Annotated in this window: 103 protein-coding genes, 1 tRNA gene and 3 pseudogenes; 87 read left to right on the top strand and 20 right to left on the bottom strand. The window is 40.3% G+C overall.

Features of this window, described 5'->3' with window-relative positions:
• The 5 genes and pseudogenes from HMPREF1019_RS03925 to ttdB form a co-directional block, all read left to right on the top strand.
• Nucleotides 1-289, top strand: a pseudogene (locus tag HMPREF1019_RS03925) (ATP-dependent sacrificial sulfur transferase LarE); the annotation flags it as partial.
• Nucleotides 286-1032, top strand: coding sequence for a nickel pincer cofactor biosynthesis protein LarB (larB, locus tag HMPREF1019_RS03920; RefSeq protein ID WP_009294366.1), 747 nt, complete (start codon nt 286-288; stop codon nt 1030-1032). The pseudogene HMPREF1019_RS03925 and the gene larB, both read left to right, overlap by 4 nt.
• Before the next feature lie 49 nt (nt 1033-1081).
• Nucleotides 1082-1510 carry a ribosomal maturation YjgA family protein gene (locus HMPREF1019_RS03915; protein ID WP_034901138.1) on the top strand — a complete coding sequence of 143 codons (429 nt, stop codon included), beginning with the start codon at nt 1082-1084 and terminating at the stop codon, nt 1508-1510.
• On the top strand, nt 1503-2402 hold the full coding sequence (ttdA, locus tag HMPREF1019_RS03910; RefSeq protein WP_009294364.1) for a L(+)-tartrate dehydratase subunit alpha: 900 nt from the start codon (nt 1503-1505) through the stop codon (nt 2400-2402). Before HMPREF1019_RS03915 ends, ttdA begins: the two co-directional genes overlap by 8 nt.
• Nucleotides 2399-3019, top strand: a complete 621-nt coding sequence (gene ttdB, locus HMPREF1019_RS03905) for a L(+)-tartrate dehydratase subunit beta (protein WP_009294363.1) — start codon at nt 2399-2401, stop codon at nt 3017-3019. The genes ttdA and ttdB overlap by 4 nt, the downstream gene beginning before the upstream one ends.
• Before the next feature lie 57 nt (nt 3020-3076).
• Here ttdB and HMPREF1019_RS03900 read toward each other — a convergent pair whose 3' ends face one another.
• Complete coding sequence (locus HMPREF1019_RS03900) at nt 3077-4105, bottom strand: TerB family tellurite resistance protein (protein WP_009294362.1); 1029 nt, start codon at nt 4103-4105, stop codon at nt 3077-3079.
• Nucleotides 4106-4201: 96 nt separating this feature from the next.
• A complete protein-coding gene (polA, locus tag HMPREF1019_RS03895) occupies nt 4202-6838 on the bottom strand; it encodes a DNA polymerase I (protein WP_009294360.1) in 2637 nt (878 codons plus the stop codon).
• 175 nt (nt 6839-7013) lie between these two features.
• Between polA and obgE the strand changes: the two genes are divergently transcribed.
• The 25 genes from obgE (at nt 7014) to HMPREF1019_RS03770 (ending at nt 26256) form a co-directional block, all read left to right on the top strand.
• On the top strand, nt 7014-8072 hold the full coding sequence (gene obgE, locus HMPREF1019_RS03890) for a GTPase ObgE (protein WP_009294358.1): 1059 nt from the start codon (nt 7014-7016) through the stop codon (nt 8070-8072).
• A 46-nt stretch (nt 8073-8118) separates the two neighbouring features.
• A complete protein-coding gene (locus tag HMPREF1019_RS03885) occupies nt 8119-8454 on the top strand; it encodes an EF-hand domain-containing protein (RefSeq protein ID WP_009294356.1) in 336 nt (111 codons plus the stop codon).
• A gap of 16 nt (nt 8455-8470) precedes the next feature.
• On the top strand, nt 8471-9376 hold the full coding sequence (gene fmt, locus HMPREF1019_RS03880; protein ID WP_009294353.1) for a methionyl-tRNA formyltransferase: 906 nt from the start codon (nt 8471-8473) through the stop codon (nt 9374-9376).
• Between the two features lie 16 nt (nt 9377-9392).
• Entirely contained in the window at nt 9393-10181 is a 789-nt protein-coding gene (gene thiD / locus HMPREF1019_RS03875; protein WP_009294351.1) for a bifunctional hydroxymethylpyrimidine kinase/phosphomethylpyrimidine kinase, read from the top strand.
• Between the two features lies 1 nt (nt 10182).
• The gene (locus HMPREF1019_RS03870) at nt 10183-10818 is read left to right on the top strand and encodes a biotin--[acetyl-CoA-carboxylase] ligase (protein ID WP_009294349.1); all 636 of its coding nucleotides are present in this window, start codon (nt 10183-10185) and stop codon (nt 10816-10818) included.
• Nucleotides 10815-11597 carry a ParA family protein gene (locus tag HMPREF1019_RS03865; RefSeq protein WP_009294348.1) on the top strand — a complete coding sequence of 261 codons (783 nt, stop codon included), beginning with the start codon at nt 10815-10817 and terminating at the stop codon, nt 11595-11597. The genes HMPREF1019_RS03870 and HMPREF1019_RS03865 overlap by 4 nt, the downstream gene beginning before the upstream one ends.
• Before the next feature lie 15 nt (nt 11598-11612).
• Nucleotides 11613-12473 carry a ParB/RepB/Spo0J family partition protein gene (locus HMPREF1019_RS03860; protein WP_009294347.1) on the top strand — a complete coding sequence of 287 codons (861 nt, stop codon included), beginning with the start codon at nt 11613-11615 and terminating at the stop codon, nt 12471-12473.
• Between the two features lie 95 nt (nt 12474-12568).
• A complete protein-coding gene (locus HMPREF1019_RS03855; RefSeq protein ID WP_009294346.1) occupies nt 12569-12991 on the top strand; it encodes a FoF1 ATP synthase subunit B' in 423 nt (140 codons plus the stop codon).
• Nucleotides 12992-13000: 9 nt separating this feature from the next.
• The gene (locus HMPREF1019_RS03850) at nt 13001-13513 is read left to right on the top strand and encodes a F0F1 ATP synthase subunit B (protein ID WP_009294345.1); all 513 of its coding nucleotides are present in this window, start codon (nt 13001-13003) and stop codon (nt 13511-13513) included.
• Nucleotides 13513-14043 carry a F0F1 ATP synthase subunit delta gene (locus HMPREF1019_RS03845; RefSeq protein ID WP_009294344.1) on the top strand — a complete coding sequence of 177 codons (531 nt, stop codon included), beginning with the start codon at nt 13513-13515 and terminating at the stop codon, nt 14041-14043. The genes HMPREF1019_RS03850 and HMPREF1019_RS03845 overlap by 1 nt, the downstream gene beginning before the upstream one ends.
• Before the next feature lie 14 nt (nt 14044-14057).
• A complete protein-coding gene (gene atpA / locus HMPREF1019_RS03840) occupies nt 14058-15575 on the top strand; it encodes a F0F1 ATP synthase subunit alpha (protein ID WP_009294343.1) in 1518 nt (505 codons plus the stop codon).
• A gap of 9 nt (nt 15576-15584) precedes the next feature.
• Entirely contained in the window at nt 15585-16472 is an 888-nt protein-coding gene (gene atpG, locus HMPREF1019_RS03835) for an ATP synthase F1 subunit gamma (RefSeq protein WP_002939426.1), read from the top strand.
• 11 nt (nt 16473-16483) lie between these two features.
• Nucleotides 16484-17881 (top strand): F0F1 ATP synthase subunit beta, encoded by a 1398-nt coding sequence (gene atpD, locus HMPREF1019_RS03830; RefSeq protein ID WP_009294342.1) that lies wholly within the window; start codon nt 16484-16486, stop codon nt 17879-17881.
• A gap of 18 nt (nt 17882-17899) precedes the next feature.
• Complete coding sequence (atpC, locus tag HMPREF1019_RS03825) at nt 17900-18289, top strand: ATP synthase F1 subunit epsilon (RefSeq protein WP_002939398.1); 390 nt, start codon at nt 17900-17902, stop codon at nt 18287-18289.
• Nucleotides 18290-18874: a MotA/TolQ/ExbB proton channel family protein gene (locus tag HMPREF1019_RS03820; RefSeq protein WP_009294341.1), complete on the top strand. Its 585-nt coding sequence runs from the start codon at nt 18290-18292 to the stop codon at nt 18872-18874.
• Nucleotides 18875-19273: a biopolymer transporter ExbD gene (locus HMPREF1019_RS03815; RefSeq protein WP_002939405.1), complete on the top strand. Its 399-nt coding sequence runs from the start codon at nt 18875-18877 to the stop codon at nt 19271-19273.
• A gap of 1 nt (nt 19274) precedes the next feature.
• On the top strand, nt 19275-20222 hold the full coding sequence (locus HMPREF1019_RS03810; protein WP_009294340.1) for a TonB C-terminal domain-containing protein: 948 nt from the start codon (nt 19275-19277) through the stop codon (nt 20220-20222).
• 25 nt (nt 20223-20247) lie between these two features.
• On the top strand, nt 20248-21504 hold the full coding sequence (gene tolB, locus HMPREF1019_RS03805) for a Tol-Pal system protein TolB (RefSeq protein WP_009294339.1): 1257 nt from the start codon (nt 20248-20250) through the stop codon (nt 21502-21504).
• Nucleotides 21505-21568: 64 nt separating this feature from the next.
• On the top strand, nt 21569-22075 hold the full coding sequence (locus HMPREF1019_RS03800) for an OmpA family protein (RefSeq protein ID WP_002939415.1): 507 nt from the start codon (nt 21569-21571) through the stop codon (nt 22073-22075).
• Between the two features lie 13 nt (nt 22076-22088).
• A complete protein-coding gene (locus HMPREF1019_RS03795) occupies nt 22089-22931 on the top strand; it encodes a tetratricopeptide repeat protein (protein WP_009294338.1) in 843 nt (280 codons plus the stop codon).
• 55 nt (nt 22932-22986) lie between these two features.
• Nucleotides 22987-23571, top strand: coding sequence for an FKBP-type peptidyl-prolyl cis-trans isomerase (locus tag HMPREF1019_RS03790; protein WP_223154902.1), 585 nt, complete (start codon nt 22987-22989; stop codon nt 23569-23571).
• A gap of 9 nt (nt 23572-23580) precedes the next feature.
• Nucleotides 23581-24510, top strand: coding sequence for an ACP S-malonyltransferase (fabD, locus tag HMPREF1019_RS03785; protein WP_009294336.1), 930 nt, complete (start codon nt 23581-23583; stop codon nt 24508-24510).
• On the top strand, nt 24507-25190 hold the full coding sequence (locus HMPREF1019_RS03780) for a 5'-methylthioadenosine/adenosylhomocysteine nucleosidase (protein ID WP_009294335.1): 684 nt from the start codon (nt 24507-24509) through the stop codon (nt 25188-25190). The genes fabD and HMPREF1019_RS03780 overlap by 4 nt, the downstream gene beginning before the upstream one ends.
• Complete coding sequence (locus HMPREF1019_RS03775; protein ID WP_009294334.1) at nt 25187-25945, top strand: tRNA 2-thiocytidine biosynthesis TtcA family protein; 759 nt, start codon at nt 25187-25189, stop codon at nt 25943-25945. The genes HMPREF1019_RS03780 and HMPREF1019_RS03775 overlap by 4 nt, the downstream gene beginning before the upstream one ends.
• A 107-nt stretch (nt 25946-26052) precedes the next feature.
• Nucleotides 26053-26256 carry a hypothetical protein gene (locus HMPREF1019_RS03770; RefSeq protein WP_009294333.1) on the top strand — a complete coding sequence of 68 codons (204 nt, stop codon included), beginning with the start codon at nt 26053-26055 and terminating at the stop codon, nt 26254-26256.
• Here HMPREF1019_RS03770 and recO read toward each other — a convergent pair.
• The 7 genes and pseudogenes from recO to bamA form a co-directional block, all read right to left on the bottom strand.
• Entirely contained in the window at nt 26253-26867 is a 615-nt protein-coding gene (recO, locus tag HMPREF1019_RS03765) for a recombination protein RecO (RefSeq protein WP_009294332.1), read from the bottom strand. The genes HMPREF1019_RS03770 and recO overlap by 4 nt on opposite strands.
• Complete coding sequence (locus tag HMPREF1019_RS03760; RefSeq protein ID WP_009294331.1) at nt 26868-27791, bottom strand: tRNA dihydrouridine synthase; 924 nt, start codon at nt 27789-27791, stop codon at nt 26868-26870.
• Nucleotides 27788-28786 (bottom strand): hypothetical protein, encoded by a 999-nt coding sequence (locus HMPREF1019_RS03755; protein ID WP_009294330.1) that lies wholly within the window; start codon nt 28784-28786, stop codon nt 27788-27790. The genes HMPREF1019_RS03760 and HMPREF1019_RS03755 overlap by 4 nt, the downstream gene beginning before the upstream one ends.
• 9 nt (nt 28787-28795) lie before the next feature.
• The gene (gene dksA, locus HMPREF1019_RS03750) at nt 28796-29152 is read right to left on the bottom strand and encodes an RNA polymerase-binding protein DksA (RefSeq protein ID WP_009294329.1); all 357 of its coding nucleotides are present in this window, start codon (nt 29150-29152) and stop codon (nt 28796-28798) included.
• Between the two features lie 11 nt (nt 29153-29163).
• Nucleotides 29164-29619, bottom strand: coding sequence for a 23S rRNA (pseudouridine(1915)-N(3))-methyltransferase RlmH (locus HMPREF1019_RS03745; protein ID WP_009294328.1), 456 nt, complete (start codon nt 29617-29619; stop codon nt 29164-29166).
• 2 nt (nt 29620-29621) lie between these two features.
• Nucleotides 29622-30540 (bottom strand): annotated as a pseudogene (gene accD / locus HMPREF1019_RS03740) (acetyl-CoA carboxylase, carboxyltransferase subunit beta).
• Nucleotides 30541-30669: 129 nt separating this feature from the next.
• A complete protein-coding gene (bamA, locus tag HMPREF1019_RS03735; protein WP_009294325.1) occupies nt 30670-32925 on the bottom strand; it encodes an outer membrane protein assembly factor BamA in 2256 nt (751 codons plus the stop codon).
• 86 nt (nt 32926-33011) lie between these two features.
• Between bamA and HMPREF1019_RS03730 the strand changes: the two genes are divergently transcribed.
• From HMPREF1019_RS03730 to ribD, 11 genes are all read left to right on the top strand, one after another.
• Complete coding sequence (locus tag HMPREF1019_RS03730) at nt 33012-33842, top strand: prephenate dehydrogenase (protein ID WP_009294324.1); 831 nt, start codon at nt 33012-33014, stop codon at nt 33840-33842.
• Between the two features lie 61 nt (nt 33843-33903).
• Nucleotides 33904-35274, top strand: a complete 1371-nt coding sequence (locus tag HMPREF1019_RS03725; protein WP_004317224.1) for a M23 family metallopeptidase — start codon at nt 33904-33906, stop codon at nt 35272-35274.
• Nucleotides 35275-35334: 60 nt separating this feature from the next.
• Nucleotides 35335-36219, top strand: a complete 885-nt coding sequence (lpxC, locus tag HMPREF1019_RS03720) for a UDP-3-O-acyl-N-acetylglucosamine deacetylase (protein WP_004317248.1) — start codon at nt 35335-35337, stop codon at nt 36217-36219.
• 80 nt (nt 36220-36299) lie between these two features.
• Nucleotides 36300-36662, top strand: coding sequence for a glycoprotease (locus tag HMPREF1019_RS03715; RefSeq protein WP_034901128.1), 363 nt, complete (start codon nt 36300-36302; stop codon nt 36660-36662).
• An 8-nt stretch (nt 36663-36670) separates the two neighbouring features.
• A complete protein-coding gene (thrB, locus tag HMPREF1019_RS03710; protein ID WP_009294322.1) occupies nt 36671-37555 on the top strand; it encodes a homoserine kinase in 885 nt (294 codons plus the stop codon).
• A gap of 21 nt (nt 37556-37576) precedes the next feature.
• Nucleotides 37577-37831 carry a hypothetical protein gene (locus tag HMPREF1019_RS03705; RefSeq protein ID WP_009294321.1) on the top strand — a complete coding sequence of 85 codons (255 nt, stop codon included), beginning with the start codon at nt 37577-37579 and terminating at the stop codon, nt 37829-37831.
• On the top strand, nt 37818-40475 hold the full coding sequence (infB, locus tag HMPREF1019_RS03700) for a translation initiation factor IF-2 (protein ID WP_009294320.1): 2658 nt from the start codon (nt 37818-37820) through the stop codon (nt 40473-40475). The genes HMPREF1019_RS03705 and infB overlap by 14 nt, the downstream gene beginning before the upstream one ends.
• The gene (gene rbfA / locus HMPREF1019_RS03695; RefSeq protein WP_004317240.1) at nt 40472-40837 is read left to right on the top strand and encodes a 30S ribosome-binding factor RbfA; all 366 of its coding nucleotides are present in this window, start codon (nt 40472-40474) and stop codon (nt 40835-40837) included. The genes infB and rbfA overlap by 4 nt, the downstream gene beginning before the upstream one ends.
• Nucleotides 40830-41246 (top strand): ribosome maturation factor RimP, encoded by a 417-nt coding sequence (gene rimP, locus HMPREF1019_RS03690; protein ID WP_009294319.1) that lies wholly within the window; start codon nt 40830-40832, stop codon nt 41244-41246. Before rbfA ends, rimP begins: the two co-directional genes overlap by 8 nt.
• Nucleotide 41247: 1 nt before the next feature.
• The gene (locus HMPREF1019_RS03685; protein WP_009294318.1) at nt 41248-42897 is read left to right on the top strand and encodes a formate--tetrahydrofolate ligase; all 1650 of its coding nucleotides are present in this window, start codon (nt 41248-41250) and stop codon (nt 42895-42897) included.
• A gap of 52 nt (nt 42898-42949) precedes the next feature.
• Nucleotides 42950-44011, top strand: coding sequence for a bifunctional diaminohydroxyphosphoribosylaminopyrimidine deaminase/5-amino-6-(5-phosphoribosylamino)uracil reductase RibD (gene ribD, locus HMPREF1019_RS03680; protein ID WP_009294317.1), 1062 nt, complete (start codon nt 42950-42952; stop codon nt 44009-44011).
• On the opposite strand, the gene HMPREF1019_RS03675 is transcribed toward ribD, so the two are convergent.
• The 3 genes from HMPREF1019_RS03675 to HMPREF1019_RS03665 form a co-directional block, all read right to left on the bottom strand.
• Nucleotides 44008-44871, bottom strand: coding sequence for a VIT1/CCC1 transporter family protein (locus HMPREF1019_RS03675; RefSeq protein ID WP_009294316.1), 864 nt, complete (start codon nt 44869-44871; stop codon nt 44008-44010). The two genes, ribD and HMPREF1019_RS03675, sit on opposite strands and share 4 nt — an antisense overlap.
• Nucleotides 44872-44931: 60 nt before the next feature.
• A tRNA-Leu gene (locus HMPREF1019_RS03670) sits at nt 44932-45016 on the bottom strand.
• Nucleotides 45017-45064: 48 nt separating this feature from the next.
• Nucleotides 45065-45367: a F0F1 ATP synthase subunit C gene (locus HMPREF1019_RS03665; RefSeq protein ID WP_004317263.1), complete on the bottom strand. Its 303-nt coding sequence runs from the start codon at nt 45365-45367 to the stop codon at nt 45065-45067.
• A 206-nt stretch (nt 45368-45573) separates the two neighbouring features.
• On the opposite strand from HMPREF1019_RS03665, the gene HMPREF1019_RS03660 reads away from it, so the two are divergent.
• The 7 genes from HMPREF1019_RS03660 to pckA all read left to right on the top strand — a co-directional run bounded on the left by HMPREF1019_RS03660 (nt 45574) and on the right by pckA (nt 55099).
• Complete coding sequence (locus HMPREF1019_RS03660) at nt 45574-46920, top strand: sodium-dependent transporter (protein WP_009294315.1); 1347 nt, start codon at nt 45574-45576, stop codon at nt 46918-46920.
• The gene (locus tag HMPREF1019_RS03655) at nt 46920-48251 is read left to right on the top strand and encodes a sodium-dependent transporter (protein ID WP_009294314.1); all 1332 of its coding nucleotides are present in this window, start codon (nt 46920-46922) and stop codon (nt 48249-48251) included. Before HMPREF1019_RS03660 ends, HMPREF1019_RS03655 begins: the two co-directional genes overlap by 1 nt.
• 1 nt (nt 48252) lies before the next feature.
• On the top strand, nt 48253-49605 hold the full coding sequence (locus tag HMPREF1019_RS03650) for a sodium-dependent transporter (RefSeq protein ID WP_004317243.1): 1353 nt from the start codon (nt 48253-48255) through the stop codon (nt 49603-49605).
• Entirely contained in the window at nt 49598-50119 is a 522-nt protein-coding gene (locus HMPREF1019_RS03645) for a TRAP transporter small permease subunit (RefSeq protein WP_009294313.1), read from the top strand. Before HMPREF1019_RS03650 ends, HMPREF1019_RS03645 begins: the two co-directional genes overlap by 8 nt.
• Nucleotides 50107-51495 (top strand): TRAP transporter large permease, encoded by a 1389-nt coding sequence (locus HMPREF1019_RS03640; protein WP_009294312.1) that lies wholly within the window; start codon nt 50107-50109, stop codon nt 51493-51495. The genes HMPREF1019_RS03645 and HMPREF1019_RS03640 overlap by 13 nt, the downstream gene beginning before the upstream one ends.
• 121 nt (nt 51496-51616) lie before the next feature.
• A complete protein-coding gene (locus tag HMPREF1019_RS03635; RefSeq protein WP_009294311.1) occupies nt 51617-53419 on the top strand; it encodes a biotin/lipoyl-containing protein in 1803 nt (600 codons plus the stop codon).
• Between the two features lie 105 nt (nt 53420-53524).
• On the top strand, nt 53525-55099 hold the full coding sequence (gene pckA, locus HMPREF1019_RS03630) for a phosphoenolpyruvate carboxykinase (ATP) (RefSeq protein ID WP_187364903.1): 1575 nt from the start codon (nt 53525-53527) through the stop codon (nt 55097-55099).
• Between the two features lie 512 nt (nt 55100-55611).
• On the opposite strand, the gene HMPREF1019_RS03625 is transcribed toward pckA, so the two are convergent.
• The 4 genes from HMPREF1019_RS03625 to HMPREF1019_RS03610 form a co-directional block, all read right to left on the bottom strand.
• A complete protein-coding gene (locus tag HMPREF1019_RS03625) occupies nt 55612-56304 on the bottom strand; it encodes an aspartate/glutamate racemase family protein (RefSeq protein WP_009294309.1) in 693 nt (230 codons plus the stop codon).
• A gap of 165 nt (nt 56305-56469) precedes the next feature.
• Nucleotides 56470-57825, bottom strand: a complete 1356-nt coding sequence (locus HMPREF1019_RS03620) for a cation:dicarboxylate symporter family transporter (protein WP_034901121.1) — start codon at nt 57823-57825, stop codon at nt 56470-56472.
• Between the two features lie 11 nt (nt 57826-57836).
• Nucleotides 57837-58331 carry a peptidylprolyl isomerase gene (locus HMPREF1019_RS03615; RefSeq protein WP_009294307.1) on the bottom strand — a complete coding sequence of 165 codons (495 nt, stop codon included), beginning with the start codon at nt 58329-58331 and terminating at the stop codon, nt 57837-57839.
• 11 nt (nt 58332-58342) lie between these two features.
• Nucleotides 58343-59050 carry a YebC/PmpR family DNA-binding transcriptional regulator gene (locus tag HMPREF1019_RS03610; protein ID WP_009294306.1) on the bottom strand — a complete coding sequence of 236 codons (708 nt, stop codon included), beginning with the start codon at nt 59048-59050 and terminating at the stop codon, nt 58343-58345.
• A gap of 151 nt (nt 59051-59201) precedes the next feature.
• Between HMPREF1019_RS03610 and HMPREF1019_RS03605 the strand changes: the two genes are divergently transcribed.
• From HMPREF1019_RS03605 to HMPREF1019_RS03590, 4 genes are read left to right on the top strand one after another with little or no spacing between them, the layout of a single operon-like run.
• On the top strand, nt 59202-59756 hold the full coding sequence (locus HMPREF1019_RS03605; RefSeq protein WP_009294305.1) for a GNAT family N-acetyltransferase: 555 nt from the start codon (nt 59202-59204) through the stop codon (nt 59754-59756).
• Nucleotides 59753-59956 (top strand): heavy-metal-associated domain-containing protein, encoded by a 204-nt coding sequence (locus HMPREF1019_RS03600; RefSeq protein ID WP_009294304.1) that lies wholly within the window; start codon nt 59753-59755, stop codon nt 59954-59956. Before HMPREF1019_RS03605 ends, HMPREF1019_RS03600 begins: the two co-directional genes overlap by 4 nt.
• A gap of 1 nt (nt 59957) precedes the next feature.
• Nucleotides 59958-62135: a heavy metal translocating P-type ATPase gene (locus HMPREF1019_RS03595; RefSeq protein ID WP_009294303.1), complete on the top strand. Its 2178-nt coding sequence runs from the start codon at nt 59958-59960 to the stop codon at nt 62133-62135.
• A 2-nt stretch (nt 62136-62137) separates the two neighbouring features.
• Nucleotides 62138-62677 (top strand): hypothetical protein, encoded by a 540-nt coding sequence (locus HMPREF1019_RS03590; protein ID WP_009294302.1) that lies wholly within the window; start codon nt 62138-62140, stop codon nt 62675-62677.
• A 2-nt stretch (nt 62678-62679) separates the two neighbouring features.
• On the opposite strand, the gene HMPREF1019_RS03585 is transcribed toward HMPREF1019_RS03590, so the two are convergent.
• Nucleotides 62680-63069: a hypothetical protein gene (locus HMPREF1019_RS03585; protein WP_009294301.1), complete on the bottom strand. Its 390-nt coding sequence runs from the start codon at nt 63067-63069 to the stop codon at nt 62680-62682.
• Nucleotides 63070-63262: 193 nt separating this feature from the next.
• Here HMPREF1019_RS03585 and argH point away from each other — a divergent pair, with 193 nt between their 5' ends.
• From argH to HMPREF1019_RS10635, 3 genes and pseudogenes are all read left to right on the top strand, one after another.
• A complete protein-coding gene (argH, locus tag HMPREF1019_RS03580) occupies nt 63263-64663 on the top strand; it encodes an argininosuccinate lyase (protein WP_009294300.1) in 1401 nt (466 codons plus the stop codon).
• Between the two features lie 457 nt (nt 64664-65120).
• Nucleotides 65121-65426, top strand: a pseudogene (locus HMPREF1019_RS10640) (methyl-accepting chemotaxis protein); the annotation flags it as partial.
• Between the two features lie 57 nt (nt 65427-65483).
• On the top strand, nt 65484-65792 hold the full coding sequence (locus HMPREF1019_RS10635; protein ID WP_410369111.1) for a CZB domain-containing protein: 309 nt from the start codon (nt 65484-65486) through the stop codon (nt 65790-65792).
• 78 nt (nt 65793-65870) lie between these two features.
• On the opposite strand, the gene HMPREF1019_RS03570 is transcribed toward HMPREF1019_RS10635, so the two are convergent.
• Nucleotides 65871-66224, bottom strand: coding sequence for a histidine triad nucleotide-binding protein (locus HMPREF1019_RS03570; protein ID WP_009294298.1), 354 nt, complete (start codon nt 66222-66224; stop codon nt 65871-65873).
• 118 nt (nt 66225-66342) lie between these two features.
• Here HMPREF1019_RS03570 and pheS point away from each other — a divergent pair, with 118 nt between their 5' ends.
• The 9 genes from pheS to HMPREF1019_RS03525 all read left to right on the top strand — a co-directional run bounded on the left by pheS (nt 66343) and on the right by HMPREF1019_RS03525 (nt 76796).
• Nucleotides 66343-67338, top strand: a complete 996-nt coding sequence (pheS, locus tag HMPREF1019_RS03565) for a phenylalanine--tRNA ligase subunit alpha (protein ID WP_009294297.1) — start codon at nt 66343-66345, stop codon at nt 67336-67338.
• Nucleotides 67335-69671, top strand: coding sequence for a phenylalanine--tRNA ligase subunit beta (pheT, locus tag HMPREF1019_RS03560; protein ID WP_009294296.1), 2337 nt, complete (start codon nt 67335-67337; stop codon nt 69669-69671). Before pheS ends, pheT begins: the two co-directional genes overlap by 4 nt.
• The gene (aroA, locus tag HMPREF1019_RS03555) at nt 69668-70954 is read left to right on the top strand and encodes a 3-phosphoshikimate 1-carboxyvinyltransferase (RefSeq protein ID WP_009294295.1); all 1287 of its coding nucleotides are present in this window, start codon (nt 69668-69670) and stop codon (nt 70952-70954) included. Before pheT ends, aroA begins: the two co-directional genes overlap by 4 nt.
• Complete coding sequence (locus HMPREF1019_RS03550) at nt 70935-71759, top strand: 4-hydroxy-3-methylbut-2-enyl diphosphate reductase (RefSeq protein WP_009294294.1); 825 nt, start codon at nt 70935-70937, stop codon at nt 71757-71759. The genes aroA and HMPREF1019_RS03550 overlap by 20 nt, the downstream gene beginning before the upstream one ends.
• Before the next feature lie 80 nt (nt 71760-71839).
• The gene (locus HMPREF1019_RS03545) at nt 71840-73516 is read left to right on the top strand and encodes a 30S ribosomal protein S1 (protein ID WP_004317168.1); all 1677 of its coding nucleotides are present in this window, start codon (nt 71840-71842) and stop codon (nt 73514-73516) included.
• A gap of 5 nt (nt 73517-73521) precedes the next feature.
• Nucleotides 73522-74004 (top strand): hypothetical protein, encoded by a 483-nt coding sequence (locus tag HMPREF1019_RS03540; protein WP_009294293.1) that lies wholly within the window; start codon nt 73522-73524, stop codon nt 74002-74004.
• Nucleotides 73998-75578: a phosphoglycerate dehydrogenase gene (serA, locus tag HMPREF1019_RS03535; RefSeq protein WP_232210169.1), complete on the top strand. Its 1581-nt coding sequence runs from the start codon at nt 73998-74000 to the stop codon at nt 75576-75578. The genes HMPREF1019_RS03540 and serA overlap by 7 nt, the downstream gene beginning before the upstream one ends.
• Nucleotides 75579-75599: 21 nt before the next feature.
• A complete protein-coding gene (gene efp / locus HMPREF1019_RS03530; RefSeq protein ID WP_004317246.1) occupies nt 75600-76166 on the top strand; it encodes an elongation factor P in 567 nt (188 codons plus the stop codon).
• A 24-nt stretch (nt 76167-76190) separates the two neighbouring features.
• The gene (locus tag HMPREF1019_RS03525; RefSeq protein ID WP_009294291.1) at nt 76191-76796 is read left to right on the top strand and encodes a DUF4304 domain-containing protein; all 606 of its coding nucleotides are present in this window, start codon (nt 76191-76193) and stop codon (nt 76794-76796) included.
• Here the strand turns inward: HMPREF1019_RS03525 and HMPREF1019_RS03520 are convergent.
• Nucleotides 76793-77899 carry an FtsW/RodA/SpoVE family cell cycle protein gene (locus HMPREF1019_RS03520; protein ID WP_009294290.1) on the bottom strand — a complete coding sequence of 369 codons (1107 nt, stop codon included), beginning with the start codon at nt 77897-77899 and terminating at the stop codon, nt 76793-76795. The two genes, HMPREF1019_RS03525 and HMPREF1019_RS03520, sit on opposite strands and share 4 nt — an antisense overlap.
• A gap of 52 nt (nt 77900-77951) precedes the next feature.
• Between HMPREF1019_RS03520 and HMPREF1019_RS03515 the strand changes: the two genes are divergently transcribed.
• The 23 genes from HMPREF1019_RS03515 to HMPREF1019_RS03405 all read left to right on the top strand — a co-directional run bounded on the left by HMPREF1019_RS03515 (nt 77952) and on the right by HMPREF1019_RS03405 (nt 103218).
• On the top strand, nt 77952-78923 hold the full coding sequence (locus HMPREF1019_RS03515) for an RluA family pseudouridine synthase (RefSeq protein WP_009294289.1): 972 nt from the start codon (nt 77952-77954) through the stop codon (nt 78921-78923).
• The gene (locus HMPREF1019_RS03510; protein WP_187364901.1) at nt 78856-79530 is read left to right on the top strand and encodes a fibronectin type III domain-containing protein; all 675 of its coding nucleotides are present in this window, start codon (nt 78856-78858) and stop codon (nt 79528-79530) included. Before HMPREF1019_RS03515 ends, HMPREF1019_RS03510 begins: the two co-directional genes overlap by 68 nt.
• A 118-nt stretch (nt 79531-79648) precedes the next feature.
• Entirely contained in the window at nt 79649-80062 is a 414-nt protein-coding gene (locus tag HMPREF1019_RS03505; RefSeq protein ID WP_009294287.1) for a hypothetical protein, read from the top strand.
• Nucleotides 80062-81249, top strand: a complete 1188-nt coding sequence (gene trmB / locus HMPREF1019_RS03500) for a tRNA (guanosine(46)-N7)-methyltransferase TrmB (protein ID WP_009294286.1) — start codon at nt 80062-80064, stop codon at nt 81247-81249. Before HMPREF1019_RS03505 ends, trmB begins: the two co-directional genes overlap by 1 nt.
• Complete coding sequence (locus HMPREF1019_RS03495) at nt 81233-81904, top strand: cell division ATP-binding protein FtsE (protein WP_004317228.1); 672 nt, start codon at nt 81233-81235, stop codon at nt 81902-81904. Before trmB ends, HMPREF1019_RS03495 begins: the two co-directional genes overlap by 17 nt.
• A complete protein-coding gene (locus HMPREF1019_RS03490) occupies nt 81891-82706 on the top strand; it encodes a cell division protein FtsX (RefSeq protein WP_004317184.1) in 816 nt (271 codons plus the stop codon). Before HMPREF1019_RS03495 ends, HMPREF1019_RS03490 begins: the two co-directional genes overlap by 14 nt.
• On the top strand, nt 82703-83920 hold the full coding sequence (locus tag HMPREF1019_RS03485; protein ID WP_009294285.1) for a murein hydrolase activator EnvC family protein: 1218 nt from the start codon (nt 82703-82705) through the stop codon (nt 83918-83920). Before HMPREF1019_RS03490 ends, HMPREF1019_RS03485 begins: the two co-directional genes overlap by 4 nt.
• Before the next feature lie 73 nt (nt 83921-83993).
• A complete protein-coding gene (gene pyrH / locus HMPREF1019_RS03480; RefSeq protein WP_009294284.1) occupies nt 83994-84710 on the top strand; it encodes a UMP kinase in 717 nt (238 codons plus the stop codon).
• Between the two features lie 18 nt (nt 84711-84728).
• Entirely contained in the window at nt 84729-84944 is a 216-nt protein-coding gene (locus HMPREF1019_RS03475) for a DNA-directed RNA polymerase subunit omega (RefSeq protein WP_004317259.1), read from the top strand.
• The gene (locus HMPREF1019_RS03470) at nt 84931-87120 is read left to right on the top strand and encodes a RelA/SpoT family protein (RefSeq protein ID WP_009294283.1); all 2190 of its coding nucleotides are present in this window, start codon (nt 84931-84933) and stop codon (nt 87118-87120) included. The genes HMPREF1019_RS03475 and HMPREF1019_RS03470 overlap by 14 nt, the downstream gene beginning before the upstream one ends.
• Nucleotides 87121-87129: 9 nt before the next feature.
• On the top strand, nt 87130-88338 hold the full coding sequence (tyrS, locus tag HMPREF1019_RS03465) for a tyrosine--tRNA ligase (RefSeq protein WP_009294282.1): 1209 nt from the start codon (nt 87130-87132) through the stop codon (nt 88336-88338).
• Complete coding sequence (locus HMPREF1019_RS03460; RefSeq protein ID WP_009294281.1) at nt 88339-89430, top strand: nitronate monooxygenase; 1092 nt, start codon at nt 88339-88341, stop codon at nt 89428-89430.
• Nucleotides 89427-90887, top strand: coding sequence for an N-acetylmuramoyl-L-alanine amidase family protein (locus HMPREF1019_RS03455; protein ID WP_009294280.1), 1461 nt, complete (start codon nt 89427-89429; stop codon nt 90885-90887). Before HMPREF1019_RS03460 ends, HMPREF1019_RS03455 begins: the two co-directional genes overlap by 4 nt.
• On the top strand, nt 90884-92749 hold the full coding sequence (gene mnmC, locus HMPREF1019_RS03450) for a bifunctional tRNA (5-methylaminomethyl-2-thiouridine)(34)-methyltransferase MnmD/FAD-dependent 5-carboxymethylaminomethyl-2-thiouridine(34) oxidoreductase MnmC (RefSeq protein ID WP_009294279.1): 1866 nt from the start codon (nt 90884-90886) through the stop codon (nt 92747-92749). Before HMPREF1019_RS03455 ends, mnmC begins: the two co-directional genes overlap by 4 nt.
• A 73-nt stretch (nt 92750-92822) precedes the next feature.
• Nucleotides 92823-93467, top strand: coding sequence for a cupin domain-containing protein (locus HMPREF1019_RS03445; RefSeq protein WP_009294278.1), 645 nt, complete (start codon nt 92823-92825; stop codon nt 93465-93467).
• 111 nt (nt 93468-93578) lie between these two features.
• A complete protein-coding gene (locus tag HMPREF1019_RS03440; protein ID WP_009294277.1) occupies nt 93579-94739 on the top strand; it encodes a multidrug effflux MFS transporter in 1161 nt (386 codons plus the stop codon).
• A complete protein-coding gene (locus HMPREF1019_RS03435; protein WP_009294276.1) occupies nt 94732-95370 on the top strand; it encodes a uroporphyrinogen-III synthase in 639 nt (212 codons plus the stop codon). The genes HMPREF1019_RS03440 and HMPREF1019_RS03435 overlap by 8 nt, the downstream gene beginning before the upstream one ends.
• A gap of 232 nt (nt 95371-95602) precedes the next feature.
• Nucleotides 95603-96847: a phosphoribosylamine--glycine ligase gene (gene purD, locus HMPREF1019_RS03430; RefSeq protein ID WP_009294275.1), complete on the top strand. Its 1245-nt coding sequence runs from the start codon at nt 95603-95605 to the stop codon at nt 96845-96847.
• A complete protein-coding gene (locus HMPREF1019_RS03425; RefSeq protein WP_009294274.1) occupies nt 96844-97293 on the top strand; it encodes an RDD family protein in 450 nt (149 codons plus the stop codon). The genes purD and HMPREF1019_RS03425 overlap by 4 nt, the downstream gene beginning before the upstream one ends.
• Nucleotides 97286-99448, top strand: a complete 2163-nt coding sequence (locus HMPREF1019_RS03420) for an LPS-assembly protein LptD (protein ID WP_009294273.1) — start codon at nt 97286-97288, stop codon at nt 99446-99448. The genes HMPREF1019_RS03425 and HMPREF1019_RS03420 overlap by 8 nt, the downstream gene beginning before the upstream one ends.
• A 13-nt stretch (nt 99449-99461) precedes the next feature.
• Nucleotides 99462-100160, top strand: a complete 699-nt coding sequence (locus HMPREF1019_RS03415; protein ID WP_002941705.1) for a sodium:proton antiporter — start codon at nt 99462-99464, stop codon at nt 100158-100160.
• Nucleotides 100150-102348: a polyribonucleotide nucleotidyltransferase gene (locus tag HMPREF1019_RS03410; RefSeq protein WP_009294272.1), complete on the top strand. Its 2199-nt coding sequence runs from the start codon at nt 100150-100152 to the stop codon at nt 102346-102348. Before HMPREF1019_RS03415 ends, HMPREF1019_RS03410 begins: the two co-directional genes overlap by 11 nt.
• Nucleotides 102349-102366: 18 nt before the next feature.
• A complete protein-coding gene (locus HMPREF1019_RS03405; RefSeq protein ID WP_009294271.1) occupies nt 102367-103218 on the top strand; it encodes a universal stress protein in 852 nt (283 codons plus the stop codon).
• A gap of 386 nt (nt 103219-103604) precedes the next feature.
• On the opposite strand, the gene HMPREF1019_RS03400 is transcribed toward HMPREF1019_RS03405, so the two are convergent.
• Nucleotides 103605-104074, bottom strand: a 470-nt coding sequence (locus HMPREF1019_RS03400) for a methyl-accepting chemotaxis protein (protein ID WP_009294270.1), incomplete at its 5' end; no start/stop codon positions are given.

Here is a 104074-nt window from a genome sequence, read left to right as displayed (position 1 = left end):
CAAGCCAAGCTATGCATGCTTGCTAACTCGTTTGCCGCATGAAAAAGAGATAAGCGCAGATGGGCTAAATTTAGTAGAAGCGGCTGAAAATTTACTGATAAAAAGCGGCTACGCAAATGTGCGCGCAAGGCTTGATGATAGAAAAATGAAGCTGCAAATGCCATTTTCTAGCATGCAAACCTTTTTGAGCGACGTGAAATTTAAGTCTATCGTTAAAGAGCTAGTTGCACTTGGCGTGGCAGAGGTAACGCTTGATCTAAAGGGGCTTAGAGAGGATGTTTTGGTATGAGCGAGACTGAAATTTTAGAATTTATCGCTGGTATAAAAAACGGCAAGATGAGTGAGCAAGATGCGCTAAAGTATCTAAAAAACTACCCATTTAACGACATCGGATGCGCTAAGATCGACACTCAGCGCGCTTTGCGAAATGGCACTGGTGAGGTGATATACGGGACGAATAAAACAGATGATGAAATTTTGCAAATCGCTAGTGCGATCGGCGAAAAAAATGAAAATATCCTGATCACAAGAACAAAAGAGAGCGTTTTTAAACGCATAGAGGAGATCTTTCCGCAGGCAAATTTTAATGCTCGCGGAAGTGTGATCAGCGTTAAATTTCAAGAGCAACTACTCACAAAAAGCTACATCGCGATAGTCTCTGCTGGCACTGCTGATGGCGCAGTCGTGGAGGAAGCCTACGAGACGGCAAAATTTCTAGGCAATGACGTGAAAAAATTTACAGATGTCGGCGTGGCAGGGCTACATAGGCTGGTCGCAAAGCTTGACGAGATACGCGGCGCAAAGGTCGTGATCGCCGTTGCTGGCATGGAGGGCGCACTTGCTAGCGTGTTAGCTGGCCTCGTGAGCGTGCCTGTGATCGCAGTGCCTACTAGCGTGGGATATGGGGCAAATTTTGGAGGATTAGCAGCACTGCTAGCGATGCTAAATAGCTGTGCAAATGGCATAAGTGTCGTAAATATCGACAACGGCTTCGGTGCTGCATATAACGCAAGCCTGATAAATCATTTGTAATTTTATACTTGCAATGCGGCAAAAATTGGCTAAATTTATAGGTAAAGCGTTGCGAGAGTTAAATTTAAGCTGGCAAAAAGAAACTTTAGCAAAAAGAGAAAGCTTGCAAACGAGGCTAGCATTTTTGGCTATAGCTGGTGTGATCTTAGTAACTGAAATTTACATCGCAGTTTGCGTAAAGGGTGGCTTTGTGCGGCACTACGCTGGCGACGTTTTGGCTGTTATCTTGCTTTACGCTTTAGCAAGGGCTATATTTAGCGTGCCACCATCAAATTTGCCGCTTAAAATTTTTACTTTTGCGGCGGCTTTGGAGATTGCGCAGTATTTTGGAGTGGTGCAAATTTTAGGTATAGAAAATAAAATTTTAAAGATAATGATCGGTGGGACGTTTGATCTTGCTGATCTGCTCTGCTACGCGGCTGGCTGTATCTTGGCGGGCGTGTATGAAAAATTTGAAAAAAGGAGAAGCGATGGATAAAGAAAAATCCATAAAAAAGATGACTGAGGTCATGGCGAAATTTGTCGGCTACACGGGCAAGGTACTGCCCGATGACGTGACGGCGAAGCTGAGGGAGCTCGCCGAGCGCGAGACGCAGCCACTGGCAAAGGAGATCTATAAAACAATGTTTGAAAACCAGCGCCTTGCAAAGGAGCTAAACCGCCCGTCCTGTCAGGATACTGGAGTGATCCAGTTTTTCGTAAGATGTGGCGCAAATTTCCCACTCATCGGCGAGCTTGAAGAGTTGCTGCGAGAGGCGGTACTGCAGGCTACTCGTGAAGCCCCGCTTCGCCATAACAGCGTCGAGACATTTGACGAGTATAACACAGGCAAAAACGTCGGCAAGGGCACGCCAAGTGTGTTTTGGGATATTGTGCCAGGTAGCAGCGAGTGCGAGATACACACCTATATGGCAGGTGGCGGCTGTAGCCTGCCTGGCAAAGCGACCGTTTTGATGCCTGGCATGGGCTATGAGGGTGTTGTTAAATTTGTTATGGATATAATGACAAGTTACGGCATAAACGCCTGTCCGCCGCTATTAGTTGGTGTTGGTGTGGGCACTTCGATCGACGTAGCGTCCTTGCTTTCTAAAAAGGCGCTTATGAGGCCTTTGGGCTCTAAAAATCCAAACGAACGCGCTGCATTAACTGAAAAGCTACTCGAAGAGGGCATAAATAAAATCGGCCTGGGCCCGCAGGGCATGAGCGGGGCAAGCTCCGTGATGGGCGTGCATATCGAAAACTGCGCCCGTCACCCAAGCGTCATAGCCGTCGCCGTAAACGTGGGCTGCTGGTCGCACCGTAAAGGCCATATCGTCTGGGACGCAGATCTAAATTTCGACGTAAAATCGCACAAGGAGTTCGCGCTATGAGTAAGAAAATTTTAACCACGCCAATAAGCGCCGAGGATCTTTCAAATATCAAAATCGGCGACGTGATCTATCTAACCGGGCACATCGTCACCTGCCGCGACGTACCGCATAGACGCGTAGTAGAGGAGGGTAGGGAGCTGCCAGTTGATATCAAAGGTGGCGCGATCTTGCATGCAGGGCCGATCATCAGAAAAACAGAAGATGGCGGTAAAGAGGGCTTTGAAATGGTCTCAGTAGGACCTACAACCAGCATGAGAATGGAGAAATTTGAGCGAGAATTTATCGCAAAAACTGGAGTTCGTCTCATCGTCGGTAAAGGCGGCATGGGTGAGGGCACGATGAGCGGTTGCAAGGAGTTTGGTGCTATTCACTGCGTGTTTCCTGCAGGCTGTGCGGTGGTGGCTGCGACGCAAGTCGAGGAGATCGAGAGTGCTGACTGGACGGAGCTTGGTATGCCTGAGACTCTTTGGAAGTGCCGAGTGAAGGAGTTTGGCCCGCTCATCGTCTCGATCGATGCGCACGGAAATAATCTTTTTGAGCAAAATAAGGTCAAATTTAACGAGAAAAAGGACGAGGCATTAGCTGAAATTTTACCGCAGGTTGGGTTTATAAAGTAAGATTATGTGAAATTGTAGATGTGAGATGGGTTTTATTTATCTCACATCATATTTAGATTATTTTGTATTGTTTTCTAAAAGTTCATTTAAGTCGTTGTCATCAAATCCTATCATTTTTGCAACGTTTTTAATAAACATCTTTTCAGTTACGTGAAAATTTCCATCTATGTTCGCAAGTGCTATCATATCTAACACTAATGCTAGAGACTCATCAAAATTCTCTTTAAAAACCGAATAATCCACTGCAACTTTCTCTTTTAACCCAATTTGTTCAATTAGTTGCATTTGGTCTTCGTTAGACAATAAAGAGTTTTCTATAAGATTTTGTAAATGTGCTACTTCGCTGTCATCTATTTTTCCGTCTATTTTCATCAAATTTATTAAAATTTGGATTTTGGTTTTTATAATACTTGTGCCTTGTGTTAAATCTTGGTATGCGGATTTTAAATCATCTGCAGCCATTTGAATTTGTGCAACACCATCACTAATTTTGGTTAGATCATCAGATGTGGTTTCATACTCTATCTGTTTTGAAAAAATAAAATCGGCTTTTTTGCCTATTTTATCGGTACTTATTTTTGACCATGCAGCCATAGCCGCCGCACCAGCTACTGGAAGCCATTTTGCAACCATAGATTTGGCCAGTTGTTGTGTTATTTTGCCACCTAGCATTGCTACTATTTTTTGTATAACTCTAGCTCCAGCACGTTTTACTAAAATTTTTTGTCCATGCACCACGACTAGTCCAGTTGCTACATTACCGCTTGCACCAAATAGCACATCTAAAATCAGTTCGTTACTAGCTGTCTTACCGTGAGCCTTAGCAATATCAGCTACCATAGTCATTTGGTTTCTAATTATAGCTATGATTTCAGGCACAGCTGCAGCCATACCCCAAGGACCTGGTATTAAACCTACTCCTCCAGAAATAGCAGCATTTTTGTAGCTGCAACTAGATATTAGGCCATTCACATCGCTGACACTTGGAAGCGGATTATTCTCATAATATTCTTCCCTACTATTAATTACGCTTGTTAGCGCACTATTAATACCTTCTGTAATTTTGCTTTCTACTGCATTTACCATAGTTGTTTCCTTTCTTTTAAGGTAATTTTGCAGGTAAAACTATATTCGTGTAAAGTCAATATCTGTGCTAAGAATTAGCACTTTTTATATAAACTTTTACTTTAGCTCGCCCCAGTTTTTCGCGATATTTAGTGATGTTTTAAGTGGCACATTTAGCGTGTAAATTTCCTCCATCGTCTTTTGTGTCACCTTGCCAAATTCCTGCGCAAACTCGTCTTTTACTTCAAAGATTAGCTCGTCATGTATCTGAAGCAACATACTCGCTTTTTCATCTAAATTTGCTCTAACTTTTACCATCGCCATCTTGACAAGGTCTGCCGCAGAGCCTTGAAAGACCGTATTTACCGCCTCGCGCTCAAACATGGCTATTTGCATAGGTGTGGCACTTTTAAAGTCAAAGTAGCGCTTTCTGCCAAGTAGTGTCTGCACAAAGCCATCGTTTTTGGCTGAAATTTTTATGCTCTCTAAAAACTCTTTGATCGTCGCAAACGCCTTAAAATAGCGCTCTATATACTCTTTTGCCTCAGCTCTTGTGATATTTACTTGATTTGCTAGTTTGCTTGAGCCCATGCCGTAGATGAGGCCAAAATTTATACTCTTTGCCACGGCTCTATTTTGCCTGTCGCTGCTACCAAATATGCTAATAGCCGTCCTTGCGTGGATATCCTCGTCATTTTTAAACGCCTCAAGCAGCGCAGGATCACGGCTAAAGTGAGCTAGCAGTCTAAGCTCGATCTGACTGTAGTCAAGCCCCACAAAGCTATATCCCTCGCGCGCCTCAAAGCACTCTCTGACGTCCTTTGCGAGGCTGCCGCGTGCTGGGATATTTTGTAAATTTGGATTTTTACTTGAAAGCCTGCCAGTACTCGTGCCAGTTTGCAAAAAGCTCGTGTAAATTCGTGAGCCCTCATCCTTTTTCGCAAGTGCTAAAAGTGGCTCGCAGTAGGTGCTTTGCAGTTTATATAGCTCTCTGTAAGCTAAAATTTTCTCTATCACTGGATGAGCGTCCGTAAGCTCAGCTAGCACGCTCTCATCGGTGCTATATCCTGTTTTTGTCTTCTTTTTAGTAGGAAGCTTTAGGTGCTCAAAAAGTATGACGCCAAGCTGTTTTACGGAGTTTATGTTGAAATTTTCGCCGCTTAGCTCGTAAATTTCACTTGTTAGCGCCTTTAGTTTGGTGTCGTTTTCAAGGATGAGCTTTTGCATCTTAGCTTCGTTTATCTTGATGCCGTTTTGCTCCATGTCAAAGAGCGTGAGGATAAAAGGAAACTCGTGCGTATCGGCAAGGGTCAGTAAATTTTTATCAAGTGTGTTTTGAAAAGTTTTATAAAATTTAAGCGTTATCCAAGCGTCCTCGCTCGCGTATTTAGCGGCATTTTCTAGCGGTATATCGCCAAAAGTTTGCCCCTTTTTGACCACATCTTCAAATTTGATCGTGTCGTAGTCATAAAGCCTCTTTGCCAGCGCATCCATGCCGACACTTGAGTTTGGATCGCTAAGCCACGCAAGTATCATCGTATCTTTAAAATTTGCTGGAGGGTTGAGCCCAAGGTTGTTTTTCACGATCTCAAAGTCATATTTTAAATTTTGTCCGATCACGCAGCCTTTATAAATTTGCCCTACCGCCCAAGTGGCAAATTTTAGGTCTATTTGCTTTGGCGCGCCTAGGTAGTTGTGAGCCACTGGCACGTAGTATGCGTCCTCGTCGTTAAAGCAAAAGCTAAAACCAACGATCTTTGCGCTCTTGCTATCAACGCCCGTGGTCTCAGTGTCAAAGGCGACGATGGTCTCTGGTGTGACGCTAGAGAGTAGCTTTTCGATGCTTGCCTCATCAAGTAGTAAATTTGCTCTAAAGCCAAGCTTAAATTCAGCATTTTCCTCTTTTTGCAAGCTCTTAAGAAGCCTGTTTAGATCGTATTCTTTTAAAATTTCTGAGATGTTTATCAAAGGATTTTGCTCTGGAAATTTAGACTGCTCAAGATCAAGCGAAGTGATCGCGTCATCAAAGAGTGTGGCTAGTTTTTTGCTCAAAAACGCCTCGTCTCTTGCGGCTGCTAGCATATTTTTGGTGCGCTCGTTTCTAAGAAGGGCTAAATTTTCATAAATTCCCTCTAAGCTACCATACTCAGCTAAAAGCTTCTTAGCTCCCACTGCGCCGATACCTTTGACGCCTGGAATGTTGTCTGAGCTGTCTCCTGCGATGGCTAAAAAGTCCCTTACCTGAGCTGGATAGACGCCATATTTTTCAAAGCAGCTAGCGCTATCGTGGTCGATCTTGCTTTGTGGGCTGTAGATGCTCACTTTGCCGTCCTCTATGAGCTGGTAAAGGTCCTTATCATGCGTGACTATTCGCACAAATATATCTTTATCTTTGCAAATTTTAACCGCACTTGCGATGATATCATCGGCCTCGTAGCCTTCACGGCTAAGGCTGTAAAGTCCCATTTTTTCTATCATATCTATGCAAACTGGCAGCTGTTCTTTTAGCTGAGCTGGCGGCTCGCTCCTGTTTGCCTTGTATTCGCCCAAAATTTCATGGCGCAGAGTCTTGCCCTTGCTATCAAGTGCGAAGATGAGGTAGTCGCTTTGGTACTCATCTTTTAGGCTCGCTATGAAATTTGCAAAGCCACTTATCATGCCACTTGGTTTGCCCTCCCTGTTTTTAAGCCCGCTCATAGCGTAGTAAAGCCTAAAAAAGAAGCCAAAAGTATCAATAATCGTAAGTGTTTTCATTCTCTATCCTTTTGCGCCATTTTATGAAATTTAGGCAAAAATTTGGCTGATTTTATAAATTTATCAGATGCTAAAAGCAAAGTGAGATTTTAAACGCAAAACAAATTTTAATCATTTAAAAGATATAATCTCGCCTAAAATTCAAACTAAATAATAGATAAATTTAAGGTAAAAAATGTTTATAGATAGCGTGAAATTAACCCTAAGTTCAGGCCATGGCGGAGCTGGTGCAGTAAGCTTTCGCCGCGAAAAGCACGTCATTTTAGGCGGCCCAGACGGCGGTGACGGCGGTGATGGCGGTGATGTATATTTTGTCTGCGACAACAACACCCACACACTAGCAAACTACAAGGGCAAAAAGGCGATGAGAGCAAGCGACGGCGAGGCTGGCATGGGCAAAAGAATGACTGGCAAAAAGGGTGAGAGCTTAGAGCTTATCGTGCCACCAGGAACGGCGGTCTATGACGCACAGACAAACGAGCTGCTTTGCGACATGGTAGAAGAGGGGCAAAGGACGCTATTTTTAAAAGGTGGCAAGGGCGGACTAGGAAATTTTCACTTTAAAAACTCTATCAACCAAGCTCCAGAATACGCTCAAAAGGGTATGCCAGAAGAGAGCGTAGAGGTCAGGCTCGAGCTAAAGCTAATAGCTGACGTGGGTCTTGTTGGCTTTCCAAATGTGGGCAAATCAACCCTCATCTCAGCCGTCTCAAACGCCAAACCACAGATCGCAAACTACGAATTTACCACGCTTACGCCAAAGCTCGGACTTGTTGAGGTCGATGAGTTTAGCGGCTTTGTCATGGCTGACATCCCTGGCATCATCGATGGAGCGAGTGATGGACGCGGCCTTGGCGTGCAGTTTCTAAAGCACATCGAGAGAAATAAAATTTTGCTTTTTATGATAGATAGTGCGAACTACAGAAGCATGAGCGAGCAGTTTAGCGTGCTAAAAGAGGAGGTCGCTAAATTTTCAAGTGTGCTTGCTAGCAGGGACTATGCGATCGCTATCACCAGAGTCGATGCGGCTGAAAATTTAGATGAAAATATAAAAGAATTTATGAAAAGTATAAATTTAGAGCCAAATCAAGTTGGTAAATTTGTCTATAAGCAAGACCTATACAGCTTTGACGCGAAAAAACCATACTTTGTTTTGCCAATCTCATCAGCGACAAATGAGAACATTGAAGAGCTTAAATTTGCACTGCTTGAGCTGCTTAAAAAAGAGCTTTGAGTTGCGACTTTTTGGCACTTTGAACTTAGAAATTTAAGAAGATAAAATGAAGAAAATTTTTTGCATTATGCTATTTTGTCTTGGTGCATATAGCTGTGATCCAGCGGATCCAATATATATGCTTTTGGATTTTAATGACATAGATCGCGATGGCATGCTAAATTTAGATGAGTGGGTGGCGTGCAAGGCGCCACCTGAACTAAAAATAGCGCCAGATTTATGCACTAGTGAGGAATTTAAAAGGCTGGATCTTGATCGTAGTGGCAAAGTTAGCGTTAATGAGCTAAGAAATTTAGTATTGCAAAAGATTAGCTGGCAGAAAGATCCATGCGCCTCTTGGCCGCCAAGCAGTCAAAACGCAGATCAAAATAAAAGTCGTTGAAATTTAAAGGAAAGTGATGAATGTAGTTTTTATGGGGACGCCTGATTATGCCGTTAGGATACTTAGGCACCTAAAAGAGGCTGGCTTTAACATAAAAGCAGTCTTTACCCAGCCTGATAAGCCAGTTGGCAGAAAGCAAATTTTAACCCCAAGCGAGGTCAAAATTTACGCACAAAACGAGCTAGTAGGCGTGCCAGTCCTTACACCAAATACGCTAAAAGATGAGGCGGTGGTTGCTGAGTTAAAGGCATTTGAACCTAAATTTATCGTAGTGGCAGCTTATGGCAAAATTTTGCCTAGGAGTGTGCTTGACGTGGCGACTTGTATAAATTTACACGCTTCGATCTTGCCAAAATATAGAGGCGCAAGCCCCATTCAAAGCGCGATCCTAGCGGGCGAGAAGCAAACTGGCGTCACAGCTATGCTAATGGACGCTGGCCTTGACACTGGCGATATGCTAGACTTCATCTATACACCTTGCGAGAGCAAGATGTCAAGCGAGCTTTTTAGTGAGCTAGGCGAGCTTGGCGGCGAGCTAATCGTAAAAGTGCTTAAAAATTTTGAAAATTTAAAGCCACAAAAGCAAGACGACGCGCAGGCCACGCACTGCAAAAAGATAAGCAAGAGCGACGGACTTTTTAGCTTTGATGAAGAGGCAGGGCAAATTTATAATAAATTTCGCGCGCTCACACCTTGGCCAGGGCTTTATCTAGCAAGTGGACTAAAAATTTTATCTCTTGATCTAAGCGAAAAAAGTGGCAAAAGCGGAGAAATTTTAAGCATAGAAAAAGATCACGTTGTGGTAGCTTGCAAGGGTGGAGCGGTCAAAATTTACGAGCTTCAAGAGCCAAGTAAAAAGCCAACAAACGCAAAAGCATATATAAATGGTAAGCGCCTTAGTGTTGGCGATGAATTAAAATAAATTTAAAGGAGCGGTTATGAAAAATGCGCTAAGTATAGCAGGGGTTGATCCAAGTGGCGGAGCTGGAGTTTTAGCTGATATAAAGGTATTTATAGCACACGGCGTATATGCGATGGGAGCGATCACGGCGGTCACTGCTCAAAATACAAAGGGCATATTTGGCATGCAGTTAGTTGAGCCAAAGCTCATCGAGGATCAGATAAAAGCGATATTTGATGATATAAGAGTTGATGTGATAAAAATAGGCGTTGTCCCAAGCGTTGAGATCATCAAAAGCGTCGCAAAAACGCTAAGAGAGATCAAAAATTTACCGCCAGTCGTGCTTGATCCTGTCATGAGCTGTAAAAATGGCGACATCTGGCTAGAGGGCGCTGCAAAAGACGCGATCGTGGAGGAGCTTTTCCCACTTGCAAGCGTGATCACGCCAAATATCTTTGAAGCGCGCGAAATTTTAAAGCGTGAGTTAAAAGGCGAGAGCGAGCTAAAAGAGGCTTGCAAGGAGCTTTTGAAATTTGGCACAAAAAGCGTCTATCTAAAGTGTGGCGAGATAGAAGGCAAGTCGCTTGATATATTTTATGATGGCAGTGAGTATGAAATTTTTAGCGACGAGCGCATAAAAACGACTGCGACACATGGCTCAGGTTGCTCGCTATCAAGCGCGATCGCTTCAAATTTAGCAAATGGACATAGTCTAAAAGAGAGCGTGAAAAACGCACATGATTATATCTTTAACGCTATCAAAAACGCGGTTATCATCGGCGGCGGGCAAAATCCAGTAAATCACTTCTATAAATTTAAGGTGTGATTTGAAAGTAGAGTTTTTTCAAAGTCTGCCTTCGACGCAGGAATTTTTGATAGAAGCCCTAAAAAATGGCGAGATAAAGCCACCACACATGATCGTGGCGCACAATCAAACTAAAGGAGTCGGCAGCCGTGGCAACAGCTGGGAGGGGCTTGGCGGAAATTTATTTATGTCATTTTGCATAAGCGAAGATGAGCTGCCAAGCGATATACCTCCGCCCTCGATCTCGATATATTTTTCTATGCTGATGCGTGAAGTCTTGAGCGAACTTGGCTCAAAGTGCTGGCTAAAATGGCCAAATGATTTTTACGTGGACGAGCGTAAAATAGGCGGCACTTTGACAAATAAAGTGGATGAAATTTACATTTGCGGCATGGGGATAAATTTAGCTAGCGCACCCGAAAACGCGGGCATTTTGGATATCAAAACTAGTGTAGATGAGCTAGTTTGGGGCTTTGTTAGCATGCTTGACAAAAAGATTTTATGGAAGCCAATTTTTAGCAAATTTAGGATAGACTTTTGCAAGTCAAAAAGTTTTATTACGCATATTGCAAATAGAGCTGTTTCGCTTCAGGATGCTGAAATTTGCGAGGATGGAGCGATATTATTAAACGGGGAAAAGGTATATTCGTTAAGATGAGCGAGATAATAACAATAGCTAACCAAAAAGGCGGCGTTGGCAAGACCACAACGGCCGTAAATTTAGCCGCATCACTGGCGGTTGCTGAGAAAAAAGTATTATTAATAGACATCGATCCACAGGCAAACGCGACGACTGGACTTGGTTTTAGCAGAAGCGACTATGAGTTTAACATCTATCACGTCTTAACAGATAGAAAAAAACTCTCACAAATCGTGCTAAAAACTGAGATCCCAACGCTTTTTCTAGCTCCGTCAAACATTGGACTTGTCGGCATCGAGCAAGAATTTAACGATCAAAGCAAAGACTATAAACTAATCCTTAAAAACAAAATTTCAGAAGTTGTAGACGACTATGATTTTATCATCATCGATAGTCCTCCAGCACTTGGTAGCATCACGATAAATGCTCTTAGTGCAAGTGATAGTGTGATCATCCCTATACAGTGCGAATTTTACGCACTTGAGGGCTTGGCACAGATCCTAAACACAGTTAAGATCATAAAAAAAACGATAAATCCAAAGCTAAATATAAAGGGCTTTTTGCCGACTATGTTTAGCTCGCAAAACAATCTCTCAAAAGAGACCATTGCAAATTTAAAGCAGCATTTTGAAAATAAGCTCTTTAAGAGCAAGGACAGCAAGGACGAATTTGTAGTCGTCCCAAGAAACGTAAAACTTGCTGAAAGCCCAAGTTTTGGTAAGCCAGTGATACTTTATGATATAAAGTCACCAGGCTCGATCGCATATCAAAATTTGGCATATTGTATTTTAAACTAAAAAATAAGGAAAAAAATGGCGAAAAAAGGTGGATTAGGGCGCGGACTTAGCGCGATACTTGAAGATGTAGAGCAGGCCTACAGCAAAGAGATCGCAAATTTAAACGACTCTGAGATAGTCGAAGAGATAAATATAGATGAAATTTTACCAAACCCTTACCAGCCAAGGACGCATTTTGACGAAGAGGCTTTAAAAGAGCTAAGTGCCAGCATCAAAAGACACGGTCTTATACAACCAATAATCGTCATCAAAAAAGATGACGGCTACATGCTAATAGCTGGTGAGCGTAGATACCGTGCCACAAAGATGCTTGGAGCAAGTAAGATAAAGGCGATCATCGCTGATATCAAGTCTCAAAATTTAAGAGAGCTTGCGCTTATCGAAAACATACAACGTGAAAATTTAAATCCAATCGAACTTGCAAAGTCATATAAAGAGCTCATAAATGAGTATAAGATCACGCAAGATGGCTTAGCAAACATCATTCATAAGAGCAGAACCCAGATAACAAATACAATGAGACTTTTGCTGCTTAGCGACTACACACAAAGACTTTTGCAAGAAGACAAGCTCACGCAAGGCCATGCTAAAGTCATCGTAGGACTTAGTAGCGAAGAAGAAAGAATGGTCGTTGATACGATCATCGGGCAAAAGCTAAGTGTTAGAGATACAGAAATCTTAGTAAAAAAGATAAAAAATAAAGAAGAAGTAAAAGAGCCAAAGCCTCAAATTTCAGAGGAAATGAGCAAAAAATTATCAAATTTACAAGAAATTTTTAAAAATTTAAAGATAAAGACGAAGGTAAAATCTAAAAATTTAATATTAGAATTTAGCGATATTTCACAGGTAGAAGAATTTATCGCTAAGCTAAAATAGAATTACAAATTTATTTTTATTTTTAGTATTTTATTGTAAAATCAGACTTTGATTTGAATATTAAATAAAACTTAATAACAAAATAAGGAGAGTGGATGTTAGAAATAGATGTGCCATTAATGCTTTTAACGGCTATCGTTCTCTTTGTCTTGATCGCCATTTTAAATCCTTTGCTATACAAGCCAATGCTTAAATTTATAGATGACAGAAATGCCTCTATAAAAAATGACGAAGAGAGCACTAGCAAAAATGCAAGCGACTTAAGCGTTCATGAAAAAGAGATCGAAGAGATCATACAAAATGCAAGATCTGAGGCTAACAAAATAAGACAAGAGGCCTTAAATTTGGCAAAAGAAGAGTCTTTAAAAGAGATAAATGCGGTAAAAAGTAGTCTAGAGGCTGATTATAATGAGTTTTTAAACGCTTTAAGCTCTCAAAAAGATAGCCTAAAGGCAGATCTATCAGCTAAACTACCTGAGCTTAGAGCAGCTTTAAACGCTAAGCTCTCTAAAATTTAAAGGAAATTTATGAAGATAAAAATTTTATTTTTTCTAGCACTTCCATTTCTAGCATACGCTAGCGAGCATGGTGGAACAAACTACGACATAGTCGAGAGAACGTTAAACTTCTTACTTTTCTTTGCTATTTTGGTCTATTTTGCTGCTAAGCCACTAAAAGCTCTTTATCAAAGCAGGATCGATAGGATCGCAAATAAGCTTGAGAGCATCCAAGAGAAGCTTCGTGAGTCAAAAGCTAAAAAAGATGACGTTTTAAAGCGTGTAGAAGAGGCTAAGCAAAATGCAAATGCTCTAATCGAAACTGCGAAAAAAGAGGCTGTAAATTTAGCTGCTAAAGTTAAAAAAGAGGCTCAAAACGATATCGCAAATATCGAAAAAGGCTACAAAGAGCAAAAAGAATTTGAAGAGCGCAAGATGACAAAAAGTGTTGTAAATGAAATTTTGAGCGACATTTTCTCAAGTGATAGCCTAAAAGTCGATCAAAAAGAGCTTGTAAATATCATACTTAAAAAGGTTAGCTAATGAATGAAGTAGTAGCTAAAAAATACGTAAAGGCGATCTTAAGCGACGTAAAGTCCAATGAACTTAATGCATTTGTTGAAAATTTATCAGAGCTAGCTGCTGCTTTTGCTAGCGATAAATTTAAAAGCATTATAAGTTTGCCGACATTAAAGGCTTCACAAAAGGTTGAATTTGTACTATCTTTGGTTAAAAATCAAGATGTTAAATTTGCAAATTTTATAAAGCTTCTTGGTGTAAACAAAAGACTAGAGCTTATACCTGCGATACTAGATGAGATGAAGATAGAGCAATCTTTGCTTGAAAATACATATCGCGGCGAGGTTGTTGGAAATTTTGATCTAAGCGCTGAGCAACTAAAAGCTTTGGAAGAGAATTTCTCTAAGAAATTTAACTCTAAGATCAAGCTTGATAGCTCAAAGAGCGATTACAACGGTGTAAAAGTTGAGTTAGACGATTTAGGTGTCGAGGTAAATTTCTCTATCGACAGACTAAAAAGTCAAATGAGTGAATATATATTAAAAGCAATTTAAAAAGGAGTGAAAGCGTGAGTGCAAAAATTAAAGCTGACGAAATTAGCACGATAATCAAAGAGCGTATTGAAAATTTTGATTTAAGTGTTGATGTAGAAGAGACCGGTAAAGTCATCTCAGTCGCTGATGGCGTTGCTAACGTTTATGGTTTGAAAAACGTTATGGCTGGTGAGATGGTAGAGTTTGAAAGCGGCGAAAAGGGTATGGCTCTTAACCTTGAAGAGAGCAGTGTTGGTATAGTTATCCTTGGAAAAACTAGCGGTATCACAGAAGGAAGCTCTGTAAAAAGACTTAAAAAACTTCTACGTGTGCCAGTTGGCGACGCATTGATCGGCCGTGTTGTAAATTCACTCGGTGAGCCAATCGATGCAAAAGGTCCAATCGAAGCTACTGAATCTCGCTTCGTCGAAGAAAAAGCAAAAGGTATCATGGCTAGAAAAAGCGTTCATGAGCCACTTCAAACAGGTATCAAAGCTATCGACGCACTTGTGCCAATTGGTAGAGGCCAAAGAGAGCTGATCATCGGCGACCGCCAAACTGGTAAAACAACAGTTGCTATCGATACTATCATCAACCAAAAAGGTCAAGATGTCATTTGTATCTACGTAGCTATCGGTCAAAAACAATCAACCGTTGCTCAAGTCGTTAAAAAACTTGAAGAATATGGCGCTATGGACTACACAATAGTTGTAAATGCTGGTGCTAGTGACGCAGCTGCGCTTCAATACCTTGCACCATATGCTGGCGTAACAATGGGTGAATACTTTAGAGATAACTCTCGCCACGCGCTAATCATCTATGATGACTTGTCAAAACACGCGGTTGCTTACCGTGAGATGTCTTTGATCTTAAGAAGACCACCAGGTCGTGAAGCTTACCCAGGTGACGTTTTCTACCTTCACTCAAGACTTCTAGAAAGAGCAAGTAAGCTAAATGACGCACTAGGCGCTGGATCTTTGACAGCTCTACCTATTATCGAAACACAAGCGGGCGACGTTTCAGCTTATATTCCAACAAACGTTATTTCTATTACAGATGGTCAAATTTTCCTTGAGAGTGATCTATTTAACTCAGGTATCCGCCCAGCGATCAACGTCGGTCTTTCTGTATCTCGTGTCGGTGGTGCAGCTCAGATCAAAGCTATCAAACAAGTTTCTGGTACACTAAGACTAGACCTTGCTCAGTATCGCGAGCTACAAGCTTTTGCTCAGTTTGCAAGCGACCTTGATGAGAGCTCAAGAAAACAACTAGAGCGTGGTCAAAAGATGGTTGAAGTACTAAAACAACCTCCATATTCTCCGCTTCCAGTTGAGAATCAAGTAGTTATTATATTTGCTGGTGCTAAGGGATATTTAGATGATGTTGCAACTGCAAATGTAACAAAATTTGAAGCAGAGCTATATCCATATATCGAGGCAAAATACCCTGAAATTTTTGAGCAGATCAGAACTAAAAAAGTTCTTGATAAAGAAGTAGAAGAAATTTTACATAAAGCATTGAAAGATTTTAAAGCGACTTTTGCCGCTAACTAGGGCTAAGATATGTCAAATTTAAAAGATATAAAACGAAAGATCAAGAGCGTCCAGAACACTCAAAAGACGACGCGTGCGATGAAACTTGTCTCAACAGCAAAGCTTCGCAAAGCTGAAGAGGCTGCACGCTACTCTAGAGTTTACGCACTTAAGATCAATGAGGTTTTATCGGAGATAGCTTATAAGATCAATCAATACGCTTCAGTTATGACTGAGAGTAAATTTTTTAACACAACAAAGAGTGTAGAAAAGGTTGATATTATATTCGTTACCGCTGATAAAGGGCTTTGCGGTGGCTTTAATGTCCAGACTATAAAAACAGTTAGGCGCATGATCGATGAGCTAAAAGCCAAAAAGATCAAAGTTAGACTAAGAGCTGTTGGTAAAAAAGGCATAGAATTTTTCAATTTCCAAGGCGTTGAACTACTTGAGACTTATGTCGGAGCTAGCTCATCACCTACATATGAAAAAGCTCAAAAGATCATAAAAGATGCCATTGATGATTTTACAAACGGCATAACAGATAAGGTTGTGCTAATACACAATGGCTATAAAAATATGATTTCTCAAGAGATTAGAGTAAATGATATTGTGCCTATTGAGCCGTCTAAGATAGTTGCGGTTGAGACAAATTCTTTGATGGAATTTGAACCAGAAGACAACTATACTAAGATTATGGATGAATTGCTCAATAAATATTTTGAGTATAGTATGTATTATGCTTTAGTTGACTCTTTGGCTGCTGAGCACAGCGCTAGAATGCAAGCCATGGATAATGCAACAAACAATGCTAAACAACGCGTCAAACAGTTAAATCTTGCTTACAACAAAGCAAGACAAGAGTCTATTACCACTGAACTTATCGAGATCATCAGTGGTGTTGAATCAATGAAATAAAAGGAGTATGAATGAAGGGTGTTATTAGTCAAGTTATGGGCCCTGTGGTCGATGTTGACTTTAATGACTACTTGCCGAAGATCAATGAAGCTATCGAAGTTTTCTTTGAGGTTGAGGGCAAGAAACATAAACTAATATTAGAAGTTGCTGCTCACCTAGGTGATAATAGAGTTAGAACGATCGCTATGGATATGAGCGAGGGTCTGACTCGTGGCTTAGAGGCTAAAGCACTTGGTGCACCTATTAGTGTGCCAGTTGGTGAAAAAGTTTTGGGTAGAATTTTTAACGTAGTTGGCGATTTGATCGACGAGGGCGAGGGTATAAATTTTGATAAGAACTGGTCTATCCACCGTGATCCTCCTCCATTTGAAGAGCAAAGCACGAAGAGTGAAATTTTCGAAACTGGTATCAAGGTAGTTGATCTTCTAGCTCCTTATGCAAAGGGTGGTAAAGTTGGTCTATTTGGTGGTGCTGGTGTTGGCAAAACAGTTATTATTATGGAGCTTATCCACAACGTTGCGTTTAAACATAGCGGTTATTCTGTATTTGCAGGCGTTGGTGAGAGAACTCGTGAAGGAAACGACCTTTATCACGAAATGAAAGAAAGTAACGTTTTGGATAAAGTTGCCTTGTGCTATGGTCAAATGAACGAGCCACCAGGAGCAAGAAACCGTATCGCGCTAACTGGTCTTACAATGGCTGAGTACTTCCGTGATGAGATGGGACTTGACGTTTTGATGTTTATCGATAACATCTTCCGTTTTTCTCAATCAGGTGCAGAGATGTCAGCTCTACTTGGACGTATTCCGTCAGCTGTTGGTTATCAGCCAACCCTTGCAAGTGAGATGGGTAAATTCCAAGAGAGAATTACATCAACCAAAAAAGGTTCGATCACCTCTGTTCAAGCTGTTTATGTTCCAGCTGATGACCTTACAGACCCAGCTCCTGCAACTGTTTTTGCTCACCTTGACGCTACGACAGTTCTTAACAGATCGATCGCAGAAAAAGGTATCTATCCAGCTGTTGATCCACTTGATTCAACATCAAGAATGCTCGATCCTCAAATTTTAGGAGCAGATCACTATAAGGTAGCTCGCGGCGTTCAAGCTGTGCTTCAAAAATATAAAGACCTTCAAGATATCATCGCTATCCTTGGTATGGACGAGCTTAGCGAAGAAGATAAGCTAACAGTTGATAGAGCAAGAAAGATAGAGAGATTCTTATCTCAGCCATTCTTCGTTGCTGAAGTATTTACAGGTAGCCCTGGCAAATATGTAAGTCTTGACGAAAATATCGCTGGCTTTAAGGGAATTTTAGAAGGTAAATATGATCATTTGCCAGAAGCAGCATTTTATATGGTTGGAAATATAGATGAGGCTTTAGCTAAAGCTGAGAAACTTAAGGCTTAAATTTAAAAAGGAAGCGTAATGGATAAATTACATTTAGAGATCGTAACTCCTCAAGGTCAGATATTTAATGATGACGTGAGTAGTGTAGTGCTTCCAGGTAGCGAGGGTGAGTTTGGTGTTTTGCCAAACCACGCCTCATTAATATCTCTTTTAAAAGCAGGTATTATAGATATAGAAGATAAGCATAAAAAGCATGATGTAGTTGCTATTAACTGGGGTTATGCAAAGATCGATGAGGGCAAAGTAGTTATACTAGCTGATGGTGCGGTCTATGTCTCTGGCAACAGCGAAAGTGAGCTTGCAAATTCATTAGAAGCTGCTAGAAATTTGATAGAGAGTATGAGCAGTGATACAAATGCTTTTGCAGCAACTATATCAAAAATGGAAAATGTAGTGAGAGCAAGATAAGTGGGCGGAATAGATATATTTTTAAATTACATTCAAAGAAGTAGTTTTATTACAATTATAGTTTTAACTTGGTTGTCAATATATTTTATAGTTAGTTTTACAATTCTTTTTTCAAGAATGGCTGGCATAGGAGCTTGGCAAAAACGCGAGCAAAATGCGCTTGAAGCACTACTTATGGGCGCTAAAAATATACCAAACGACTCATCTTTAAAGAAGTGTGCAAGTGGTAGAATTTCGAAAGAAAAGCTAAATGTTTGCATAAGTATTGCCGAAAAAAATGCTACAAGTGGGCTTACATGGCTTAGCGTAATAGCTTCTACTTCTCCATTTATCGGTCTTTTTGGAACAGTCGTATCTATCTTGGAGACATTTTCACAGCTAGGAAATGGTGCAGGTTCGTCTCTTGGAGTTATAGCCCCAGCTATTTCTGAAGCGCTTGTCGCTACTGGATGCGGAATTTTTGTTGCGATCCCAGCATATACATTTAACTTGCTTATAAAAAGAAAAGCTTACGAACTAATGAGCGTTATCGAGCGTCAAGCTGACGTTATGATAGCACTTAAAAAAGATGACGAGACGTTATAGATGGCTCTTAAATTTGATGACGAAACACCAGAGCTAAACATAACGCCTCTTGTTGATATCATGCTTGTTTTGTTGGCTATTTTAATGGTTACAATGCCAACTATAACATATCAAGAAGATATAACATTGCCAGATGGCTCAAAGGCAAAAACATCTACGTCTAAACAAAAAGATCTTATAGTGTCTATAAATGCACAAGGACAAGTTAGAATAGATCAAAGTACAATGAGCCTTGCAGAACTTCCAGATAACATTGCACTAATGAGTGCAAAATATGACAAAACCTCGCCTATATACATAAAGGCTGATAAAAATTTAAAATACGATGATGTTATGTTTGTATTAAAGACTTTAAAAGGTGCTGGTTTTAATAAAGTAGCTTTAGAGACAAACGGTTAAGATGCCTAATAAAGTTAAATTTCCAACGCTTAGTTCATTTTTTGTAGCGTTTTGCATTTACATTATCATTGTGCTTGCTTTGTTTATAAAGCTTACTTTTTTTAGCGAACCTCCTAAAAAATATACTGATGACAAAGATGCTATTATGGACGTAGTTATGGTTGATAGAGAAGTTGATCAAACCATAAAAGCGCCAAAACAAGCAAAAGAGGTCGTAAAAGAGACAAAACCAGAACCTAAAAAAGAGTCAGAAGAAGATAAACAAGAGACTACAAATAAACCTGTTGTGCCAGATGAGCCATTGCCAACCCCAAGCTTGCCAACTCCTCCAAAAGAAGAGCCAAAGCCTGAGCCTAAAAAACCAGAACCAAAGCCTGAAATCCCAAAACCTAGCGAAGAGCCTAAAGAGGATGTCAAGCCAGAGCCAAAGCCTGAGCCTAAACCTACGCCAAAGCCAGTTGAAAAGCCAAAACCAAAAGAGCCAAATATAAAAGATCTCTTTAGCGACATAGACTCGACTAAACTTAAAAAAGATGATGGTATAAAAAAGGCTGAGAATAAAGTACAAAGCCGCAAAAAAAGCGAGGCTTCTAGCTCAAAAGCTGCAAAAGAGGCTAGTGATATCATCAAGAGCCTAAAGATAGATCAAAACCCAACAGCTCCAAAGTCACAAATGACAGGCACTTATGATCCATTGATGGGAGCCATAACAAAACAAATTCAAAGAAGATGGCAAAGCTATAAAGCTGACTCTGCAAACCTTGCCAAAGTAAAAGTCATGATAGATCAGAGTGGAAATTTTAGTTATGAAATTTTAGAGCTATCATATAATGAAGAGTTTAATGCAAAGGTTAGAGAGTGCCTGGAAAAGCTTACTACAGAGAAATTTCCATTTAATCCAGACAAAAGTACTACTTTTAATTTAAATTTAGAAGATAAAATAAACTAAAAATTTATAAATTTACGGAGTAGAGATGAAGAAAATTTTTCTTTTTTTGTGCGTTGCTCTAGGGCTTTATGCTGCTGATGCAACGATATCTGTTATAAACCAAGGTGTTGCTTTGCCAAAGATAGCTTTGCAAGATGCAACTACAGCCGTTAGTGATGCTGGCTTTAAAGATAAATTCTTTAAGATCATGCTAGGCGACTTGAAAGTTAGCTCAGACTTTGAGGTTATCGAAGATCATGTGCCTTCAACCTATGAGGGAACAGCAGCTACAAATACAATGAGCGACAAAGGTGTTGAGCTTATCTTTAGATATGCTCTTGAAGGTTCTATGGGCTCACCTCTTACTTTAAGAGTAAAACTCATCGACGCAAAGACTGCAACTACAAGGTATGAGAGAGTATATAACATGCCTGATGGTGCAAAGTACCCATTTTTGGCACACAAAAGTATAGTTGAGCTAACAAATGAGCTAAATTTACCACCAGTTGGCTGGATGGAGAAATTTATCATCCTAGCAAAATACACTTCAGCTCGCCAAAGCTCTATTATAGTGGCTGATTACACACTTACATATCAAAAGACAATCGTAAGTGGCGGCCTAAATATCTTCCCTAAATGGGCAGGCGCTGATCAGAGTAAATTTTACTATACATCTTATGTAAATAACAGACCAACTTTGTTTAGATATGACCTAAATTCAGGCACCAAAACAAAGATAATAGATAGTATGGGTATGCTTATAGCATCTGATGTTAGTAAAGATGGAAGTAAAATTCTATTAACTATGGCTCCAAAAGATCAGCCAGATATTTTCATCTATAATACAGGTAGCAAAAAATTAACTCAGATCACAAACTATCCAGGCATTGATGTAAATGGAAATTTCGTAGATAATGACAGCAGAATAGTTTTTGTTTCAGATAGACTTGGATATCCAAATATCTTTGCAACACCTGCAACTTCAGGCGGAAGCGTTGAGCAAATGGTGTTTCATGGCAAAAACAACAACTCAGTAAGCACTTTTGAAAACTATGTAGTTTATTCAAGTAGAGAGGCTAGCGGTGGCTTTAATATCTATCTAATCTCAACTCAAACTGATTTTATTCGCCAGCTTACAGCAAATGGTAAAAATAACTATCCAAGGTTTTCAAGTGATGGCCAAAGTGTTGTTTTTATCAAAGAACTTGGCGGTCAAAGCTCGCTTGGCGTTGTTAGATTAAATGAGAACAGAAGTTTCCAATTTCCACTAAAAGTAGGTAAAATTCAATCTATTGATTGGTAATATTCTGGTAATATTTAAAAAAAATATGTTATAATTCGACCAAATTTTTCAAAAAGGATATGGAATGAAAAAAGTAGTTCTAGCAAGTGTTGCAGTTGCAACTTTATTGTTGAGCGGTTGTAGCTCTAAAAACCCTGAAGTTGATATGAATGCAAATTCAAATCAATCTGCAGATAACTCAGGTAGCATGAGTGATGCTGATAGATTAGCAGCTCTTATTGCTAACATCGAGAGCCAAGTTAAAAGTGTATACTTTGACTTTGATAAATTTAATATCAAAGCTGACCAACAAGGTGTTGTTAGCTCAAATGCATCAGTATTTAACCAAGCTGACGCTCAAGCTCTTTCTATAAAAGTAGAAGGTAACTGCGACGAGTGGGGCACAGATGAGTATAACTATGCTCTTGGTCTAAAACGTGCTAAAAGTGCTAAAGACGCTCTTGTAAGAAATGGCGTTAGTGCTGATAGAATCGCTGTAGTAAGCTTTGGCGAAAGCAACCCAGTTTGTACAGACAAAACAAAAGCTTGCGACGCTCAAAACAGACGTGCAGATTTCAAAGTACTTCCTTAATCTGTAAGTAATAATGAATAAAAAAATAATCATTGCGGCTCTTCTTGGAGCCGCTTTCTCTATAAGTTCAGCTCAAGAAGTTTCAGCATTTGATGCAGGCAATATGGATAGCGCAAATCCATATGGACTAACAGATGATGAAAAGGCAACTCTAAGCAACAAAAGAAGCGTTCAAAATATCGAAGAAAACATGGATAATGTTTCAGAACAACTTCAAGGTTTGCAAAGCTTGATCGAGAGCATGAGTGCTAGGATGAACAAGCTTGAGCAAAGAATGAACGATATCGAAACCAAAGTCAATGGCGGTATAAGCGATTCTGGTGTAAGTTTGACATCGTTAAAAGCTTATGTTGATGAGACTAGAGATATACAAGATAAAAACTATAAAAACATTACTGCTGCCTTAAATAAATTAGGTGCGATAATGGATAAAAATGCTGCTCAACCAAAGCAAAATGCAAATCCAAAACAACAAAATAAGCCAACTTCAAATTTTAGTGGCAAAAGCGACAAGGATATTTTAGCTGATGGTATTAAGCTTTTAAATTCTGGCAATAGCACAGAAGCAGCTGAGTATTTTGAATATTTAAACAAAAAAGGCTATAAAACTGGTGCTTCAAATTATTATCTAGGTGAAGTTGCTTATAGTCAAAAATCATACAGCACAGCCATACAATACTATAAAAAAAGTATACAAAGTGAAGATAAGGCTGACTACACTCCAAAACTTTTGTATCACACAGCTATAAGCTTTGATAAGATCGGTGATACTCAAAGTGCCAACAGGTTTTATAAGGCTTTAAAAGTAGGCTATCCAGATAGCAAAGAAGCCAAAGCCGCTCCCAACAGAAACTAAAATTTACTCTTTTTTAGATATAATCTCACATTAATCAAAACTAAATTCCAAGGAGATTATTGTGAGTAAAGATCAAGTTATAACAATGTTTTATGAGCTAAAAGACGCTAATACTGGCGAAATTTTAGAGTCAAATATGCAAGAAGGTGGTCAAATTTCTTTTATTACAGGACATGGCCATATTATAGAAAAGCTTGAAGAAGAAGTTAGCAAGCTAAAATCAGGCGACAAGGCTACTATAAATATCAAAGCTGCTGAGGGTTGTGGTGAATACAATAAAGATGCCATCCAGTCACTTCCAAAAGAACAATTTGCTGGTATAGACCTACATGAAGGCATGGAACTTTTTGGTCAAAATGAAGATGGCTCAAGCGTTCGCGTCATCGTTAAAGAGATCAAAGATGACGAAGTAACAGTTGATTTTAACCACCCATACGCTGGCAAAGATTTGCTATTTAATGTTGAAATTTTAGAAGTTAGAGACGCAACTGAAGATGAAAAAGCAACTGGCATGGTAGCAGGCGCTCATACTTGCGGTTGTGGCGGGCACGATCATGATCACGAGCATGAGTGCTGCGGCGGCCATGGACATGGCGAAGGTGGTTGCGGTTGCGGTGGTCACGGACATCACCACCACTAAGAAGCCAAAATGAAAAAATTTGCTTTTATTTTTGCGGGTCAAGGCTCGCAAAGTGTTGGCATGGGGAAAGATTTTTATGAAAATTTCTCTTCGGCAAAACTTCTATTAAATGACGCTTGCAACGACACAGGCATTGATTTTGAGGAGCTTTTATTTACACAAAATGATAAGCTAGATAAGACAGAATTTACTCAGCCTGCCATCGTTTTAAACTCGCTTATGAGCTATCTAACTTTTAGTGAGCGCATAAAAGCTAAGCCAGAGTTTAGCCTAGGTCACTCTCTAGGCGAATTTACAGCCCTTGCGGTTAGTGGCGCATTTAGCTTTGTTGAAGCGATTAGACTTGTAAATTTACGTGGTAAATTTATGCAAGAAGCCTGCGTTGGCAAAGATGCTGGCATGATGGTAGTGCTTGGAGTTAGCGATGAAGTTGTTGAGGAAATTTGCAAAAACGCACAGGATGAGGGCTTACAAATTTACGCTGCGAACTACAACTGCGACGGTCAGATAGTTGTAGCTGGCGTGAGGGCTGATCTTGCTAAATACGAGGCAAAATTTAAAGAAGCAGGTGCAAAAAGAGCGATGCTTTTAAATATGTCAGTAGCTAGCCACTGCCCGATACTTGAGCCTGCTAGCGTTAGGCTAGCAAACGAGCTTGAGGGCGTTTTGGCTGCAAATTTTGCCCCAGTCGTTTCAAACGTAAATGCAAAAATTTACACTGATAAAAACGAAGCGCTAGTTCTTTTAAAAGAGCAGCTAACGCATCCAGTTCGTTACAAGCAAAGCATCAATAACTACGAAAACGAGGTTGATTGCTTTATCGAACTAGGTGCTGCGACACTAAAAGGCATAAACAAAAAGATCACAGAAAAACCGACATACAGCGTCACTGACATGGCGAGCCTTGAAGAGGTTGTGAAGATTTTGGAGGAGAGATGATAGCGATACTTGGAGCGATGCAAGAGGAGATAACGCCGATCCTTGAGATGGTTGGCGAGTATAAAACTACCGAATATGCAAATAACAAATTTTACGAGGCAAACTACAAAGGCAAAGACCTAGTCATCGCCTACTCGAAGATCGGCAAGGTAAATGCGGCGATCACTGCGACCTTGATGATAGAGAAATTTAAGGCCTCAAAGCTGCTTTTTACTGGTGTTGCTGGCTCACTTGATGAGAGCTTAAAGATAGGCGATATGCTATATGCCACTAGCCTTGCGCAGCACGACCTTGACATCACGGCGTTTGGTCATCCATACGGCTTTGTGCCAGGGACTAGCATATTTGTAAAAAGCGATGAAACACTAAATGAACTAGCTAAAAATGTCGCTAGTAAAAAGGGCATGAGCCTAAATTCAGGCATCATCGCAACTGGCGATCAGTTTATCTGCGACAACGAGAAAAAAGAGTGGATCAAAAAGATATTTAACGCAAGTGCTACCGAGATGGAGGGTGCGAGCGTTGCGCTAGTTTGTGAGACGCTTGGCGTGCCATTTTTCATCCTTAGAGCCATCAGCGACGGAGCTGGCAATGAGGCTGAATTTGACTTTGATAAATTCTTACAAGACTCAGCAAACATCAGCGCTAAATTTATCCTAGAAATGGTGGAGAGCTTATGATAGAGCTTAGCAAGAGACTGCTTAGGCAAGTTGGCCAGACAAATGCTAGATACAAGATGATAGAGGGCGGGGATAAGATCTTGCTCGGTCTTAGCGGCGGCAAAGATAGCCTCGCACTCGCTCACGTGCTAAAGCACATCCAAAATGTCACACCTGAGAAATTTGAGTTTAAGGCGGTTACGCTAAGCTACGGCATGGGCGAAGACTACGCTTATCTTACCAAGCACTGCAACGAGCATGGCATAGAGCACGAGGTGATCGATAGCTCGATATTTGAGATATCAAAGGAGAAGATCCGCAAAAATTCTAGCTTTTGCAGCTTTTTCTCGCGCATGAGAAGAGGGTATCTCTACACCTACGCACTAAAGCACGGCTTTAACAAGCTTGCGATCGCTCACCACTTAGATGACGCGGCAGAGAGCTTTTTTATGAATTTCACCTACAATGGCGCGCTAAGGACGCTTGCTCCAAAATACAAAGCAAAAAATGGCATCGTCGTGATCAGGCCATTTATCTTTGTGCGTGAGAGACAGCTTCGCGAAAATGCGATCAAAAATGAGCTAAGAGTTATTGGCGATGAGGCGTGTCCTGCGATGAGATTTGACGTGAAGATGCCACACGCTAGATATGAGACCAAGCAACTTCTAGCAAATTTAGAGAAAGAAAATCCAAAGCTCTTTACATCGCTTAAAGCAGCATTTGAAAACATCCACACAGATACATTTTTTGGTATCAACGAAGGCAGTGAAGAGTAAATTTAACTCTTCATTTTTGCCCTTTTGAGCTAAATTTGAATAACTAAAATTCTATTTTAACAAAACCAAAGTATTAAAAATAAAGCCTACATTAACTTAATTACTGCATGTTTAAACACTGGCAATATGAGCACAAACTTATAATTTATTACAATGAGATACCTGGTAAGAAAGATCTAAAAAATATACTAGCTAGGATTTTAAAGCTTAGAAATTTAGAGCTTAAAAAAGATCACACGCTCGAGGGACTAGCAAGCAAGATAATGGATGTTTTAAAAGAATTTGATGAGAGGATGAAAGTAAAAGCCTAAAGCCCGTCAAGTAAAATTTTATAAAGGCGGTTTATCTCATCGTCGTTTAGCTCGATCGTGCTTTTTGTATCAAATAAATTTTTGATCTTGCTAGCGTCAAATTCGCTCCTATCAAGGCAGTGCCTGTGAGAGGGCAAAAAGCCACGAGTTAAGCATAGCTCACTCTCTATCTCCTCGTCGCAGATAAAGCACTCAAGCTCGCTGTGAAGTCTGCCTTCATACTCTAAAATTTTGACGTAGCTTTCGATGATGAGGCGTTTTGGATTTTGCAGCTGCATCTGTTTGGCGCAGCGATCAAGCTCGTTAAAGTAAATTTCATCGAGCTGCTCGACCTCTTTTAGATGATCATAAAGTAGGCGCATGAACTGCTGCCAAATGATGAGCTTGTCACGCTCTAGCAGCCATTTAAAGCCAAGATGAAGTATGCTTCTAAGCTTTGGTAGGAATTTCGCCTCTTGCTCTAGCTCAAAGTCGATCTTGTAGCCAGTCATGATGTTTGAGTGGCGAGCGCCAAAAAATCTATATGACTTTACGAGCAAATTTGACGTTAATACAAAGACTAAAAGGTCCTCGTCTCTGACCTTTTGCACGCGCAGGATGTAGCCTTGCATCTAGGCAAAAAACTCCCTTATGCGCTCTCTCATCGCTGTCACGTCTTTGATAAAATTTACATCGTTTCTAAAGGTTGTTGCGCCGTCTATGCCCTTGCTGTATTGGTGGAGGTGCTTTCTAAATATGCAAAGTCCGTGCTCGCCGTAGTGCTCGATCATCGCATCAAAGTGAGCTAGGATGATCTCTTGCTTTAGCGCCTTATCCACGCTAGTTTTGGTCTTTATCTCGTGAAATATCCAAGGGTTGCCGATGCTTGCCCTACCGATCATAAGGGCGTCGCATTTTGTGAGATTTAAAATTTCATCTGCATTTTGTGCGTTTATATCGCCATTTGCGACGACTGGGATTTTTACGCTCGCCTTTACTCTAGCGATCGCTTCGTAATCAACCTTTGCACTGTATCCGCCAGCTCTGGTGCGACCATGCACTGCGATATAGTCTGCGCCAGCTTCTTCGCAGGCTTTTGCGATCTTCTCTTCATTTTTGTCGTTAAAGCCAAGTCTAAATTTAACGCTTAGGCTCTTCTTGTTTGAGACGCTTTTTATGGCTGAGATGATGCTTTGAAGTTTGTCAAGATCATTTAACAAAGCCGATCCCGCGCCTTGTCTAACGACCTTTGGCACAGGGCAGCCGCAGTTTAGATCAAGCCCATAAATTCCATCAAATTTATTGATTATCTGCACGGCTTTTTTTATATTTTCTATATCACTGCCAGCTATTTGGACGACGTATGGATCTTCATTTGGGGATTTTTTAATCATTTCAAGCGTTTTGTCACTACTCTCATATACTAGAGCGTTTGCACTGATCATCTCGCTAACAGTGACATCGCAGCCAAATTTCTTGACGACGCTTCGTAACGGCAGGTCAGAAAAGCCAGCAAGTGGCGCTAAGAAAAGTGGCTTTTTACTAAAGTCTATCATTTAAAAAATAGCGAGCTAGGCACCATTTTACCGTTATCTCGTAAAAATAGTAAAACCTTTATCTCTTTAAACTCATCAGGGTCGCTACCCTCGATGGCTTCTCTTACTTTATCAAGCATCTGAAGCTCAAATAACGCATATACGTAGGCCTCATCAGCGTCAGCATGGATGCTTTTTAGCTTCTCAAAAATGCCGATAAACGCATCTGGTTTTAGCTTGTTTTTAAGCATTATGGCTGCTTTGTCGTATTGTGCTTTTGTCACTTTTGCGTTGTTTAGAAGACCAAAAATTTCATCGCTGCTTAGGTCGATCTCATCATTTACAAAACGCGTAATAATGGTCATTATATCTTCGCTTGCTAGCTCTGGATCAATTTTTTTGATCTCGCTAAATGAAGCTGTTTTTATGAGCTTATCGAAGGCTGCCTTTTTAAGGCTCTCGTTTTGTTCTTGGTTTTTAAGCACGTCAAGATAGTAAGTAGGCAGCTGCTCGATCTTGTTTAGCTCGTTTAGGATGTTTAGCTTGCTATCTTTTGCTAGCCTAAATTTCTTTAGATCGACGATCTCTTTGTTTTTTATGCTTTTTATGGTTTGTAAGATGTTGTTTATCTCACCGTCATCAACGCCAACGTCTTTAAGCTCGCCTACTGGTGAGATAGAGCGAGTGAGCTGTGAGGCGATCTTGTAAGTATCGGTTTTAAAGTCTTTGTTGCTCTCAAAGCCAAGAAGTGTCTCTTTTGCAAGGTCTTTGTAGAGCTGGCTATCTTTTTTTATCCATTTTTTATATCTATAAAAGGCGTATCCATGATATGCGATGTGAAGTAGGGCAAGGAGCGCCAAAAGGGCTACTGGAAGTGCCACCCAGACAGCTACTGGCAAGGTTATGGCTTGACCTAAGAGCTCGAAGGTGAAGTCTGAACTATTAAGAGAATAGGTAAGTCCTGCAACAACTGCTGTGTAGATGATGCAGTAGACGAGAAATTTTCTGGTTTTCATATTTTCTCCTTAGTTTTTTGCTGTTTTTTCTATTATCTCACGACAAGCTATGCAGTATTTTGCATGCGGTTTTACTTTTAGGCGAGGGATGCCGATCTCCTCTTCGCACATGTCACAAATTCCATAAGTCTTGTTTGCTATCTTCTCAAGCGCCTCGTCGATCTCGTGAAGCTCGGCTCGTTGCTGGGTTGAGATAGACTGCTCTATAAGCTGGTCGGTATTTACTGAAGCTATGTCAAATTCATCGCTTACGCCACTATCTCTTAAACCGCTTACTTCAACTGATGAGTCATAAATATTCTTTTTGATTTGTAATTTTCGCTCTTCAAGTAGCTTTTTGAAAAAATTTAGCTCGTTTTGAGTCATTTTATATTCCTTTATTTGTGATATGGGTGGTTTGCATTTATGCAAAGTCCTCTAAAAATTTGCTCAAAAAGTACGAGCTTGGCGACTTTGTGCGCCATAGTCATCTTGCTTAAGCTTACGACTTTTTGTGCCTTGTTTTTTAAATTTTGGCTAAGCCCATAAGCTCCACCTATGAAAAAATTTATCTGTGAATTTGAGTTTAAAATTTGAGCAAATTCTTGGCTGTCAAGCTGTGAGCCATTTTCATCAAGCATCACGCAAAAGCCTTTTAAATTTGGCTCGTAAATTTCATCATAAGCTCTTAGCGCATCGCTTCTACCGCTGCTTTGAGCCTTTGCTATTTTTTCATTAAATATTATTTTGTCGTTTATCTTGGCAAATTTTGCACTCATTTTTATATATTCTTGTATCTCGTTTTCAAAGTTGTCACGCGATGATTTTTGAATGCTAAAAACCGAAATTTCCAAACTTACCCTTTGGTTTTTAGCTTTAGTTCAAAGCTAGTTTCGCTCGGAGTAGTCACTTCGCTTTTAGAGATCATAGCTTTGTTGTTTGTAAGAAATTTGACCATATCGCTTATATATTTTTTGTGCTCGCTTCTTGGCACGATGTCATCTATAAGACCATGCTCAAGCAAAAATTCAGCCCTTTGAAAGCCCTCTGGAAGATCAGCGCCTATGGTTTGTTTGATGACTCTTTGTCCTGCAAAACCTATTAGCGCGCCAGGTTCAGCGATTATTAGATCTCCAAGCCATGCAAATGATGCACTAACACCACCCATTGTAGGGTCGGTAAGCACTGATATGTATGGGAGTTTGGCTTCGTCAAGAAGTTTTAGGGCTGCTGAAGTCTTTGACATCTGCATCAAAGAAAATGTGCTCTCTTGCATTCTAGCGCCGCCAGATGCACTTACGATGATCAAAGCTTGGCGTTTTTCGATCGCGCGTTTTATCGCTCTTACGATCTTTTCGCCCTCGACTGAAGCTAGTGAGCCGCCCATGAAGCCAAAGTCAAAAACAACTAGCTGGATCTCTTGTCCATTGCATTTGCCTTCGCCGCATATCACTGAGCTTGTGCGCCCTTGTTTTTTCTTTATTTTCTGTGATTCTTTTTTTATATGATTTTTTATCGACAAAATTTAAAGGATCTACTGGTTTTAAATTTGCGTCAAATTCTACAAAGCTACCTTCATCGCAGATCAAATTTATGCGATCATCAGCTTTTAATCTCATGTGGTAGCCGCATTTTGGGCATACATTAAAACAAGCTTCAACTTCTTTGTAATACATCAGTGAGTGGCAGTTGTCGCATTTTACCCAGTGTGTAGGTGCTTCTTCTGGACGAGGTTGAGCTTTTCTTATCTTTGAAAAAATGTCTGAGAAATTCATCTTTTTACCCACTTATATTAAAAATTGTGGGATTATATCTAATGTTAGCCTTGCTTTTTCTTATATGATTTAAAGTTTGTTTGTTTGCGGGGGATTTAAGGGGCAAACTAGCCCCTTAAAAGTATCTTGTTAGAAGCGTCTTCCGATAGTAAATTCAAATGTATTTGTATCATCGCCCTCTTTAGGTTTAAGAGCTTTTGCAAATATTAGTTGAAGTGGTCCGATTGGAGTTATCCACTCGATACCTGTACCAACTGATGATCTTTTTATTTCATTTAGGCTATTTTCGCCGATCATACCATAGTCGTAAAATACAACGCCACGCATTTTGACACGCTCTATTATAGGGAAGCTCATCTCAACTGAGTTGTTAAATGATGTTTCGCCGCCGTATTCATAGTAATCGCCATTATATTTTACTTTTGGAGATACGGTTCTGCTCTCGTAGCCACGTAAGCTTCTTATACCACCAAGGTAAAGTCTTTCGTTGATCGGAGTATAGCCTCTCTCCCAAATTTTGCCAAAGCTTGCTTTATATCTTAAGATAAGATCGTAGTCGATGTACTCTCTAAGACCTAGATAGTAGTTGAAATTTGTGCGGTTTTTAACAAAGTCCATATCACCGCCAAGTCCTGCTATCTCAAATGATGTGCTAGCTATGATGCCGCGTCTTGGTAAGTAATAATCATCAGTGCTGTTATATGTCAAAGCTGGAGTTATAGCGCTTTTTATAGCCTTGCCTTCTCTATAAATTTCTTTTCCTGTGTCTTTATTTATATTTCTTAGTTCATTATCTTTTAGAGTAACTTTACTTTGCTCGATATTATAAGTAAGTGATGCGCTTAAATTTCTGGTTAATTTTCTACCAAGCGTTGTGCTAAAGCCATAGCTTCTCTCTTTATATGTTCTCCAGTCATAGTCGTTTGCATAGAGTGTTCCGCCAAGGCTATACTCTGAGTCAAAAATTCTTGGATTTGTAAGACTTATTTGACCTGAAAGCTCTCTATCGCTCTTATCAACGCTTACTTGTCCTTGAAGACCAGAGCCAAAGATGTTTGTGTCAGAAAGTGCAGCGTTTAGTAGCAAGCCGTCGCTACTTCCGTATCCGATACCGCCACTTATAGAGCCAGTTGAGGCCTCTTTTACCTTTACTTTTAGATCGACTGTATTTTTATCAACTGGGTCCTCTTCTATCTCGACATCGTCAAAGTAGCTTGTTCTTTTTAGTGCGTCTTTTGAGTCTTGAAGGTCGGTTCTACTATATAAATTTCCCTCAGTTAGATATAGCTCACGTCTTACGACACGATCAACTGTTCTATCGTTTCCTGAAATTTGAACGTTTCTTATATATACTTTTTCGCCAGGATCAACTTCGTAGTCGATATCAACTGTTTTATTTTCATCAAATTTATCAGTCTTTGGATAGACTTTGACAAATGCATAACCCTTGTCAGCGACCATATCGTCAAGCTTTTTCATATCTTGGCGAAGTCTTGCTGAGTTCATCGTATCGCCAGCTTCAAGTCTAAAGTCATCTATGATCTTTTTAGTATCAAGTCCTAGCTCTTCAGGTGCTGTGATGCTTACGTTTGAAACCTTATAAGGCTCGCCCTCGTGGATGTAGTATGTAAGATCAGCTGTATAGTTATCAAATGACGCATTTAGATAAGGTGACGAAACAGTCGCGTCTAGATAACCTTTTTGAAAATATTTATCTTGAATCCTTGCTGGGTCGTTTTCAAGCTCGAAAAGTTTAACTTTTCCGTCGTTTCTGCCCCAAAGCCAACCCATAAATTCCCTACTTTTGTTTGCAACTACTGGCTCGATATCATCATAGTCAAACTCTTTTGCGCCGACTAAATTTACCTTTTTGATTATCATATTTTCGCCGCGGTTTATATTTAGAGTGATGAAAAGTGAGCTGTCGTTGTCTGCAACTGGCTGTTTTTCTACATCTACAACTGTGTCAAAGTAACCCTTTGACTCGTAGTACTGGCGAATTCTCTCTTTTGTTTTTTCGATAGTTAGCTCATCATACATATTGCCAGGTTTGATGTTGATTAGCGACTCGATCGCAGTTTTGTCGTTTGTCACAACGCCCTTTAGATCGACTCTAGCCACGCTTGGCTTCTCTTTTACTTTTACTAAAAGATTGCCATTACCTGTATCTTCTATGTAGATATCATCAAAATAATTTTGCTTGTATAAATTTGTGATAGCCTTGTCGCTAAGCTTTGGCGTTAGCTCTTGACCGACTTTTAGCCCCATTATCTGCGTGGCTACATCAGGTGAAAGGTGGATTAGACCTTTGAAATTTATTGACTGAATTGTTTGTGCATTTAGACCGCTTAAAGCTAATGCTAGTAAAAATAATTTCTTTTTCATTAAATTTAACCTAGAGTTTTAGTATAAGTGCGTATAATATCATATTTTATTTTAAAAATTTAAATTTTATAATTTTAAAGGTTTTTATGAAAATAGGTATCATCGGACTTGGTCTTATGGGCGGCTCGCTTGGTCTTGCGTTAAAAGATGAAAAATTGATCTCATGTGTCAGCGGATATGATAAAGATGAAAATCACAGCAAAAAAGCGCTCGAACTTGGCTTGGTACATGAAATTTTAAGCATTGATGAGATGAAAAAGAAGTGTGACATCATCTTTTTGGCCGTGCCAGTCGAAGCTATCGTGAGCATCGTGCAAAATTTAACTGACATTAGCGAAGATACGACGATCATTGATTTTGGCTCGACAAAGCAAAAGATAATAGAAGCCGTGCCAGAAAAAATTCGTAAAAATTTCATCCCAGCTCACCCGATGGCAGGTACCGAGTACTCTGGTCCAGAAGCTGCATTTAAGTCACTTTACACAGGGGCTACTGTCATAGTTTGCGACTTTGCTGAGAGCGCAGAAAAGCATGTGAAAAGAAGCGTTGAGCTATTTTCTTGCCTTGGCATGAAGATCATTTTCATGAGCGCAAAAGAGCATGATCATCACGTGGGTCTCATCTCGCATTTGCCTCACGCCATCGCCTTTTCGCTTGCTAGCGGGATATTAAAAGAAGAGGATAAAAGGCATATCGTTGCACTTGGAGGGCCGACATTTAAGGGCATGATACGTGTCGCAAAGAGTTCGCCATTTATGTGGAGCGATATCTTTAAGCAAAATAAAAACAACGTTGTTGCCGCGATAAATATGTTTGAAAAAGAGCTAAATTTATGCAAAGATCTCATAAAAGATGAGCGCTGGGATGAGCTTTTTGACTGGATGAGCGAAGCTAGAGCTGTAAGAGAAATTTTGTAATTAACTAAAAATTTATTGATTAAATGTAAAATTTCGCAAATAAAATTTAAGGTAATAATATATGTATAGACGTGGAATAGGCGGTTTTGGTATTGTTGTAGTTTTACTTGTTTTGATATTAGCTGGTGGCTTTGGTTATGCTTTGATGTCGAAAGACTTTGAGCGAAACGAGCCAATTATCGGCGTTGCTGATAAGGTTTATTGGAACCTTCGCTCGCCTATGAATATCAAATTTAAAGATGACAGCGGTATAAAATTTGTGCGCATCAGCATAAATGACGGCAAAAATGACCTAAATTTACTAAATCAAATCATACAAAATCCAAGCACTGAGCTTGATGTAAATTTAACCTTCCCAAAAACTGGCTTTTTTGCTCAAAAAGATACTTATGAGATGAGCATAGAAGCGGTCGATACTAGCAAATGGGGCTTTTTTACAGGCAATAAAGCAAGCAAAAAAGTTGAAGTCGTGCTTGATACCTCTAAGCCTGATCTTTACGTGCTTTCTCAGTCTTATTCTATCTCAAAAGGCGGTAGCGCAGTTGTTGTCTTTAGAGCGACTGATAATCAGCTAAAAGAGGTCTATGTCCAGACAAATTTTGGTAAGAAATTTAAGGCCGTGCCATTTTACAAAGAGGGCTTTTATGCAGCACTTGTTGCTTGGCCAGTGCAGGTTGAAAACTTTAGTGCTGAGGTCATCGCAAGAGACTTTGCAGGCAATGAGAGCAAATCTCATGTGAGATATTTTTATGAAAATGTAAAATACAAAACTTCAACTATTGCTTTAAATGATAGATTTTTAGACGGAAAGATCGTTGATCTAACAGATCAATACGCCAAAGATCCAAACGCTCTTTCAAGGCTTGAGAAGATGAAATTTGTTAATGAAACACTAAGAAATTCAAACGAAGAGAAGATAACAGCACTTACTTCAAACGTAGATACTGACATCACGAATGGCTTTAATATCATCCCATTTTATCCGCTTAGAAATGGCAAGAAAGTAGCTGATTTTGCCGACCACCGTTTCTATACATATAATAATGAGCAAGTAAGTGAGTCATGGCACATGGGTATTGACTTTGCAAGCGTGGCATCAGCTCCGATAATAGCTAGCAATGCAGGTCGCGTTGTGCTAGCATCTGAGAATGGAATTTATGGTTTAAACATTGTGATCGATCATGGGTTTGGACTTTATTCGCTCTATGGTCACTGCTCAAGTGCAAAGGTAAAAGAGGGCGACATGGTTGCTGCTGGCGATCAAATAGGCACAACTGGAACGAGCGGTCTTGCGCTTGGAGATCACCTTCACTTTGGAATTTTGGTCCAAGGCGAAGAGGTAAGGCCTCAGCAATGGATGGATAAAAAGTGGATAAAAGACAATGTGACAAGTGTCTTAGATGCCGCAAAGGCGATGATAGATAAGAATTAAATTTGCAAATTTGATTTTTTAGTGCTATTATAAGCGTACAAAAAAATATAAGGAAAATTTTTGAAACAAACTACTATCGCAAGACGCGTTGAGACCGTTGGTATAGGGCTTCATAAGGGTGAGCCGATAAGACTTATACTAGAACCTCTTGATGCAAATTCAGGTATTATTTTGCACCGCGAAGATCTTGGTATTAGTTTTAAAGCTGAGCCTAAAAACGTTATAAATACGCAAATGGCAACCGTCGTTGGCAACGAAAAGGGCTTTATCAGCACGATAGAGCACCTAATGGCAGCTGTAAATGGATACGGCATTGATAATATTAGAATTTCAGTTGATGCAAATGAAATTCCTGTCATGGACGGCAGTGCAATAAGCTTTTGTATGTTGCTTGATGAAGCTGGTATAAGACATCTTGACGCTGGTAAAAAAGTCATCCTTGTCCGCCGCGAGGTCGAGGTGGTTGAGGGGTCAAAATTTGTGCGAACTTCGCCTTCAAGAAATCCAAAATTTGACTATACGATCAAATTTGACCACCCAGTTATCGGCGAGCAAAGATATGTTTTTGAATTTAGCAAGAGCTCATTTGTAAAAAATATCGCTCGCGCTAGAACTTTTGGCTTTTTAAAAGATTTGCAACGCCTACAAGCTCAAAATTTAGCCCTTGGTGCATCGCTTGATAACGCCGTGGCCATCGATGATACGCATATTTTAAACCCAGAGGGTTTGAGATTTGAAAATGAGTTTGTAAGACATAAAATTTTAGACGCGGTTGGCGATTTAAGCTTGCTTGGAGCACCTTTATTAGGGGACTACACAGCATTTGCGGGCAGCCACGATCTAAACCACAAGCTAACACTTGCTTTAATGGCAGATGAGAAAAATTATGAGATCGCAACGCTTAGTGGCGAGCTTTTAAAAGAGTATCAAAAGGTATTTGCATAAAAAATATTGAAATTTTAGTAGTCTCTTTATCGACTCCACTTTTAGTTGGAGTCTATAAAGATGGCGTAAAATTTGATGAGATCACAACTGACGAGCATGTCAGCGAAGCCTTGATAAAAATCCTAGAAAATTTATCCTCTAAATTTAACATCACAAAGATCATCTACGCAAACACGCCAGGCAGTTTTATGGGGCTAAAGGTGGCCTACGTCATCTTAAAGACTTTTTCTTTGGCGAAGGGCTGCGAGTTTTACGCAGTAAGTGGCTTTAATCTAAATGGCGGCCAAGCGATCAGAGCAAATAAAAATTTAAGTTTTGTCTTAAAAAATGGCGAAATTTCGCTTGAAAAAGTTGAGCCTGTGAGATTTGTGTTGCCTTTAAATTTAGATGAATTAAAACTAAATTCAGATACACTTCCAAATTATATCATTCAAGCTGTTTAGGAGAAAATTTGAATATCTTAATCCCTGCCACAAGTGCAAATTTAGGACCTGGTTTTGACGCTTTAGGACTTAGTTTAAAGCTTTTTAATAGCGTAAAGATCGAACCATCTAAATTTAGCTCAGTCTCTATAAATGGCGAGGGGAGTGATAGCACAAATTTAAAAAGAAACAACATTTTTCTAAGCATTTTTAATGAAATTTTTTTAGAGCTAACCGGCAAAAATGAAAACTTTAGAATAGTTTTTGAAAACAATATCCCGTTTTCAAGAGGGCTTGGTAGCAGCTCTGCAGTGATCGTCGGAGCCATAGCTTCAGCTTACGAGATGGCTGGGTTTAAGGCCAGCAAAAGCGTCGTTTTAAATAAAGCGATCATCTATGAAACCCATCCAGATAATATCTCGCCAGCAGTTCATGGCGGATTTATTAGCGCGGTTGTAAAAAACGGCAATGTTTATGCGAATAAAATAAATTTAAGTGATGATATAAAAGCGGTCGTCGTTATCCCAAATAAGCCGATGAGCACTGCATCATCAAGGCAAATTTTGCCAAAAAACTACACTATGAAAGAGTGCGTAAATAACCTCTCTCACGCTGCATTTTTGACATCTTGTTTTTATGAAAAAAGATATGATCTTTTAAGGGTAGCAAGCGAAGATATGATGCATGAAGAGCGTAGAATGAGCGCTTTAAAAGAGCTTTTTGAGTTGCGAAAGGTAGCTTATGAAAATGGAGCGCTAATGAGCACACTTTCAGGCTCAGGCTCAAGCTTTTTAAACATCGCCTATAAAGATGATGCTAAAAATTTACAAGATGTTTTAAAGAGCAAATTTTGTGATTTTAGAGTTGAGATTTTTTCATTTGATAACGATGGATACGAAATTACGCAAAGCTAAAAACAAGTTTAAAAAGGTATAATGAATAAAAATAATCCAGTAAGGACATGCGTCGCTTGCAAAGTTAAATTTTCTCAAAACTTGCTAAAAAGATACCGCTTGATAGGCAAGAATTTGGAGTGCGGCAAAGGAGATGGCCGCAGTTTCTATCTATGTGATGGCTGTTTGCAAAAAGACGACAAAATTTTAAAAAAAATAATTGATAAACAAACTAAAGGTGCCCTTGGACTTGACGCACCGAAGTTAAAGGAGATACTCTTAAATGAGCAATGTTAGGATTTCAGAGATCGCAAATGAGCTTGGCTACCCAAGTAAAGAGATAGTAGAAAAAGCTCAAGAACTAGGCCTAAAGGTCAAAACTCACTCAAATGCTGTGAGCCTTGAAGAGGCTGAAGCAATATATGAATACGTTCAAACTGGCGTAATACCAGATAAATTTAAAAAGAAAAAGAGCGAGCCAAAGGCAAAAAAAGAGCCTAAAAAAGAGGCAGAAAAAGAGCCAGCAAAAAAAGAAGAAAAACCTAAAACTGAGCCTAAAAAGGCAGCTACTAAGGCTGAGCCAAAGCCTGAAAAGGCAAAAGTAGAGCCTAAAAAAGAGGTGCAAATTTCAGAAGAAAAACCTAAAGCTGAGCCTAAAAAAGAAGAGCCCGTAAAGGTCGAGCAAAAGCCAGCTGAAGCACCAAAGCCAAAAGAGAGCTTGGCTGACGTGACTCAAAAAAGACGCGGCCTTGTGATAGTTAAAAAGAAAAAAGATTACGAGGCGCCAGCTCCTGTAAAAGAGGAGAAAAAGGCTGAGGTGGCTGTTACTAACATTAGTGATTTTAAGAGTATGTTCTCTGCTAGTGATGAAAATTTGGCTAGAAAAAAGAAAAAAGAGAAAAAAGTAACAGTTGTAAGCAAAAAAGATAGCGCTGAGAAGATGGACTTGCTTGGCGGAAGCGACTTTGGTGACATCGTGCTTGAAGATGAAGATGTGGTGGTGCTACCTGATTTTAGCTTTAAAACCCCAGCTCCAGCTCCGATGCAAAGGACAAAACAGCCAAGTGCGATGAAGACAACCGTCAATAACACGATAAATTCGTTTGGCGAGGGTGGCATACAAAGAAGAGCTAGAAAAAAACACAAAAAGCCTGAAAATAAACAAAATAGCGAAGCTGTAACTTCGATAAATATCCCAAAAGAAATTCGCGTTTATGAATTTGCTGAGAAACTAAATAAGCAGCCAAGCGAGGTCATAGGTAAGCTATTTATGCTTGGCATGATGACAACTAAAAACGACTTTTTGGATGAAGATGCGATAGAAATTTTGGCTGATGAGTTTAACGTCGAGGTAAATATCATCGATGATCAAAAAGAATTTGACTATGTAGCAGCCTATGAAGAGGAGATAAAAGATGATGAAAATCTCCAGTCAAGAGCACCAGTCATAACCATCATGGGTCACGTCGACCACGGCAAAACCTCGCTACTTGACTACATAAGAAAGTCTCGCGTAGCAGCAGGCGAGGCCGGCGGTATCACGCAGCACGTGGGTGCCTATATGGTAAATAAAAATGGCAGAAACATCACATTTATCGACACTCCAGGCCACGAGGCATTTACAGCTATGCGTGCAAGGGGAGCTGGTGTAACTGATATAGTTATCATCGTTGTTGCGGCAGATGACGGCGTAAAACCACAGACAAAAGAGGCAGTTAGCCACGCAAAAGCCGCTGGTGTGCCAATAATCATTGCGATAAACAAAATGGATAAAGAGTCAGCAAATCCTGATCTAGTAAAAACTGGTCTTGCTGAGCTTGACATCATGCCAACAGAGTGGGGTGGCAAGTATGAATTTGTGCCGATCTCTGCAAAAACAGGCATGGGCATAGATGATCTACTTGAGATCGTGCTTTTACAAGCTGATCTTTTGGAGCTAAAGGCAAATCCAAAGGCAAACGCAAAAGCTACTGTCATCGAGAGCTCACTTCAAAAAGGCCGTGGTCCAGTAGCTACCATCATCGTTGAAAACGGCACACTTCATGTCGGAGACACAGTCGTAGCTGGCGTTGCATACGGTAAGATAAGAAGCTTGCTTGATGATCAGGGCAGGCCATTAAAAGAGATAAAACCAGGCGAATGTGGCGTGATAGTGGGTCTTAGCGAGATAGCAGAGGCTGGCGAGACGCTAATAGGCGTAAAAACCGATAAAGAAGCTCGTGAATACGCACAGAAAAAGGCCGAATATATCCGTCAAAAAGAGCTTAGCAAGAGCACAAAGGTTAGTATCGATGAGCTTAGCGCTAAAATCGCTGAGGGCGAGCTAAAGACACTTCCGGTTATCATCAAAGCTGACGTTGGTGGCTCGCTTGAAGCGTTAAAAGCAAGCCTAGAAAAACTAGCAAATGATGAGATCAGAGTAAATGTGATCCACTCAGGTGTTGGCGGCATCACGCAAAGCGACGTTGCACTTGCAAGCGCAAGCAACGACTGTATCATCCTTGGCTTTAACATAAGGCCAACTGGCGAGATAAAAGAGAAGGCAAAAGAGAGCGGCGTCGAGATAAAAACTTACAATGTTATTTATAATCTAATCGACGACGTGAAGGCGATTTTAGGCGGACTAATGTCACCTATCATTAGAGAAGAGCAGCTTGGCCAAGCACAGGTTCGTCAAGTGATCCACGTGCCAAAAGTTGGCACTATCGCTGGATGTATCGTCACTGAGGGTACGATAAACAGAGGGGCAAAAATTCGCCTTATTAGAGAAGGTGTGGTCGTTTACGAGGGCTTAGTTAGCTCACTAAAACGCTTCAAAGATGACGTAAAAGAGGTTGCTAAAGGCTACGAGTGTGGCGTTGGCATCGAAAATTTCAACGACATCAGAGAAAATGACTACATCGAAAGTTTCAAAGAAGTCAAGGAGAAAGCTACTCTATGAACGCTAACGAAATAAAGCGTATGAGAACAGAGAGTGTGCTAAAAGAGCTCATACCAGAGGCTCTAGCTACTCTTGAAGATAGCATTTTAAAGGGACTTTGCGTCACTGATGTCGAGTGCAAAAAAGGCAGATACGACGCCTTTGTCTATCTTGACAAGATGATGTTTGACGAGCGCGAGCAAGAGTATATTTTGGGGCATCTAAAGCGCGTTTGCAGGCACTTGCAAAACCACTGCATGGCGGCTGAGGGTTGGTATAGATGTCCAAATTTTCACTTTAAATTTGACGATAGATTAGAGTATCAAAACCATATGGATAAGTTGTTTGATAAAATTTCAAAGGATTTAAACAAAAATGGATAATTTAGACAAACTAGTACGCGAATGCGGCGTTGAGCTTTACGACAGCGAGATCGCAAATGAAAATGGCAGGGCTATTTTTAGAGTTTATATCACAAAAAATGGCGGAGTGAGCCTTGATGACTGCGAAAAAGTGAGCCGTCTGCTCTCGCCTATCTTTGACGTGACTCCGCCAGTTAGCGGGGATTACAACCTTGAGGTTAGCTCGCCTGGCCTTGAGAGAAAGCTTAGCAAGCCTTCACACTTTAAAGCGAGCGTTGGCGAGCTTGTAAAAGTTCAAACCGAGGCTGAGAAATTTGCAGGAAGGCTCGTAAAAGCGAACGAAGAGAGCATCGCAGTAGAAAACGAAGAGGGAATTTTTGAGATCAACATCAGTGAGATAAAAAAAGCAAAAACATATTTGGAGTGGTAAAATGCTAAGCGATATCGAGATAACTCACCAAACAAAACTTGAACACATCAGTAAAGTTGCCGCAAGACTAGGCTTAAACGAAGACGAGCTTGAGCTTTACGGCAAATTTAAGGCTAAAATTTCCCCTAGACTTGAGCCATCAAACTCAAAGCTCATCTTAGTCACAGCGACTAATCCAACCCCGTATGGCGAGGGCAAAACGACTATGTCGATCGGTCTAGCTGACGCATTAAATTCGCTTAATAAAAAGGTTTGCCTAGCACTTCGCGAGCCATCTTTGGGACCAGTTTTTGGCATAAAAGGTGGAGCAGCAGGTGGTGGCTACTCGCAGCTTGCGCCGATGGAGGATCTAAATTTACACTTCACTGGCGATTTTCACGCGATAACATCGGCAAATAACCTAATTTCTGCCATGATAGATAACAGCCTCTATCAAGAAAACCCACTAAAAATAGAGAAAATTTTATGGAAGCGCTGTATGGATATGAACGACCGCGCGCTTAGATTTATCACTGTGGGTCAGGGTGGCAGAACGGACGGCGTGCCAAGAGAAGATGGCTTTAATATAACCGCCGCAAGCGAGATCATGGCTGTACTTTGTCTAGCAACAAGCTTATCAGATCTAAAAGAGCGCGTGGCAAACATCATGGTCGCTTACGATAGCGATAAAAAGCCTATCTACGTGCGTGATCTAGGCTGCGAAGACGCTGTTTGCATACTTTTAAAAGATGCGATCAAACCAAATTTATTTCAAACACTAGAGCACACACCTACGCTCGTGCATGGCGGTCCATTTGCAAACATCGCACACGGCTGCAACTCAGTCATCGCAACAAAAACAGCTCTAAATTTAGCCGACTACGTCATAACAGAAGCTGGCTTTGGCTCAGAGCTTGGCGCGGAGAAATTTTTAGATATAAAATGCAGGGTTGCTGATATCAAACCAAGCGCTGTGGTGCTTGTAAGCACGATCAGATCGCTAAAATATAACGGCGAAGCAAATAAAGACGAGATCACAAAACCAGATATGAACGCCCTTAAAAAAGGCATAGAAAACCTTGGTGGCCACATCGAGAATTTAAAAGGTAAATTTGGTCAAAACGTGGTTGTGGCGCTTAATAAATTTGGCTTTGACACCGATGAAGAGATAAATTTCGTAAAAGAGTACTGCCAAAAGCTTGGTGTAGAAGTGGCAGTTTGCGAGAATTTCTTAAAAGGTGGCAAAGGTGCGCTTGAGCTAGCTGAGCTAGTTTTAAAAGCGTGCGAGAAACCAAGCAAGATAAATTTCACATACGAGATGAGTGACGATACAAAAACTAAAATAGAAAAGGTCGCTAAGGAAATTTATGGAGCTGGCGAGGTGGTCTTTGAAGAGGCCGCTCTTAAAAAGCTTGAGATGATAAAAGAGCTAAATTTGAGCCATTTGCCAGTTTGTATCGCAAAAACTCAGTACTCATTTAGTGACGATGCGAAGCTTTTGGGCAGGGCAAAGGGCTTTACATTTAGCGTAAAAGACCTTGACATTAGAACAGGAGCTGGCTTTATCGTCGCGGTTTGCGGTAAGATCATGCTGATGCCAGGACTTCCAAAAGTGCCAGCTGCGGTCAATATGAAGATAGACGCAGAGGGCAAGATCGACGGCTTGTCGTAAATTTATGAAAACACACTGGCCAAAGGCTGGTGTGTTTTGCTAAGAGGCATGGATGAACGACGAATTTTACATGGATCTTGCTTTAAGCGAGGGTTGGAAATTTCAGATCCTGACCTATCCGAATCCAGCCGTTGGATGCCTTATCCTTGATGAAAATGGAGAAATTTTATCTTGCAAGGCTCATGAAAAGGCTGGATATTTACACGCTGAACCGACAGCGATACTCTTTGCGCTTTGCAAAAAAAGTGAAAAATTTAAAGATGATTTTATAAAAGCATATAACGCTAAATTTAGCTCTAATATAAAAGATGATGATTTTGGCCTTTTAGAGCCAAAATTTACCTACGAATTTATACTAAACAACCACTCAAATTTACTAAAAAATGCAAAAGCCTATGTCACTCTTGAGCCTTGCTCGCATCACGGCAAAACGCCACCTTGCGCAAATTTGCTAAAAGAGCTTGGCTTTAGCGAGGTGATAATTGGTAGCCATGATGAAAATAAAATAGCAAGTGGCGGCGGGAATTTACTTCAGAGTGCTGGAGTGAATGTCAAATTTGGCGTTTTAAAAGAGCGCTGTGATAAGCTGCTTGAGCCATTTTTGGCATATCAAAATGGTGGATTTAGCTTTTTAAAAATAGCTCTTAGTAAAAACGGCGTGGCAAGTGGTGGCATCATCACAAATGAGCTTAGCCGCACGCATGTGCATAAACTAAGAAGCGTCATAGATACATTGGTGATCGGTGGTAACACAGTGCGAATAGACCGACCAAGGCTCGATACCAGACTTATAAAAAATGGCAAAAACCCAGACGTCATAATCTATTCGAGAAGCGATAAATTTGATGAAACATTGCCACTCTTTAGCGTGCCAGATCGCAAAGTTTGCATTCAAAAAGAGCTAAATCTAAAAGGACTTTGCATGTTTGAAGGAGCTGACGAGTTTTTAAAACTTGCAAAAGAGGGCAAGCTAGCAAATGTAAAATGGCTACTTATCTATCAAAGCTCAAATTTCAAAATTGGTGAAAATTTGAGTCTTGATCTAAATTTAAAACCACTTTTTAGTGGGAATTTTGGGGACGATAGTTACACTTGGTATGAAATTTTGGATTAAACATCTAGTCCAAAATAGTGTTTGACTAAAAAGCCGATGCCAAAAGATATTATCGCGACACCAAAAGTTATCACGCACATCTCAATCACTCTTGGTAAAAATTTAAGCTCCTTTGCCACGCTTATATAAAAGTTGTAAGTGATGATGGCAACCAGTGCAAAGAAAAACATCGATAGGACGGCGTAAAGACCGCTTGTAAAGATGAAAAATGGAAGTATCAAAAATGCCGTTGTTATGATGTACGAACCGCCTGTGTAGAGCGAGTAGGTAAGTGGTTTGATCTCGTCGCTTGGATTTTCTTTTGACTCGAGATATGCTGAGCCAGCCATAGAGAGTGCAGCTGCCACGCCCATGATAAGGCCTGTTGCGCCAACTGATTTTGTATTTGAAAAGGCAAGCGCGATGCCACTAAGTGTGCCTGTTAGCTCTACTAACGCATCATTCATGCCAAGTACGATACCACCAGCATTTACGAGTTTTGTGTCTTTTAGCATGGAGATTAGGCTATTTTCGTGATTAACCTCTTCATCATAGATGTCTTTAGCCTCAGGATATTCATCTACGATGTCAAGATAAAATTTCTCAGCGTCTTCTTCGCGTGACTCCATAAATTTCAGAGTAAAAGAGGTACCAAAAATTTTAACAAGTATCGTGTAGAAGATGACTTTGAATAAATTTGCACTTCTGCTTTCGCCAGTTATCTTTTGACAAAAAGCATAGTGGCGTCTCTCTTCGGTGATTAATTTGCGAAGTATTTTTTTGTTCTCTTCGTCTTTTTCGCTAGCTTCAAGAAGTGAGTATATAGCAGCATCGTCTGCTTCGTTTTGTAATTGCTTTAAAGCACGTTTTTTGTCTAACATAAAATTTTCCTTTTTTATAGCTTAGAAATTTAAGATTTTGATTTAGAAAGAGAGATAAGATGGTGCGATCAGCGAGACTCGAACTCGCACACCTAGCGGCACTACCCCCTCAAGATAGCGTGTCTACCAATTCCACCATGATCGCAAAAAAGAACAAAAGCCCCAAAAGAGGGGCTAAATTTAAGCTTTACGCTTAGCCAAGCATTGGGTTTGCGTAAAGAACGATAAGTGTAATAACAAGTGCGTAGATAACTTGTGCTTCGATCATCGCAAGAGCGATAAACATTGTAGTCATAAGTTTGCTGCCTACACCTGGGTTTCTAGCTGTTCCGCTGATAGTTGCAGCAGCTGTGTTACCCATACCTATAGCACCGCCAAGAGCTGCAAGGCCAAGGCCGATACCGCCAGCTATAACTGAATATGATCTGATCATCTCGCCGTCAGCGCCAAACGCGAATGCAGCAAGACCAAGAATTAAAAACACGATCTTTTTCATCGTTGCTCCTTTAAAATTTTAAAGCTCTTTCGGATCTGTCCCCTACTTAAACTTTATGAGCCGTAATATTACAAAAACAAAACTTTGTTTCAAATAAAAACACTAAAAATTTAAATTGCCTATAAAAAATTCTTGGCTTAGAAAAATGAAAGTTTTTTTATGCTATCTTTGAAAGAATTTAATTTATTCTTAATATTAGGTTTTCAATGATAAACGAGAAATTTTCAAAGATAGGCTTTGTCCTTGCTATGGCTGGTTCTGCTGTGGGTCTTGGCAATGCTTGGAAATTTCCTACGATGGTGGGAAATAACGGCGGTTCGGCATTTATAATTTTATATTTGCTTCTTACATTTGCTATCGCGTTTGTAGCGTTTTTAGCGGAGCTTAGCATCGGCAAACTTGGCGAAAGCGACATCGTAAGCTCACTTTACAAGCTTGCTCCAAAAAATAAAAAAGCCTGGTCGCTCTCTGGCTTTTTCATGATCGGAGCGATACTTATAGCTTCATTTTATATGGTTGTTATTGGCTGGATTTTAAAGTATATCTATCTTAGTTTTTCGCCACTTTTATCTGACACAAAAGCGGCAGGCGAGCAGTTTAACACGCTTTTATCAAATGATCTAAGCAGTGCCGTGCTTTGCTTTAGCTTGGTCTTTTTGATGGTCTTTTTTGCCGTTTCAAAAGGCGTAAAAAGTGGCATCGAAAAGCTAAATATATGGATGATGCCAAGCCTTTTTGTCTTGCTAGTTTGCATGCTTTTTTACGCGCTTAGCATGGGTGATGGCTTTGTGAAGGCGGCTAAATTTTTATTTGTACCAAATTTTAGTGCGATCACGCCAGATGTTATCTTGCAGGCTCTCGGCCTTGCGTTTTTCTCGCTATCTATGGGCGTTGGCGTCATACCAACATATGCTGCAAATTTACCAGAGCGCACAAATTTAATAAAATCAACGCTTTCTATCATCTTTATAAACATCTTAATAGGCATTATGATGGGGCTTGTTGTTTTTACCTTTATATTTGCTTATGGGGCTGATAGCACGGCAAGTGGTCCGGGCCTTATCTTTATCTCGCTTGTCACGCTTTTTGCAAAGCTTGGCGTCGTTGGCAATGTCATGGCGGTTGCATTTTTCATATCGCTATTGTTTGCTGGCATTACGAGCGCGGTTTCGATGATCGAGCCTTTTGCTTATTATTTGGTTAGAAAATTTGAAATTTCAAGAAAGATGGCGCTTCTTTATATAGGTGCCTTTGTCTATATCTTGGGTATCTTTTGCATACTTTCATATTATTCAGACACATCAAGTGCTTTTAGCGTTTGTGGCAAGCCATTTTTTGACGCACTTGACTTTCTCACATCAAATATCATGATGCCAATAGGCGCTATCGTATTTAGCTTTTTTGTTGGCTATAAACTTAAAAAAGAGAGTTTATATCTACTATTTGGCGATTTTATGGGAAGAGCATTTTTTGAAATTTGGTACTTTTTCTTAAGATATGTCGTGCCAGTTGCCATTTGCGCGATAATGATCTACCAGATGGCAGGTAAATAATGGCAGAGAGATTTAGTAAAATTGGCTTTGTCTTATCGATAATTGGAGCGGCTATCGGTCTTGGTAATGCTTGGAAATTTCCATATATGGTCGGCAGTAACGGCGGTTCAGCATTTATCCTTATATATCTATTTTTTGCCTTTGCTGTTGGTCTTAGCATATTTTTTGCTGAGATGGCGATGGGTAAAATTTCACGTCTTGATACGGTTGGAGCGTTTAAAAGTCTAGCCACAAAAGGGGCAAATTCTTGGAAATTTGCTGGCGTTATCATGGTGACTGGGCTATTTATCGCTTCGTTTTACACGCTCATCATTGGCTGGGTTTTAAAATACGTCATTTTAAGCTTTGGCGAGCTGCCTAAAGATATGGCAAGCTCAGAGACGCTTTTTGTAAATTTCACTTCAAATGGCATAAATGAACAAATTTTATACTTTAGTATCGCGTTTTTTGCCTACTTTTTCATCCTTACAAAAGGCGTAAAGAGCGGCATCGAGCGCATAAATGTCTATCTTATACCAGCGCTTTTTATCTTGCTTTTGCTTATGCTTGGCTACTCTTTTGGCATGGAGGGTTTTGATAAAGCGGCTAAATTTCTACTAGTGCCTGACTTTTCAAAGATAGATCAAGCAGCTGTTTTAAATGCTCTTGGACTTGCTTTTTTTACGATGTGCGTTGGTATCGGCTGCATCCTTACCTACTCATCAAGTCTAAGTGATGATACAAATTTATTTACCTCATCGCTATATGTCGTCTTTGCGAACATCATCATAAGCGTCATCATCGGCCTTATCGTCTTTACATTTACATTTGAGTTTGGCTCAGAGCCATCAAAAGGCGCAGGGCTTGCTTTCATCTCGCTACCAACGCTATTTGCAAAGCTTGGTTTGCTTGGAAATTTCTTGGCATTTACATTTTTTATATCACTATTTTTTGCTGGCATCACCTCGGTTATCTCGATGGTTGAGCCATTTATATTTTTCTTAAGCAAAAGCCTAAAATTTAGTAGAAACAAATCAATTCTAATCGTTGCTTGCGTGGTTTATATCTTAGGAATTTTATGTGCATTAAGTGGCACAAGCGAATTTAAAGATGCACTTACATTTTTTGGTAAGAGCTTTTTTGACCTGCTTGATTATCTTAGCTCAAACATCATGCTTCCACTTGGTGGCATCTTGTTTGCTATCTTTGTTGGCTACTTTATGAAATTTGAGCTTTTAAAAGAGCTATTTGTGCCTTATATGGGCAAGGTTGTATTTAAAATTTGGTATTTTTTAATTAGATTTGTGGCTCCACTTTTAGTTCTGGTGGTGTTAATAAGGGAGATCTCATAATATGGCAAAAGAACAATTTTCTAAAATAGGCTATGTCCTAGCAGTCGCAGGATCGGCTGTCGGACTTGGCAATGCATGGAAATTTCCATACATGGTTGGTGAAAACGGCGGTTCGGCGTTTATTATCCTATATCTTTTGATAACTTTTCTAGTCGGCGTGCCTATCTTTATGGCGGAGCTTAGTATTGGCAAGCTTAGCGAGAGCGACAGTGTAAATGCTTTTAGAAAGCTAGCAGCTAAAAATAAAAATTTATGGCAGCTGGTTGGAATTTTAGCCATGGTCACAGCAGCTATCATCTCGTCATATTACATCGTGATAATCGGCTGGGTCTTTAAGTATTTTGTCCTATCTTTTTCTGGCTTGCCAAGCGATATAGATAGCTCAAAAGTGATATTTAATGATCTTTTGACGCATGGTCTTGGCGAGCAGACGCTATATTTTGTTATAGCATTTGCAGCTTGCTTTTACATCCTTTCAAAAGGCGTAAAAAGCGGCATAGAGAAGCTAAATGTTTGGATGATGCCAAGCCTATTTATCATGGTTTTAATTATGCTTATATTTTCTATGACGATGGATGGCTTTTCTAAATCAGCCGAGTTTTTACTCATACCTGACTTTAGTAAAATTTCGTTTAACTCGCTCTTACTAGCTCTTGGACTTGCATTTTGGACGCTATCTCTTGGCATGGCAGCGATCATTACCTATTCAGCCAGCCTAAGTGATGATACAAATTTAGCCACTTCAACGCTTAGTATCGTTTTTATAAATATTGCACTTGCTATTATGATAGGTCTTGTTATCTTTACCTTTATATTTGAATTTGGAGCTACTCCGTCTCAAGGACCAGGTCTTGTTTTTATCTCGCTACCAACGCTATTTGCTAAGCTTGGTGTGATAGGTCAAATTTTGGCTGTGGCGTTTTTTGCTGCGCTTATCTTTGCTGGTATCACCTCAGCCATCTCCATCGTTGAGCCATTTGTATTTTTCTTGATCAGAGAGTATGGCATGAGTAGAAGAAAAGCTCTTAGCATAGTTGGAGCTGGGATTTTCATAGTGGGATTTTTGTGTCTTTTATCAAATATAGAAAATGTTGGCGATAAATTTATGCTCTTTGGTAAAAATTTCTTTGATTTTCTTGATTTTACCGCTTCAAATATTTTGCTACCAATTAGTGGTATCGGTGGAGCGATATTTGTAGGATATTTTATGAAAAGAGATGCTTTATATGTGCTATTTAGCCCATATATGAGTGATTTTGTATTTAACGCATGGTATTTTTTACTAAGATATGTAGCACCAGTTTGTGTGCTCATTATCATGATAAATGAACTATTAAAGGTTTTTAATGGATAAGATTGAGAAATTTTTTGACAAGGCTGGCGATATAGTCGGCTATATTTGTATGTTTATTATGGCTTTGATGATAATAGACGTATTTTTTAACGTTGTGGCAAGATACTTTTTCTCTTACGGCAACGTTGCATTTCAGGAGCTTGAGTGGCACTTTTTTGCTGTGATATTTCTTCTTGGCATGAGCTATGCTCTAAAAGAGGACGCACATGTTAGGGTTGATATCTTTTATGCTAAATTTTCAGAAAGACAAAAAGCCCTTGTAAATATGCTTGGCACTATATTTTTTGTCATACCATTTGCGCTTTTGGTTTCAAATTTATCATTTGGATTTGTAGGTGATGCTTATAGCTCCGCAGAAGCTAGCGCGGATCCAGGCGGTCTTACTCACAGATGGATCATAAAAGCGATGATCCCTGTTTCATTTTACATACTTGTATTTTTTGCGATTGGCTTTTTTATAAGAAATTTAAATCGCTATAAGAAAGCTAGTAAGGAGAAAATATGGCGGGATTAATAATGTTTATAGCCGCACTATTGATGCTTGGCATTGGCTTTCCAGTGGCATTTACCTTTGGTGCGGTTGCGATGATATTTGGCATGGTTGGCAGCGTTGTAGAGAGCATTGGCGATGGCGATGGCCTGCTTGGCAGTATAGAAGTGTTTAAAGATATGTTTAACTTCATGCCTTATAGAATTTTCTCTATCATGGAGAGTAGAATTTTTATAGCAGTTCCACTCTTTGTCTTCATGGGCGTAGTGCTTCAAAAGTCAAAACTAGCTGAGAGACTGCTTGAGAGTATGGGTATGCTCTTTGGAGAAATCAGAGGCGGTATCGCTATTAGCACCATTTTGGTTGGTGCGCTTCTTGCAGCATCAACTGGTGTCGTAGGAGCTAGCGTCGTTGCTATGGGCGTTATAAGCTTACCTGTAATGTTAAAGTATAAATACGATCAATCCCTTGGTTGTGGCACGATATGCGCTGCTGGTACGCTTGGTCAGATCATCCCACCTTCTATCGTGCTTATCATCTTGGGCGATATCTTTTCAGTGCCAGTTGGCGAGCTTTTTCACCAAGCTGTTGTGCCAGGACTTACGCTAGTTGCCGTTTATATAGTTTATATTTTGATAGTTGCTTATCTTAAACCAGATGTCGCTCCTATAGTAAAAGATGAGAGTGGCGTTAGTAAATTTAAGCAGATTACTAAAGCGCTAATTGCGATCTTTCCGCCACTTTTACTAGTTATTTGTGTGCTTGGCTCTATCTTTGCAGGTATCGCTACACCGACTGAGAGTTCAGCATTTGGCTGCGTTGGTGCTATTATCCTAGCAATATTTTATAGGACGTTTTCATTTTCTATGATGAAAGAGGCCTTGGCTGAGAGCGTAAAAACTACAGCTCTAGTCTTTGCTATACTTGTTGGTGCGACTGCCTTTTCTATGGTCTTTAGCTACACTGGAGGCGATGAGATAGTTGAAAATTTCATGACAAATTTACCAGGTGAGAAGTGGGGCTTTATCATCTTTAGTATGGCTGTTATCTTTGTGCTTGGCTTTTTTATCGATTTTGTTGAAATTTCATATATCGTGCTTCCTATCTTGGTGCCAATCGCCGCAAAACTAGGCATAAACCCAGTCTATCTAGCGATCCTAGTTGCTATGAATTTACAAACTTCATTTTTGACGCCGCCATTTGGTTTTAGTCTATTTTTCTTAAGATCAGTCGCACCTGCTGAGATAAAAACATCTGCTATTTATAAAGGTGTAGTGCCTTACATCATCATCCAAGTAGCAGTTTTAGTCTTTTTCTGCGTCTTTTTAATGGAGATAAAGCCGATGCTAGATGCGAGCCACGGCGGATTATTTAACTTCTTACTCTCACTTTTTAAATGATATAAAAGTTTTTGGTTGTAAAATACCAAAAACAAGCAAAATGGCTAATTTGAGTTTCTGCCCAACTTAGCCATTTTTATGACCGCTTTTTAGTAAATTTATAAATTTAATGAGGTGAAATATGGCAAAGAAATTTATCGATGTTATGGATACAACCTTTAGAGATGGCTTTCAGTCAGTTTATGGCGCTAGAGTGCTTATGAACGACTTTTTGCCCGCGCTTGAAGCAGCCAAAGAGGCTGGCATAGAGCATTTTGAATTTGGCGGAGGAGCGAGATTTCAAAGCCTTTATTTTTACCTAAATGAAGACGCTTTTGCGATGATGGATAAATTTAGAAGTATCGTTGGCCCAAAAGCAAACCTTCAAACCCTAAGCAGAGGCGTAAACACCGTCACACTTGACACTGGTAGCCGTGAGCTTATCGACCTTCACGCAAAACTTTTCAAAAAACACGGAACAACTACTATTAGAAATTTTGACGCATTAAATGATGTTGAAAATTTAAAATATTCAGGCGAGAGGATCGCTCATCACGGCCTAAAACACGAAGTCGTCGTTACTATGATGGATCTGCCTAGTGGCTGTGTGGGAGCTCATGATGTTAAATTTTATGAGAAAATTTTAAGAGAAATTTTAGATGCAAATATCCCTTATCACAGCGTTTGCTTTAAAGATGCAAGTGGCACAAGCAGCCCACAAAAGGTCTATGAAACCATAAAAATGGCTAGAAAATTGTTACCAGAAAAAACTCATATCAGACTTCACACGCATGAAACTGCAGGTGTAAGCGTGGCTTGCTACCTTGCAGCGCTTGAAGCTGGCGTTGATGGTATAGATCTAGCTGCAAGCCCAGTAAGTGGCGGTACAAGTCAGCCAGATATCCTAACCATGCTTCACGCAGTAAAAGGCAAAAACTACGATCTTGGCGGCCTTGACGTGGAGAAAATTTTAAAATACGAAAGCGTTTTGAATGATTGTTTAAAAGAGTATTTCTTGCCGCCTGAAGCTGTGCAAGTAAGCCCACTCATACCATTTTCACCGATGCCTGGTGGCGCGCTCACTGCAAATACCCAGATGATGAGAGATAACAACATCTTAGATAAATTCCCAGAGGTCATCCTTGCGATGCGCGAGGTGGTGCAAAAGGGCGGATACGGCACTTCAGTAACTCCTGTTAGCCAGTTTTACTTTCAACAAGCCTTTAACAACGTGATGTTTGGCAAGTGGAAAAAGATCGCTGAGGGATACGGCAAAATGGTGCTTGGCTACTTTGGCAAGACCCCAGTTACGCCTGATAAAGAGATCATTAAGCTTGCTAGCGAGCAACTAGGGCTAAAACCAACCACAAAACACGCAGTTGATATAGCTGATAAAGATGAGAGCAAGTCACTTGCACATGTAAAAGAAATTTTAAAACAAAATAAGATCAAAGTTACCGAAGAAAACGTCTTTATAGCAGCAGCTTGTAAAGAAAAAGGTATCGCATTCTTAAAAGGCGAAGCTAAAGTAAATGTAAGAAAAGTAGATCCAAATGCTAAGGCAAATGAGGGCAGACAAACTCAAAGCGGCAGATATAGCGTCGTCGTAAATGGTAGCCGCTACAATGTCGAAGTAAGCGAAGGCTTTAACGACAGTATCCAAGTAAAATCGATCACTGAAGTTGAAGGCAAGAGCGTAAAAAATGCCAAAAGTGCAGCAGCAGGTGCAACAGAAAACGATATCGTCGCAAGCTTGCCAGGCGCTGTGCATAAAATTTTAGTAAGCGCAGGAGATCATGTCAAAAAAGGTCAGGCCATAGTCGTGCTTGAAGCGATGAAGATGGAGATAGAGGTCAAAGCCCCAAAAGATGGCATCATAGGCTCTATCGAGGTTAGCAAAGGTCAAAGTGTCGCGAACAATCAAGTGGTGGCTAGATTTAAATAAATTTGCCACTTTTAAAAAGATAGTGTTAAGCGAAATTTGATTAACATTTTGATGACTTTTAGGTCAAATTTATAAAGAAACGAAAATTTAAAAGGAAACAACATGATAAATAAACTAGACGAGCTAGGTCTAAAAGAGATCAAAAAGATAAATCACAATCTAAGCTACGACGAGCTTTTTGAGCTTGAAAAGGCAAACAACGAGGGCAGAGTCTCAAGTAACGGCACATTTATGGTTGATACTGGTATTTTTACTGGCAGAAGCCCAAAAGATAAGTACTTTGTCAAGCAAGATCCAAGCCAAAAATACATCGCTTGGGGCAAGATAAATCAGCCTATCACAAAAGAGCTTTTTGACAAGCTTCTTAAAAAAGCAAAAGATCAGCTAAGTGGTAAAGAAATTTTTATCCAAGATGCATTTTGTGGAGCTAGCAAAAAGAGTCAAAAATCAGTCCGCTTTGTCACCGAAGTAGCGTGGCAAGCGCACTTTGTGAAAAATATGTTCATCCGCCCAAGTGAAGCGGAGCTGGCTAAATTTGAGCCTGACTTTGTAGTATATAACGCTTGCAAAACAAAAAATGAGGACTACAAGGCTGATGGGCTACATTCAGAGGTTTTTGTTATCTTTAATGTCGAGGAAAATGTCGCGGTGATCGGTGGCACGTGGTATGGTGGCGAGATGAAAAAAGGCATTTTTTCTATGATGAACTACTGGTTGCCACTTGAGGGCAAGCTAAGCATGCACTGCTCTGCAAACGTAGGCGAGAAGGGCGATACGGCGCTATTTTTTGGTCTATCTGGCACTGGTAAAACGACACTTTCAACCGATCCAAAACGCAAACTAATAGGCGATGACGAGCACGGCTGGGACGATGATGGCGTGTTTAACTTTGAGGGTGGCTGCTATGCAAAATGTATCAACCTTGATCCAAGCAGCGAGCCAGAAATTTACGCAGCGATCAGGCGTGACGCGCTACTTGAAAACGTCGTGGCTGACGAAAAGGGCGTGGTTGATTATAAAGATGGCTCAAAGACTGAAAACACACGCGTGAGCTATCCGATCTATCACATCGACAACTACGAGCCAAGCTCAAGCGCTGGTCATCCAAAAAATATCATCTTTTTAAGCGCTGACGCTTTTGGCGTGCTTCCTCCAGTTGCAAAGCTGACAAAAGAGCAGGCGATGTATTATTTCTTAAGTGGCTACACAGCAAAAGTTGCTGGCACAGAGCGCGGTATCACCGAGCCAGTCGCTACTTTTAGTGCTTGCTTTGGCGAGCCATTTATGCCACTTCACCCAACTGTCTATGCAAAACTGCTTGGTGAGAAGATCGATAAACACGGCGTTAATGTCTATCTTGTAAATACAGGCTGGAGCGGCGGTGCTTACGGCGTTGGCAAGCGTATGAGTATAAAAGCAACACGTGCTTGCATAAATGCGATCCTTGATGGTAGCATCACAAAATGCGAATTTGAAAATTTTGATAAATTTAACTTCGCTATTCCAAAAGAGCTTGATGGTGTCGAGACAAAACTGCTAAATCCTATAAACACATGGGCAAATTCAGATGAGTATAACGCTTCACGCGATAAGCTTGCTAAAATGTTTGTCGAAAATTTCAAACGCTACGAAGATGTAAAAGAGGGCGTCGAGTACGCCAAAGCTGGCCCAACAGCTTAAATTTATGGTCTTGTAGGAAATTCCTGCAAGGCTTTTTAAATTTAAACTATCAAATAGTAAAATTTTTAGAGCTGTGAAATATAGCTCTTTTTTTTAAATTTCTAATATAAAATTTAAAACATTTTGCGAACTAGCTCGATCAAATTTAAATAGATTTTTTAAAATTTTCTTACACAAAAAATTACTCTTTATAAATGATCGAAAAATTTAATCGCCTGATATCAGAAATTTTAATACAAGCGATCCTTTTAGTTAAAAAACAAATTTCAGCCTGAATGCTCCAGTTAAATTTAAAATATTTTGTAATCTCTTTAAATCTCAAAATTTCTAATATAAAAAATTATTGTTAAATTTATTGTAAGTAGTGTGGTCTTTGTAGTTAAAAATTTAAAATTTAGCCAAAACACACTAGCTAAATTTGATATCAAATTTCTACTATAAAAAGCCGCTGTTGTATTTAGTGTAAGTTGCAGTTAAAACGAAAATTTAGCCAGGTATCTGGCTAAATTTAATCAAAATACTCTCTTTTCTAGTCCAAATTCTACGCCAGCTTTTGCCAGCTCAAATGTCGCATCTATAAATTTGTACTCGCTACTGATAAATGGCAAAAACATCGGTATCTCGGTGCAGCCTGCGATATAAACGTCAGCTTCAATGTTAGAAAGCACTTCGTAAAACACTGGCACATACTCTTCTAGCTTGCCAGCTTTGACGCCCTTGTAGATGCACTCCATGATGACATCTTGCGTCTCTTTGCTAAAATCCACGCTCTTTAGCCCGCGCTCTTTTAAAATTTGATCATAAACGCCAGCCTTTTTTGTGCCACTTGTTGCGATTACAGCGATATTTTTAGCGTGCGGATATTTCTTTTGCAAGGCATCTACTGTAACCTTTGCGATGTGCAAAATTTTCACTCCAGCCTCTTTTTCGATGCTTGGGGCAAAGTAGTGAGCTGTATTACAAGCCATTAGCATCGCCTCACACCCAGCATTTTTTAAAAGTTTAGCACTTTGAATTAGCTTTGGAAGCGGACTTTCTCCCTCGCCCATGATAAATTTTGTCCTATCTTCTATCTGAGCGTATGAGTCTATAACAATGTGTAGGTGCTCTTGATCGCAAGTTGCTGGGGTTATATCGATGATCTTTTTGTATAAATCAGCCGTGGCAAGTGGTCCCATGCCGCCTATGATGCCTAATGTCTTCATAGCTCCTCCAAATTAAAATTTTCAATAATTATAATATTAGTTTCTATATTTAAAAATAAAATTTCTAAATTTTCATTGGGTATTGTAAAAATAGGGAGTAAGCACTTTAAGTTTTGAAGTAAATTTTAAGATAAAAAGGGGCGATTTGCCCCTTAAAAAATTCTATTATGAGTGGAAGTGAAATTCGTCTGGATGATCTAGTGCGTATCTAAATTTCTCCATATCGACCTTTTTATCCCAGATAGAAACGATCATGCAGCCAACGGCATTACCGCAAAGATTACCAACAGCACGCATCTCTGACATAAATTTATCAACGCCAAGTAGCACAGCCACAGTGACGACTGGTATGCCAGTGCTTGGAAGTGCGCTTAGTGTGCCAGCAAGGACAACAAAGCCAGATCCCGTAACGCCAACCGCGCCTTTACTTGTGATCATTAGCACGATTAGTATGCTTATTAGGTGCTCAAAACTTAGCGGGATATTAAATGCTTGAGCTAGGAAGATAACGCTTAGGCTTAGATAGATGTTGGTGCAGTCAAGGTTAAATGAGTAGCCAGTTGGGATGATAAGACCAACTGCGCCTCTATTTATGCCAGCTGCTTCTAGCTTTTGCATAAGTGGTGCAAGAGCTGTCTCGCTCGAGCTTGTCGCAAAAACGACCAAGACCTCTTTTGAGATAAAACGCATAAATTTAAAGACATTGACCTTGGCAAAGTAGCAAATGACGCCAAGCACGACAAAGATGAAAAAGCAGCTTGCAAGTGCCATAACGACAAGAAGCTCCATCATACCAAGAAGCGTTCCGATGCCAAATTTACCGATCAAGTAGGCCATCGCCGAAAAGGCCGCCACTGGGCTAAATAGCATAAGCCAAGTAAGTAGCTTTAAGACGTAGTGCTGGATAAATTCAAGCGGTTTTAGACAAGCTTGCTTTTTATCATGAGCAAGTAGTGAAAGCACGATGGCAACGACTATCGCCATGAAAAGCACTTGAAGTGTGTTTGACTTTATGAATGGATCAAGTATGTGTACGTAAGGGAAGATGTCATCTACTGGCACAGCGCCTCTTAAAAGATGAAGTGTGTGCGCTAAAAAGCCGCTATTTGCGTCCATGTTGCCAGCTTGAGATGTAAATTTAGCCACGCTTGAGGCGTCAAGCTGAGTGTAGTCAAGGTTCATGCCGTGTCCTGGACGAAGCGTCTCGCCAAAGATGATACCAACAGCAAGAGCAAGCGTACTAACTATCTCAAAGTAGATAAACGCCTTAAGTCCGATGGTGCCAAGATCTTTTAAGCTCTCAAGTCCGACGATGCCTGAGACGATCGTTAAAAAGATGATAGGGCCGATTAAAATTTTAAGGGCTTTTATAAAATAATCAATGCCTGGCTTGCTCGCTATGCCAAGCTCAGGTGCGACCATACCGACGATAACACCGCCAACTATACCTATCACAACCCAAATGGCGAGATTGGTAAATAGCCTCACAAAGAGACTTTTTTGCATTTTTGCACTCTCCATAAATTCCCCTTTTATAGGCTCTCTTTGATCTCTGCTGAGAGGATCTTGTCGCCTTGTCTGATAGCATCAAGCACCTTTAAGCTCTCGTCATCAACGCACTTTCCAAAGACTGTATGCACGCCGTCAAGATGAGGTTGCTTGCTGTGGCAGATGAAAAACTGCGATCCGCCAGTGTCGCGACCTGCGTGAGCCATGCTAAGGCTGCCACGCTCGTGTTTTACCTTTTGGTTGTCGCATTCGCATTTTATCCTCCAGCCAGGACCGCCTGTGCCTGTGCCATTTGGGCAGCCGCCTTGGATGACGAAATTTGGTATAACTCTGTGAAAATTTAGGCCATTATAAAAGCCTGTTTTTATCAAATGGACAAAATTTGCAACAGCTTGCGGTGCATCCTCGGCAAAAAGCTCAAGTTTGATATCGCCTTTTTCTGTCTTTAAAACTGCAAATTTATCTTTTTTTAGCTCGTCTAAATTTATATCATAAACCTTTAACTCATTAAAACGCATGTTGCTCCTTTTTACTCGATATTTGTATAAACTGCTTGGACATCATCGTCGTCTTCTAGCTTGTCGAGAAGCCTCTCAACCTCAAGCATTTGCTCTTCATTTAGGCTTACGGTTTGATTTGGTAAGTACTGAAGTGAAGCTTTTTTAACTACTAAATTTAGCTTCTCTATGCCTTCATGAAGTGTGCCAAAATTTGCGTAATCGCCATAAACAAATAGTGCGTTTTCGTCTTCTTCGATGTCACTTAGACCATAATCAATGAGCTCAAGCTCGATCTCTTCGATATCTGCGCTTGGTTTTTCAAGCTCAAAAACGCTCTTTCTTGTAAACATAAAGCTAAGGCTGCCACTTGGCAAAATTTCTCCGCCATTTTTGCTAAATATCGCTTTTACATTTGCAACTGTTCTTGTTGGGTTATCAGTCGCGCACTCAACAATGATTTGCACGCCGTGAGCTGCTTTGCCGTCATAAAAGATAGTCTTGATATCAGCGCTATCTTTGCCATTTGCTCTTTTTATAGCCGCATCGATGTTATCTTTTGGCATATTTTCAGCTTTTGCTGCTGCGATGGCTGCACGAAGTTTTGGGTTCATATCTGGATCACATCCGCCATCTTTTGCCGCTACTGTTATAGCCTTTGCAAGTTTTGGAAATACCTTGCTCATCTTATCCCATCTAGCTTCTTTTGCCGCTCTTCGGTACTCAAATGCTCGTCCCATAAATATCCTTAAATAAATTTTTTACGGATTATAACTAAAAAAATTTTATACTTTTTTAAAACATTTTTAGTTTGCCTGCTAAAACGCTTAATTTGTAAATTTGAAAATAATATTTGGTAAAAATTTAAGCTAAAGGCATATAATCATACCCATGATAAAAAATGCTCAAAAACAAGATGCAAAAATCTGCATAAAATTACTAAATTTAGCGATGGAGGATATCGCCTACAAGCTAAGTGGCTACGATGATCCTGCAAAAAGCGATGAAATTTTAGAGAAATTTTTTGTAAGCGAGATAAATAGACTTAGCTATAAAAATGTCTATGTCTATAAGCGTGACGAGCAGATCATCGCTGCGATATGTGCTTACTTTGGTGGCGACGTAGCTCAGCTTGATAGTGAAATTTCACAGCATCTAAAGGCTCTTGGCAAAGATGCCCAGATAGAAAAAGAGTGCTTTGATGATGAGTTTTATATAGATAGCATCGCTGTAGATGAGAAATTTAGAGGTCAAGGGCTTGCAAAAGAGCTCATCTTGCACTCATTTGCAAGAGCAAAAGAGCTAGGACATAAAAAGGTCTCGCTGATAGTTGATGTAAATAAGCCAAAAGTTCGTAAATTTTACGAGAGCCTTGGCTTTAAATTTAACACCAAAAAGATCATAAATTTACACGAATACGACCACATGATAAAGGAGATAATATGAAAACATTTGAGGTAAATAACGTGCATTGCCAAAACTGCGCAAATACTATAAAAAACGCACTTGAGGATGACTTTGGCGAGATAAAAGTCGATCTTAGCAAAGAGCCAAGACAAGTAAGCGTCGATATAAAAGATGGCGATGTAGAGAAATTTAAATCAGAAATGGCTGATCTGGGATTTGACGTTATAAAAGAGCTTTGATATGCCTTTAAAAGTCAAGCTAAATATAGCGGGAATGAGCTGCGTAAACTGCTCAAACGCTATCGAAAAGGTTTCTAAAAAGATAGATGGCGTGCTTGATGCAAATGTAAATTTTGCAAACGCAAGCGGTGAGTTTGTCCTAAAAGACGCCAGCGTGCGTGAAGTTTTAGAGCAAAAGATAAAGAAGCTTGGCTACTTTGTGGCGACAAATATCGATGAATTTGAAGCCAAAAGAGACGAGCATATAACATCGATAAGAAACAAATTTATATTTGCATTTATCGCAAGCATCGTGATAATGGCGCTTGAGATGTTCACACCTCACAGCTTGCTAGTAAATTTACTCATGCTAGTTTTAGCATTTTTGGTTCTAGCCTTTAGCGGCAAAGACTTCTTTGCTCACGCCATAGAGGCTATTAAAAACAAAAACTATGATATGAACGTGCTTGTTGCTCTTGGAAGCGGCAGTGCATTTTTATACTCGCTTTTTGTTGTGATCTTTTCAAATTTCATCCCAGATGATCTAAAAAACGTCTATGTCTCAGGCGTAGCGATGATAATAGCCTTTGTTTTGCTTGGCAAGTACCTTGAAGAGCGCTCAAAGGCAAAAGCTGGCGACTACCTAAAGACGCTACTTAAAATTTCACCAAAGACCGCCTTTTTGGTCATGCCAGACGGGCAGAGCAAAGAGGTAAATGTAAATGAGCTAAAAGTAGGCGATATCGTCATCGTAAAAAATGGCTACAACGTCCCAAGTGACGGCGTGATAGTCCAAGGTGGCGCTGAGATCGATGCTTCTATGCTTACAGGAGAGAGCTTGCCTGTTTATAAAGAGGTAGGAGATAGCGTATTTGCCGGCACTCTAAACACAAATGGCTACATAAGCGTCAAGGTAACAAAGAGCTCTTTTGAAAGCTTACTATCTCAAATTTTAAGCTTGTTAAGCGACGCTAGCTCCAAAAAGATGCCTATCGGACGGCTGGCTGATAAGATAGCAAACATCTTTGTACCAAGCGTCGTTGCGATCTCAGTTCTTACATTTTTGATATGGATAATTTTTAGTGGAAATTTCGCCTATGCGATCTCTTGCGCGATCTGCGTGCTTATCATCTCATGCCCATGTGCGCTTGGACTTGCCACGCCAATAGCAATAGTAAGCTCCCTCGCGCGTGGCGCAAAAGCTGGAATTTTAGTTAAAAACCCAGAAGTTTTAGAGCTGATAAAAGATGCTAAATTTGTAGCATTTGATAAAACTGGCACGCTAAGCAAGGCGCTAATTAGCGTCAAAAGCTCAAATTTGAGTGAAAAAGAGTTAGAGATAGTGGCGTCTGCTGAAAATTTAAGCGAGCATCCGATCTCAAAGGCGATCGTAAGATATGCAAAACAAAATTGCATAAATTTACAAAAGCTAAATGGTAAATTTCAAAACGTAGTTGGTCAAGGCATCGTCTATGAAGACGAGAGCAACAAGATAATAATAGGCAACGAAAAACTGCTCGCAGCAAACAATATCTTGCTAAATGAAGCTGATAGTGAGGCGATAAAAGAGGCTACAAGTGATGGAAGTGGCGTCATACTTTGCGCTGTAAATCAAAAATTTAGTGGTTTTTTAACGCTAAGTGATGAGCTAAAAAATGAGGCAAATAGCGTTATAAATGAGCTTGCAAAGCTAAATTTACAAAGTGTGATCCTATCAGGCGATGATAAAAAAGTAGTGGCAAATATCGCTAGCAAACTAAATGTGAGCGAATACTACGCAAATATGCTACCTGAGGATAAATTTAACAAGGTAAAAGAGCTAATGAGCCGAGGTGGCGTGATCTTTGTGGGAGATGGCATAAACGACTCGCCATCGCTCAAAGAGGCAAGCGTTGGCATCGCTATGAACTCAGGCTCAGACATCGCTAAAGGTGCTGGCGATATCGTGCTTGTAAAAAATGACTTGCGTGGCGTGAGCGGGCTTGTAAAGCTTGCAAATGCGACTATTGCTAACATAAAAGAGAATTTGTTTTGGGCATTTATGTATAACGCCATTTGCATACCAGTGGCTGCTGGCGTGCTCTATCCGGTGTTTGGACTGCTTTTAAGTCCAGTTTATGGCTCGATGGCGATGTGCTTAAGCTCGGTTACTGTCGTGCTAAATGCACTTAGACTTAGATATTTGCAACTTAAGGATTAAATTTGAGACTTGGAGAGCTTTACAGCGTCGTAGCGGCTGCACTTGCTACAAATTTTAATGGTATCTTGGGTGTCTCATCTTTTATGCGTATCAAAAAGACAAATGCGTGGATAACGCAGACAAAGAGCGATGCGAATGTAAAAGGAAATGAGCTTTACGCTAAATTTATCAAAGATGAGAGTAGTGCGGCCTTGTGTGATGATTTTATCATTTTGAAGGCAAAATTTGAAGCAAGCTATTTTTTCTCGAGTGCAAAAGATGATTTGGCACAATTTTACAAGGCTATAAATTTTGAGCCAAAAATGGGTGAGGTTGATAGCATCTCAAATCAGCTCATTTTGATAGCAAATATCTTAAAAAAAGAAGCGACAAAAGAGTCTATGCAACTTCTTGCTGCTTTTAGCCTCTCATTTTTCTTACCTTATGCCGAGCTTCTCGCAAAAGAGCTTGAACAAAATGCTAGCAGTAACTTCTATAAGTCAATGGGATACTTTTTAGAGGATTTTTGTTTGGTTTTAAAAACTATTATCGGTAAGGCTTAGTCTTAAGCCTGTACCATTTCTGTCATTTGAGTTTTAATACTTAAAATGTTATTCTGAATGCTTGATTGTTCTAAATTTAGATGATGAAGCATCTGCATAGAATCACGATCTTTCAGGTGTTGAATGCTTGAAATTTGATCAGCTATATCGCTTCTTTGATCTTGTAATTTTTCTAAATTTTTTTGTAACTCTGTGACATCTTCTTTTCTAATAATTGTAGGTTTTTGTCTAACCTCTTCTCTTTGTTCGACATGCACATCATTACTTCTAACGATATCTTTTGTACCATAGCCAGAAGATACTAATATGCTGGTTTTAGCGCTACTTGATGATAAAGACGCAAAACCATCATGATAAAAAATATTTGAACTTATATTAGCATCTATTTGCATATTATTCTTCCTTAAGCTATTAAACTTTTATTTATTGCTTTATATAAAATTTAATATAATTTTTTATCTTGATTTATATCATAAGCTTATAAAAATAAAGTCAATTCAAAGCATTTACATTACTTTTAAAGCTAATTGAGCGCCTTAAGTACTATTTTGTTAAAATCACGCAAAACTAATCAAAGGCAAAGCTATGAAAAAAGATGAAAACGCACATAAAAAGATGTGGGAGGGCAGATTTAGCGAGGCTAGCTCGAAGTTGCTTGAGGAATTTAACGCTTCTATAAATTTTGATAAAAATCTTTTTGAAGAGGATATCGCTGGCAGTAAGGCGCACGCTAAAATGCTAGGAATTTGCGGAATTTTAAAAAAAGACGAGTCAGAAGCGATCATAAAAGGGCTTGATGAGGTTTTGGCTGAGATAAGAGCTGGTAAATTTGCTTTTAAGATAGAGGATGAGGATATCCACATGGCCGTTGAAAAGCGCCTTAGCGAGATCATCGGAGCTGAGCTTGGTGGCAGACTACACACGGCTAGAAGTAGAAATGACCAAGTTGCGCTTGATTTTAAATTTTATGTTTTGAAGAAAAATTTAGAAATTTCATCTCTCATTAAAGAGCTCATCGCCACACTTGCAAATTTAGCCAAAAACCACAAAGATACGTTAATGCCAGGCTACACGCACCTTCAGCATGCCCAGCCAGTAAGCCTTAGCTACCATTTGCTAGCCTACGCGTTTATGTTTAAGAGGGATTTTGAACGTTTTGTTAACTCGTATGAGCGAAACAATCTAAGTCCGCTTGGCTCAGCAGCCCTTGCAGGCACGCCTCATAAGATAGATAGGAGCGTCGTTGCAAGCGAGCTTGGCTTTGCTGGCTGCACACAAAATGCTATGGATAGCGTGAGCGACCGCGACTATGCACTGGAGATTTTATTTAACATTAGCGTTTTTATGACGCACGCTTCTAGGCTCTGCGAGGAGCTCATACTCTGGAGCTCGCAAGAATTTGGCTTTGTAAGCATTAGCGACGCTTATAGCACTGGCAGCTCCATCATGCCTCAAAAGAAAAACCCAGATGTCGCTGAGCTCATACGCGGTAAAACTGGGCGTGTAAATGGAAATTTAGTAGCGCTGCTAACTACGATGAAGGGCTTGCCACTTGCTTACAATAAAGATATGCAAGAAGATAAAGAGGGCGTTTTTGATAGTGTTGCGACCATTTTAAGCTCGGCTACTATCCTAAACGAGATGATAAAAACTGCTAAATTTAATGAAAAAAATATGCTAAAAGCGACAAAAACAGGGCATCTAAGTGCCACTGATCTAGCGGACTACCTAGTGCGTGAGAAAGATATCCCATTTAGAACGGCGCACTTTATCACCGGCAAGGCTGTTGCAAAGGCAGAAAGCTTGGGGCTTGATCTAAGTGAGCTAAGCAAAGAGCAGCTAAAAAGTGTCGATGAAAATTTAGATGAAAATGCCATCAAATTTCTAGATCTGCACGCTTCAAAAGAGGCTCGCACTTCAAAAGGTGGCACGGCAAATAAAAGTGTTAAAGAGCAAATTCAAATTTTAGACGACTGGCTTAAGTAAAAAGAGTTATAATTACGTGTAATTTACAAATTTTAAAGGGTGAAAAATGTTTTTTGACAGCAAAAGCAAAGAGCTTGGTAGTAAAAATGAAGCTTTAGAGAGAGAAAATGAAGCTTTAAGGGCTGAAATTTTAGCACTTAAAAATGAGCTAAAAAATGCCAAAACTTGCGAGCCAAAAGAGCAAGCTAAGGATAAGCAAGAGGCTGTAAATTTGCTGCTTACTAGCTATCAAGATGGTATGAATTTCTTGCAATCAACCATTGAAGAAAACCTAAAAATGCTTGAAAATATAAACCATTTAAATGAGAAAACTTTTAAAGAAACAGGCGAGCTAAAGTCTCAAACGGCTGAAATTTTAAGCTCGATCGAGCAAGTGAGCCAGATGAGCGGCGATCTCTCAAACGACGCCTCTTCGCTTGATGGAAGCGTAAATTCTATCGTTGAGATCATAAATCTCATAAAAGACATCTCAGATCAGACAAATTTGCTAGCGCTAAATGCTGCTATAGAGGCGGCTCGTGCTGGTGAGCATGGACGAGGCTTTGCTGTCGTTGCAGATGAGGTTAGAAAGCTTGCAGAGCGCACGCAAAAGGCGACGCTTGAGGTTGAAGTAAATATAAATGGCCTTAAGCAAAGTGCAAACACAATGATCGAAATGAGTGAGAGTTTCTCTAAAATTTCAGCAAATGCGATGCAAATTTTAGGCGGTTTTGAGGGCAACATCTCAAGCGTAAATGCCAACACGCAAAACATCCTAAATCAAGCCCTAAACGTAACAAACGAGGTCAATGTAAGTAACGGCAAGATAGATCACATCAACATGAAGCTAAATGGCTACCGAGGCGTCTTGCTTGGCGAGATAAATAAAATTCAAGACGTGCATGAGTGTAGATTTGGCAAGTGGTATGAAAAAGATGTGAAAAATACCATCATAAAAGATCCAAGAACTCTCTCAAGCATAGCTGCGCACCACGAAAATGTCCATCACGGACTAGATAAGGCTATGGCGATTTTTGCTGACAAAGATAATGGACATTTAACAGGTGTCGAGATACTAAAAGACGTCGAGCACTCAAGTAAAGCAGGCTTTGAAGAGTTACTTGAGGCGGTAAAAGCTGCTAGGAAATAAATTTATTTAAATTTAGATGTTTTAAAAAGTAAAAATACGAAGTGAAATTTAGACTCAAAAAGAGTCTAAATTTTATTTTTAAAATGTGCTTTGTGGATCAGCTACGCCTTCGCTCCAGCCAAGTTTTGCGCCAGCAAGTAGGTGAAAGTGTAGGTGCATAACCTCTTGACCGCCATTTTCGCCGCAGTTTGTTATGAGGCGGTAACCGCTCTTATCAACGCCCATTAAGCTCGCTACTTCTTGGATAAATTTAGCCATCTCACCCATCAAAACTGGATCCATCTCTTGGAAGTTTTTGTAGTGTTTTTTAGGGATGATGAGGATGTGGATCGGCGCTTTTGGGTTGATGTCGTTAAAAGCTAGAAATTTCTCGCTCTCAAGCACTTTGTTACAAGGAATTTCACCAGCAACGATCTTTTCAAATATGGTCATTTTAGCTCCTTTGAAAGTTTGAGAAATTATATCAAAGTGTGCTTAAATTTCGTGCTTTTTATCTTGATTTTAACTCTTTTTCTATAAAATCGATGCAAAAATTCATAAAGGTAAAAAATTGCAAGATTTCATTAATAAAATCAAAAATGAAATTTCAACTCTTGATGATCTTGAGAAGGTCAGGGTAGAAATTTTTGGCAAAAAGGGCATCTTGGCACAAGGCTTTGCAAAGCTAAAAGAGCTTGGCGAGGATGAGAAAAAGGAATTTGCAGCAAATTTAAACAAGCAAAGAGATGAGCTAAGCGCGCTTATAGAAGCTAAAAAGGCCGAGCTTGGCAGGCAAGAGATAGATAACAAGATGAAAAAAGAGGCCGCTGATATCACGCTCTTTAACGAGCCTGTTGCTAGTGGGGCTCTGCATCCTGTGATGGCCACGATGGATAAGATAATTGAGTACTTTTTGGCGCTAAATTTCTCACTTGAAACTGGGCCACTTATAGAAGATGATTTTCACAACTTTGAGGCGCTAAATTTACCAAAATACCACCCAGCAAGGGATATGCAAGATACATTTTACCTAGATGATTTTAGACTTTTAAGGACGCATACGAGCCCAGTTCAGGTGCGAACTATGCTAAATCAAAAGCCACCTATCCGCATGATAGCGCCAGGCACGGTCTTTAGACGCGATATGGACTTAACGCATACACCGATGTTTCACCAGGTAGAAGGCCTTGTGGTGGAGGATGCTGAGAAAGTTAGCTTTGCAAATTTAAAATCAATGCTAGAGGGCTTTTTAAAGCACATGTTTGGCGACGTTGAAGTGCGTTTTCGCCCTAGCTTCTTTCCATTTACGGAGCCTAGCGCAGAGGTTGATATTAGTTGTATATTTTGCCATGGCAAGGGCTGCAGGGTGTGCAAGCAGACTACTTGGCTTGAGGTGCTTGGATGCGGCGTCGTTGATCCAAATGTATTTAAGGCGGTTGGCTACAAAAATGTAAGTGGATATGCCTTTGGCCTTGGCGTTGAGAGATTTGCGATGTTGCTTCATAGAGTGCCTGATCTAAGGTCACTTTTTGAGGGAGATTTAAGATTGTTGGAGCAGTTTAAATGATAATTTCAAAGCATTGGTTAAACGAGTGGATCGACCTTAGTGAGGTTAGCGGCGAGACACTTTCAAAGACATTAAATTCAATCGGTTTAGAAGTTGATAGCTATAAAGAGATAAATTTACCAAAGAGCATCGTAGTTGGCTACGTAAAAAGTAGAGAAAAGCACCCAGACGCCGATAAGCTAAGCGTTTGTCAAGTTGATGTTGGCAGCGAAACGCTTCAGATCGTGTGTGGGGCTAAAAACGTCGAGGCTGGTCAGTTTGTGCCAGTTGCACTCATTGGCACGACGATGCCAAATGGTCTTGAGATCAAAAAGGCAAAGCTAAGAGGCATCGAGTCATGCGGCATGATCTGCTCTTCAACTGAGCTAGGACTACCTAAGACAAATGACGGCATCTTGCCACTTGATGAGAGTATCGGCAAGCTAAAACTTGGCACAAGCCTTGGCGAATTTGAAGCGTTTAAAGATGTGATCATCGAGGTTGATGTCACAGCAAATAGGGGCGACTGCCAAAATTTACACGGCATCGCAAGAGAAATTTACACCGCACTTGATCTAAATATGAAAGATAGCCACGAAAATGAAGATAGCGAAAATTTACTAGGCATCGGTAGGATCGCGTCTGTGCGAACTGAAGATAAGGTAAATGGCTCGTTTTTATATAAAGCATTTGAGCTAAAAAATGCATTAAGTGAAAATTTATTAACTAGGTTGAGGTTAGCTCTAATTGATTGTCAAAAGACAAATTTAGTAGAAAGACTGCTTGAATACGCGACATTTTGCACGGGCGTCTTGTTTAGAGCTTATGATCACGCTAAGCTTGTGGGCGAGGGCGAAAAAGCAGTTTTTGACATAAAAAATGGCGAAAATGGCGAGTGCGTGGTCTTTTGTGAGGATAAAAATTTAGGTGTTGCTGGAATTTACCAAAGCGATGAGGCTAGGGTCGATGAGGGCTCAAAGGTGATCTTGGTAGAGGCTAGCTATGTAAAACCAGATGTTGTCTCAAAAGCCATTTTTGAAAATAAAAATTTACCAAAAGGCGATCAAGTGTATCGCTCAAGCCGTGGTAGCGAGCCAAATTTAGCTTACGGGGCGGACTATCTTTTTAAAAGGCTAGCTAGCTTTAAAGATAGCCTAAGTCTTTTTGCAGGATCACAACAATCACTTCTAAACACCGAACCTATCGCGCTTAGTATCTCACTTGGCGAGCTTAAAAATATGATCGGTCAAGAGGTTGCAAGAAACGACGTCGTTAAAATTTTAAAGAAACTTGGCTTTGAGATCGCGGTAAATGTTGAGCAAGAGAGCTTTAACGTAAAAGTGCCGTTATTTCGCCATGACATCGTAAATTCTCATGATATCTGCGAGGAGATAGTAAGGATAATAGGCATCGACAATATCGCCTCAACGCCACTAAATTTCTCTGAGAAAAATAGGCTAAATAAGACATATTTTGACTATAAAAATGCTTTAAATTTAAGACGCCGCGCAGCTGATAATGGCTTTTTTGAAAGCGTGCACTACGTATTTGACAGCCTTGATGAGCTAAGTGAGCTAAATTTCAAACCTTGCAAGATCAAGATACTAAATCCTATAAACAGCGAGCTAAATACGCTTAGACCAGCACTTGTTAATCACCTCCTAAGCTCAAGCGAGAAAAATATCAAAAACTCAAAACGCTCAGTTAGACTTTTTGAGCTTGGCGAAGTCTTTGATGAAAATGCAAATCAAGGCTTAAATTTAGGCTTTGTCGTATCTGGACTTTTAAAAGAGCCAACACTTATAAACGGCGCAAAGGGCGAAGAGGCAAATTTCTACGCATTTGCAGCGATGGTGCAAAATGTCATAGGCAAATTTGAGCTAAAACCTTGCCGCGAAATATCGTATCTTAGCTCATACGAGCAGGCACACATCTATCAAAACGGCGAAAAGATCGGCTATATCGGCAGGGTCGATGCAAGAGTAGAGGCAAAAAGGGATTTACCAAAAACATATGTCTGTGAGATTGATTTTTCAAAGCTTAAATTTGAGCCGATCTTAGCAGTGCCATACTCAAAATTCCAAAGCACTACAAGGGATCTTAGCCTCATCGTGCCTGAAAATTTCGAGGCAGGACGAATTTATGAGTGCATAAGAGGGCTAAATTTAAAAGAGCTAAAAGAGTTCTTACCGGTTGATATCTATAAAGATGCAAAACTAAACGGCGCGATTAGCCTTAGCCTTAAATTTACATTCCAAGATATGGAAAAAACGCTCGAAGATGACGATATAAACGCGCTTATGGATAAAATTTTAAGTGAGCTAAAAGAGAAACTAAATATCGGAATAAGATGAGAATTTATCCATTAGAAAAAAATCTAAATTTAACCATCGATGACATCGCAGCTGACAAGTCTATCTCGCATAGATGTGCGATCTTTTCGCTTTTAAGCGACAAGCCATCTCGTGTTAGAAACTACCTAAGAGCAGGCGATACGCTAAATACCTTAAAAATAGTTGAGCTCCTTGGCGCAAAGATCGAAGATAACGGCGCTGAAATAACGATCACACCACCGCAAAAGATAAAAGAGCCAAATGAAATTTTAGAGTGTGGCAACTCTGGCACGGCAATGAGGCTTTTTATGGGGCTATTAGCCGCGCAGGAGGGCTTTTTTGTGCTAAGTGGTGATAAATATTTAAATTCTCGTCCGATGGCAAGGATAGCAAAGCCTCTAAATGATATGGGTGCAAAGATAGATGGTGCAAACGACGCAAACAACGCTCCTCTTTGCATAAGAGGGACTAAATTTGAAAGATTTAGTTTTGAGAGCAAGATCGCCTCAGCTCAGGTAAAAAGCGCGCTTTTGCTAGCGGCTCTTTACTCAAATGGCTGCAAATTCAGCGAGCCAGAGCTAAGCAGAGACCACACTGAGCGTATGCTTGCAGGCATGGGAGCTGATATAAAGCGTGACGAGCTAGAGATCACTGTAGAGCCGATGAAAGGCCCACTTGCGCCACTTGATATAGATGTACCAAATGATCCAAGTTCGGCATTTTTCTTCGCGGTCGCAGCTCTAATCATCCCAAATTCGCATATCATTTTAAAAAATATCTTGCTAAATAAAACTCGCATCGAAGCTTACAGAGTTTTAGAAAAGATGGGCGCTGAGATAAAATTTCACAAAACCTCAAGCAAATACGAAGATATAGGCGATATTGAGGTTAGATACTCGCCAAATTTAAAAGGTGTAGAGGTTAGCGAAAATATCTCGTGGCTCATCGACGAAGCCCCAGCTTTAGCCATCGCATTTGCCTGCGCTAAGGGTCAAAGCAAGCTAACAAATGCAAAAGAGCTTCGTGTAAAAGAGAGCGATAGAATTGCTGTCACGATAAATGCGCTAAAGCAGTGTGGTGTCGATGCTAGTGAGCTTGAAGATGGCTTTATCATAAATGGCTCTGAGGCTAAATTTGCCACGATAGATAGCCACGGAGATCACAGGATCGCCATGAGCTTTGCCATACTTGGACTAAAATGTGGCATGCAGATAGAAAAGAGCGAATTTATTGCCACTTCGTTTCCAAATTTTGCTGAAATTTTAAAGAAAATGGGAGCTAGGGTTGAAGATCGAGCTTGCTAGTAGTTATGGATTTTGCTTCGGCGTAAAAAGGGCGATAAAGATAGCTGAAAACGCTGGAGATGCTGCAACTATCGGTCCACTCATACATAATAATGAAGAGATAAACAGGCTTGAGAAAAACTACAATGTAAAGACGCTTGAGGGCATAGATGAGCTAAAAGATGAGAAAAAGGCGATCATCCGCACTCATGGCATCACTAAAAACGACCTTGCGGAGCTAAAAAAGACTGATATAAAAGTGATCGACGCAACTTGCCCATTTGTGACAAAGCCACAACAAATTTGCGAAAAAATGAGCGAAGAGGGCTATGATGTGGTGATCTTTGGAGACATGCATCACCCAGAGGTAAAAGGGGTGAAGTCGTATGCCAAGGGCAACGTCTATGTCGTGCTTGAAGAGAGCGAGCTAGAGGGCGTTAAATTTAAGCAAAAGGTCGCGCTCGTTAGCCAAACTACTAGAAAAGTTGAGAAATTTATGCAGATCGCAAACTATCTCATGCTTCATGTAAAAGAGCTGCGCGTTTTTAACACGATCTGCAACGCGACATTTGAAAACCAAGAGGCTGCTAAAAATTTAGCAAAAAGAGCTGACGTGATGATAATAATTGGCGGTAAAAACAGCTCAAACACAAAGCAACTCTACCTAATATCTAAAAATTTCTGCGAAGATAGCTATCTCATTGAAAGCGAAGAAGAGCTTGAAAGATCATGGTTTGATGGCAAAAATTTGTGTGGCATAAGTGCAGGTGCTAGCACGCCTGACTGGATCATACAAAAAGTCGTTGACAGAATCAAAAAAGTATAAAATTTATCCTAGCTAAAGCCACAATTAACTATAATAAGCCAATTTGCCTCTACTGGCATAATAAAATTTAAAGGATCAAGATGGCTGTGAACAAAAGTGTTCAATTAGGAAAAGCAAAAGACGAAGATATCGAAGATATCGATTTTGCTGCGATGTTAGAGGAGTCTTTTAAAAAGACTGAAGAAGATAGTGACGCAAAGATCGTCAGTATCAATGGTGATGAGGTTTTAATCGACGTTGGCAAGAAGTCAGAAGGCATTTTAAATGTTTCTGAGATCACTGATGCAAACGGCAACCTGACGCATAAAGTTGGCGATACGATCAAAGTTGTAATAACTGGATCAAGAAATGGAAGACCTATAGTGTCGCACAAAAAAGCACTTAGAAAAGAGAAAGTTAAAGCTTTCATCGAAGCTTACGATCCTGAAAATTCTGGCGAAATCGACGTAAAAGTAGTTGGAAAAAATAAAGGTGGTTTTATTACTCAAGACGCAAATGGGGTAGAATTTTTCTTACCAAGAACGCACAGCGGATTTAAAAACGCTGAGGGCGTAGTTGGAAAATCATACAAAGTAAGAGTTATAAAAGTTGATAAAGAAGAGAACAGCATAGTTGTCTCAAGAAAGAAAATTTTAGATGACGACCGCAAAAAACGCAAAGAAGCTCTATCAAACATAGTAGAAAATGATAGTGTTATAGAGGGCACAGTTAAGAAAATCACAACTTATGGTATGTTTGTTGATGTTGGCGGCGTAGACGGACTTGTGCATTACAGCGAGATAAGCTACAAAGGCCCAGTAAATCCTAGTTCTTTATACAAAGAAGGCGATAAAGTTTTAGTTAAAGTTATCAGCTATGACAACGAAAAACGCCACTTATCTCTATCTATCAAGGCAGCTACTCCAGATCCTTGGGAAGAGATCATAAATGATGGTCTAGAAGTTGGTGACACTATAAAAGTAACAGTTAGCAATATCGAGCCTTATGGCGCATTTGTTGATCTTGGAAATGATATTGAAGGATTTTTACACATATCTGAAATTTCATGGGATAAAAATATCAAAAATCCAAAAGATCACATCAGTGAAGGTCAAGAGATCGATGTTGAGGTTATCGAAATAGACGCAAAAGGACACCGCTTAAGAGTGAGCCTTAAAAATTTACTTCCAAAGCCATTTGATGAATTTAAAGCTAAATTTAAAGAGGGTGACGTAGTAAAAGGCGTTGTGACAACTATCACAAATTTTGGTGCATTTGTTAGAGTAGGCTGCGTTGAGGGCTTGCTACACAATGAAGATGCATCTTGGGATAGAAATGACAAGTGCAAAGATATGTTTAAGGCTGGCGATGAGCTAGAAGTAAAGATCATCAAAATCGACAGCGCTGAGCAAAAAATTTCTCTAAGCCTAAAAGATCTAAAACAAAGCCCTGTTCAAGCATTTGCTAATAAATTTAGTGTAGGCGACATCGTAAAAGGAACGATCCGTGACATTAAAGACTTTGGCGTATTTGTTGAACTTGGCGATAATGTCGATGCATTAATACGCAAAGAAGATCTAGGCAGCGTAGATGCTAGCACGTTAAAGATCGGCGATGAGATCGAAGCTGCTATCGCATTTATCGATGAGAAGAAAAATAGAATTCGCCTAAGCATACGCCGTTTAGCAAAACAAAAAGAGCGTGAAGTGTTAAATGAGATCAACGACAACGACGACAAAGTAACACTTGGCGACATCATAAAAGAACAATTACGCTAGTATAAATGGGCAGACGCACACTTTTATTAGTAGTTGTTCTGCTCTTTGTGATATTAGGTTTGGTTGGAATTTATCTTGTTAAATTTGCAAGCGTAAATTTCAGCCAGATCCCAGAAAACAATATAACAAACGAGCAAAATATAAGCAAAAACACAGCTGGCAGTGAAAACTGGATCAACGAGCTGGCAACTATTAAGAAAAAAGATTACGTATTGCCTGTAAACGAAATTTTTATAGAATACAACCGACCTAAGATAGAAAAGCCAAAGATCACAGCATATGAACTTATGATAGATAAAAATGACATCTACTCTATGTTTTGTTTGATGCAGACTTTGCGAAATAGCGAGGTTGATTTCACTGTTGTAAAGGACGGCGCCAAAAGCCAGATCTTTTTAAATACTCAAGACTCAAAGTTGCTTCAAAATATCATACTGCAGCTAAGAGTTTACGATATCCACTCAAGTGTGAGAGAGGTAAAATTATGAAAACTATCATTGTTTGCGATGCGATACACCCAGTAGGTTTTGAACTTTTAAAAAAAGAACAAGATATAAATGTAATAGACGCAGTTAATACCCCAAAAGATGAGCTTTTAAAAATTTTAGGCGAGGCTGATGTAGCGATCACTAGAAGCTCGACTGAGGTAAATGAGGCATTTTTAGAAGCTGGTAAAAAACTAAAAGCTATCGTTAGAGCTGGTGTTGGCGTTGATAATGTTGATATAGATGGCTGTTCAAGAAGAGGCATCATCGCCATGAACGTCCCAACTGCAAATACTATCGCAGCAGTTGAGCTAACTATGGCACACATGCTAGCAGCTGCAAGATCACTTGAGTACGCTCACAACGACCTAAAGCTAGATAGAATTTGGAAACGCGAGAAGTGGTACGGAGTTGAGCTTTTTAAGAAAAAGCTGGGCGTTATTGGCTTTGGCAACATCGGCTCAAGAGTAGCAGCTCGCGCAAAAGCTTTTGGCATGGATATCATCGCATACGACCCATATACAGATCCATCTAAAGTTATCGATATGGGTGGCACATATACTAAAAATTTTGATGACATCTTGGCATGCGACTTCATCACGATCCACACTCCAAAGACCAAAGAGACAACCGATATGATCGGCGCTAAAGAGATAGCAAAGATGAAAGATGGCGTAAGGCTTATAAACTGCGCTAGAGGCGGTCTTTATAACGAAGAGGCACTTTATGAAGGGCTAAAAAGCGGCAAGATAGCATTTGCTGGTATCGATGTTTTTACAAAAGAGCCAGCGACAAGCCATCCACTTCTTGATCTAAATAATGTAAGCGTCACGCCACACCTCGGGGCAAATACCCTTGAGTCGCAGCGCAACATCGCAGTAGAGGCAGTCGAGCAAGCTATCTTGGCAGCACGCGGCATAAGCTATCCAAACGCTTTAAATTTACCTATCAAAACAGAAGATCTACCGCCATTTGTTGAGCCTTATATCGATCTTACAAGTAAGATGGCATTTCTCGCAGCTCAGATAAACAAAAGTGCCATCAAAGCTATTCGCATAGAGACTCACGGGCAAATTGGCGAATATGCAAATTCAATGCTAACTTTTGCGATCGTAGGCGCTTTAAAAGAGAGTCTTGGCGATGCGATAAACTACGTAAATGCTAAATTTTTATGTGACGAAAAAGGCATAACTACCGAAACTAGCACAGGTGGAGATAGTATCTTTAAAAACAAGATCACAGTTCGTCTTACGACTGAAAACGGCATCGTAAGCGTTGGTGGCACGGTCTTTGGTGAAAATCAACAACGCATCGTAACCGTAAATGGCTTTAAGACTGACTTCAAGCCAAAAGGTAAGATGATCATCTTTAAAAACCACGACGTACCAGGCGTTATCGCTCAGATCAGTAAAATTTTAGCTGACGAGAAGATAAACATCGCAGACTTCCGCCTTGGTAGAGATGAGCACGGCATGGCGCTTGCGGTCATCTTGGTTGATGAACATATAAAAACAGAAACGCTAGAGAGATTAAACGCACTTGAAGCTTGTGTTTGGGCTCAATACGCAGTTATATAAACAAATTTGAAAGGATAAAAAATGGCTTCATATTCAATGGGCGATCTAAAAAAGGGACTAAAGATCGAGATCGACGGCGTTCCTTATAAAATCGTAGAATATCAACACGTTAAACCGGGCAAGGGTGCAGCTTTTGTTCGTGCAAAGATCAAGTCTTTTGTCGACGGAAAGGTTCTTGAAAAGACTTTTCACGCAGGCGATAAGTGCGAGCAGCCGCATCTTGAAGAAAAAGAGATGCAGTACCTCTATGATGATGGTGAGTTTTGCCAGTTTATGGACACGACTACTTACGAGCAAGTTGCGATCAGCGACGAGGATGTGGGCGATGTTAAAAAATGGATGATCGATGGCATGATGGTTGAAATTTTATTTCACAACGGCAACGCAATCGGCGTTGAAGTGCCACAAGTAGTCGAGCTCAAGATAGTTGAAACTCCACCAAATTTCAAGGGCGACACACAAGGCGGCAAAAAGCCAGCTACTCTCGAGAGTGGCGCGGTAGTTCAGATACCATTTCACGTGCTTGAGGGCGAGGTTATCCGCGTTGATACAGTTCGTGGCGAGTATATCGAGCGCGCAAATAAATAACCATACATCTGGCGCGTTAAATTTATGAAAGAGAAATTTGACGAGCTTATCGCTCTGCTAAAGTTGCTATTTAAGGATAATGGCTTTAGCAAGAGCGCTTTAAATTTCTACAAAAATACTCCAAATTTTATCTGCGTTATAAATTTTCAAAAAAGTAGTGGCAATAGCTCAGAGCGCACGAGATTTTATATAAATTGCGGCATTTATGCTCCTTTTATAGAGGCTACTCTTGGCAAAGAAGCGCTTAGCAAGCCAAAAGAGTATGAGTGCCACTTTAGGGCCAGAACACATGAAATTTCCAGCTCAGCTGCTGCATACTATGAGCTAGAGCCAGATAGTGACATGGCTAAAATTTATAAAAATTTAATAAATGACCTTGGCTTTGTTTTTAAATTTTTTGAGCAAAATAGCTCTGAAGAAAATTTAATAGAGCTAATGCTCGAACAAAATGGCCTTGCAGCGATAAATCAGCTCTACGAATATCTTTTGATAAAAGATAAAAGTGAAATTTTGATCTCTCATGCCAAAAGGCTCTTCGCAAAGCATGGCAGCGAAGCAAGGTGGGGTAAATTTCAAAACCAGATAAATGAGCTACTTAGAAAATATAAAAAAGACGAGATAAATTTTTAAAATTTAATCTTTACAGAGCGGTAGGTCTGATCAAACCTAAACGTTAGCAGATTTTGCAGTATCCCAAAAAGTACCATGAAGGTGACAAAGCTGCTTCCGCCGTAGCTAAAAAACGGCAGCGGCACGCCCACAACCGGTGCAAAACCGATCGTCATCGAGACATTTACCCCCACGTAGACAAAGATGAGCGCGGCTATGCCAGTGGCGGTCACCTGCGTGAAATAATCATTCTTAAGCCCGTAGTTTAGGCTAAGTAAGTGCGTTATAAGCGCTCCATAAAGCCCCAACAAAAGCAGCGCGCCGTAAAAGCCAAAACGCTCGATATTGTATGCGAAGATAAAGTCACTAGTGGCGATTGGCAAAAATTTAAAGTGTGTCTGCGTCGCCTCGTCCTTTGGCTTGCCCTTTAGCCCGCCGCTACCTATGGCGATGATGCTTTGCTTGACGTGATAGCTTGGCTCTTCGGCGATGAAGTCGTGGATCCTCTTTTTTTGATAATCATGCAAATTTTCATACAAAACCGGCGCCGAAAAGCCTATGGCAAGGATGATGCAGATCCAAATTTTCTTATTTACGCCGATGACAAAAAGGATTGTGTAGCCAACTATCAAAAGTATGAGCGCGGTGCCAAGATCAGGCTCTTTCATGATGAGCGCAAATGGCAAAAGTATGTAAAAACTAAGCCTTAAAAAGTCTTTTAGCCCGTACCCATCGGCCTCTGGCGGGCGCTGCTTGACTAGATAGGCTAGCATCAGCAAAAAGGCTGGCTTCATGAGCTCTGAGGGCTGAAGCGTGAAGTGAACAAAAGGAATTTCAAGCCAGCGCCTAGCTCCAAGCTTGCTAACGCCAAAGATATCAACGCTTAAAAGCAGCACGATGCAGACCCAGTAAAACATCGGGATGATCCAGTCGATACGTCTAATAGGCAGCAAAAATGCGATGCAAAATGAGACAAATCCTATGCCAAAATATACAAGTTGTTTGTTTGCCAAAATATCGTTTGCTTCGGAGACTAGGACGTATGAGATGGCTATGATTGGGATGATTAAAAACGGCTGAATAAAATCAAAATGTGTTAAAATACGCCGATCTAGTTTTATCAAGAAGCAAACCTTAATTTTTGGGCTAGATTATATCACAAACAAGGCTTTGATTTTGGTTAAATTTAATGTTTTAAATAGCTCAAGACTCGACGTTGCAGTGGCCAAAGAGCTTCAAATTTCACGTAATCAAGCTTTAAATTTGATAAAAGACTCCCTTGTAAGCGTAAATTTAAAACCAGTCTCAAAACCAAGCTTTTTGTTAAATGAAAATGATGAAATTTGCGTAAATTTTGCCCCAAAAAAAGAGGTGCAAAACGAATACGAAGTAAATTTCGATATCCCGATTATATATGAAGACGACGATCTCATAGTGCTAAACAAGCCCCCACAAATCGTCGTTCACCAAGCCCCAAGCGTCAAAGAGGCGACACTTGTTGAGTGGCTAAACAAAAAAGGCTTTATGCTCTCAAATTTAAACGGCGACGTAAGAGCTGGCATCGTCCACCGCCTAGATAAGGGCACGAGCGGCGCTATCGTCGTTGCTAAAAACAACTTCGCCCACGCAAAACTAAGCGAGCAGCTAAGCGATAAAAGCATGGGGCGAATTTATCTAGCGCTCACCGACCTGCCCCTAAAAGAGGACGTCATCATCGACAAGCCAATCGGTAGAAATCCAAACAACCGCCTAAAAAAAGCGATCGTTGCGGACGCTAAACTTGCAAAAAGCGCCTTTGTAAATTTGCTAAGTGAAGGCGGAGTAAATTTGATAGCGGCAAAGCTTTTTACAGGCAGGACGCATCAGATAAGAGTGCATCTTGCTAGCATAAATCGCCACATTTTAGGCGATGATTTATACGGATTTAAGAGCCAAGGCGATAAAATAAGCAGGGTTATGCTTCACGCTTATATGCTCTATTTTATCCATCCGCGAACTGGCAAAAGGGTAGAATTTACCGCAAAAACGTATGATGACTTTAACCAAATAATTTACAAAAAAATTCCCAAGGAGATTTTTGATGAAAAGATTTGCCCTACGCATATTGACACCATTTTTAGTAGCTTTCTTAGCGGGATGCGGCTCTAGCGTACCAACTCAGCAAAGCACGTCACTACCAACGATTACAAGCTTAAGAACTATTTCAGATATGACAGAAGTTGGCTTCGAGTGGAACCCAGTGAGCGACGAGAGCGTCGTTGGCTACTACCTTTACCGCTCAAATCCAAACGATGCAAACTCAAAAATGCAACTAGTTGCAAACATAAAAGACCGCTTTGCTACGCACTATGTAGATCGCGATCTAGCTCCAGAAACAACTTACTCATATCAGATGAGAACCTACTCAAACAACGCCATCTCTCAACCAGGTGCGATCGCAACTGCAACAACTAAGCCACTACTTGACTCTGTGCCATTTGCGCAAGCTATCACAGGGCTTCCAGGCCGTGTAAAAGTGATCTGGAGACCACATCCTGATAGCACAGTGGCTAGCTACATCATCCAAAGAAGCGATGCAGGAGCTAATAAATTTAGCCAAGTAGCAGAGGTAAATGGCAGACTAAATGCCGAGTATATCGACACTGAGGTAAAACCTGGCAGGTCTTATGAGTATAGGATCTTAGTTAAAACTTCTTCTGGCGTCATCTCAAAACCAAGCCAAAACATAAGCGCCACAACAAAGGAGTTACCCTAAATCAGTAACAAACGTCCAAGCGACTAAAAACGCGCCAAAAAAGATCATCTTAACGTGGGATTACGCGCCGGCTGAGGATTTTTCATACTTTAAGGTTTATAGAACGACAAGTAAAATTTTGCCTTACACATACCTAGCAAAAACGACTAGCAACACCTATGAGGATCTCATAAATACAAACGCAGCGACAAGGTATTATAGAGTCACAGCTGTCGATAAAGACGGTCTTGAGAGCTTGAAGCAAGAAGAGCCGATCGTTGGTAGCACACTTGGCGCACCAAAAACTCCAAGCATAAGCGCTAGCTACGATGGTAGCGGCGTAAATGTAAGCTGGAATGCAGTTGATAGAGCTAGCTCATACACAGTTTATCGAAGCGGTGCTAGCGAGAAAGTCTTTAGCGGTATAAGTGATACTGGGCTTAGAGATGACAGCGTCCAAGCGGGTGCTAGCTACTCTTACAGCGTCGTAGCAGTCGATGAATACGGCATCGCCTCTGATAAGTCATCAAAAGCAGAAGTTAGCATAAAATAATGCCAAATTTCATCGCTTCATCCTTAAAAGAGCTCTCGTTTCCATTTGGTAACGACAAGATCAAATTTCTTTGGCAAGCAAGTGGCCGAAATGAGAGGCTCATCTACACAAAAAATGAAGATGAAGGCTTTTTTCTAGTCGTAAAGACAGGCAAAAATGGCGTCGTCATAAAGGGAGAAAAGCTTACAAAGCCTGCTAAAGTCGGACTTTTACAAGAAGCACTTGAGCTTTTTAAAGAGCAAAGTTGCAATGGCATCATCAGCCAAGCATTTGCCGTGAAAAAGACAAATTTAACCAAAAAAGTTAGTGAAATTTTAAGCCTTGAAGAGTTTGTGCCAGCATTTTTCGAGCTAAAAGATAAATTTAAAGAGATTTTTATCGAGATCGGCTTTGGCTCTGGCAGGCACTTGCTCTATCAGGCTAAAAACAATCCAAATGCCCTAGTTGTCGGCATAGAAGTATATAAACCAAGCATCGAGCAAGTAGCAAAGCTTGCTAAGGCAAATGCCCTAGAAAACGTGCGTCTAATAAATACCGACGCAAGGCTCTTACTCTCGCTAGTTGGATCAAATTTAGTTGATAGAGTGTTTTTACATTTCCCAGTGCCGTGGGATAAGGCAGAGCATAGACGCGTGGTCTCATCGGCATTTGCGCTTGAGTGCGAGAGGATACTAAAAGTTGGCGGTAAATTTGAGCTACGGACTGATAGCAAGGAGTATTGCGACTTTAGTTTGAGTAAATTTTTAGAGCCCGCAAACTCAAAGATAGAGGCTTTTAAAAATAGAAATTTAGAAGTAACTAGCAAGTATGAAGACCGCTGGAGACGCCAAGATAAGGACATTTACGATGTCATTTATACTTGTGAGGTTGAAAGTAGCGAGAGCGTTTTGGCTGGGGATTTTAGCTTTAAAGAAAAGACAAGCGTAAAAAATATCATTAAAAATTTTAAAAATTTCATCATAAAAAAAGAGGATCACTTTTTACATTTTGAAGAAATTTATACTATAAACGAGAGTGAAATTTTGCTAAAAGTCGCCTTTGGAGCGTTTAACAAACCAGAGCAGTGTTTCATTAAAATAAGCGATGAGAAAAGCGAATATTTTATAAAAAAACCGATCTTAATACGTGAAAATTTAGCAGCACACGAGCTTTTGAAGGAGTATTTGGCTGATGCAAGAGATAATTAGCGCAAGAAATTTAAGCCTAGCTTATGAGCGCAACGAGGTTGTGATCAATAGCGTAAATTTAGACATCTACGCAAATGACTTTGTCTTTATCACAGGCAAGAGTGGAAGCGGAAAAAGCACGCTTTTAAAGTCATTTTACGGAGAAATTTCGCCTCTAGCTGGCGAGCTAAATGTCTGCATGACGCAAATGGACGATATCGATGACAAAAGACTTTGCGAGCTTAGACAGCGAGTTGGCATTATATTTCAAAACTACCGCTTGATAAATGAGTGGAATGTCGAAAAAAACGTAATGCTGCCACTCATCATCAAAGGCGTCAATCAAAATGTGAGCAAAAAGCAGGTGGCTAAACTTTTAAAACATGTAAATATGCTTCACAAAGCCGATAAATACCCTCGCGAGCTAAGTGGCGGCGAGCAGCAAAGAGTTGCCATGGCAAGAGCACTCGCGCACAATCCAAATTTGCTCTTATGCGACGAGCCAACAGGAAATTTAGACGAATACTCAAGCGACGTCATCTGGTCGCTTCTAAAATCAGCTAGAGAATTTCTAGGCACAAGCGTAGTCGTGGTGACACACCACATCCCCTCAACGCTTCGCATCCCATACCGCCACTTCGTCATAGAAAATGGAGGCGTGCATGAGATCGCTTAAAAACCACCTTGGATTTATCCTGCCGTTAATCGCGCTTTTATTTTCAGTGCAGTTTAGCCTCACAGCAGACAAGATCGTAAGAGAGTATGAGAGGCTTATGGGAAATGATTACAACATCGTGGTGGTTTCAAACAAAGAGCTAAGCGAGCCAGTGCTAAAGCCAGTGGTTAGCACGCTAGCTAGCGTCGAGCCACTAAGCCCACAAAAGATCATAGACCGCCTATCAAACGATATCTCGGCTAAAAATTTATCCATCCTGCAAAATGCCTTACCTAAATTTTACTCGCTAAGATTAAGCGAATTTCCATCGCCAGAATATATGGAGGAGATAAAGCAAAAGCTTTTGAAATTTGATGGTATAAGCAAGGTTGAGACATTTTCAAAGACCCATGATAAGGTCTTTAAGATGCTAAATTTAGCCAAAAGCATATCGTATGCATTTATGGCGATACTTTGTGTTGTGGGGCTTATGCTTATGCTTAAGCAGACTAAAATTTGGCTATTTGAGCATAGAGAGCGCATCGAGATCATGACGCTTTTTGGCGCGCCATTTTGGCTAAAATCAGCCATGCTCTATAAATCAGCTATGGTTGATAGCATAGTTGCGACCATTGTTGTTGGTGCGTTTTTCTTTTTCTTGCCTAGCATTGAAATTTTTAGAGAAAATGCCGCAAGCATCGATGTAGTCTTGCCTAGCCTTGATCTTTCAAGAGATATTTTTATCTTATTTGGCGTGGCTGTGGTTTTAAGCATTTTTGCTGTTAGTTTAGTGATGAGTAAGGCTAGAAAAAGCACGATATGAAAAAAGGAATTTTTACACTTTTGCTAGCATTTAGTCTAGCTTTTGCATCAAATACTAAAGAGAAGATAAAAGACTCTAAAAACTCGCTAAGATCGACGCAGGCGATGAGCGAGCAGCTTAGTAAAAAGCTTGATGACTTGGCTGGCGATATCGTAAATGGCGAGAAAAAACTTCGTGGCATAAGCGGCGATATCACAAATTTAAAAGGTCAAATTTCAGTTCTTGAGACAAATGCTTCAAAAGCGCTTCTTGAGCTTGATGATCTAACAAAGCAAAACAAAGAGCTAGAGCGCACCCAAAAAGAGCTAGAGCAAAATATGATAAGGATCATCGCAGAAGACCTCTCATTTGATCTTATGATGTCTGCAAGCGAGGGCAAACAAAGCGAAGAGAGCATCATCTCATCTCAAATTTTAACCAAGCTAAACGCCATAGCAAAAGAGGACTTTAAAAGGCTTAGCCAAAACTACGAAGATACGATTGAGAAGATAAAAAATAAATCAAGCAAGATAAATGAGATAAACTCAAGCATAAAAAACTATAGGCGCAAGCAAAATGATCTACAAAGCCTAGAGAGCACGCAGAAAAATACAATAAACGGGCTAAAACGTGATAAAGAAATTTACAGCAAAAAGTTAGCCAAGCTTCAAGCCCAACAAGACGAGCTAAGAAAGACACTTGAGCAGCTTGCTATCATGCAAAAGCAAGAGGATGAAGCTGCCAGAGCTGCCAGAGAAAAGCAAGAAAGAGCAGCTAGCAAAGGTGGTAAAAAGGGCGAAAAGAGCCAGCCAATGGGTGGTGGCTATCAGACAAGCTCAGTTAAGAGATACTCAGGCGCAAGGACGATCGCTCCGCTTGATAGCTACTCTGTAAAGCAAAAATTCGGCAATTACGTAGATCCGATATATAACATCAAAATTTTTAACGAGTCAGTCATACTTCGCTCAAGCACGCCAGATGCGAAGGTTAAAAGCGTGCTAAATGGCAAGGTTGTCTTTGCAAAAGCGACTCCTATGCTTGAAAATGTCGTCATCATCGAAAATGAAAACGGCATCCATACGATCTACGCCCACTTAAGCCAGATCGCGCCAACTGTAAAGGTCGGCTCAGTCGTGCAAAAAGGCTATGTTATAGGTAGGGTAAGGAACGATCTAACCTTTGAGGTAACGCAAAGAAACTACCATATCGACCCGCTTGAAATGATCTCAAAATAGTCACTTTGTAAGCGTTATTAGCTAAATTTAAAGCCTTTTTGGCTAAAATGCGTGAATTTCAAGGAGCATGACAATGAGTAAGAGAAAACGCGTATTGGTCAAATTTTCAGGCGAGGCCTTGGCTGGAGAAAATGGTTTTGGTATAGACACAGCTGTGCTTAAATTTATAGCAAGCGAGATAAAAGAGCTTATAGAAAATGATATCGAAGTTGGCATCGTCATCGGCGGTGGTAATATAGTGCGCGGTGTGAGCGCTGCAAAAGATGGTATCATCAAGCGAACAAGTGGCGATCACATGGGCATGCTAGCAACTGTCATCAACTCTATCGCGATGCGTGAAGCTTTGGAGCGAAGTGGGCTTGAAGTAAGAGTGCAAAGCGCGATCAAGATGGAAGCGATCTGTGAGACCTTTATCGTAGGACGTGCACAGCGCCATTTAGAAAAGGGCAGAGTTGTTATCTTTGCTGCAGGCACGGGCAATCCCTTCTTCACAACAGATACAGCAGCTACGCTAAGAGCTATCGAGATCGGCTCAGATATGATCATAAAAGCGACAAAAGTTGATGGCGTTTATGACAAAGATCCTAAAAAATTCAAAGATGCAAAACTTTTAAAATCACTAAACTACGAAAAGGCGATGAGCGATGACATCAAGGTTATGGACGATACTGCCATAGCTTTGGCAAAGGACAACGCACTGCCTATTTTAGTTTGTAATATGTTTAAGGCTGGAAATTTATTAAAAATAATAAATGAAGAAGAAGCAGCCCTATACTCAGTTGTAAAATAAATTTCAAAAAGGATAAAAATGAGAACAGAACAAATCACAGCAAGAGCGCTAAAACAAGTAGGAGATGACAGATATAAGCTTTCACTTATCGTTGCAAAGCGTGCAGAAGCGCTAGCAAATGGCGCCATAGCTTTAGTTGATGCTGATACTTCAAAGATGAAATTTGCCGACATCGCACTACTTGAAGTGGCTGAGGGCAAAATAGGCTTAGAGGCAATAGTTGAAGGAAAATAGTCTTTTTTTAGAGCAGTTGATAGAGCAAATTTTAGCTTGTAAAAACGTTTCAGAAGCGATAAAACTGCTCTTTTCTCTTTGTGAGAGAAGTGAAATTTTAGACAAAGCTATCGACAGCTGCGTCACATCTCACGCTGGACAATACCGCAAAAGTGGCGAACCATACGCCATCCACCCCATCTTAGTAGCCTCTATCGTAGCAAACATGGGCGGCGATGAGAGCATGGTCATAGCTGCACTCCTTCATGACGTGGTCGAAGATACCGACGTAACGTTAGGTGAGCTTCAGGCCGAATTTGGCGATGAGGTGGCAAAGCTAGTTGAGGGGCTTACAAAGATAGTTGCCATTAGAGAAAACAAGTTAGCAAGTTCAGATAGCAACGAAAAACTGGCAAGCTCCGCGCTAACTTTTAGAAAGATGCTCTTAATCTCCATAGAAGATGTCAGAGTCCTTGTCGTAAAGCTTTGCGACAGACTTCACAACATGCTAACTCTTGAAGCGCTAAGGCCTGAAAAGCAAAAACGCATAGCCGAAGAGACGCTTATGGTCTATGCTCCGATCGCTCATAGGCTGGGAATTTCATCGATCAAAAACATGCTCGAAGATCTAAGCTTTAAATACGCGATGCCAGAAGAATACGCAAAGATCGATAGCTACCTAAACAAAAACAAGCAGCAGCTTAGCCTAAAACTAAATGCTTTTAATGAAAAAGTAAGTCAAATTTTGCTTGAAAATGGCTTTATCGAGGGCACTTTTGAGATACAAAAACGCATAAAACACTACTACTCGATCTATCTAAAGATGCAAAGAAAGGGCATTTCTATCGAAGAGGTGCTTGACTTGCTTGCCATTAGGATCATCGTGCAAAAGCCGCTTGATTGCTACTTGGCGCTTGGAAATTTACATATAAACTTTAACCCTCTCATCTCTAGATTTAAAGACTATATCGCGCTTCCAAAGCAAAATGGCTATCAAACGATACACACAACCATTTTTGATAACAAAAGCATATTTGAGGCGCAAGTTCGCACTTATGATATGCACAAAACCGCTGAATACGGCGTTGCCGCTCACTGGAAATATAAAAACGGCGAGGGCAGCCTCTTAAATCCAAAGCTTGACTGGCTAAATGACATCAGTATGCAAAATAGCGAGAACGAGAGCAACGTCGAAGAGCTATACGAATACGCAAAAGATAGCCTTTATATCGAAGATATCGCAGTTTATTCTCCAAAGGGCGAGGTCTTTACTTTACCACGTGGTGCTACGGCGCTTGATTACGCTTATGAGATTCACTCAGAGATCGGACTTTACGCAAAAGAAGCTTATATAAACCGCGTTAGGATGCCGCTTCTAACGGAGCTAAAAAATGGCGACATCGTTAGGATAGTAACTGGCGAAGAGGCTAAATTTCGCTGTTCGTGGATAAATAGCGTGCGAACAGGCAAGGCAAAGGCGACGATAAGGTCATTTTGTAAGCAAAAGATAAGAGATATAAACTACAAAATGGCGATAGATATCTTAAAATCAGTATTTAACGTCTCAAAAGATAGAATTTTAGAGTGGGTAGAGAGTGAAAATTTAGGCAAAAAGGTCTTTCGCGCGGCAACTGATAGCGAGTATCTGCAAGAAGTGGCAAATATGCTTAAAAAATACATCAGAAAAGAGCGTCCATTTATGATTTCTTTGGGCGACAAATACCAGATCAAAAAGCAGAAATTTGAAAACATAGTGATCTACTCAAATCACAAAATTTCAAATGTCGAGTTTGATTATTGCTGCAATCCAAAAAGGGGCGATAGCATAGTTGGCTTTAAAAATGGTCACACCGTGACAGTGCATCACAAGCTTTGCGAGCGCGCTGGCAAGCTAATGGATAAAGGCGATGAGATCATCTTTGTCAAATGGACGAGAAATGCCCCGCATAGGTATAAAATTTTATTAAATTTAGAAAACAGAAAAGGTGCGTTGGCTGAATTTTTAACATATCTTGCTAGACTTGATATAAATTTAGCTACAATCTCGCTAAACGAAGCAAATGATCTTAGCGGAGATACGTTTGAAATAAGCGTCGAAATAGCAGAAAATATCGATGCAAACGAGATCAAAGAGAAGATCAAAGATAGATATAAGATTATTTATTTTGTTTCGCAAAGCGACCCATATCATAATTAGGAGAGAAAAATGGTTCAAAATATAGACGATATTTTACAAGAGATAAACCGCGGCGTTGCCGAGATGATCGATGCTGAGAGAGTTGAAAATTTGGTTAAAAATTATTATGAAAAAGGCGAAAATTTCTACGTAAAAGCGGGCTTTGACCCAACAGCTCCAGACCTTCACCTAGGTCACACAGTCGTTTTAAACAAGATGGCTTTGCTTCAAAAACATGGCGCGATAGTGCAGTTTTTGATAGGCGATTTTACTGCTCAAATAGGCGATCCAACAGGCAAGTCAGCTACTAGAAAAAAACTAGATCAAGAGACTGTTTTAAAAAATGCCAAAACTTACGAAGAGCAAGTTTTTAAAATTTTAGATCCTAAAAAAACTGTGATAATGTTTAACTCAAAATGGTCAAATGAACTTGGCGCTGCTGGGATAATCGAGCTAACTAGCACATTTTCAGTAGCTAGGATGCTAGAGCGAGATGACTTTGAAAAGAGGATAAAAGCGGGCAATCCTATATCAATCTCTGAGTTTATGTATCCGCTTCTTCAAGGCTATGATAGCGTTGCTATGAAGTGTGACATCGAGATGGGTGGCACAGATCAGAAATTTAACCTTCTAATGGGCAGAACCTTACAGCGAACATATAATATCGGCAAAGAGCAAGCTGTCATCATGATGCCACTTCTTGAGGGGCTTGATGGCGTAAATAAGATGAGTAAGAGCCTTGGCAATTACATAGGCGTAACTGAAAATGCAAATGATATGTTTGCAAAAACGCTTAGCATAAGTGACGAGCTTATGTGGCGCTGGTACGAGCTACTAAGCACAAAAACTCTTGGCGAGATAGAAGAGCTGATGAATGACGTAAATAGCGGCAAATATCATCCAAAAAAGGCGAAAGAGGATCTTGCTTATGAGATAACAGCGAGGTATCACGGCGAGGAGGCTGCTAAGGCTGCTATGGCTGAATTTAACAGCGTTCACTCTCAAAATCAGCTCCCAACTGATATGAAAGAATTTAGCTTAAAAGCGCCGATTTGGATAGTAGAGGCCTTATCTCAGTGCGGGCTAAGTGAGTCAAACTCTCAGGCAAGGCGAGATATAAAAGCAAACGCAGTTAGCATCAATCAAGAAAAAATTAGTGATGAGCAGTTAAAATTAGGAGCAGGCGAGTATATCTTGCAGGTTGGAAAACGTAAATTTGCGAAGATAAAGGTTGAATAAATGGAGTTAAAGCCATTAAAAATAGGTAAATACGAGATAAAATACCCGATATTTCAAGGCGGTATGGGGCTTGGCATCAGCTGGGACAAACTAGCTGGCAATGTGAGCTTAGAAGGCGGTCTTGGCATAATTAGTTCAGTCGGCACAGGCTACTATGAAAACCGCAAATTTATAGATAAAGAGCTAAATGCAAAGCCTTTTGGAAGCGAAAATTTCTACTCCACAAGAGGTCTTCGAGCAGTCATAGAAAATGCACGTAAAATTTGTGGCGACTTGCCACTTGGCGTAAATATAATGTATGCTGCAAACGACTACGCAAGGGTTGTAAAAGACGCTTGCGAGGCTGGCATAAATATCATAGTCTCAGGTGCAGGCTTGCCTACAAATTTACCTGAATTTACACAAAATTTTAAAGAGATAGCACTTGTGCCGATCGTCTCAAGTGCAAAAGCACTAAAGATCATCTGTAAGCGCTGGCTTCAAAGATATGAGCGCTTGCCAGATGCTGTCGTGCTTGAAGGACCTCTAAGTGGCGGACATCAGGGCTTTACATACGAGCAGTGCCTTGATCCTGAGTTTTCGCTATATAATCTCATCCCGCAGGTAAAAGCTGAGATCAAAGAGTGGGGCGACTTCCCGCTCATCGCAGCTGGTGGAATTTGGGATAAAAACGACATCGAAAAGGCGATATCGCTTGGAGCAAATGGCGTTCAGATGGGCACACGCTTCATAGGCACTCATGAGTGCGACGCAGACATCGGCTTTAAAGAGGTCTTGCTAGCGGCTGAAGAAAAAGACATCGAGCTTATAAAGAGCCCAGTTGGCTACCCAGCTCGCGGGATAAGAACAAATTTGATAAATTTAGTCGATAAAAGAATGGGTCCAAAGATCCAGTGCATAAGCAACTGCGTGAGCCCTTGCCAAAGAGGCAAAGAGGCAAAGCAGGTGGGATACTGCATCGCAGATAGGCTATTTGACGCATATAGCGGCAAAAAGGAGAGTGGGCTATTTTTCACGGGAGCAAACGGCTACAAACTAAAAGAGCTAATAAGCGTAAAAGAGCTAATGCATAAGCTGGTACATGGTGAATGAAACGGGTTTTAATCTCTCTTTTTCTAGCATTTAGCTTTCTTTTTGCGGCGACAAATTCGGAAACTTTTGCCAAATTTGATAGAAATTTTATGGCTCTAAACAGAAGCGCAAAGATCAAGCTTCATAATGATATAAAAAATATCTACGTTGATGCGATCATTAAAAACGACAAAAACACGAAAAAGCAGGCACTTACTAGGCTAATAACAAGCTCAAAGGCACTTGGCTTTGACTCAAGCGCATATATAAGAGACCTAAATGCGATAAACGGCGTAAAAGGTGTTAGCACGCAAGCGGTTTTGCCAGCTTTAACGCTACTAAGTGCCACAAAGGTAAATGACACCTTGGTGCTTAAATTTAACACAAAGCTAGATACCGCAAGGCTCAAAACATCGTTTGCCAAACAGCAAAATGCCTACAAAAATATCATGGACATCGATGGCAGGCTAAATGGCAACCCACTAACATATAAAAATTTTATCTCAGACTACATCCACATCTCGCAGTATGACAAAAACACCGTTAGGATCATCTTTTCTGACAAGGTGCAAAAGACGATAAAAGCAAATGCGACTGGGGATTTGCTAATAATCAGCGCTCAAAATTTCATCTCAAATGAAAACGTAAGAGCACCACTTCATAAGCTTAAAAATAAAAACGAAAAGCCAGCACAAAGCGCAGTAGAGCCAAATTTAAAGTCTGAGTCAGTACAGAGTGAGCCAGCACAAAGTGAGCCAGTAGAAGAGTCTTTGCCTCCAGTTGCGGCGGGTAAGTTTTCACGCAACAAAACCATCGTCATCGACCCAGGGCATGGCGGCACAGATCCAGGTGCGGTAAATGGCAGTTTAAAAGAAAAAACAGCCGTTTTAGGTGTAGCCAAAAAGCTTGGCGAGATACTAAAATCTCGTGGCTACAAGGTCTATTTCACCAGATCAACTGATGTTTTTATAAATTTAAGATCAAGAACAAAATTTGCAAACGACAAGATGGCTGACCTCTTTGTATCCATCCACGCAAACGCCGCTCCAAACGCTGCTAAAGCAAAGAGCATGCACGGCATCGAGACATTTTTCTTATCGCCTGCAAGGAGCGAGCGCAGCAAAAACGCAGCCGCACTTGAAAACAAATCAGACATCGAAGAGATGAACTACTTTTCGCAGCAAACGTTTCTAAACGTGCTAAACCGCGAGAAGATCATCGCCTCAAACAAGCTTGGTATCGACATCCAAAAAGAAATTTTAGCAAGTGCTAGAAAGGTCTATGCAGCCAGCGACGGCAGCGTGCGAGAAGCGCCATTTTGGGTGCTCGTGGGCGCTCTTATGCCAGCGGTTCTAGTCGAGATCGGCTACATCACACATCCAGTCGAGGGCGAAAAACTCTTTGATGAGGCCTATCAAAAAGCCCTTGCAAACGGCATCGCAAACGGCATAGATGGATATTTCGCAAAAAATAGATGAAAAATGCAAATTTAAGCTTTAAAGGACAAATTCCATTTAACGAAGAGTTTGGCGATATCTACTTTAATACCGACAAGCCTTGGCTTGAGAGCGAATTTGTCTTTGCAAGCGCAATTGATGAAATTTGGCAGAGCAAAGATAGCTTTATAGTCGCCGAGACTGGCTTTGGCGCTGGGCTAAATTTCTTCACACTTTGTAAGAAATTTAAAAAAAGCCACAAAAAACTTCACTTCGTTAGTATTGAAAAAAGCCCTATTAAAAAAGAAGATCTTTTAAAAATTTATGAAAATTTAGGCATTTTTAAAGCCTATGCTAAAAAGCTAGTTTCGCTCTATCCACCGCTAATCTCAGGCATACACCGCATAAATTTTGCTCCAAATATCACCCTTGATCTTTGCTACGGCGAGGCAGATCAAATTTTGCCTGAGCTTGATTTTGCCGCTGATATATGGTTTTTAGATGGCTTTGCCCCAAGCAAAAATGGCTCGATCTGGAGCGAAGAGGTCTTTAAGCAGATCGCAAGGCTAAGCAGGGTTGGCACCATAGTTAGAACCTACTCGTGCGCAAAAATGGTAAAAGAGGGGCTAAAAAATGCTGGTTTTTTACTGAGCCTAAAAGAGGGCTACGCTAGAAAACGCCAGATGAGCAGCGCCGTGCTAGAGAAAAAGGATGAAAATTTAAAGGACGCTTGGTTTGCGAGGTGCGAGCCATTTGCCAGCGTAAAAGGCAAAACAGCGCTTATTATAGGAGCAGGAGTGGCCGGACTTGCCACAGCTGGAGAGCTAGCCAAAAATGGCTTTAAAGTGGTGATCGCCGAGGCAAAGAGTGAGGTCGCGACAAATGGCTCAGGTAATCACTGTGGCGCCTTGATGCCATTAGTTACGAAGCCTGGGGTAAATTTAGGCCGCATGCACATAAATGCGTTTTTGCAAGCAGTGAGATTTTACAAGGCAAATTTGCCAAAAAGCCTCATCAAATTTAATGGCTGCATCGACTATGCATTTGATGATGAGCTAGTTAAAAGATACGCTTCATGGCAGGATCAAAACGCGGAGGATGTTTTTAAATTTGATGAGAGTTTAAAGCCATATCCTGGGATATTTATAAAAGAGGCAGCATACGCTAGGTCAAGAGAAATTTGTAAATTTCTATCAAGTAGCTTTGAAATTTTATTTAACCATGAGTACGAAAGCAGGGCGTACCTGAAAAATGGCAAGATAAGCGTTAAATTTAAAAATAAAAAAAGCTTGGAGGCTGATATCTTGGTCTTTTGCACAGGTAGCAAAAGTAGCGAAATTTTTAAAGACTATGACATGCAAATAAGCAGCGTCCGTGGTCAAGTCACGCACCTAAAACCAGTTCTAAAAAACACTCTGCCACTAAGTGCAAAAGGCTACATCTGCCCAGCTGTAAAAGGTGTGCAAGTCATCGGTGCAACATACGCTAGAAATGAAATTTGTGACACGCCTAAAGACGAGGATAATGCTAAAAATTTAAGCGACGTGAGCGAGTTTTTTGACGCCACAAAAGCTATCATCATCGGCTCACGTGTGGGATATAGAAGTTATAGCGGAGATAGGTTTCCGATAATCGGCGCCTTACACGATGAGGAGTTTTATAAGCAAAACTACAAAGGGCTATTTTGGAGTAAAAATAAAGACAACAATCCAAAAGCAAGCTACGAAAAAAATCTCTTTTTAAATTTCGCTCACGGCTCACGTGGCCTTGGCACGGCGATACTTGGAGCAAATTTGATAACAGATCTTGTGCTTTCACGCCCACTTTGCATAGAAAGATCGCTATTTTTTGATCTTCATCCTGCTAGATTTTTGATAAGAAAGCTAAAAAAAGGACTAAAATAGTCAAATTCCTTAACATAAGTTAAGAACTGTTATCAAAACTTGCATTATAATCCTTCGCAAAAAAGGATACAACTTGAGCAAAATTTATAATCTTGACAAAGATACAAAGATAGTTGAAAAAAGCGTCGTTAGTAAAAGGCTCTTTCAAAACAAAAACGCAAGTGTAGATATATACGCATTTGATGAGGGCGAGGAGCTTGATCACGAGATGCTTTTTATAGATAGCCTTGCTTTTGTCATAGACGGCGAAGCGCAGCTTGAATACGGCGAAACGCAGATGAAGCTTGGGCGTGATGAAGCCTGCCTTATCGAGGCAAAAACCTGGCGAAAGCTTAAATTTACAAAGAAAACAAAATATTTACTAATAGATTTTAAGGAGAATGTTATGATAGATCATTTAGACAAAGCGAGTGTCTTTAGCCTCGCAGATGCCGTTAGCTACGAGAGTGGCAAGATAGTTAGCAAGACGCTTGTCAAAAACGAAAATGGCTCGATGTCGCTACTTAGTTTTGACAAAGACCAAGAGCTCTCAACCCACGCTGCCCCAGGCGATGCGCTACTTATCGCGCTTGATGGCGAGCTTGATTTAAAGATAGCTGATGAGAGCTTTCATCTAGTAAAGGGCGATAGTATCGTGCTTCCAGGTAAGATCCCACATGGCCTAAAAGTGAAAGACAAATTCAAAATGCTTCTAATCGTCACAAAAGACAAAATGTAAAAATAAGCCCTATTTTAGGGCTTTTATCTTTTATAAATCACATTAAATTTACCCTTAATAACCCAAAAAGCAAAGTCATAATATAATCCCTTTAAAATTTAAAGAAGAGCTATGAAAAAAGAAAATTCCAAACTATTTTTACTACTATTTTTGGGCGCGCTTTCAGCTTTTGGGCCATTTGTCACAGACCTTTACCTGCCAGCACTTCCAGCCATAACTGAGTGGTTTGGCACAAGCGTTTCAGCAACCCAGCTAACCCTTACGACCTCGATGGCAGGCCTTGCGATAGGTCAGCTAATAGTTGGCCCAATCAGCGATAAATTTGGGCGAAAAACACCACTTACCATCTCGCTCATCATCTACACGATTAGCACGATTTTTATATTTTTTGCGCAAAATATCCAGTTTTTTATCTTTATGCGCATCATCCAAGGGCTTGCAAGTGCGGGTAGTCTGGTTATCTCAAGAGCCGTTGTGAGCGACCTTTACAAGGGTCATGAGATGACTAAATTTTTTAGTTTGATGATGGTTGTAAATGGTCTTGCTCCGATATTTTCACCAATAGGCGGCAGCTTGCTACTTAAATTTACCGACTGGCGTGGCATCTTTATGGCGCTAACGGTCATCGGCATTTTGCTATTTATCGCAAATTTTTACTTCAAAGAGAGTCTAAACCCTGCTAACCGCCTAAAAGTGCCTTTGCTAGAGACCTACAGCGTCTTTGGCAAAATTTTAAGAAAAAAGAAATTTATGCTATTTATCGCGATCCAGACATTTACGATGGCTGCGATGTTTGCCTATATCGCGGCATCTTCTTTTATCTTACAAGAGTTTTACCTGCTAAGCCCAGTAAGTTACAGCTTTTGCTTTGCGGCAAATGGCCTAGCCATCGTCATAGGTGCTAGGCTTGCAAGTTTGCTAAATGAACGAAAAGCGCTAAAAACTGGGCTTTTTGGCACCTTGTTTGCTAGCATTTTTATAGCGTTTATGCTTTGCTTTAAATTTGAAGTGATCGGCGTTATCATCGCATTTTTCTTGCTTTTGCTCTTTACTGGCTTTATCTTACCAACGGCCTCATCACTTGCGATGAACGAGGGCAGAGAGTACGCTGGCTCGGCCTCAGCAGTGCTTGGTTTTTGCCCATTTTTCTTAGGTGGCATCATCTCGCCACTAGTTGGCCTTGGTGACATTTTTTACTCTACTTCAATAGCTATTTTAGCTTGCAGCGTGCTTGCCTTTATCTCATTTTTAGGGCTAAAAAGAGTTGCGTAAAATTTATCTTGTCTCAAACACAAAAACGGCTGATGAGAGCGTTATAAATTTAAGCGTTAGCAAGATAGAGTTTTTGAAATTTGAGATAAATTTAAGCGAATTTGACGCGCTTGTGGCAACCTCTAAAAATGCCTTTAAGGCTTTAAAATTTAATGGTATTTTGCCTATAAATTTGCCAGTTTTTGCTATCGCAAATAGTTGCGCAGCGGCTGCAAAAGAGTTTGGCTTTAGTGAAATTTACACTGGGCAAAATGCTCATGGAGATGACTTTGCAAGAGAAATTTTGCCACTTTTAAAAGGCAAAAAGGTGCTTTATCTAAAGGGCAAAGATAGCGCTTCAAATTTCTTAGAAATTTTGCAAGATGGTGGCGTAAATATAAAGTCGGTCATCGCTTATGAAAATGTCTTAAACCATTGCAAAATGGAGCTAAAACCGCCAAAAAATAGCATTTTGATCTTCGCATCTCCGATAAATGTGAGAAATTTTCTTACTAATTTTGGCTGGGACGAGAGCTATCAGACGATAAGCATCGGAAAGGTCACTGCAAAAGAGCTAAATTTTACAAAGCCACTTGTTAGTCAAAGTCAAGATATAAACGCTTGTATCGCACTTGCCAAAACGTTACTTTAAGCAAAGAATTTATATAATTTTATTGCCTGAGTGAAGCGAGTCAGCATTTTACGGGGTCCAACACTTTTTTGTTAGCGAAAAGGTATGGGTGCCTTGCGATGTGGCTTCGTTTGAGCCTTAAACAGCGAGAAGTTGCAACCTTTTGGTATCCATCTATTTGCAAGATTGGCTTTGTTTATGGGCCACTCTTCTATGCGACGCCCACTTGGGTTTTTAAATTTACGGAGATAATATGAACATTCTCATAATAGGAAGTGGCGGCCGCGAATACGCCATTGCTCTAAAACTAAAAAGCGAAAAAAATATAAATTTATACTTTGCGCCCGGAAATGGTGCGACCTCACGCCTTGGTGAGAATTTAAACATAAAAGACTTTCATGAGCTAGCAAATTTTGCCAAAAAAAATAGTATCGAGCTAACCATCGTGGGACCCGAAGCACCTCTTAGCGAAGGCGTGGTGGATATCTTTAAAAAAGAGGGTTTGCTCATCTTTGGACCAAGCAAAGCAGCTGCTAGACTTGAGGCTAGCAAGGCCTATATGAAGGACTTTTTAGCTAGAAATAATATAAAAACTGCAAAATATTTAAACACAGACGACAAAGAAAAAGCATTTAAATTTATTGATACTCTAAGCGCTCCGATGGTCGTAAAGGCTGATGGACTTTGCGCTGGAAAAGGCGTGATCATCGCAAATTCCAAAGAAGAAGCCAAAGAGGCAGTTAGCGACATGCTAAGTGGGGCTAGCTTTGGTGATGCTGGTAAATTTGTGGTGGTTGAAGAGTTTTTAGACGGCTTTGAGCTAAGCTTTTTTGCCATTTGTGACGGCGAAAATTTTGTAAGCTTACCAGTGGCGCAAGACCACAAACGCTTGCTTGATAACGACGAGGGTCCAAATACTGGCGGTATGGGCGCTTACGCTCCAAGTCCGCTTGCTTCAAAAGAGCTTATAAAAAGGGTCGAAGAAGAGGTGGTAAAACCTACGTTAAAAGGGATGAAAAACGAGGGCAGTCCGTTTTGTGGAGTGCTTTTTGTGGGGCTGATGATCGTGAAAAATGAGCCTTATGTGCTTGAGTTTAACGTGAGATTTGGCGATCCTGAGTGCGAGGTCTTGATGCCATTAATCGACGGAAATTTGAGTGAAATTTTACTAAACGCTGCAAAAGGCGAGCTAAAGCCTATTAGTTTAAAAGATGAATTTGCAGTTGGCGTGGTGATGTCTAGCAAAAATTATCCTTATAAAAGCAGCCCAAAGGCTAAAATTTCAGTTTTAAATGATGTAAAAGATGCACATATAGCTTACGCAGGCGTGAGCAAAGAGGGCGATGAAATTTACGCAGATGGGGGCAGAGTGCTAGTCTGCGTGGCAACTGCAAAGAGCATAAAAGAGGCATGTGATAAGGCCTATGAGCTTTGCGAAAATGTCAAATTTGACGGAGCGCACTTTAGAAAAGATATAGCGTGGCAGGCTCTAAAATGAGTATGCAGATAGAAGAGAAGCTTCAAAACGAAGAAATTTCACTTGCTCCTTTTGCTAAGAGGATCATGGCGTTTTCTATCGATGAGATCATAGTTTCGTTTCTTTTTATGATCATCTATTGGGAGCCTCTTTCTACTAGCACTAACTATGATGACGCTAGAAATTTAGTATTAAATTTATTTTGGCAAGTGGTAGCTTTAAAAGTCATCTATCACACATTTTTTGTTTGGTATTATGGCGCAAGCCTCGGGCAGATGCTAACAAAGACGATGTGTATAAATGTAGAAATTTTAGATAAGCCAAATTTAACTCAAAGTCTTGTTAGGGCGATATTTAGGATAGTTAGTGAAGCTTGTTTTTATCTTGGCTTTGCTTGGGCACTTTCAAACCCTGCAAGGCAGACGTGGCAAGACAAAATAGCAAAAACAGTGGTGATAAATGCGTAAAATTTTATTTTTAATTCCGGTTTGTGTTTTTAGTTTAAGTGCAGCAGTGCAAGATGTGCAGCTATTGGCTGATGATGTGAAACAAGATAAGGGCATCGTAACGGCAAACAAAAATGTCGTTGTATATTCGCAAGAGTATCTTGTGACGGCTGATTGCGCTGTTTATGATCAAAACAACTCAGTCATTGAGCTCTTTGGCAATGTCAATATGATGAAAGGCAAAGATGAGGTCTCTCGCTCAAACTACGCTAAGCTAAATTTGAAAAACAACAACGCTGCTTTTGAGTCGCTCTTTATGATGAACAAAGACATGGAAGTGTGGATGAGAAGCGATGAGAGCAGCTCTGATAGTGAGTACTACAGAGTAAGAAAGGCGATGGTTTCAAGCTGCAACGTCCAAGATCCTGACTGGAGCATCACCTCAAGCTCAGCCATGCTAAACAAACAGAGTAAATTTCTGCACCTTTTTAACCCAGTCTTTCGCATAGCAAACGTGCCAGTCTTTTACTTGCCATACTTTGGCTTCTCAACCGATACTACAAGAAGGACAGGCCTTTTGCCACCAGAGCTTGGATATGGCAAGTCAGAGGGCTTTTACTACAAACAACCAGTCTATTTTGCACCTTATAATGAGTGGGATCTGGAGTTTGATCCGCAGATAAGAACAAACAGGGGCGCTGGAATTTATGGTGCTTTTAGATTTACTGATTCGCCTGATTCAAGAGGCGAGATCAGCTTTGGTTCATTTACTGATAAAAACAGTTACCGAGCCAAGCAAAAAAGCGAGACTTCAAACAGAGCTGAGCTAAAAAACAAAACTCACAAAGGTGTCGGACTAAAATATGAAAGAGATAAACTCATAAAATACCTTAGCGAGGCCGATCTGCAAGAGGGCATGTGGATAGATGCAACCAAACTAAATGACATAGACTATCTAAATTTAAAGGGCAAAGATGATGACTACGACTCACTTGTGACCTCTAAATTTAACTACTTCATAGCAAATGACGATCACTACTTTGGTGCCTATGCGAAATACTACATAGATACTGAAAAGATCGGCTCAAAGAACGAAAACAAAGATACGCTTCAAGAGCTTCCGTCGCTTCAGTATCATAAATTTACAGACGATATAGTCTTGCCAAATATCTTATATTCAATCGATCTTCAATCGCATAGATATGATAGAAAAATAGGCGTTAGAGCAACTCAGTATGAATTTACGTTGCCAGCTTCAGTGCATGTGCCACTATTTGATGATAGCCTAACGTTTTCATTTTACGAGTACCTTTACGCTTCAAGGATAAACTACGAAAACAAGATAAATTCATTTGATGACAAAAGAGAAGACAAACACGAAAATTTTGTAAATAACTACCATAAATTTGCCCTTCACACAGACCTTGCAAAGGCGTATGAGAGCTTTTATCACACTTTAAATTTTGGTGCTGAGTATTTGTTACCAGGCTACAGAAAAGGAAATTTAGACGACGAGTTTATCTATGACAAAGATCTAAATGAGTATGAAAATTTCTTAGCTCAAGATCAGAGCAAAGAGGAAGTTTCTGGCTATTTGACGCAGTATTTCTTTAACGGCAGTGGCAGAAAGGTTGTCAAACACAGCATCTCACAAGGTTACTACACAAAAGATGATGAGTATTCAAATTTAAAAAATGCCATCTACCTATATCCGTTTGAGAATTTTAGCGTTTATAACAAGCTTGAGTACTCGCATAAAGACAGAGAGCTTAAAAAGGTGCAAAACGGACTTTACTATACGCACGATCTATTTTGGATAAATATGCTCCATACGATGAAAAAGAGCGATAGTAAGGCTAAAAATAGCGCAACAAAAGATAGTTACTTTACCAGTAGCGCTGGCGTGAAGCTCCCTCATCAATATAGCTTAATTGGCGGCTGGCAATACGACCTTGAGAGGAGCTACACAAAGAGCTGGAGAGTTGGCGTGCTTCATCAAAGGAAGTGCTGGAACTACGGGCTAATTTATCAACACGATGTCGAGCCGACAACAACGACAAATGGCTCAGCCTCAACTAAGAAAAGTGGCATCTACTTTACTATAAATTTCTACCCGATGGGCGGCTTGCACTATGACTTTTCACAAAGCAGCACCACTTCATCAAGTAGCAAATAAGATGGCTAGATAAATGGCAAGCGTTAAATTTAAAGATCAACTAGATGCAGCTAACAAGCTCATCGAGATCTTGCCAAAAAAAGAGCTAAATGACGCTAAGACGATAGTTCTTTGCATGTCGCTTGAGTCAGTTATCCTGACTGATGTGGTTTGCAGGGGATTAAATTTAAGCTACGAGATGCTCTTTAGCGAGCCAATCCCTGCGCCAAACAACAGCGAATGCGACGTAGCGATAGTTAGCGAAACTGAGGACATCGTGCTAAACGATCCTCTCATAAAGGCTTTTAACATAAGCTATGACTACATCTACGGCGAAGCACATAGAAAATATGAAGAGAAAATTTTAAAAAATGTCTATAAATACAGAAAAGGAAATTTGATAGGAGAGCTAAAGGGCAAGAATATTTTACTGATCGATGAGGGGTGTGAGACTGGCATGACGGCACTCATCTGCATAAAGACGCTGCTTGATGTGAAGGTAAAATCCATCTCATACGCAACGCCGATGATAGCCACTGATGTCTTTGCAAATTTAAATGATATGGTCGATGAAATTTACACGATAAACAAGATCGTTGATTTTATCGATGTGGATTCGTATTACGAGAAAAAGATCGAGGCTACGAGCGAGCGCATCATGTCGATATTAGAAGAAAGCCCTCACTATTTACCGTTACAAAAACAACAAGGAGATAAAAATAATGCAATATAGTATAGAAGTCAATAATCAGGTCGAAATTTTTGACCTTAATAAAGTAGCTAAACAAGCTAGTGGGGCAGTGCTTTTAAGGGTGAAAAACACCGTAGTTTTAGCAACTGTGGCAAGAGAAGATGTGCAAGTTGAAGAGGACTTTTTACCTCTAACCGTGCAATACATCGAAAAAGCTTACGCTGCTGGCAAAATTCCAGGCGGTTACGTCAAGCGTGAGACCAAGCCAGGCGACTTTGAGACGCTAACAGCTCGCATCATAGATAGATCACTTCGCCCACTTTTCCCAAAAGGCTACGCTTACCCAACACAGATCGTTGTCATGGTGCTTTCAGCTGATCCTGAGGTTGATCTGCAAGTTGTGAGCCTAAATGCGGCTTCAGTTGCACTTTACCTTAGTGACATCCCTGTAAATCGCCCAGTTTGTGGCGTAAGAGTTGGCTATATAGATGATAAATTTGTTATCAATCCAAGCAACTCTGAGCTAAAACAAAGCGCGATCGATCTTTATGTTGCTGGCACAAAAGATGAGCTTTTGATGATCGAGATGAGAAGCTTGCCTCAGCAAACTACGCAGCTCATACCGATGGTAGCGATCGAGCCGATGATAGATCCAAGCCTAAGCGATAGCATGGCGCAAAAGCAAGTGATGAATGAATTTAGTGAAGATAAGATGGTTGAGGCGATCGACTTTGCTGGCAAAGCTATACTAAGAGCTAGCAGCGCTTATGAAGAGGCGTTTAAAGAGCACAAAAAAGAGGACGCTGCACTTGAGCTAAAACCAGAGATAGAAAACGAAAATATCGCTATTTACATCGATAAATTTTATAAGGCTGAGGTTAAAAACGCGATCAATCAAATGGCAAAGAGCGAGCGTGCAAGCGAGCTTGGCAAGATCGCTAAGCAAATTTCAAGCGATGAGGTAGCTCAAAAAGAGGGCTGGGACGAGGCTGTCATCTCAAATGTCCTTGGTAAATATAAAAAGAAAATAGTAAGAGAGCAGATCATAAACGAGGGTGTTAGAGCCGACGGACGTGGGCTTGAAGAGGTTAGACCTATTAGCATCGAGACAAATGTCCTTCCAAACGCTCACGGCTCATGCCTCTTTACAAGAGGTCAGACTCAAGCGCTAGTTGTCGCCACTCTTGGCACAGATAGTGATGCTCAGATGTATGACATCCTAACTGAAAAAGCTCCTTTGGTTGAGAAATTTATGTTTAACTACAACTTCCCAGGCTTTAGCGTCGGCGAAGCAAGCCCACTTAAAGCTCCTGGCAGACGTGAGCTTGGACATGGAAATTTAGCCAAACGTGCCCTTGCTCCAAGCATCGATCTAGCATCTCCATATACGATAAGAGTCGTTTCAGAAATTTTAGAGAGCAACGGCTCAAGCTCTATGGCTAGCGTTTGCGGTGGTTCGCTCGCACTTAGAGCTGCTGGTGTCAATACCCAAAAACTTGTCGCTGGTGTTGCGATGGGTCTTATATTTGAAGGCGAGAAGCACGCTGTTTTAACCGACATCATGGGCCTTGAAGACCACGACGGCGATATGGACTTTAAAGTTGCTGGTACAAGTGATGGCATTACGGCGCTTCAGATGGACATCAAGCTTGGAGGCATCAGCCTAGAAGTGCTAAAAGAGGCGCTTTATCAAGCAAAACGCGGCAGAGAGCACATCCTTGCTCTAATGACACAGGCTGATAAAAATATAGAGATAAACGAGGATGTATTGCCAAAACTTGAGCTATTTAACGTTGATCCAAGTAAGATCGTAGATATCATCGGTCAAGCTGGCAAGACTATAAAAGAGATCATCGAGAAATTTGAGGTTTCGATCGACCTTGATAGAGAAAAAGGCGAGGTTAAAATCGCAGGCGGCGCTAAGAAAAACGTCGATGCAGCAAAAGACTACATCATCTCTATCACTTCAAAAGAGAACTCTCGCTCATTTGGCAAAAAGCCGTTTAAACACGACAAGGACCGTGTAAAACCGACATTTAATATCGGAGATGAGTTTGTTGGAAGCGTAAAAAGCGTGGTTGATTTTGGAGTGTTTATCGAGTTAAAAGACGGTGTTGATGGTCTGCTTCACATCTCAAAGATAAAGAGCCCATTAAATGTAGGCGATCAGGTAAAAGTGTGTGTGAGCGAGCAAAAAGGAAACAAAATTTCGCTCTCTTTGGTTGAATAAATTTTTAAAGGATAGATGATGAAATACAAAAAGTTGCTTTTTCCAATAGGAGCGGGGGACGATATCGAGCCAAGAATTTACGGTGCTTTAAAGGTTGCACAATGGTTTAAAGCTCACATGGAGATCCTTACTTGCCAACTAGATCCAAGCGTGGTTTATAATATGAAAATGACGCTTCGTGGTGGAGTGCTTTTTGAGGAATTTTTAAAATCAGCCAAGTCAGAGCTTGCGGTTGAGCACGAAGAGAACGAGAAGCTTTTTAATAAAATTTGCGCTGAGCTTGGCATAAAGGTAAGCGATGAGATCATTGAAGATGTTTGCACTGCAAATTTCACGATCCACAGCGGAAAAAGAAGCGCTATAGTTGAGCAAGAGAGTAAATTTTGCGATCTAGTCGTAGCTGCAGTACCACTTGATGGTAAGATCACAGGTACATTTGAGTCAGCTGTTTTAAAAAGCGGCAAAAATGCTATCGTTATCCCTAGAAAGTTACGTGAATTTAAGGCTGATAACATCCTTGTAAGCTGGACAGGAACGACTCAAAGCTCAAGAGCCCTAACTGGCGCGATCGATCTTTTAAAGAGCGCTAAAAAGGTTCAATGTATCACTTCAAAAGCAAGCCTTGGCGATAACGCCGAGCTAAATCTTAAAAAGCTTGAAGAGTATTTTAAAATTCATGGTATTAGCGCGTCTTTTGAGATCATAGCAACTACAATGATACCTGGTGAGGCACTTTTAAAAGCTGCAAATGATAGAAACGCAGATCTCATCGTAGCCAGCAGATACGGCGAAAACGGACTAATGGAGATGGTCCTTGGCGGAACATCAAGATTTTTCTTAGAACATACAAATATCCCAGTTTATCTATAATGGATTGCGGCTTAGTCCGCGATCTAATTTATTATTTTGCAAATTTTAAACCTTCATTCACTCGCAAGAATTAACTACTAAAATTTGACTTCGCTTGCAGCTTAGCTCAAATTTTAGAGCCGAAATTACTCGCTCATGAAAATTTAAAATTTACTCGAGCTTCTCTTGTAAAAATATTTTTAATTTGTAATTAGAAATTTTAAAATTTGGTAGATAATTTTTGAGTGTTAAATTTGAAATTTATAGATAGTTCTTGAATATTAAATTTAAAGTCCAGAATTTAAAAATATACAAATTCCAACCCAGTCTAAACTAGGTTGGAGTTTATTGAGTAGTTTTTCATTAAACAAATTTGAGTTTATTTAAAACCCCAAACCAAAAGTGTTTTAGAATTTATTCTTCCTAACCTCTTCAACTATAGCTTTAGCCATCTCATCTACTTCTGATGTTACTTCGTTAGCTTGGTTTGCAATTACCACGTTTTCTTTTGTTAGATTATCTATTTGAGCAACTGATTGATTTATCATATTTATGCCTTCACTTTGCTCTTTGATTGATTCACTCATCTCATTTATTGATTGAGCTAGGACATTTGCATTTGCCTCTATTTCACCAAGTGATTTTTGAGTTCTTTCTGCTAGTTTTCTAACTTCATCAGCCACTACGGCAAATCCTCTACCATGTTCTCCTGCTCTTGCTGCTTCTATTGCAGCATTAAGAGCAAGTAAATTTGTTTGATCTGCTATATCTCTTATTATTACGATGATATTTTTTATCTCTTCGGATTGTCTTGTTACATCTTCTGCTTTTTGACTTATTGCATTCATTGAGCTAGACATTTGTTCAACTGCAGCAG

It is taken from the genome of Campylobacter sp. 10_1_50 (assembly GCF_000238755.1).
In the GTDB taxonomy this organism is placed as follows: domain Bacteria; phylum Campylobacterota; class Campylobacteria; order Campylobacterales; family Campylobacteraceae; genus Campylobacter_A; species Campylobacter_A concisus_R.
Note: the sequence above shows the minus strand (reverse complement) of the source record. Positions and strands in the feature narration are given on the sequence as shown.

Excerpts from the sequence above, each read along its gene's own strand:
- HMPREF1019_RS03810 (WP_009294340.1), top strand. The coding sequence starts at position 19,275 with ATGCCTAATAAAGTTAAATTTCCAACGCTTAGTTCATTTTTTGTAGCG.
- HMPREF1019_RS03600 (WP_009294304.1), top strand. The coding sequence starts at position 59,753 with ATGAAAACATTTGAGGTAAATAACGTGCATTGCCAAAACTGCGCAAAT.
- HMPREF1019_RS03775 (WP_009294334.1), top strand. The coding sequence starts at position 25,187 with ATGATAGAGCTTAGCAAGAGACTGCTTAGGCAAGTTGGCCAGACAAAT.
- pyrH (WP_009294284.1), top strand. The coding sequence starts at position 83,994 with ATGAGTAAGAGAAAACGCGTATTGGTCAAATTTTCAGGCGAGGCCTTG.
- HMPREF1019_RS03900 (WP_009294362.1), bottom strand. The coding sequence starts at position 4,105 with ATGGTAAATGCAGTAGAAAGCAAAATTACAGAAGGTATTAATAGTGCG.
- ttdA (WP_009294364.1), top strand. The coding sequence starts at position 1,503 with ATGGATAAAGAAAAATCCATAAAAAAGATGACTGAGGTCATGGCGAAA.
- HMPREF1019_RS03850 (WP_009294345.1), top strand. The coding sequence starts at position 13,001 with ATGAAGATAAAAATTTTATTTTTTCTAGCACTTCCATTTCTAGCATAC.
- HMPREF1019_RS03495 (WP_004317228.1), top strand. The coding sequence starts at position 81,233 with ATGCAAGAGATAATTAGCGCAAGAAATTTAAGCCTAGCTTATGAGCGC.
- HMPREF1019_RS03855 (WP_009294346.1), top strand. The coding sequence starts at position 12,569 with ATGTTAGAAATAGATGTGCCATTAATGCTTTTAACGGCTATCGTTCTC.
- HMPREF1019_RS03885 (WP_009294356.1), top strand. The coding sequence starts at position 8,119 with ATGAAGAAAATTTTTTGCATTATGCTATTTTGTCTTGGTGCATATAGC.
- purD (WP_009294275.1), top strand. The coding sequence starts at position 95,603 with ATGAACATTCTCATAATAGGAAGTGGCGGCCGCGAATACGCCATTGCT.
- HMPREF1019_RS03585 (WP_009294301.1), bottom strand. The coding sequence starts at position 63,069 with ATGCAAATAGATGCTAATATAAGTTCAAATATTTTTTATCATGATGGT.
- HMPREF1019_RS03525 (WP_009294291.1), top strand. The coding sequence starts at position 76,191 with ATGAAAGAGAAATTTGACGAGCTTATCGCTCTGCTAAAGTTGCTATTT.
- HMPREF1019_RS03845 (WP_009294344.1), top strand. The coding sequence starts at position 13,513 with ATGAATGAAGTAGTAGCTAAAAAATACGTAAAGGCGATCTTAAGCGAC.
- HMPREF1019_RS03640 (WP_009294312.1), top strand. The coding sequence starts at position 50,107 with ATGGCGGGATTAATAATGTTTATAGCCGCACTATTGATGCTTGGCATT.
- HMPREF1019_RS03570 (WP_009294298.1), bottom strand. The coding sequence starts at position 66,224 with ATGACCATATTTGAAAAGATCGTTGCTGGTGAAATTCCTTGTAACAAA.
- atpC (WP_002939398.1), top strand. The coding sequence starts at position 17,900 with ATGGATAAATTACATTTAGAGATCGTAACTCCTCAAGGTCAGATATTT.
- HMPREF1019_RS03795 (WP_009294338.1), top strand. The coding sequence starts at position 22,089 with ATGAATAAAAAAATAATCATTGCGGCTCTTCTTGGAGCCGCTTTCTCT.
- pheT (WP_009294296.1), top strand. The coding sequence starts at position 67,335 with ATGATAATTTCAAAGCATTGGTTAAACGAGTGGATCGACCTTAGTGAG.
- rbfA (WP_004317240.1), top strand. The coding sequence starts at position 40,472 with ATGAACGCTAACGAAATAAAGCGTATGAGAACAGAGAGTGTGCTAAAA.
- infB (WP_009294320.1), top strand. The coding sequence starts at position 37,818 with ATGAGCAATGTTAGGATTTCAGAGATCGCAAATGAGCTTGGCTACCCA.
- HMPREF1019_RS03510 (WP_187364901.1), top strand. The coding sequence starts at position 78,856 with ATGAAAAGATTTGCCCTACGCATATTGACACCATTTTTAGTAGCTTTC.
- atpG (WP_002939426.1), top strand. The coding sequence starts at position 15,585 with ATGTCAAATTTAAAAGATATAAAACGAAAGATCAAGAGCGTCCAGAAC.
- fabD (WP_009294336.1), top strand. The coding sequence starts at position 23,581 with ATGAAAAAATTTGCTTTTATTTTTGCGGGTCAAGGCTCGCAAAGTGTT.
- HMPREF1019_RS03815 (WP_002939405.1), top strand. The coding sequence starts at position 18,875 with ATGGCTCTTAAATTTGATGACGAAACACCAGAGCTAAACATAACGCCT.
- HMPREF1019_RS03490 (WP_004317184.1), top strand. The coding sequence starts at position 81,891 with ATGAGATCGCTTAAAAACCACCTTGGATTTATCCTGCCGTTAATCGCG.
- HMPREF1019_RS03760 (WP_009294331.1), bottom strand. The coding sequence starts at position 27,791 with ATGATAGACTTTAGTAAAAAGCCACTTTTCTTAGCGCCACTTGCTGGC.
- HMPREF1019_RS03410 (WP_009294272.1), top strand. The coding sequence starts at position 100,150 with ATGCAATATAGTATAGAAGTCAATAATCAGGTCGAAATTTTTGACCTT.
- tyrS (WP_009294282.1), top strand. The coding sequence starts at position 87,130 with ATGGTTCAAAATATAGACGATATTTTACAAGAGATAAACCGCGGCGTT.
- HMPREF1019_RS03595 (WP_009294303.1), top strand. The coding sequence starts at position 59,958 with ATGCCTTTAAAAGTCAAGCTAAATATAGCGGGAATGAGCTGCGTAAAC.
- HMPREF1019_RS03610 (WP_009294306.1), bottom strand. The coding sequence starts at position 59,050 with ATGGGACGAGCATTTGAGTACCGAAGAGCGGCAAAAGAAGCTAGATGG.
- recO (WP_009294332.1), bottom strand. The coding sequence starts at position 26,867 with ATGCAAGGCTACATCCTGCGCGTGCAAAAGGTCAGAGACGAGGACCTT.
- HMPREF1019_RS03620 (WP_034901121.1), bottom strand. The coding sequence starts at position 57,825 with ATGGAGAGTGCAAAAATGCAAAAAAGTCTCTTTGTGAGGCTATTTACC.
- efp (WP_004317246.1), top strand. The coding sequence starts at position 75,600 with ATGGCTTCATATTCAATGGGCGATCTAAAAAAGGGACTAAAGATCGAG.
- HMPREF1019_RS03755 (WP_009294330.1), bottom strand. The coding sequence starts at position 28,786 with ATGAAAACCAGAAAATTTCTCGTCTACTGCATCATCTACACAGCAGTT.
- dksA (WP_009294329.1), bottom strand. The coding sequence starts at position 29,152 with ATGACTCAAAACGAGCTAAATTTTTTCAAAAAGCTACTTGAAGAGCGA.
- bamA (WP_009294325.1), bottom strand. The coding sequence starts at position 32,925 with ATGAAAAAGAAATTATTTTTACTAGCATTAGCTTTAAGCGGTCTAAAT.
- HMPREF1019_RS03545 (WP_004317168.1), top strand. The coding sequence starts at position 71,840 with ATGGCTGTGAACAAAAGTGTTCAATTAGGAAAAGCAAAAGACGAAGAT.
- HMPREF1019_RS03645 (WP_009294313.1), top strand. The coding sequence starts at position 49,598 with ATGGATAAGATTGAGAAATTTTTTGACAAGGCTGGCGATATAGTCGGC.
- HMPREF1019_RS03415 (WP_002941705.1), top strand. The coding sequence starts at position 99,462 with ATGGCAAGCGTTAAATTTAAAGATCAACTAGATGCAGCTAACAAGCTC.
- argH (WP_009294300.1), top strand. The coding sequence starts at position 63,263 with ATGAAAAAAGATGAAAACGCACATAAAAAGATGTGGGAGGGCAGATTT.
- HMPREF1019_RS03725 (WP_004317224.1), top strand. The coding sequence starts at position 33,904 with ATGTATAGACGTGGAATAGGCGGTTTTGGTATTGTTGTAGTTTTACTT.
- trmB (WP_009294286.1), top strand. The coding sequence starts at position 80,062 with ATGCCAAATTTCATCGCTTCATCCTTAAAAGAGCTCTCGTTTCCATTT.
- HMPREF1019_RS03460 (WP_009294281.1), top strand. The coding sequence starts at position 88,339 with ATGGAGTTAAAGCCATTAAAAATAGGTAAATACGAGATAAAATACCCG.
- rimP (WP_009294319.1), top strand. The coding sequence starts at position 40,830 with ATGGATAATTTAGACAAACTAGTACGCGAATGCGGCGTTGAGCTTTAC.
- HMPREF1019_RS03420 (WP_009294273.1), top strand. The coding sequence starts at position 97,286 with ATGCGTAAAATTTTATTTTTAATTCCGGTTTGTGTTTTTAGTTTAAGT.
- HMPREF1019_RS03650 (WP_004317243.1), top strand. The coding sequence starts at position 48,253 with ATGGCAAAAGAACAATTTTCTAAAATAGGCTATGTCCTAGCAGTCGCA.
- HMPREF1019_RS03625 (WP_009294309.1), bottom strand. The coding sequence starts at position 56,304 with ATGAAGACATTAGGCATCATAGGCGGCATGGGACCACTTGCCACGGCT.
- HMPREF1019_RS10635 (WP_410369111.1), top strand. The coding sequence starts at position 65,484 with ATGAAGCTAAATGGCTACCGAGGCGTCTTGCTTGGCGAGATAAATAAA.
- HMPREF1019_RS03485 (WP_009294285.1), top strand. The coding sequence starts at position 82,703 with ATGAAAAAAGGAATTTTTACACTTTTGCTAGCATTTAGTCTAGCTTTT.
- HMPREF1019_RS03635 (WP_009294311.1), top strand. The coding sequence starts at position 51,617 with ATGGCAAAGAAATTTATCGATGTTATGGATACAACCTTTAGAGATGGC.
- HMPREF1019_RS03865 (WP_009294348.1), top strand. The coding sequence starts at position 10,815 with ATGAGCGAGATAATAACAATAGCTAACCAAAAAGGCGGCGTTGGCAAG.
- HMPREF1019_RS03475 (WP_004317259.1), top strand. The coding sequence starts at position 84,729 with ATGAGAACAGAACAAATCACAGCAAGAGCGCTAAAACAAGTAGGAGAT.
- HMPREF1019_RS03540 (WP_009294293.1), top strand. The coding sequence starts at position 73,522 with ATGGGCAGACGCACACTTTTATTAGTAGTTGTTCTGCTCTTTGTGATA.
- HMPREF1019_RS03705 (WP_009294321.1), top strand. The coding sequence starts at position 37,577 with ATGAATAAAAATAATCCAGTAAGGACATGCGTCGCTTGCAAAGTTAAA.
- ttdB (WP_009294363.1), top strand. The coding sequence starts at position 2,399 with ATGAGTAAGAAAATTTTAACCACGCCAATAAGCGCCGAGGATCTTTCA.
- HMPREF1019_RS03685 (WP_009294318.1), top strand. The coding sequence starts at position 41,248 with ATGCTAAGCGATATCGAGATAACTCACCAAACAAAACTTGAACACATC.
- HMPREF1019_RS03615 (WP_009294307.1), bottom strand. The coding sequence starts at position 58,331 with ATGCGTTTTAATGAGTTAAAGGTTTATGATATAAATTTAGACGAGCTA.
- aroA (WP_009294295.1), top strand. The coding sequence starts at position 69,668 with ATGAGAATTTATCCATTAGAAAAAAATCTAAATTTAACCATCGATGAC.
- polA (WP_009294360.1), bottom strand. The coding sequence starts at position 6,838 with ATGAAAACACTTACGATTATTGATACTTTTGGCTTCTTTTTTAGGCTT.
- HMPREF1019_RS03455 (WP_009294280.1), top strand. The coding sequence starts at position 89,427 with ATGAAACGGGTTTTAATCTCTCTTTTTCTAGCATTTAGCTTTCTTTTT.
- mnmC (WP_009294279.1), top strand. The coding sequence starts at position 90,884 with ATGAAAAATGCAAATTTAAGCTTTAAAGGACAAATTCCATTTAACGAA.
- HMPREF1019_RS03860 (WP_009294347.1), top strand. The coding sequence starts at position 11,613 with ATGGCGAAAAAAGGTGGATTAGGGCGCGGACTTAGCGCGATACTTGAA.
- HMPREF1019_RS03605 (WP_009294305.1), top strand. The coding sequence starts at position 59,202 with ATGATAAAAAATGCTCAAAAACAAGATGCAAAAATCTGCATAAAATTA.
- atpD (WP_009294342.1), top strand. The coding sequence starts at position 16,484 with ATGAAGGGTGTTATTAGTCAAGTTATGGGCCCTGTGGTCGATGTTGAC.
- HMPREF1019_RS03665 (WP_004317263.1), bottom strand. The coding sequence starts at position 45,367 with ATGAAAAAGATCGTGTTTTTAATTCTTGGTCTTGCTGCATTCGCGTTT.
- HMPREF1019_RS03675 (WP_009294316.1), bottom strand. The coding sequence starts at position 44,871 with ATGTTAGACAAAAAACGTGCTTTAAAGCAATTACAAAACGAAGCAGAC.
- HMPREF1019_RS03655 (WP_009294314.1), top strand. The coding sequence starts at position 46,920 with ATGGCAGAGAGATTTAGTAAAATTGGCTTTGTCTTATCGATAATTGGA.
- HMPREF1019_RS03780 (WP_009294335.1), top strand. The coding sequence starts at position 24,507 with ATGATAGCGATACTTGGAGCGATGCAAGAGGAGATAACGCCGATCCTT.
- fmt (WP_009294353.1), top strand. The coding sequence starts at position 8,471 with ATGAATGTAGTTTTTATGGGGACGCCTGATTATGCCGTTAGGATACTT.
- HMPREF1019_RS03800 (WP_002939415.1), top strand. The coding sequence starts at position 21,569 with ATGAAAAAAGTAGTTCTAGCAAGTGTTGCAGTTGCAACTTTATTGTTG.
- tolB (WP_009294339.1), top strand. The coding sequence starts at position 20,248 with ATGAAGAAAATTTTTCTTTTTTTGTGCGTTGCTCTAGGGCTTTATGCT.
- thiD (WP_009294351.1), top strand. The coding sequence starts at position 9,393 with ATGAAAAATGCGCTAAGTATAGCAGGGGTTGATCCAAGTGGCGGAGCT.
- HMPREF1019_RS03660 (WP_009294315.1), top strand. The coding sequence starts at position 45,574 with ATGATAAACGAGAAATTTTCAAAGATAGGCTTTGTCCTTGCTATGGCT.
- ribD (WP_009294317.1), top strand. The coding sequence starts at position 42,950 with ATGAACGACGAATTTTACATGGATCTTGCTTTAAGCGAGGGTTGGAAA.
- HMPREF1019_RS03730 (WP_009294324.1), top strand. The coding sequence starts at position 33,012 with ATGAAAATAGGTATCATCGGACTTGGTCTTATGGGCGGCTCGCTTGGT.
- HMPREF1019_RS03440 (WP_009294277.1), top strand. The coding sequence starts at position 93,579 with ATGAAAAAAGAAAATTCCAAACTATTTTTACTACTATTTTTGGGCGCG.
- HMPREF1019_RS03405 (WP_009294271.1), top strand. The coding sequence starts at position 102,367 with ATGAAATACAAAAAGTTGCTTTTTCCAATAGGAGCGGGGGACGATATC.
- HMPREF1019_RS03770 (WP_009294333.1), top strand. The coding sequence starts at position 26,053 with ATGTTTAAACACTGGCAATATGAGCACAAACTTATAATTTATTACAAT.
- HMPREF1019_RS03425 (WP_009294274.1), top strand. The coding sequence starts at position 96,844 with ATGAGTATGCAGATAGAAGAGAAGCTTCAAAACGAAGAAATTTCACTT.
- larB (WP_009294366.1), top strand. The coding sequence starts at position 286 with ATGAGCGAGACTGAAATTTTAGAATTTATCGCTGGTATAAAAAACGGC.
- obgE (WP_009294358.1), top strand. The coding sequence starts at position 7,014 with ATGTTTATAGATAGCGTGAAATTAACCCTAAGTTCAGGCCATGGCGGA.